This window comes from Comamonas sp. 23 (genome assembly GCF_049601575.1).
GTDB classification, from domain to species: domain Bacteria; phylum Pseudomonadota; class Gammaproteobacteria; order Burkholderiales; family Burkholderiaceae_C; genus Comamonas; species Comamonas squillarum.
On record NZ_CP187127.1, the window covers coordinates 3,928,534 to 4,039,986 of the forward strand.

General features: G+C 65.1%; 106 protein-coding genes (2 of these 106 cut by a window edge). 49 read left to right on the plus strand and 57 right to left on the minus strand.

The window, feature by feature from the left end; genetic code table 11:
• A protein-coding gene (gene hpnD, locus ACPEE1_RS17755) for a presqualene diphosphate synthase HpnD (protein WP_182345165.1) crosses the window boundary here: on the plus strand, window positions 1-698 show its 3' portion. It extends 145 nt beyond the left edge of the window; the window shows 698 of its 843 coding nt (coding positions 146-843); the start codon falls outside the window, past its left edge; its stop codon occupies window positions 696-698.
• The gene (gene hpnE, locus ACPEE1_RS17760) at window positions 699-2,015 is read left to right on the plus strand and encodes a hydroxysqualene dehydroxylase HpnE (protein WP_423934188.1); all 1,317 of its coding nucleotides are present in this window, start codon (window positions 699-701) and stop codon (window positions 2,013-2,015) included. It abuts the gene before it with no gap.
• Window positions 2,016-2,022: 7 nt separating this feature from the next.
• Here hpnE and ACPEE1_RS17765 read toward each other — a convergent pair whose 3' ends face one another.
• The 3 genes from ACPEE1_RS17765 to ACPEE1_RS17775 all read right to left on the minus strand — a co-directional run bounded on the left by ACPEE1_RS17765 (window position 2,023) and on the right by ACPEE1_RS17775 (window position 4,898).
• A complete protein-coding gene (locus tag ACPEE1_RS17765) occupies window positions 2,023-2,958 on the minus strand; it encodes a LysR family transcriptional regulator (protein ID WP_423934191.1) in 936 nt (311 codons plus the stop codon).
• A 95-nt stretch (window positions 2,959-3,053) separates the two neighbouring features.
• Window positions 3,054-4,028 (minus strand): quinone oxidoreductase family protein, encoded by a 975-nt coding sequence (locus ACPEE1_RS17770; protein ID WP_182345164.1) that lies wholly within the window; start codon window positions 4,026-4,028, stop codon window positions 3,054-3,056.
• Window positions 4,029-4,154: 126 nt separating this feature from the next.
• A complete protein-coding gene (locus ACPEE1_RS17775) occupies window positions 4,155-4,898 on the minus strand; it encodes an HAD-IA family hydrolase (RefSeq protein WP_182345163.1) in 744 nt (247 codons plus the stop codon).
• Window positions 4,899-5,027: 129 nt separating this feature from the next.
• On the opposite strand from ACPEE1_RS17775, the gene hemH reads away from it, so the two are divergent.
• From hemH to ACPEE1_RS17790, 3 genes are all read left to right on the plus strand, one after another.
• The gene (hemH, locus tag ACPEE1_RS17780) at window positions 5,028-6,077 is read left to right on the plus strand and encodes a ferrochelatase (RefSeq protein ID WP_182345162.1); all 1,050 of its coding nucleotides are present in this window, start codon (window positions 5,028-5,030) and stop codon (window positions 6,075-6,077) included.
• A gap of 48 nt (window positions 6,078-6,125) precedes the next feature.
• Complete coding sequence (locus ACPEE1_RS17785) at window positions 6,126-6,593, plus strand: GNAT family N-acetyltransferase (RefSeq protein WP_182345161.1); 468 nt, start codon at window positions 6,126-6,128, stop codon at window positions 6,591-6,593.
• Window positions 6,594-6,685: 92 nt separating this feature from the next.
• Window positions 6,686-9,493 (plus strand): AAA family ATPase, encoded by a 2,808-nt coding sequence (locus tag ACPEE1_RS17790; protein ID WP_423934196.1) that lies wholly within the window; start codon window positions 6,686-6,688, stop codon window positions 9,491-9,493.
• A gap of 12 nt (window positions 9,494-9,505) precedes the next feature.
• On the opposite strand, the gene ACPEE1_RS17795 is transcribed toward ACPEE1_RS17790, so the two are convergent.
• Complete coding sequence (locus ACPEE1_RS17795; protein WP_116924810.1) at window positions 9,506-10,396, minus strand: plasmid replication/partition related protein; 891 nt, start codon at window positions 10,394-10,396, stop codon at window positions 9,506-9,508.
• A gap of 106 nt (window positions 10,397-10,502) precedes the next feature.
• On the opposite strand from ACPEE1_RS17795, the gene ACPEE1_RS17800 reads away from it, so the two are divergent.
• From ACPEE1_RS17800 to ACPEE1_RS17825, 6 genes are all read left to right on the plus strand, one after another.
• Window positions 10,503-11,048 carry a DUF4256 domain-containing protein gene (locus ACPEE1_RS17800; protein ID WP_182345159.1) on the plus strand — a complete coding sequence of 182 codons (546 nt, stop codon included), beginning with the start codon at window positions 10,503-10,505 and terminating at the stop codon, window positions 11,046-11,048.
• A gap of 144 nt (window positions 11,049-11,192) precedes the next feature.
• Window positions 11,193-12,152 (plus strand): sulfurtransferase, encoded by a 960-nt coding sequence (locus ACPEE1_RS17805; protein WP_116924808.1) that lies wholly within the window; start codon window positions 11,193-11,195, stop codon window positions 12,150-12,152.
• Window positions 12,153-12,235: 83 nt separating this feature from the next.
• Window positions 12,236-13,333 (plus strand): YeeE/YedE thiosulfate transporter family protein, encoded by a 1,098-nt coding sequence (locus ACPEE1_RS17810; protein WP_182345158.1) that lies wholly within the window; start codon window positions 12,236-12,238, stop codon window positions 13,331-13,333.
• Between the two features lie 16 nt (window positions 13,334-13,349).
• Window positions 13,350-13,514 carry a hypothetical protein gene (locus ACPEE1_RS17815; protein ID WP_021026986.1) on the plus strand — a complete coding sequence of 55 codons (165 nt, stop codon included), beginning with the start codon at window positions 13,350-13,352 and terminating at the stop codon, window positions 13,512-13,514.
• Window positions 13,515-13,615: 101 nt separating this feature from the next.
• Window positions 13,616-14,659 (plus strand): transporter, encoded by a 1,044-nt coding sequence (locus tag ACPEE1_RS17820; protein ID WP_232539552.1) that lies wholly within the window; start codon window positions 13,616-13,618, stop codon window positions 14,657-14,659.
• Window positions 14,660-14,889: 230 nt separating this feature from the next.
• On the plus strand, window positions 14,890-16,137 hold the full coding sequence (locus ACPEE1_RS17825) for a putative Na+/H+ antiporter (protein ID WP_423934201.1): 1,248 nt from the start codon (window positions 14,890-14,892) through the stop codon (window positions 16,135-16,137).
• 8 nt (window positions 16,138-16,145) lie between these two features.
• Here the strand turns inward: ACPEE1_RS17825 and ACPEE1_RS17830 are convergent, their stop codons facing one another.
• The 4 genes from ACPEE1_RS17830 to ACPEE1_RS17845 all read right to left on the minus strand — a co-directional run bounded on the left by ACPEE1_RS17830 (window position 16,146) and on the right by ACPEE1_RS17845 (window position 20,495).
• Window positions 16,146-17,090 carry a DedA family protein/thiosulfate sulfurtransferase GlpE gene (locus ACPEE1_RS17830; RefSeq protein WP_116924805.1) on the minus strand — a complete coding sequence of 315 codons (945 nt, stop codon included), beginning with the start codon at window positions 17,088-17,090 and terminating at the stop codon, window positions 16,146-16,148.
• Between the two features lie 193 nt (window positions 17,091-17,283).
• On the minus strand, window positions 17,284-18,798 hold the full coding sequence (locus ACPEE1_RS17835; protein ID WP_116924804.1) for a tripartite tricarboxylate transporter permease: 1,515 nt from the start codon (window positions 18,796-18,798) through the stop codon (window positions 17,284-17,286).
• The gene (locus ACPEE1_RS17840) at window positions 18,798-19,382 is read right to left on the minus strand and encodes a tripartite tricarboxylate transporter TctB family protein (protein ID WP_182345156.1); all 585 of its coding nucleotides are present in this window, start codon (window positions 19,380-19,382) and stop codon (window positions 18,798-18,800) included. The genes ACPEE1_RS17835 and ACPEE1_RS17840 overlap by 1 nt, the downstream gene beginning before the upstream one ends.
• Before the next feature lie 153 nt (window positions 19,383-19,535).
• Complete coding sequence (locus tag ACPEE1_RS17845) at window positions 19,536-20,495, minus strand: Bug family tripartite tricarboxylate transporter substrate binding protein (protein ID WP_182345155.1); 960 nt, start codon at window positions 20,493-20,495, stop codon at window positions 19,536-19,538.
• A 134-nt stretch (window positions 20,496-20,629) separates the two neighbouring features.
• Between ACPEE1_RS17845 and ACPEE1_RS17850 the strand changes: the two genes are divergently transcribed.
• Genes ACPEE1_RS17850 through ACPEE1_RS17860 form a run of 3 tightly spaced genes read left to right on the plus strand, consistent with a single transcriptional unit; the run spans window position 20,630 to window position 23,190 of the window.
• Complete coding sequence (locus ACPEE1_RS17850; RefSeq protein WP_423934206.1) at window positions 20,630-21,319, plus strand: response regulator transcription factor; 690 nt, start codon at window positions 20,630-20,632, stop codon at window positions 21,317-21,319.
• Window positions 21,309-22,778 carry a sensor histidine kinase gene (locus ACPEE1_RS17855; RefSeq protein ID WP_182345154.1) on the plus strand — a complete coding sequence of 490 codons (1,470 nt, stop codon included), beginning with the start codon at window positions 21,309-21,311 and terminating at the stop codon, window positions 22,776-22,778. Before ACPEE1_RS17850 ends, ACPEE1_RS17855 begins: the two co-directional genes overlap by 11 nt.
• Window positions 22,744-23,190 (plus strand): RNA-binding S4 domain-containing protein, encoded by a 447-nt coding sequence (locus ACPEE1_RS17860; RefSeq protein WP_116924799.1) that lies wholly within the window; start codon window positions 22,744-22,746, stop codon window positions 23,188-23,190. Before ACPEE1_RS17855 ends, ACPEE1_RS17860 begins: the two co-directional genes overlap by 35 nt.
• A gap of 39 nt (window positions 23,191-23,229) precedes the next feature.
• Here ACPEE1_RS17860 and ACPEE1_RS17865 read toward each other — a convergent pair whose 3' ends face one another.
• The 6 genes from ACPEE1_RS17865 to ACPEE1_RS17890 are packed head-to-tail and all read right to left on the minus strand — an operon-like array spanning window position 23,230 to window position 30,305.
• The gene (locus ACPEE1_RS17865) at window positions 23,230-23,658 is read right to left on the minus strand and encodes a type IV pilin protein (protein WP_182345153.1); all 429 of its coding nucleotides are present in this window, start codon (window positions 23,656-23,658) and stop codon (window positions 23,230-23,232) included.
• Between the two features lie 11 nt (window positions 23,659-23,669).
• Complete coding sequence (locus tag ACPEE1_RS17870; protein WP_423934211.1) at window positions 23,670-27,329, minus strand: pilus assembly protein; 3,660 nt, start codon at window positions 27,327-27,329, stop codon at window positions 23,670-23,672.
• A gap of 9 nt (window positions 27,330-27,338) precedes the next feature.
• The gene (locus ACPEE1_RS17875; protein ID WP_243419246.1) at window positions 27,339-28,130 is read right to left on the minus strand and encodes a pilus assembly PilX family protein; all 792 of its coding nucleotides are present in this window, start codon (window positions 28,128-28,130) and stop codon (window positions 27,339-27,341) included.
• A complete protein-coding gene (locus ACPEE1_RS17880) occupies window positions 28,127-29,026 on the minus strand; it encodes a PilW family protein (RefSeq protein WP_260719008.1) in 900 nt (299 codons plus the stop codon). Before ACPEE1_RS17880 ends, ACPEE1_RS17875 begins: the two co-directional genes overlap by 4 nt.
• 1 nt (window position 29,027) lies before the next feature.
• The gene (pilV, locus tag ACPEE1_RS17885; RefSeq protein ID WP_232539549.1) at window positions 29,028-29,723 is read right to left on the minus strand and encodes a type IV pilus modification protein PilV; all 696 of its coding nucleotides are present in this window, start codon (window positions 29,721-29,723) and stop codon (window positions 29,028-29,030) included.
• Between the two features lie 3 nt (window positions 29,724-29,726).
• Complete coding sequence (locus ACPEE1_RS17890) at window positions 29,727-30,305, minus strand: GspH/FimT family pseudopilin (protein WP_269780262.1); 579 nt, start codon at window positions 30,303-30,305, stop codon at window positions 29,727-29,729.
• Window positions 30,306-30,487: 182 nt separating this feature from the next.
• Here ACPEE1_RS17890 and ribD point away from each other — a divergent pair, with 182 nt between their 5' ends.
• Window positions 30,488-31,612 (plus strand): bifunctional diaminohydroxyphosphoribosylaminopyrimidine deaminase/5-amino-6-(5-phosphoribosylamino)uracil reductase RibD, encoded by a 1,125-nt coding sequence (gene ribD, locus ACPEE1_RS17895; RefSeq protein ID WP_182345151.1) that lies wholly within the window; start codon window positions 30,488-30,490, stop codon window positions 31,610-31,612.
• Window positions 31,613-31,750: 138 nt separating this feature from the next.
• On the opposite strand, the gene ACPEE1_RS17900 is transcribed toward ribD, so the two are convergent.
• Window positions 31,751-32,002: a hypothetical protein gene (locus tag ACPEE1_RS17900; protein ID WP_182345150.1), complete on the minus strand. Its 252-nt coding sequence runs from the start codon at window positions 32,000-32,002 to the stop codon at window positions 31,751-31,753.
• Between the two features lie 247 nt (window positions 32,003-32,249).
• On the opposite strand from ACPEE1_RS17900, the gene ACPEE1_RS17905 reads away from it, so the two are divergent.
• Complete coding sequence (locus tag ACPEE1_RS17905; RefSeq protein ID WP_423934216.1) at window positions 32,250-34,085, plus strand: phospholipase D family protein; 1,836 nt, start codon at window positions 32,250-32,252, stop codon at window positions 34,083-34,085.
• Here the strand turns inward: ACPEE1_RS17905 and ACPEE1_RS17910 are convergent.
• From ACPEE1_RS17910 to moaE, 7 genes are all read right to left on the minus strand, one after another.
• On the minus strand, window positions 34,082-35,089 hold the full coding sequence (locus tag ACPEE1_RS17910; RefSeq protein WP_423934218.1) for a tRNA dihydrouridine synthase: 1,008 nt from the start codon (window positions 35,087-35,089) through the stop codon (window positions 34,082-34,084). The genes ACPEE1_RS17905 and ACPEE1_RS17910 overlap by 4 nt on opposite strands.
• Window positions 35,090-35,117: 28 nt before the next feature.
• Window positions 35,118-36,338, minus strand: a complete 1,221-nt coding sequence (locus tag ACPEE1_RS17915; RefSeq protein ID WP_423934221.1) for a methyltransferase — start codon at window positions 36,336-36,338, stop codon at window positions 35,118-35,120.
• Window positions 36,339-36,478: 140 nt separating this feature from the next.
• On the minus strand, window positions 36,479-37,009 hold the full coding sequence (locus ACPEE1_RS17920; RefSeq protein ID WP_021025922.1) for a GNAT family N-acetyltransferase: 531 nt from the start codon (window positions 37,007-37,009) through the stop codon (window positions 36,479-36,481).
• A gap of 386 nt (window positions 37,010-37,395) precedes the next feature.
• Window positions 37,396-38,871 (minus strand): aldehyde dehydrogenase family protein, encoded by a 1,476-nt coding sequence (locus tag ACPEE1_RS17925; protein WP_260719002.1) that lies wholly within the window; start codon window positions 38,869-38,871, stop codon window positions 37,396-37,398.
• A gap of 46 nt (window positions 38,872-38,917) precedes the next feature.
• Window positions 38,918-39,259, minus strand: a complete 342-nt coding sequence (locus ACPEE1_RS17930) for a hypothetical protein (RefSeq protein ID WP_182345145.1) — start codon at window positions 39,257-39,259, stop codon at window positions 38,918-38,920.
• 150 nt (window positions 39,260-39,409) lie between these two features.
• Window positions 39,410-42,016: an ATP-dependent chaperone ClpB gene (clpB, locus tag ACPEE1_RS17935; RefSeq protein WP_116924789.1), complete on the minus strand. Its 2,607-nt coding sequence runs from the start codon at window positions 42,014-42,016 to the stop codon at window positions 39,410-39,412.
• A gap of 235 nt (window positions 42,017-42,251) precedes the next feature.
• Window positions 42,252-42,728, minus strand: coding sequence for a molybdopterin synthase catalytic subunit MoaE (gene moaE / locus ACPEE1_RS17940; RefSeq protein ID WP_116924788.1), 477 nt, complete (start codon window positions 42,726-42,728; stop codon window positions 42,252-42,254).
• 199 nt (window positions 42,729-42,927) lie between these two features.
• Between moaE and ACPEE1_RS17945 the strand changes: the two genes are divergently transcribed.
• Together ACPEE1_RS17945 and ACPEE1_RS17950 are read left to right on the plus strand one after the other, a co-directional pair.
• On the plus strand, window positions 42,928-43,179 hold the full coding sequence (locus tag ACPEE1_RS17945; RefSeq protein ID WP_423934228.1) for a hypothetical protein: 252 nt from the start codon (window positions 42,928-42,930) through the stop codon (window positions 43,177-43,179).
• Between the two features lie 26 nt (window positions 43,180-43,205).
• Window positions 43,206-43,544, plus strand: a complete 339-nt coding sequence (locus ACPEE1_RS17950; RefSeq protein WP_116924786.1) for a hypothetical protein — start codon at window positions 43,206-43,208, stop codon at window positions 43,542-43,544.
• A gap of 6 nt (window positions 43,545-43,550) precedes the next feature.
• On the opposite strand, the gene ACPEE1_RS17955 is transcribed toward ACPEE1_RS17950, so the two are convergent.
• From ACPEE1_RS17955 to ACPEE1_RS17985, 7 genes are all read right to left on the minus strand, one after another.
• Window positions 43,551-43,811, minus strand: coding sequence for a MoaD/ThiS family protein (locus ACPEE1_RS17955; protein ID WP_409935135.1), 261 nt, complete (start codon window positions 43,809-43,811; stop codon window positions 43,551-43,553).
• 13 nt (window positions 43,812-43,824) lie between these two features.
• A complete protein-coding gene (gene glp, locus ACPEE1_RS17960) occupies window positions 43,825-45,057 on the minus strand; it encodes a gephyrin-like molybdotransferase Glp (RefSeq protein ID WP_116924924.1) in 1,233 nt (410 codons plus the stop codon).
• Window positions 45,058-45,117: 60 nt separating this feature from the next.
• Window positions 45,118-45,678 (minus strand): molybdopterin-guanine dinucleotide biosynthesis protein B, encoded by a 561-nt coding sequence (mobB, locus tag ACPEE1_RS17965; protein WP_116924923.1) that lies wholly within the window; start codon window positions 45,676-45,678, stop codon window positions 45,118-45,120.
• Window positions 45,679-45,750: 72 nt separating this feature from the next.
• Window positions 45,751-47,175, minus strand: coding sequence for a threonine synthase (gene thrC, locus ACPEE1_RS17970; protein WP_182345142.1), 1,425 nt, complete (start codon window positions 47,173-47,175; stop codon window positions 45,751-45,753).
• A 207-nt stretch (window positions 47,176-47,382) separates the two neighbouring features.
• A complete protein-coding gene (locus ACPEE1_RS17975; protein ID WP_423934233.1) occupies window positions 47,383-49,563 on the minus strand; it encodes a M48 family metalloprotease in 2,181 nt (726 codons plus the stop codon).
• Window positions 49,564-49,807: 244 nt separating this feature from the next.
• On the minus strand, window positions 49,808-51,142 hold the full coding sequence (locus tag ACPEE1_RS17980) for a homoserine dehydrogenase (protein ID WP_116924783.1): 1,335 nt from the start codon (window positions 51,140-51,142) through the stop codon (window positions 49,808-49,810).
• Between the two features lie 79 nt (window positions 51,143-51,221).
• The gene (locus tag ACPEE1_RS17985; protein WP_116924782.1) at window positions 51,222-52,517 is read right to left on the minus strand and encodes a pyridoxal phosphate-dependent aminotransferase; all 1,296 of its coding nucleotides are present in this window, start codon (window positions 52,515-52,517) and stop codon (window positions 51,222-51,224) included.
• 196 nt (window positions 52,518-52,713) lie between these two features.
• Here ACPEE1_RS17985 and ACPEE1_RS17990 point away from each other — a divergent pair, with 196 nt between their 5' ends.
• The 3 genes from ACPEE1_RS17990 (at window position 52,714) to ACPEE1_RS18000 (ending at window position 55,808) form a co-directional block, all read left to right on the plus strand.
• Window positions 52,714-53,094: an Mth938-like domain-containing protein gene (locus ACPEE1_RS17990; RefSeq protein WP_423934236.1), complete on the plus strand. Its 381-nt coding sequence runs from the start codon at window positions 52,714-52,716 to the stop codon at window positions 53,092-53,094.
• Between the two features lie 154 nt (window positions 53,095-53,248).
• Window positions 53,249-53,737 carry a peroxiredoxin gene (locus tag ACPEE1_RS17995; protein WP_021025569.1) on the plus strand — a complete coding sequence of 163 codons (489 nt, stop codon included), beginning with the start codon at window positions 53,249-53,251 and terminating at the stop codon, window positions 53,735-53,737.
• 289 nt (window positions 53,738-54,026) lie between these two features.
• Complete coding sequence (locus ACPEE1_RS18000; RefSeq protein ID WP_182345139.1) at window positions 54,027-55,808, plus strand: PhoH family protein; 1,782 nt, start codon at window positions 54,027-54,029, stop codon at window positions 55,806-55,808.
• A 107-nt stretch (window positions 55,809-55,915) separates the two neighbouring features.
• Here the strand turns inward: ACPEE1_RS18000 and ACPEE1_RS18005 are convergent, their stop codons facing one another.
• Complete coding sequence (locus ACPEE1_RS18005; RefSeq protein ID WP_423934240.1) at window positions 55,916-57,607, minus strand: thiamine pyrophosphate-binding protein; 1,692 nt, start codon at window positions 57,605-57,607, stop codon at window positions 55,916-55,918.
• A gap of 361 nt (window positions 57,608-57,968) precedes the next feature.
• A complete protein-coding gene (locus ACPEE1_RS18010; protein ID WP_423934243.1) occupies window positions 57,969-59,501 on the minus strand; it encodes an aldehyde dehydrogenase family protein in 1,533 nt (510 codons plus the stop codon).
• A 283-nt stretch (window positions 59,502-59,784) separates the two neighbouring features.
• On the opposite strand from ACPEE1_RS18010, the gene ACPEE1_RS18015 reads away from it, so the two are divergent.
• Window positions 59,785-60,687 carry a LysR substrate-binding domain-containing protein gene (locus ACPEE1_RS18015; RefSeq protein WP_021028349.1) on the plus strand — a complete coding sequence of 301 codons (903 nt, stop codon included), beginning with the start codon at window positions 59,785-59,787 and terminating at the stop codon, window positions 60,685-60,687.
• Between the two features lie 33 nt (window positions 60,688-60,720).
• On the opposite strand, the gene dnaB is transcribed toward ACPEE1_RS18015, so the two are convergent.
• From dnaB to rpsF, 5 genes are all read right to left on the minus strand, one after another.
• On the minus strand, window positions 60,721-62,133 hold the full coding sequence (gene dnaB, locus ACPEE1_RS18020) for a replicative DNA helicase (protein ID WP_021028348.1): 1,413 nt from the start codon (window positions 62,131-62,133) through the stop codon (window positions 60,721-60,723).
• A gap of 166 nt (window positions 62,134-62,299) precedes the next feature.
• Window positions 62,300-62,752: a 50S ribosomal protein L9 gene (rplI, locus tag ACPEE1_RS18025; RefSeq protein WP_116924777.1), complete on the minus strand. Its 453-nt coding sequence runs from the start codon at window positions 62,750-62,752 to the stop codon at window positions 62,300-62,302.
• An 11-nt stretch (window positions 62,753-62,763) separates the two neighbouring features.
• A complete protein-coding gene (rpsR, locus tag ACPEE1_RS18030; protein WP_021028346.1) occupies window positions 62,764-63,045 on the minus strand; it encodes a 30S ribosomal protein S18 in 282 nt (93 codons plus the stop codon).
• An 11-nt stretch (window positions 63,046-63,056) separates the two neighbouring features.
• The gene (gene priB / locus ACPEE1_RS18035) at window positions 63,057-63,353 is read right to left on the minus strand and encodes a primosomal replication protein N (RefSeq protein WP_116924776.1); all 297 of its coding nucleotides are present in this window, start codon (window positions 63,351-63,353) and stop codon (window positions 63,057-63,059) included.
• 11 nt (window positions 63,354-63,364) lie between these two features.
• Window positions 63,365-63,739 carry a 30S ribosomal protein S6 gene (gene rpsF, locus ACPEE1_RS18040; protein ID WP_021028344.1) on the minus strand — a complete coding sequence of 125 codons (375 nt, stop codon included), beginning with the start codon at window positions 63,737-63,739 and terminating at the stop codon, window positions 63,365-63,367.
• 253 nt (window positions 63,740-63,992) lie between these two features.
• Here rpsF and grpE point away from each other — a divergent pair, with 253 nt between their 5' ends.
• From grpE to dnaJ, 4 genes are all read left to right on the plus strand, one after another.
• Window positions 63,993-64,529, plus strand: coding sequence for a nucleotide exchange factor GrpE (gene grpE / locus ACPEE1_RS18045; RefSeq protein WP_116924775.1), 537 nt, complete (start codon window positions 63,993-63,995; stop codon window positions 64,527-64,529).
• Window positions 64,530-64,639: 110 nt separating this feature from the next.
• Entirely contained in the window at window positions 64,640-66,568 is a 1,929-nt protein-coding gene (gene dnaK / locus ACPEE1_RS18050; RefSeq protein WP_182345136.1) for a molecular chaperone DnaK, read from the plus strand.
• A 172-nt stretch (window positions 66,569-66,740) separates the two neighbouring features.
• On the plus strand, window positions 66,741-67,082 hold the full coding sequence (locus tag ACPEE1_RS18055) for a DUF7709 family protein (protein ID WP_116924773.1): 342 nt from the start codon (window positions 66,741-66,743) through the stop codon (window positions 67,080-67,082).
• Between the two features lie 23 nt (window positions 67,083-67,105).
• On the plus strand, window positions 67,106-68,236 hold the full coding sequence (gene dnaJ, locus ACPEE1_RS18060) for a molecular chaperone DnaJ (protein ID WP_423934251.1): 1,131 nt from the start codon (window positions 67,106-67,108) through the stop codon (window positions 68,234-68,236).
• 102 nt (window positions 68,237-68,338) lie between these two features.
• On the opposite strand, the gene ACPEE1_RS18065 is transcribed toward dnaJ, so the two are convergent.
• Entirely contained in the window at window positions 68,339-69,328 is a 990-nt protein-coding gene (locus tag ACPEE1_RS18065; protein WP_423934253.1) for a DUF4349 domain-containing protein, read from the minus strand.
• A 244-nt stretch (window positions 69,329-69,572) separates the two neighbouring features.
• Between ACPEE1_RS18065 and ACPEE1_RS18070 the strand changes: the two genes are divergently transcribed.
• The 12 genes from ACPEE1_RS18070 (at window position 69,573) to accD (ending at window position 83,421) form a co-directional block, all read left to right on the plus strand.
• Entirely contained in the window at window positions 69,573-70,571 is a 999-nt protein-coding gene (locus ACPEE1_RS18070) for a LysR family transcriptional regulator (protein WP_116924771.1), read from the plus strand.
• A gap of 50 nt (window positions 70,572-70,621) precedes the next feature.
• Window positions 70,622-72,046 (plus strand): 3-isopropylmalate dehydratase large subunit, encoded by a 1,425-nt coding sequence (gene leuC, locus ACPEE1_RS18075; protein ID WP_116924770.1) that lies wholly within the window; start codon window positions 70,622-70,624, stop codon window positions 72,044-72,046.
• A 16-nt stretch (window positions 72,047-72,062) separates the two neighbouring features.
• Window positions 72,063-72,188 (plus strand): entericidin A/B family lipoprotein, encoded by a 126-nt coding sequence (locus ACPEE1_RS18080; RefSeq protein WP_182345132.1) that lies wholly within the window; start codon window positions 72,063-72,065, stop codon window positions 72,186-72,188.
• 63 nt (window positions 72,189-72,251) lie between these two features.
• The gene (gene leuD, locus ACPEE1_RS18085; RefSeq protein WP_423934258.1) at window positions 72,252-72,908 is read left to right on the plus strand and encodes a 3-isopropylmalate dehydratase small subunit; all 657 of its coding nucleotides are present in this window, start codon (window positions 72,252-72,254) and stop codon (window positions 72,906-72,908) included.
• A gap of 85 nt (window positions 72,909-72,993) precedes the next feature.
• Window positions 72,994-74,061 (plus strand): 3-isopropylmalate dehydrogenase, encoded by a 1,068-nt coding sequence (leuB, locus tag ACPEE1_RS18090; protein ID WP_116924767.1) that lies wholly within the window; start codon window positions 72,994-72,996, stop codon window positions 74,059-74,061.
• 488 nt (window positions 74,062-74,549) lie between these two features.
• Window positions 74,550-75,662, plus strand: coding sequence for an aspartate-semialdehyde dehydrogenase (gene asd, locus ACPEE1_RS18095; RefSeq protein WP_116924766.1), 1,113 nt, complete (start codon window positions 74,550-74,552; stop codon window positions 75,660-75,662).
• 336 nt (window positions 75,663-75,998) lie between these two features.
• Entirely contained in the window at window positions 75,999-78,776 is a 2,778-nt protein-coding gene (locus tag ACPEE1_RS18100; RefSeq protein ID WP_423934262.1) for a FimV/HubP family polar landmark protein, read from the plus strand.
• Window positions 78,777-78,857: 81 nt separating this feature from the next.
• The gene (gene truA / locus ACPEE1_RS18105; RefSeq protein WP_182345130.1) at window positions 78,858-79,676 is read left to right on the plus strand and encodes a tRNA pseudouridine(38-40) synthase TruA; all 819 of its coding nucleotides are present in this window, start codon (window positions 78,858-78,860) and stop codon (window positions 79,674-79,676) included.
• A 22-nt stretch (window positions 79,677-79,698) separates the two neighbouring features.
• Complete coding sequence (locus tag ACPEE1_RS18110; protein ID WP_116924921.1) at window positions 79,699-80,421, plus strand: phosphoribosylanthranilate isomerase; 723 nt, start codon at window positions 79,699-79,701, stop codon at window positions 80,419-80,421.
• Entirely contained in the window at window positions 80,414-81,682 is a 1,269-nt protein-coding gene (gene trpB, locus ACPEE1_RS18115) for a tryptophan synthase subunit beta (RefSeq protein WP_423934264.1), read from the plus strand. The genes ACPEE1_RS18110 and trpB overlap by 8 nt, the downstream gene beginning before the upstream one ends.
• A complete protein-coding gene (trpA, locus tag ACPEE1_RS18120) occupies window positions 81,679-82,488 on the plus strand; it encodes a tryptophan synthase subunit alpha (RefSeq protein WP_116924763.1) in 810 nt (269 codons plus the stop codon). The genes trpB and trpA overlap by 4 nt, the downstream gene beginning before the upstream one ends.
• 60 nt (window positions 82,489-82,548) lie before the next feature.
• On the plus strand, window positions 82,549-83,421 hold the full coding sequence (gene accD / locus ACPEE1_RS18125; protein WP_021026440.1) for an acetyl-CoA carboxylase, carboxyltransferase subunit beta: 873 nt from the start codon (window positions 82,549-82,551) through the stop codon (window positions 83,419-83,421).
• Between the two features lie 103 nt (window positions 83,422-83,524).
• Here the strand turns inward: accD and ACPEE1_RS18130 are convergent, their stop codons facing one another.
• Complete coding sequence (locus tag ACPEE1_RS18130; RefSeq protein ID WP_116924762.1) at window positions 83,525-84,082, minus strand: YggT family protein; 558 nt, start codon at window positions 84,080-84,082, stop codon at window positions 83,525-83,527.
• 266 nt (window positions 84,083-84,348) lie between these two features.
• On the opposite strand from ACPEE1_RS18130, the gene lysS reads away from it, so the two are divergent.
• From lysS to ACPEE1_RS18150, 4 genes are all read left to right on the plus strand, one after another.
• A complete protein-coding gene (gene lysS, locus ACPEE1_RS18135) occupies window positions 84,349-85,890 on the plus strand; it encodes a lysine--tRNA ligase (RefSeq protein WP_116924920.1) in 1,542 nt (513 codons plus the stop codon).
• Window positions 85,891-85,997: 107 nt separating this feature from the next.
• Window positions 85,998-87,011: a hypothetical protein gene (locus tag ACPEE1_RS18140; protein WP_116924761.1), complete on the plus strand. Its 1,014-nt coding sequence runs from the start codon at window positions 85,998-86,000 to the stop codon at window positions 87,009-87,011.
• A 90-nt stretch (window positions 87,012-87,101) separates the two neighbouring features.
• Window positions 87,102-87,725 carry a mechanosensitive ion channel domain-containing protein gene (locus ACPEE1_RS18145; RefSeq protein ID WP_116924760.1) on the plus strand — a complete coding sequence of 208 codons (624 nt, stop codon included), beginning with the start codon at window positions 87,102-87,104 and terminating at the stop codon, window positions 87,723-87,725.
• A gap of 128 nt (window positions 87,726-87,853) precedes the next feature.
• On the plus strand, window positions 87,854-88,027 hold the full coding sequence (locus ACPEE1_RS18150) for a DUF1328 domain-containing protein (RefSeq protein WP_021026435.1): 174 nt from the start codon (window positions 87,854-87,856) through the stop codon (window positions 88,025-88,027).
• A gap of 92 nt (window positions 88,028-88,119) precedes the next feature.
• On the opposite strand, the gene ACPEE1_RS18155 is transcribed toward ACPEE1_RS18150, so the two are convergent.
• From ACPEE1_RS18155 to ACPEE1_RS18220, 14 genes are all read right to left on the minus strand, one after another.
• On the minus strand, window positions 88,120-89,877 hold the full coding sequence (locus ACPEE1_RS18155; protein WP_182345127.1) for an ABC transporter ATP-binding protein/permease: 1,758 nt from the start codon (window positions 89,875-89,877) through the stop codon (window positions 88,120-88,122).
• Between the two features lie 156 nt (window positions 89,878-90,033).
• Window positions 90,034-91,119 carry a beta-N-acetylhexosaminidase gene (gene nagZ, locus ACPEE1_RS18160; RefSeq protein WP_116924758.1) on the minus strand — a complete coding sequence of 362 codons (1,086 nt, stop codon included), beginning with the start codon at window positions 91,117-91,119 and terminating at the stop codon, window positions 90,034-90,036.
• A 55-nt stretch (window positions 91,120-91,174) separates the two neighbouring features.
• Window positions 91,175-91,567 carry a holo-ACP synthase gene (gene acpS / locus ACPEE1_RS18165; protein WP_116924757.1) on the minus strand — a complete coding sequence of 131 codons (393 nt, stop codon included), beginning with the start codon at window positions 91,565-91,567 and terminating at the stop codon, window positions 91,175-91,177.
• 24 nt (window positions 91,568-91,591) lie between these two features.
• A complete protein-coding gene (locus ACPEE1_RS18170) occupies window positions 91,592-92,362 on the minus strand; it encodes a pyridoxine 5'-phosphate synthase (RefSeq protein ID WP_027010795.1) in 771 nt (256 codons plus the stop codon).
• Window positions 92,359-93,120: a DNA repair protein RecO gene (gene recO, locus ACPEE1_RS18175; protein WP_116924755.1), complete on the minus strand. Its 762-nt coding sequence runs from the start codon at window positions 93,118-93,120 to the stop codon at window positions 92,359-92,361. The genes ACPEE1_RS18170 and recO overlap by 4 nt, the downstream gene beginning before the upstream one ends.
• Window positions 93,121-93,234: 114 nt before the next feature.
• Window positions 93,235-94,218 (minus strand): GTPase Era, encoded by a 984-nt coding sequence (era, locus tag ACPEE1_RS18180; protein WP_116924754.1) that lies wholly within the window; start codon window positions 94,216-94,218, stop codon window positions 93,235-93,237.
• Window positions 94,219-94,318: 100 nt separating this feature from the next.
• Window positions 94,319-95,002 carry a ribonuclease III gene (gene rnc / locus ACPEE1_RS18185; RefSeq protein ID WP_116924753.1) on the minus strand — a complete coding sequence of 228 codons (684 nt, stop codon included), beginning with the start codon at window positions 95,000-95,002 and terminating at the stop codon, window positions 94,319-94,321.
• A complete protein-coding gene (locus ACPEE1_RS18190) occupies window positions 95,003-95,371 on the minus strand; it encodes a DUF4845 domain-containing protein (protein WP_043339557.1) in 369 nt (122 codons plus the stop codon).
• 25 nt (window positions 95,372-95,396) lie between these two features.
• Window positions 95,397-96,365, minus strand: coding sequence for a signal peptidase I (gene lepB / locus ACPEE1_RS18195; RefSeq protein WP_182345125.1), 969 nt, complete (start codon window positions 96,363-96,365; stop codon window positions 95,397-95,399).
• A gap of 26 nt (window positions 96,366-96,391) precedes the next feature.
• Window positions 96,392-98,200, minus strand: coding sequence for a translation elongation factor 4 (gene lepA, locus ACPEE1_RS18200; protein ID WP_021026425.1), 1,809 nt, complete (start codon window positions 98,198-98,200; stop codon window positions 96,392-96,394).
• Between the two features lie 156 nt (window positions 98,201-98,356).
• Complete coding sequence (locus ACPEE1_RS18205; RefSeq protein WP_182345124.1) at window positions 98,357-99,307, minus strand: MBL fold metallo-hydrolase; 951 nt, start codon at window positions 99,305-99,307, stop codon at window positions 98,357-98,359.
• A 66-nt stretch (window positions 99,308-99,373) separates the two neighbouring features.
• Window positions 99,374-99,667 (minus strand): hypothetical protein, encoded by a 294-nt coding sequence (locus tag ACPEE1_RS18210; protein ID WP_232539548.1) that lies wholly within the window; start codon window positions 99,665-99,667, stop codon window positions 99,374-99,376.
• Window positions 99,664-100,059, minus strand: a complete 396-nt coding sequence (locus tag ACPEE1_RS18215) for a nuclear transport factor 2 family protein (RefSeq protein WP_423934277.1) — start codon at window positions 100,057-100,059, stop codon at window positions 99,664-99,666. Before ACPEE1_RS18215 ends, ACPEE1_RS18210 begins: the two co-directional genes overlap by 4 nt.
• Before the next feature lie 17 nt (window positions 100,060-100,076).
• Window positions 100,077-100,712 carry a DsbA family protein gene (locus tag ACPEE1_RS18220; protein ID WP_116924750.1) on the minus strand — a complete coding sequence of 212 codons (636 nt, stop codon included), beginning with the start codon at window positions 100,710-100,712 and terminating at the stop codon, window positions 100,077-100,079.
• A gap of 81 nt (window positions 100,713-100,793) precedes the next feature.
• Here ACPEE1_RS18220 and ACPEE1_RS18225 point away from each other — a divergent pair, with 81 nt between their 5' ends.
• From ACPEE1_RS18225 to ACPEE1_RS18235, 3 genes are all read left to right on the plus strand, one after another.
• Window positions 100,794-101,783, plus strand: coding sequence for a LysR family transcriptional regulator (locus tag ACPEE1_RS18225; protein ID WP_182345123.1), 990 nt, complete (start codon window positions 100,794-100,796; stop codon window positions 101,781-101,783).
• A gap of 72 nt (window positions 101,784-101,855) precedes the next feature.
• A complete protein-coding gene (locus ACPEE1_RS18230) occupies window positions 101,856-102,464 on the plus strand; it encodes a M17 family peptidase N-terminal domain-containing protein (protein ID WP_165841121.1) in 609 nt (202 codons plus the stop codon).
• A gap of 226 nt (window positions 102,465-102,690) precedes the next feature.
• Window positions 102,691-104,337, plus strand: a complete 1,647-nt coding sequence (locus ACPEE1_RS18235; protein WP_423934282.1) for an ABC-F family ATP-binding cassette domain-containing protein — start codon at window positions 102,691-102,693, stop codon at window positions 104,335-104,337.
• On the opposite strand, the gene ACPEE1_RS18240 is transcribed toward ACPEE1_RS18235, so the two are convergent.
• The gene (locus tag ACPEE1_RS18240) at window positions 104,334-104,504 is read right to left on the minus strand and encodes a hypothetical protein (protein ID WP_165841120.1); all 171 of its coding nucleotides are present in this window, start codon (window positions 104,502-104,504) and stop codon (window positions 104,334-104,336) included. The genes ACPEE1_RS18235 and ACPEE1_RS18240 overlap by 4 nt on opposite strands.
• Window positions 104,505-104,576: 72 nt before the next feature.
• Here ACPEE1_RS18240 and ACPEE1_RS18245 point away from each other — a divergent pair, with 72 nt between their 5' ends.
• From ACPEE1_RS18245 to ACPEE1_RS18255, 3 genes are all read left to right on the plus strand, one after another.
• Window positions 104,577-105,470 carry a LysR family transcriptional regulator gene (locus ACPEE1_RS18245; RefSeq protein ID WP_116924746.1) on the plus strand — a complete coding sequence of 298 codons (894 nt, stop codon included), beginning with the start codon at window positions 104,577-104,579 and terminating at the stop codon, window positions 105,468-105,470.
• Between the two features lie 70 nt (window positions 105,471-105,540).
• Window positions 105,541-106,455, plus strand: a complete 915-nt coding sequence (locus tag ACPEE1_RS18250; RefSeq protein ID WP_423934285.1) for an NAD(P)-dependent oxidoreductase — start codon at window positions 105,541-105,543, stop codon at window positions 106,453-106,455.
• A 100-nt stretch (window positions 106,456-106,555) separates the two neighbouring features.
• Window positions 106,556-107,041 (plus strand): ribosomal protein L7/L12, encoded by a 486-nt coding sequence (locus ACPEE1_RS18255; protein WP_182345121.1) that lies wholly within the window; start codon window positions 106,556-106,558, stop codon window positions 107,039-107,041.
• Between the two features lie 25 nt (window positions 107,042-107,066).
• Here ACPEE1_RS18255 and yghU read toward each other — a convergent pair whose 3' ends face one another.
• Complete coding sequence (gene yghU, locus ACPEE1_RS18260; protein ID WP_182345120.1) at window positions 107,067-107,903, minus strand: glutathione-dependent disulfide-bond oxidoreductase; 837 nt, start codon at window positions 107,901-107,903, stop codon at window positions 107,067-107,069.
• A 263-nt stretch (window positions 107,904-108,166) separates the two neighbouring features.
• Here yghU and ACPEE1_RS18265 point away from each other — a divergent pair, with 263 nt between their 5' ends.
• The gene (locus ACPEE1_RS18265; protein ID WP_116924916.1) at window positions 108,167-108,916 is read left to right on the plus strand and encodes a type 1 glutamine amidotransferase; all 750 of its coding nucleotides are present in this window, start codon (window positions 108,167-108,169) and stop codon (window positions 108,914-108,916) included.
• Window positions 108,917-108,982: 66 nt separating this feature from the next.
• Here ACPEE1_RS18265 and serS read toward each other — a convergent pair whose 3' ends face one another.
• The 3 genes from serS to ACPEE1_RS18280 all read right to left on the minus strand — a co-directional run.
• Window positions 108,983-110,299: a serine--tRNA ligase gene (gene serS, locus ACPEE1_RS18270; RefSeq protein ID WP_423934288.1), complete on the minus strand. Its 1,317-nt coding sequence runs from the start codon at window positions 110,297-110,299 to the stop codon at window positions 108,983-108,985.
• 116 nt (window positions 110,300-110,415) lie between these two features.
• Entirely contained in the window at window positions 110,416-111,399 is a 984-nt protein-coding gene (gene ispH / locus ACPEE1_RS18275; RefSeq protein WP_021026409.1) for a 4-hydroxy-3-methylbut-2-enyl diphosphate reductase, read from the minus strand.
• Window positions 111,400-111,401: 2 nt separating this feature from the next.
• A protein-coding gene (locus tag ACPEE1_RS18280) for an FKBP-type peptidyl-prolyl cis-trans isomerase (RefSeq protein ID WP_232539547.1) crosses the window boundary here: on the minus strand, window positions 111,402-111,453 show its 3' portion. 434 nt of this gene lie beyond the right edge of the window; the window shows 52 of its 486 coding nt (coding positions 435-486); its start codon lies off the right edge, out of view; the stop codon is at window positions 111,402-111,404.

Sequence of the window (111,453 nt, forward strand, 5' to 3'; positions counted from 1 at the left end):
ACGAGGTAAGCGACCCGGGCGTGGCAGCGACCAAGCTGGCCTGGTGGCAGAGCGAAGTGCGCAAGAGCTTTGCCGGCCAGCCCAGCCACCCGGTCATGCAGGCACTGATGCCCCATGCCAGCGCCTTCTCCATCCAGGCCGAGCACCTGCTGGCGGTGATCGAAGGCTGCCAGATGGACCTGGAGCAAACCCGCTATCTGGATTTTCCCGGCCTGCAGCGCTACTGCCACCTGGTGGCAGGCGTGGTGGGCGAGGTGGCAGCCCGCATCTTTGGCCAGACCAGCCCGCAAACCACGCAGTACGCCCACAAGTTGGGCCTGGCGTTCCAGCTCACCAACATCATTCGCGATGTGGGCGAGGACGCGATGCGCGGCCGCATCTACCTGCCCGTCAATGAGCTCCAGCAGTTCGATGTCAAGGCGCATGAGGTGCTCAACCGCAAGTACTCGGACCGGTTCGAAGCGCTGATGCGCTTTCAGGCCCAGCGCGCCCACCAGCTCTATGACGAGGCGCTGACCCTGCTGCCGCAGGCCGATTACCGCGCGCAAAAGCCCGGGCTGATGATGGCCAGCATCTACCGCACCTTGCTGCGCGAGATCGAGCAGGACAAGTTCCAGGTGCTGCACCAGCGCGTGAGCCTGACTCCCCTGCGCAAGCTCTGGCTGGCCTGGCGCATGCAAGCGCTGGGCCGCATGTAAGTGGACCGCAGCCAACGTATCGCCGTGATCGGCGGCGGCTGGGCCGGCATGGCCGCTGCCGTCGAGCTCGCTGCGGTCAGCGCCCACCAGGTGACGGTCTGGGAATCCTCCGCCCACTGGGGCGGCCGCGCGCGCGGTCTGGCCTTGGCCTTGCCCGGCGGCGACGAGATCACCATCGACAACGGCCAGCACATTCTGATTGGTGCCTACACCGCCTGCCGCGCGCTGATGGAGCGGGTGGGTGTCAGCACCGATGCGTCCTTTATCAAGCGACCACTGGCCATGCGCTACCCCGACGGCCGGGGCATTCAGTTTCCCGATACCGCCCCGCCCTGGGATGCGCTGATCGGCATTGCCACGGCCAGGGGCTGGTCGCTGATCGAACGCCTGCAACTGCTGCGCCGCGCCGCCGCCTGGCAACGCCAGGGTTTTCGCTGCGCACCGCAGGCCAGCGTGGCCGATCTCTGCGCCGGTCTGCCCCAGCGCCTGCTCGCAGAGTTCTTTGACCCGCTGTGCATCTCGGCGCTGAACACGCCCCTGCACGAAGCCAGCGGCCAGGTCTTTCTGCGCGTGCTGCAAGACAGCCTGTTTGCCACCCACAAAGGCTCGCATTTCTGGCTACCGCTGGTGGACCTTGGCAGGCTCTTCCCCGATGCTGCCGCCAGCTGGCTGCAAGCCCGGGGCCATGACTGCCACCTGAGCGGTCGGGTGCAACAGCTGGCCAGGTCCGAGTCCGGCTGGCGGGTCAACGGCCAGCGTTATGACCAGATTCTGCTGGCCTGCCCGGCCTGGGAGGCCGCGCGCCTGGTGCAAGCGGCCTTTGCCGATCCGTCAGCGCCCGAGCAGGCAGAGGCTCAGGCCTGGGCCGACGACGCCCAGCGCCTGGCACACACCGCCATTGCCACCGTCTACGCCTGGAACCCGGCCCCCAACGCCCAGGGCCACAGCCTGACTGCGCCCTGGCTGGCGCTAAAGAGCAGCCCTTTGCAGCCCGCGCAGTTTGTGTTCGACCGCGCCCAGCTGGGTGACCCGGCGGGCCTGCTGGCCTTTGTCATCAGTACTAGCGAGGGCGACCGCGCCGAGATCGAGCAGCAGGTCATCGCCCAGGCACAGGCCCAGTTGGGCCTGGCCTTGCAGTCCCTCAAAACCATTGTGGAAAAGCGCGCCACCTTTGCCTGCACGCCTGGGCTGCAGCGCCCTGGCATGGCCATTGCACCCGGTCTGCTGGCCTGCGGCGACTATATCGACGGGCCCTACCCCGCGACCTTGGAAGGCGCCGTGCGCAGCGGCATTGCCGCCGCCCACGCGCTGGCCTGACCCTTCCTCAAGCAGCGCCTTCTGGCTGGCCCCAGGGCGCGCCCTGCGCAAAATGCGCCATCACCCAGTCGCGCAAGGCGCTGGATGCGGCACTGCGCCACTGGCTGGAAGGCCGCACCAGGTAAATGCCGGCATCGGCCTGCAGTTGCCACTGCGGCAGCACCTCCTGCAGATGGCCCGCTGCCACCTCGGGGCCCAGCAACCAGTCGCCGCCCGCAATGATGCCCAGCCCTTGGCGCGCGGCGACCAGCAAGGCCTCGTTGTCATTGCTCACCATGCTGGCGCGGATACTGACCGTGCAGGATTCCCCCGCGCGCGAGAACTGCCACTGCGGGTAGCTGCGCAGCCCGGTAAAACCCAGGCAGCGGTGGCTGGCCAGGTCCTGCGGCGTTTGCGGCCAGCCTTGCGCTGCCAGATAGCTGGGCGCGGCGCAGACCAGGCGCCGGTGGTCACACAGCCGGGTCGCCACCAGGCTGCTGTCGGCCAGCGAGCCGATACGGATCGCGGCATCAAAACGCTCCCCGATGATGTCGACAAAGCGCTCGGCATACTCCACATCCAGCACCACCTGCGGGTGGGCCTTGGCAAACCCCGCCACCATGGGGCTGAGCCAGCGCCGCCCCATGCTGGCCGGCAGCGACAGCCGCAGCGACCCGCGCACCACCGCCGCGGCCTCGCTGGCCTGGCGCTGGGCCTGTTCCAGCAAGGCCATCGCCTCGCGCACCTGGGCCACAAAATGCTGGCCCTCGCTGGTAAACCGCAGCTGGCGCGTGGAGCGCTCCAGCAGCCGAATCCCCAGCCGCGCCTCCAGCGCGCTCAGCCGGCGCGACAGCACCGTCGGGTGGCGCTGCAACTGCGCGGCCGCTGCGACAAACGAGCCGGCATCGAACACCGCCAGCAAGGCGCTGAGTTCATCGGCGTGTTGGCTGTCGAGCAGGGGCATGGTCGCTGGCGGAGTGGTTGGTGTCCGCACTATAGACGAAGACGCGGTGGCGGCCCTTGCCTGGGCGGCCATGCCGCCATACAAGCCGCCTGGCTTCAAGGCAGCAGCACCACCGCCCCCTGTGTCTGCCCCGCTTCCAGATCGGCATGGGCGGCAGCCACGTCGGCGAGCGCATAGCGGCGCCCAATGGCCGGTTGGAGGATGCCTTGCGCCACTGCCTGCAGCACGGCAGTGGCGCGCTGCTGGTACTCGGCCGCCGAGGCAGTGTGCGCGGCCAGTGAGGGGCGGGTGATGTAGAGCGAGCCCTTGGCGTTGAGCGTGCCCATTTCGACGGCGGGCGGCGCGCCGGTGGTGGCGCCAAAGGACACCATCAGGCCCCGTGGGCGCAGGCAGTCCAGCGATGCGGCAAACGACAGCTTGCCCAGGCCGTCATAGACCACATCGGCCATGCGCCCGGCAGTGGCCTCGCGCAGTTGGGCGGCCAGGGTCTGGGGATCGAACACCAGCGCCTGGTCGCAACCGGCAGCCAGCGCCCGCGCCTGGCTTTGCGGTTTGGAGACCACGCCGATGACGGTGGCGCCCAGGTGCTTGGCCCAGGAGGCCATCAGCTGGCCCACACCGCCCGATGCGCCATAGAGCAGCACAACGGTGCCCGGGCCGACGGCATAGGTGCTCGTCAGCAGGTACTGCGCGGTAATGCCTTTGAACAGCACGGCGGCGGCCTGCTCGGCGCTGATGCTATCGGGCAGCTTGACCAGGCGCTCGGCCGGGTAGAGGCGCTCGCTGGCATAGGCGCCCAAGGGGCCGGTGGCATAGGCCACCCGGTCGCCCACCGCCACCTGGCTCACCCCGGCGCCCAGCGCCAGCACGGTGCCCGCGCCCTCCAGACCCAGGCCCGATGGCAGCGGGATGGGCGCTATGCCCTTGCGCTGCAGCACATCGAGCGGGTTCACGCCCACCGCCTCCTGCGCGAGCAGGACCTCCCCCGGGCCGGGTGCGGCCACATCCAGCTGCTGCAGTTGCATGCATTCCGGGCCACCGGCCGCTGCCAAACGAATCACTTGCGCCATCTATCACTCCTTGCGGTTTTGTCGATGGCGCCAGCTTAGAGCCTGCATGGATACGGATAAATAGTGCGCCATACAATAGATAGCTGCAGTGGGTGCAGCAATCACCGCCGTGGCGCTACCGAGCTGTCAGGCAGCGCGCCGCCCCAGCAGATCACACAGCTCGGTCAGATTGCGCACCAGCGCCTGGGGCGGGGGGCTGCTCAAGGGCCAGCGCAAGGCCAGGCCTGCTTCGCTGCGCTGGTGGTGGTCCAGCTCCTGGCGCTGCACCCAGGCGGCCTGCATGCCGCAGGCCAGCGCGCCTTGCACATCCAGCTCGGCGTCGTCGCCCACATGCAAAAAGGCCGGCAGATCGATACCTGCGCGCTCGGCAGCAGCGGCAAAAATGCGCGGATCGGGCTTGGCCACCCCCACCTCGCGCGCGCTGGTGCTGGCCACAAACCAGGGCGACAGGCCCACCAGGTCCAGCTGCGCATTGCCGTTGGAGACGGCGACCAGCGGGTAGCGCGAGGAGAGCCAAACCAGCGCATCCTCGACTTCGGCAAACCAGGTCACGCGGTTGCGGGCCGCAAAGAACTGGGCAAAAACGGCCTCGACCAGCGCTTCATCGCCACCGCTTTGCTGCAGCGCGCGGCGGATGAACTGCTGGCGGAAATGCGTCATGTCATGCGCCAGGTGTACAAAGTCATCGCGCACCGACTGGCGGATGCGCTGGGCCTCGGCCGCGTCCTGCAGCAGCGCCGCAGTGGCAGGGGCATGGTCCAGCAAAAATGCGTGCTGTGCGGCCTCGGCCGCCTTCAAGGTGGGCAGCACGGGCCAGAGGGTGTCATCCAGGTCAAGGCTGATGGCACGGATTCGGGAGAGATCGAGCATGGCGCCCAGCATAGCGGATCGCGGCCGCCTGGCGCGCCGCAGCCGTCCGCAGCCCGACAAGCGCGCGCGGGCCCGCTGCGCCCAGGGGTATGCACCGGGGCCGGCCGCCAAGCTGCGACAATCCTAGCCATGGTTTCACGCTTTCGACCCGAGCCCCTTGGCCAACCCCTCCCTGACCGAACCGGCATCCTGCTGTGCAACCTGGGCACACCCGATGCGCCCACCACAGCGGCCACGCGCCGCTACCTGGCCGAGTTTCTGAGCGACCAGCGCGTCGTCGAGATCCCGCCGCTGGTCTGGAAGCCGATACTGCATGGCGTCATTTTGCGCACCCGGCCGGCCAAGTCGGCCGCCAAGTACCGCAGCATCTGGATGCCCGAGGGCTCGCCGCTGGCCGTCTGGACCGACAAGCAGGCCAAACTGCTGCGCGGCAGCCTGGGCGAAGCGGGCCACCAGGTGCTGGTGCGGCCGGCGATGCGCTATGGCAACCCCTCGATTGCCCGCCAGCTCGATGCCTTCAAGGCCGAGGGCGTGCGCCGTGTGCTGGTGCTGCCGCTGTACCCGCAGTATTCGGCCACCACCACGGCCAGCGTGGTCGATGCGGTCAACGCCTGGTGCGCCAGCGCGCGCGACATCCCCGAGATCCGCTTTGTGCGCAGCTACCAGCGCGACCCGGGCTATATCCAGGCGCTCGCGCAGAGCGTGCGCAAGCAGTGGCAGATGGATGGCCGCGCGCCCAAGCTGGTGATGAGCTTCCACGGCATTCCTGAGCGCAATGTGCGCCTGGGCGACCCCTACCAGCAGCAATCGCAGGAGACGGCCCGCCTGCTGGCCGCCGAGCTAGGCCTGGCCGAGAGCGAGTACCTGCTGACCTTCCAGTCGCGCTTTGGCAAGGCCAAATGGCTGGAGCCCTATACCGAGCCCAGCCTGATCGCGCTGGCCCAGCAAGGCCTGCGCCATGTGCAGGTGATGTGCCCGGGCTTTCCCGCCGATTGCCTGGAGACGCTCGAGGAGATCAACCAGGAGGTGCGCGAAGCCTTTGTCCATGCAGGCGGCCAGCAGTTCGACTACATTGCCTGCTTGAACGACCAGCCCCGCTGGATCCAGGCGCTGCGCGAGCTGGCCCTGCAGCACCTGCAAGGCTGGGACACCAGCGCCCCGCCGCCCCAGCCGCGCTGAGCGGCCCACCCGCACAACACCCGCCCACGCTGCCCGAGACCGTAGCCTATGACCCTCCTCACCACTTACCGGCCCGAGCAGCGCGAGCGCGTGCTGGCCCTGTCCCTGCACGAGGCGCAGCAGCCCTATGTCGCGCCAATGGCCCAGACGCTGGCCGAGCTCCACCCGGGGCTCAGCGCCCACCTGATCGGCCATGGCGAGCAGATTGCCGGCTTTTTCCTAATCGACCAGGACTACGCGCAGCGCTACCCCTTTGCCTCGGCGGACAGCGTGGGCCTGCGCAGCTTCTTTGTCGACCAGCGCTTTCAGGGCATGGGCCTGGCCAAGCGCAGCCTGCAGGCGCTGCCCGCCTACCTGCAGGCGCAAGGCATGGCCGCCACAGCCGTGTTCCTGACGGTGAACTGCAAGAACGCCGCCGCCATCCCGCTGTACCGCCAGTGCGGTTTTGCAGACACCGGCGAGCTGTACCTGGGCGGCGGCTACGGCCCACAGCACATCATGCGGCTGGCGCTGTAACGCAGCGCTTTCGCCTTGCCCAGACAGCCACATTGACCCACCACAAGGCCCCTGGCGCCCCGCGCGCCTGTCGCCTTCCAAAAAAGATTCCCTTGTCCGACACGCCATTGACCCCTTCCCCACCTGCCGCCTCCTTGCTCTGCGCCGAGCTGCTGCAGGCCCACGAGCTGCGCCTGCGCATTGACCCGGCCCAACTCGGCTTTGCCAGCACGGCCGAACTGGTGCAGGAGCCCTTCTCCTGGATCGGCCAGCAGCGCGCGCAGGCGGCGGCCGAGTTTGGCCTGGCGATGGACCCGCCCGACTACCACCTGTTTGTGCTGGGCGAAGAAGGCAGCGGCCGCACCTCGCTGCTGCGCCAGGCCATGCAGGCCGAGGCACAGCGCCGCCCCGCCGCGCAGGACATCGCCTTTGTGCACAACTTTGCCGTGCCCGAGCGTCCCCAGGCGCTGCGCCTGCCCGCCGGCCAGGGCCGCAGCCTGCGCCGCCGCATCGAGGCCATGGTGGACAAGCTGCCCGAGCAGCTCGACAAGGCCGTGCAGCAAGCGCAGCACCGCAGCCAGATCGAGCAGCTCTACAACCAGGCCCGCCAGGCCGAAGAGGCCGCTTTTGGCACGCTGCACGACTGGGCCCAGGGCTCCGGGCTGCGCATCCGCCGTGAAGAGGGCCAGCTGGTGGTCGAGAGCCAGGACAGCGGCCCTGCCGGCCCAGGGGATGCCGGATGCCCGGACGCCGGACAGCCCGCTGCCGATGCGCCTGCTGCGTTGACTGCCGCAGAGCGGCTGCAGGAGCCGTCCGCCGCTGACGCCAATCAGCTGCCGCCAGCGCTGCAAAGCGACTCTCAGCCCCCAGCCGACACCGAGGCCGACCCGGCCCTGCTGCTGTCTCCTGGCGAAGGCGCAGAGCAAGAAGGCGAGGATGGCGCAGACGCCCCCAGTGCCACGGCACCCGCCGAAGATCTGGAATACCAGCTGCGTGTGCAGCTGGCGCAGTTCCGCGGCCTGGTGCGGCAGGCACAGATGGCGCGCGATGCGGCGCTCAACCTGTTCTACCAATCGCTGGCCACGCCGCTGTGGCAGGCTGCATCCGCGCAGGTGCTCGATGGCCTGACGCCCAGCGCCGAGCATGGGGCCACCTTGCAGCGCTGGCTGTCGCAGATGCAGGCCGAGTGGCTCAAGAACATGGCGCTGTGGGTGCCGGGCAGCATTGCGCAAGACGCCGATGCGCTGCTCGACCAGACCGACAGCATCGAGGGCGAAGGCGAAAGCCAGGACGCACGCGACGATGCCCGCGCCCTGCTGGAGGCCAAGCGCAAGGCGCTGCGCGCGCTCAGCCAGCTCAACCTGATCGTGGACCACCATGGCGAGGCCCATGCCCCTGTGGTGCTGGAGGACCAGCCCAGCCTGCGCAACCTGTTTGGCACCATCGACCCGCCGGAAGACGACGAGCGCCGCAGCGATTTCTCCTGCATCCGCGCGGGCAGCGTGCTGCGCGCCGATGGCGGCTTCTTGATGCTGCACCTGCGCGATCTGCTGGGCGACGAAGACAGCTGGCAGGCCTTGCGCCGGGTGCTGCGCACGCGCCAGCTGCGCATTGAGGATGCGCATGCCGCGCAAGGCCCCAGCAGCAGCGGCGCGATGCTGCCCGAGCTCTTGGCGCTGAACTTCAAGCTGGTGCTGGTCGGCTCCGAAGAGGCCTACTACCAGCTGCAGGAGAGCGACCCGGACATGGCCCGGCGCTTTCGCGTCAAGGTCGATTTTGCCGACCAGTTCCAGGCCTCGCTCGCCACCTACCGCGCCACTGCGGCGCTGATGGCGCAGCGCTGCAAGCTCTACCAGATGCCGCACTGCGACGCCGGCGCAGTCGCCCGGCTGCTGGAGCAATCCCACCGGGAGGCCGATGACCAGCAGCGCCAAAGCGGCCGCTTGAACCAGCTCGAAGCCCTGCTGCTGGAGAGCGCCCAGCGCGCCCGGCAATCCGGCCAGCCATCGGGCCAGCACCGCCTGGTGCAGGCCGCCGATGTGGAGGCCGCCTTGGCCGCCCAGCGCCTGCGCCACAACGCGATGGAGCAGGACCTGCATGCCGCCATCACCGACGGCGAGCACCTGATCTCGTTTGCCGGCAGCCAGGTCGGCCAGATCAATGGGCTCTCGCAGATCGACACCGGTGACCACCGTTTTGGCCTGCCGGTGCGCATCAGCGCGCGCACCCATGCCGGCCAGGAAGGGGTGATGAACATCGAGCGCGAGGTGGCCATGTCCGGCCCCATCCACGACAAGGGCGTGCTGATTTTGCAGGGCTATCTGACGGCCTTGTTTGGCCACCTGGCCCCGCTGGCGCTCAATGCCTCGGTGGTGTTCGAGCAGGAATACAGCGGTGTCGAGGGCGACTCTGCCAGCTGCGCCGAGCTCTACGCGCTGCTGTCATCGCTGTCGGGCATGCCGCTGCGCCAGAGCATCGGGGTGACCGGCGCGCTCAACCAGCATGGCGAGGTGCTGCCGGTGGGCGGCCTCAATGAAAAGATCGAAGGCTGGTTTGACCTTTGCGCCGTGCAGGGCCTGGACGGCAGCCATGGGGTGCTGATCCCGGCGCGCAACCAGCGCCACCTGATGCTGGCCGAGCGCGTGGTGCAGGCCGTCGAGGCCGGGCAGTTCCATGTCTACACGGCCGAGCATGTGGGCCAGGGCCTGGCCTTGCTGACGGGCCAGTGCGAGCTGCCCGCCAACGCCGCGCACGCGGTGGAAGAAGCACAGCGCCTGCCGATCGCCGTGCTACAGGCGGCCGAGGCGACCTTGCTGCAGTACCGCCTGGCCTGCCAGCGTGCCGATGCGGCGCGGCCCCGTGCCCAACGGGCGCGCCAACGGCAAATGCCCAAGCCCGTCAAGCGCCCGCCGCTGGATTGAGCGCTGGGTCGTTCAGGCTTCGTCCGGGACGGGCAGGTCCTGTGACGACGCTGCCGCCAGCTGCAGGCGCAGCTGGGCGTTTTCCAGCTCCAGCGCCTGCACGCGGGCGCGCAAGTCGCTGATCTGCTGCTGGGCCTTGTCCAGCGCAGCATCTACCGCCTCGGCGCCATGCGCGGCCGAGGGGGCGCTGGCCGGCTCGGCGGACTCGGGCGCCTCTTCCTTGGGCTTGCGCTTGGCTTCGCGCACCTGCTTGACCACCTGCTTCAAGCCATCCTTGCCGCCTTGGGCAGCGGCCTGCTGCTCTTCGTGCGGCAGGGTCGCGACCACGGCCGCGGCGTTGATGGAGATATCGCCGGCCTTCAAAGCCTCGACCAGCGCAGGCGCGGCGCTTTTCTGGATCTTCTCGATTTGCGCAACCTGGCTGCTCGACAAGCGCGCCGCCTTGGCAATCGCCTCGCGCGTGGCTACTTTTTCCAGCTCGGCCGCATCGACCGGCGAGAACGCATCATCGGCATTGCTGACGGCTGGCGCCTCGCCTTCGGCCTGTTGCGCGGGCACCGGGTGGGCCTTCTCCAGCTTGCGGTGCTCCAGAATCTCGCGCTTGCGCAGTGCCAGCACGCCACGCTGAAAATCGGAGACGCTGCGGCGCCCCAGGTGCTGGTCAATCATCCACAGGTAGACATCCTGCATCGACTGGAACTGGGTGTTCTGCACCGTGTTGAAAGGCAGGCCATGCTTTTGGCAGATGCCGTAGCGGTTGTGGCCATCGACCAGTACATTGCCCCAGAGCACCAGCGCATCGCGGCAGCCTTCGGCCAGAATGCTGCGCTCCAGCGAGGCATGCTCGTCCGGGGTCAGTGGGTCGATGTAGGCCTTGAGTTCTTCGTTGACAACAATATCCATAATGCAGAGCGGCGGCAGGGTGCCGCCGCTGGTAATCCTTAAAAAAGCTTGCGCCGATTGTAGAAGTGCGCAAAAGTGGCAGCCGCTTGACAAGGATTTGACAACCATGAACAAGACCGAACTGCAGGCATTGATCGCCGTACTCCAAGCCCGCTTTGAGGCCCACTCCGCCCGCCACCCGTCGCTGGACTGGGCTCTGGTGCTACAGCGCCTGGACAAGAACACGGCCGCCCACCAGGCGCTGGCCCAGATGGAGGCGACCGGCGGCGAGCCCGACGTGATCTTGCAGGACAGCGCCAGCGGCCAGCTGCTGTTTGCCGATTGCGCCGCCGAAAGCCCCACGGGGCGGCGCAGCCTGTGCTTTGACGAAGAGGCGCTGGCCGCGCGCAAGGAAAACAAACCCGCAGGCAGTGCGCAGGGCATGGCCGATGCGATGGGTGTGCAGCTGCTGGACGAGGCGCAGTACCGCCATCTGCAGACCCTGGGCGCGTTTGACGGCAAGACCTCCAGCTGGCTGGCCACGCCTGACGAGATGCGGCGCCTGGGTGGCGCGCTGTTTGGCGACCGGCGCTATGAGCGCGTGTTCACCTACCACAATGGCGTGCAGTCCTATTACGCGGCGCGCGGCTTTCGCGCCGGCCTGTGGGTCTAACACAGGCAGGGGTTGGTGCAGCACCATCCATATTCCCTGGGAGCATATAACCTTACCGCCATATATTCAATCCGCGCATAGCATGCTTGCAGACCGCAATCGCGGGACAATAGGCCCATTGATTTGCCCCCACACGCTATTGCCATGACAACCTTTCGCCAGCTGGCTGTGGCCAGCGCCCTGTTTGCCAGCAGTTGGCTCACGGCAGCCCATGCCGCCCAGCCCCTTTTGAGCCCGGCCGAGTTGGCCAGCGCCCAACAAAGCGCGGCCGCGCCTGTCGTCATCGATATCCGCGAGCCCAAGCTCTATACCGAAGGCCATATTCCCGGCGCGCTCAACGCGCCCTATGGCAAGTGGCGCGGCCCGGCCACCAACCCCGGTGAGCTGCCCGATCTGCCCAAGCTCACGGCCTTGGTGCAGTCGCTGGGCCTGACCCCTGCCACGCATGCCGTCGTGGTATCGACCGGCGCCGATGCCACCGATTTTGGTGCGATGGCGCGTGTCTACTGGAGCCTGAAGGTGCTGGGCTTGAAGGACCTGTCCATCGTCAACGGTGGCATGAAGACCTGGGTGGCCGAGGGCCAACCCGTCAGCACCGAGACGCCCCAGGTGCAGGCCAGCAGCTACCAGCCCGTGCTGGACGAGAGCCTGATCGCCACGCGCGACCAGGTGCGCTCCCATGTCGACCTGAGCAATGCCGCGCTGGTCGATTCCCGCCCCGATGCGTTCTACCAGGGCAAGACCCGCGCGCCAGCGGCCAAGCTCTCGGGCACCCTGCCCGGCGCGCAACAGCTCGATTTCAACCAGTGGTTCGTCAAGGGCACGGCCCAGTTTGTGGACCCGGCCACCGCTCGGCAGATTGCGCAGAAGGTCAGCCGCAAGGACGGCCAGGACACCGTCGCCTTCTGCAATACCGGCCACTGGGCCGCTACCGACTGGTTTGGCCTGAGCGAGATGGCCGGCCTGCCCAATGTCAAGCTGTATGCCGGCTCGATGGTGGACTGGACCCAGCAGCCCGACGCCCCGGCGATGGAGAACCAGCCCGGCCGCGCCGAATCGCTGGCCTATGACGCCAAGCAATGGTGGCAGCGCAAGTTCAAATAAGCCGGACCCGGTTCTTTGGCTGCCAGCACTTCTGCAGAAGCGCTGGCAGCTTTTTGTTGTATTGACTCTCAACGGTGATCGTGATGAAACGACTTCCCCTGTCGATCCTGATGGCGGCCTTTTTTGGCTGGCTGCTGTGGTCGGTATCGCTGCGCCAGGCGGCGCTGTTCCTGGTCGGCATCGGCCTGGGTGCCATCCTGGCTGGCCAGCGCTTTGGCTTTACCACCGGCTGGCGCATGCTGGTCGAGGACAAGGACCCACGCGGCGTGTTTGGCCAGCTGCTGCTGCTGGCACTGGCCGCCGCGATGGCCATGCCGCTGCTGGGCCACTACCCGGAGCTGACGGCCGCGCTGGGCCCGCCCAGCATCAGCCTGCTGGTGGGCGCCTTTGTGTTTGGCCTGTGCATGCAGATTGCTGACGGCTGCGGCAGCGGCACCTTGTACAAGGCGGGCATGGGCATCCCGATGAACACGGCCATCCTGCCGATGTTTGCGATTGGCAGCTTCTTAGGGTCGCTGCACCTGGGCTGGTGGCTGGACCTGGGCCGCATGCCGGCAGTCGGCCTGGTCAGCACCTGGGGCTGGCTGCCTGCGCTGCTCGCCACCTTGGCGGCGCTGGCTGTCATCGGCTTTGCGGTCAAGGCCTATTGCGCCAAGGCCCATGCCGCGCAGCAGCGCAGCATGCCCGGCCTGTGGCAGCGCAAGTGGGTGATGGGCGCCATTGGCCTGGCCATCTTCGCCACCTTGAACCTGGTGATTGCCGGCCAGCCCTGGGGCGTGGTCTATGGCTTTGGCCTCTGGGCCGCCAAGGTGGCCAATGGCGCCGGCATCGTGGACCTGGCGGGCAACTGGTTCTGGAGCCAGCCGGGCAATGCCCAGCGCCTGCACGAGACCGTGCTGCTGGACATCACCAGCATCACCAACATCGGCATTCTGGCCGGTGCGCTGTGGATTGCTGCGGGCAAGCCGACTGCTGCCAAGGCGCTGACCGGCACGCAGTGGCTGGTGGCCCTGGTCGCCGGCCTGGTGCTGGGCTACAGCTCGCGCCTGGCCTTTGGCTGCAATGTGGGCGCGATGCTGTCTGGCATCAGCACCGGCAGCATCCATGGCTGGATCTGGGTGCCGCTCGCCTTTGCCGGCACGATCTTCGGGCTGCGCATTCGCCGCCATTTTGGTTTTTAAGCGCGAGGAGCCGCACATGAACACCACCCTTTTGCGCAGCAGCTTCTGGCTGCTGCTGGTCGCCTTCATCGCCTGGGATTACGTCCACAGCCAGCCCGTGGACCTGCGCTACGAGGCGCCGCTGATCGCTGCAGGCTCGGGCCAGCATGCCAGCGGCGGCCACTGCTCGATGCCCGACTGAGCACGCCCGCGCGCGTCATGGCTTTGTCATGAAACAGTCACGGTAGCTGCCAAAAATACGGGGTTTGGCGCGGGGCATCCGCCCGTCCCCGGAGTGCTATCTTGACTGAACCCCTGCCGCGCGAGCCTGATACGGCCCCGCTGATCTCCCCCCATGACAACAGCGGCCTGATCTGGGGCTATGCCTTTGACGGCCAGGGCCCCGCCACGGCGCTGACCGCCGAGCAAGCGCAGGCCTGGCTGGCCGCACCGCCCAGCAGCACCGGCTTTGTCTGGCTGCATTTCAACCTCTCGCATGCCCACTGCCTGCGCTGGCTGCAGCAGTATGCGGCGCTCGATGAGCAGTACTTTGAGGCGCTGCGCGATGGCCTGGCCTCAACCCGTATCGAGCGCATGGATGACGCGCTGCTGGCCGTCATCAACGACATCGATTTCGACTTCCAGTTCGAGTCCAGCGATATCCACACGATGTGGATCCAGGCCTCGCCCCAGTGGGTGTTATCGGCCCGGGCCCACCCGCTGCGCTCGGTCGATGCGCTGCGCCAGCAGATTCGCCAGGGCGACACGCCCGGCTCCAGCCCCCAGCTGCTCGAACGCCTGCTGCGCGCCCAGGCCGATGTGCTGGTGCGCATCGTGCGCGATGTGACCCAGCGCGTCGACCAGATCGAGGACACCATGCTGGGCGGGCGCACGCGCATGCAGCCGCGCCAGCTGGGTGCGCTGCGCCGCCTGCTGGTGCGCTTGAAGCGCCTGCTCGCGCCCGAGCCCTCGGCGATGTTCCGCCTGCTGCAGATGCCCCCGCAGTGGATGCTGGACGAGGACCTGCATGCGCTGCGCGCGGCCAGCGAAGAGTTCTCCGTTTTTCTGCGCGACATGCAGTCGCTCGAAGAGCGCATCAAGCTGCTGCAAGAAGAGATTGCCGCCGGCATCAACGAAGACACCAACCGCTCGCTCTACACGCTGACGATGATCACCGTGCTGGCCCTGCCGGTGAACATGATGGCTGGCCTGTTCGGCATGAATGTGGGCGGCATCCCGCTCAGCCAGGACCCGATGGGCTTTTGGCTGCTGGTGGGGGTGATCGTGCTGTTCTCGTTGATCGCGGCCTGGTGGCTGCGCAGCAAGCGCCGCAACCCGCCGACCTGAGAAGCTGTTCAGCGTCTGCAAAAAGACATTGAAAACCCATCACTGATTATTTTTTTGTAAAATAGAAGGCTTGGGTGTCGTCACATAGGGTGTAGCGGCAGGTTGTTAGCGAAGGTCGGGCCGCCTCGCTGGAACCCTGTTGCCTGCACCGTTTGGCCTGCGGGGCGCTGACACCCCCGTGCGCGCCCAATGGCCTGCAAACGGCTGCATGCTTCGCATCGGAGCACACCATGTTTGCCATCGAGCATCTGGCAGCTGGCATTTTTGCCATCGCGCTGGCCCACACCTTTCTTGCCAAGCAGTTCGAGCGCCTGTCGCACCGCTACCCGCGCCATGCGGGCGTCTTCCATCTGCTGGGCGAGGTCGAGATCGTCTTCGGTTTCTGGGCCATGGTGCTGATCGGCGTCATGGCGTTTGCCAGCGGGCCGGCCCAGGCGGTGGATTACGCCGAATCGCGCAACTACACCGAGCCCCTGTTTGTCTTTGTCGTCATGGTCATGGCCGCCTCCCGCCCCATCGTGATGACGGTGCAGCGCACCCTGGCGGCGCTGGCCCGCGCCACGCCGCTGCCCACGGCCCTGAGCCTGGCCTGGCTGGGCCTGGCCGCCGTGCCGCTGATGGGCTCGCTGATCACCGAGCCGGCCGCGATGACCATTGCCGCACTGACCCTGGCGCCGCTGGTGTTCACCCCTCTGATGCCCACCCGCCTCAAGTACCTGGCGCTGGGTGTGCTCTTCGTCAATATCTCCATTGGCGGCACGCTCACCTCCTATGCAGCGCCGCCGGTGCTGATGGTCGCTGCGACCTGGGGCTGGGACAGCGCCTTCATGCTGAGCCACTTTGGCTGGAAAGCGGTGATTGCCGTCTTGATCAACGCCAGCATTGCGACCTGGTGCATGCGCGGCCATCTGACGGCAGCACCGCAAAGCGGCGATGCGCAAGCGTCCATGCCGCTGGGCGTGGTGGCCGTGCATGCGGCCTTGCTGGCGGCCGTGGTGGTGCTGGCCCACCATCCGGTGCTGTTCCTGGGCGTATTTCTGCTGTTTCTGGGCTACACCCATGCCTATGCCAGGTACCAAAGCCCGCTGATCCTCAAGGAGGCGCTGCTGGTGGGCTTTTTCCTGGCGGGCCTGGTGGTGCTGGGCGGCCTGCAAAGCTGGTGGCTGCAGCCACTGGTGGCCAGCATGGCGCCGCTCGCGCTGTTCTTTGGTGCGCTGGGGCTGACCGCCATCACCGACAACGCCGCCCTCACCTACCTGGGCTCGCAGATCGAAGGCATGAGCGATGCGGCCAAGTACATGCTGATGGCCGGTGCCGTCGCCGGCGGGGGCCTGACGGTGATCGCCAATGCGCCCAACCCTGCCGGTGTGGCGCTGCTCAAGCACGGCTTCAGCAACGCAACCATCAGCATTGGCGGCCTGCTGCTGGGCGCCTTGCTGCCGACGGCCATTGCGGCGCTGGCCTTCCTCTGCTTATAAAGCTCGGCTTATAAGGCCGGGGCAGCGCTCTTGCCATGCACCTGGTAGCCCGCATCGATCCAGGCATCGATGCCGCCCAGCAGCGGCCGCACCCGCTGGATGCCGGCGCGGCGCAGCAGCTGGGCAATACGGGCTGCCGAGACCTCATTGGGGCAGGCGCAGTACACGATCACCGCAGCGTCGGGATCGATGGCCGGCAGCCGCGCCCCCCTGGCATGCGGGTCATAGGAATGCGCCCCGGGAATATGCGATGCCTCGAACGCGGTGCCGGCACGCACATCAAGGATGACAGGCAGATCGCCGCCGCCCAGCATGTCATTGAGTTCGTCGACCGTGAGCCGCTCCATGCGCAGCGAACGGATCACCTGGCGCCGGCTCCACCAGCGGCGCGCGATAAAAATGGCAAACGCCAGCCCCAGCAGCAGCAAGCCCCACTGGCCCAGTTGCGCGAGCACCGCCAACAGGTCCTCGACCGTGGAACTGAACAGCCCCCCCAGCAGCACGGCCGAGCCCACCCACAGCAGCGCGCCTATTCCATCGAACAGCACAAAACGGGCGGGCGTCGTGCCCACGGCCCCGGCCAGCGCACTGGCAATCGATGCAAAGCCGGGCACAAACTTGGCAATCAGCAGCGACTTGGCACCCCAGCGGCCATAGAGCGATTCGGTGTTCTGCACGCAGGAATCGGGCGAGAGCGAGACCTTGCACACCCTGGCAAGCACACGCCGGCCATAGCGCCGCCCCATGGCATACCAGACGCTATCGGCGATCAGCGCCGCCAGCACGGCCACTGCAATCAGCAGCAACTGCTGCGCCAGCGAATGGCCATGGATGGCGCCGGTCACCATCAGCACCGGATAGGCAGGAATGGGCGCGCCCAATTGCTCGATCAGCACATTGAGAAAGACGATGCCAATGCCGTATTCGCGCACCAGGGCGACAATCAGATCCATGGAGACAAGCCGTTCATATGCTGCAGGCGCAGCGACAGTTTTTGATGCATGGATGGTAGGCCATGCAATAGCTGCTGCCTAGCCCGCAAATGGGCAATACAGTGTTGCAGCTTTAGAACGCTCGCGCAGCGAACGCCATAAAAAAGGCACCCCGCAGGGTGCCAAGAGAAGGATGCATTGCCAGCGCCGGGCATCAGGCCGCTGCAGCCTGCAGCGCCTTTTTGTGGCCCATCCACTTCAGAACCCGGGGAACGATCAGCACCGCCAGCACGATGATGATCAGAGTCAGTGACATGGGGCGCTGCAGGAAGATGGTCCAGCTGCCCTCGCCAATGGCGACCGCGTTGCGCATCTGAGCCTCGGCCAACGGCCCCAGGATCATGCCGACGACCACCGGCGCGGTAGGGAAGTCAAACCGCCGCATCACCACGCCCAGCACGCCAATGCCCAGCAGCAGGAACAGATCGAAGGTGCTCTGGCGCATGCCGTAGGCCCCAACGGTGGCGAAGATCAGAATGCCGGCGTACAGCTGCGGCTTGGGGATCTTGAGCAGCTTGACCCACATGCCCACCATCGGCAGGTTCAGCACCAGCAGCATCACATTACCGATGTAGAGCGAGGCAATCAGCGCCCACACCAGCGTGGCCGAGCTGGTAAAGAGCTGCGGGCCGGGGTTGATGCCGTAGTTCTGGAATGCGCCCAGCAGCACGGCCGTGGTGTTGCTGGTGGGAATGCCCAGGGTCAGCAGCGGAATCAGCGCCGCCGTCACCGTCGCATTGTTGGCGGCCTCGGGGCCGGCCACGCCTTCGATGGCGCCGCTCGTGCCGAACTCGGCCTTGTCGTCGCCCTTGGCCAGCTTCTTCTCGGCCGCATAGCTCAGAAAGGTCGGGATCTCGGTGCCACCTGCAGGGATGCAGCCAAACGGCGTACCGATGACCGTGCCACGGATCCAGGCGGGCACCGAGCGCTTCCAGTCGCGGCGTGTCATGTGCACGCGGCCCATGGTGTTTTGCGTATCGCGGGTCTTGGCCTCATAGAGCGCAAAGTACAGCACCTCGGCCACGGCGAACAGGCCGACGGCCACCAGCACGATGTCGATGCCGTCGAGCAGCTCGGGCTTGCCCATTGTGTAGCGCGCCGCACCGGTGATCTGGTCCATGCCGATGCAACCCACGGCCAGGCCCAGGAACAGGGCGGTCAGACCGCGCAGGCTGCTCTTGCCCAACACCGCGCTCACGGTGGTGAAGGCCAGCACCATCAGCATGAAATACTCGGGCGGGCCCAGGCGCACGGCAAACTCGGCCACGGTGGGCGCAAACAGGGTCACGACCACGGTCGCAATCGTGCCGGCCACAAAGGAGCCGATGGCCGAGGTCGCGAGCGCCGCACCGGCGCGCCCGCTCTTGGCCATCTTGTTGCCCTCCATCGCGGTCACCATGCTCGCTGTCTCTCCCGGGGTGTTGAGCAGGATCGAGGTGGTCGAGCCGCCATACATGGCGCCGTAGTAGATGCCGGCAAAGAAGATCATCGAGGCGGTCACCTCGACCTTGGCAGTGATGGGCAGCAGCATGGCCACCGCCACCGCAGGGCCAATGCCCGGCAGCACGCCAACCGCCGTGCCCAGGGCGCAGCCCACCAGCGCCCAGAGCAGGTTCACCGGCGTGGCCGCCGTCATGAAGCCTTGAATCAGTGCATTGAAAATTTCCATCACAGCCACCCTGTCTCGGTCAGTCCAGGCAAGTTGATTGCCAGGAATTGGGTAAAGGCCCAGAACACGGGCGCAGAAATCAGCAGGCCGGTGACCAGGTCCTTGCCCATGGTCTTGAACGAGCCCGCCTGCGTTTGGCCGGTGGCGCGGCGCAGTCCTTGCGTGGCCAGCACATAGCACAAGGTGCAGCTGAGAATGAAGCCCAAGGTGGTGATCAGCGCCGCGCTGCTCAGCAGCCCCGCGCACACCCAGGTGAGCGCGCCCCAGTCACCATGCTGGGCGCCATCGGGGGCATCGAGGTGGTGAAAACCGCCGGTCAGGGCCTCCCAGCACAGCCAGATGCCGCACAGGCCCAGCACGCTGGCCGACAGCCAGGGCAGAAAATCCGGCCCCACGCCGCTGTAGCCCGCCTGCGAGGGGATGTGCAAAGCACCCCAGGACAACAGGCCGGCGATGACCAAGACCGCTATGCCGACCAGCAGCTGCGAGGTGGTACGCGGCGTGTGCGCATGCTCGAAAGCCTCTGGCGCAGGCGCGGCTGCGCCGTTGGCGGCCGGCTCCGAAGAATCTGCGGTGTTGCTCATATCGAAACTCCTGAAAAAGATGACCGTGGCGCCCCTCCGCCCTGCGGGCGGCAACAGCCCAGCCGGGCACCGGGCCAGGCCGGTTCCTCGGGCGGGTTGCTATAGAGAGCGCAACGCGCGCGGCATGGCCGCCAGGGGCCATGCCTGCTGCGCTTAGACCATGCCTGCGCGGGTCATGGTGTCCTTGAGATTGGCGAACTCTGCCGTGACGAACTGGCTGAAGGCGTCGCCGGCAAGCCAGGCCGAGGTCCAGTCGTTCTTCTTCATCGACTCGGCCCAGCTGGCGCTCTTGGTGGCTTTTTCCAGCATCGCAATCAGCTGCGCGCGCTGGTCGGCCGAGATGCCGGGCGCGCCATAGACGCCGCGCCAGTTGCCGATTTCCACATCGATGCCCTGCTCCTTGAGCGTGGGCACGGTCGAGCCTTCAAGGCGCTGGGCCGAGGTGACCGCGATCGGGCGCATCTTGCCGGTGGCGATGTACTCGGCAAACTCGCTAAAGCCGCTGCCCCCGACGGTGACATTGCCACCCAGCACCGCAGCAATCGCCTCGCCGCCGCCCCGGAAGGCGACATAGTTGATCTTGGCTGGATCGACACCCACGGCGCGGGCAATCATTGCCGCAGCAATGTGCTCGGTGGAGCCGCGCGAGCCGCCGCCCCATTTGATCGAGCCGGGGTCCTTCTTGAGCTGGGCGACCACTTCGCCCATGGTCTTGTAGGGCGAGTTGGCAGGCAGCACAAAGACGTTGTATTCGCTGGTCAGGCGCGCCAGCGGGGTGGCCTGGTTCAGGTCCACCGGCGGCTTGCCAGTGATGATGCCGCCCAGCATGACCGCGCCCATCACCATCATCGCGTTGGGATCGCCCTTGCTGCCATTGACGAACTGCGCCAGGCCGATGGCGCCTGCCGCGCCGCCCTTGTTGTCATAGGTGACGGAGCCAGCCACGCCGGCATCCTGCAGCGCCTTGCCCAGCGCGCGGCCAGTCGTATCCCAGCCGCCGCCAGGGTTGGCGGGCAGCAGCATCTTGACATTGGTGGCGGCCAAGGCGTGCAGGGGCAAGCTGCCGGCAGCAGCCAGAGCGAGCATGGATTTGAGGAACGCATCACGGCGCATGGTTGTCTCCTGATCGTGTTGTTAGTGCTTGCATCATCGCTGCGCTAGCTGTCAAATGGCTGTCAGCCAGGCCGTCCGAAGCTAGGGAAAACACCGAGCCCGGAGGCGCTGGCGAATTGGTGCACACTCCCGCCATGCACCTCTTGCTGATCGAAGACGACTCCACCATGCAGACCACCTTGCAGCGCACCTTGCGCCGGCGGGGCATGGAGGTCACGCCCATCACCGATGGCGGTGCAGCGCTGCCGGCCTGGCGCAAGCTCGAGCCCGATGTGGTGGTGCTGGACCTGAGCCTGCCGACAATGGACGGGCTGGAGATCATCGCCCAGGCGCGCAGCGAAGGCCTGGCCGCCCCCACCTTGATCCTGACGGCACGCGGCACCGTCGGCGACCGCATTCTGGGCCTGAACTCAGGCGCCGATGACTACCTGGCCAAGCCCTTTGACCTGGACGAGCTCGAAGCCCGTATCCGCGCGCTGGTGCGGCGCGCGCAGCCACTGGTGGCCGAACCCGCCGCGCCCCCCTCCGGCATGGCGCTGCGCTATGACAAGGCCTCCGAATCGTTTTACTGGCGCGGCACGCTGTTTGAGCTGACGCCACGCGAAGTGGCATTTCTGCGCGTGCTGAGCCAACCTATGGGCCAGGCCGTGACCAAGGAGCGTTTGTTCAGCGCCGTCTTTGCCGGCGAGAGCGATGTGCAGCTCGAAGCGGTGGAAGTGGTGGCCTACCGCCTGCGCAAAAAGCTGGCGCCCACGCATATGCAACTGATGACCTTGCGCGGCCTGGGCTACCTGCTCAAGCCCGGTGCCGCCGATGGCGCCTGACACCGGCAAGGCCAGCGGCCGATCCCAGGCGCCGCGCATACGCTCGCTGCGCCGCAATCTGCTGCTGGGCATCCTGCTGCCGGTGGTGGTCTTCATCATCTACAACACCAGCAGCCTCTACCGCCAGTCGCTGCAGGCCATCAATACCGCTTACGACCGCAGCCTGCTCGCTTCAGCCAAGGTAATTGGTGAGCAGCTGACCGTGGCCGGTTATGACGACCTGGCGATTGTCGACTCGGCCGTGCCCTATTCGGCGCTGGAGGCCTTCGAGGCCGATAACCAGTCGCGGCTGTTCTACCGCGTCTCCAACATGAGCGGCGAGCTCATCGGCGGCTTTGCCGAGCTGCCCATCTGGCGCGGGCGCATCGCCCAGCAGCCGCCCTATGCCGCACTGGTCGATTTCTACAATGCCGAGTTCCGGGGCATGCCGGTGCGCATGGCCGCCCTGCTGCAGCCGGTGGCCAGCGCCACCGGCAGGGGCATGGCCCTGATCCAGGTGGCAGAGACGCTGGAGATCCGCGAATCGCTGGCGCGCGACATTCTCTGGGGCACGCTGGTGCAGCAGGCCTTGCTGTTTGGCTGCATTGCCGCCGTGGTGGTAGTCGTGGTGCGGCGCGCGACCTTGCCCATCCTGCAGCTGAGCGACCAGCTCAATGCGCGCAGCGACCATGCCTTGCAGCCCCTCAAAACCCCGGCGGCCACGCCCTCGGAAGTGCTGCCGCTGGTCGATGCGACCAATCGCGTGATGGCGCGGCTCTCGCACCTGGTGCAGCACCAAAAGCGCTTTGTGCGCGACGCCTCGCACCAGCTGCGCACGCCGCTGGCGGTGCTCAAGGTACAGGTGCAGTCGGCCCAGCGTGGTGATGTGGAGCCCGAGCAGGCGCTGCGCGAGATTGCCGCCACCGTGGACCGCGCCACCTTGCTGGCCAACCAGATGCTGTCGCTCGCCAAGGTCGAGCAGCTGCACCAGTCCGAGCACCCCCAGACCGCCCACCTGACGGCCATCGTGCGCGACATGGTGATTGAGCTGTCGCCGCTGCTGGCCGACAAGAACCTGCAGTTCGAGCTGCAAAGCGACGAGGTGCTGCTGGCAGCCCATCCCTGGATGCTGCGCGAGCTGGTGCGCAACCTTTTGCACAATGCGATCCAGCATTCGCCGCCCGACGCACCACTGCTGCTGCAGCTGGTGCAGCAAGGCCCGGCAGCCACCTTGCGCATCAGCGACTGGGGCCCAGGCGTCAGCGCCGAGATGCAGGCGCGCCTGACCGAGCCATTTGTCAGCGGCAACCTGCGCGACGGCTCGGGCCTGGGCCTGGCGATCTGCCACTCCATCGTCACCGCGCTGGGCGCGCGCCTGTCCTTGCACAACCGCCTGCACCAGGGGCTTGTCCAAGGTTTCGATGCTGTAGTAGAGTTCAAACCGAATGTCCAACCACCCGCCGAAGATGGCCCACACTGAGACCGAACAGACTCCCACGATGCGCATCGACAAATGGCTGTGGTGCGCCCGCTTTTACAAAACCCGCGCGATTGCCGTCGAGGCCATCCACAAGGGCCATGTGAAGGTCAATGGCACGGTGGCCAAACCCTCCAAGGAAGTGCGCGCGCAGGACACCGTCGAGCTGCTGCAGGCGCAGACACCGCGCACCGTAGCCGTGCTGGGCATGGCGGCGACACGCGGCCCGGCCCCGGTGGCCCAGCAGATGTACGAGGAAACAGCCGACAGCATCCGCCAGCGCGAAGTGCTCAGCGAGCAGCGCCGCCTGGCGCCCGAGCCCGCCAACAGCCTGCAAGCCGGCCGCCCCACCAAGAAAGACCGCCGCGACATGCAGGAGCTGCGCAGCTGGAACGACCGCTGGAGCGCGCAATAAGCGTCTGCATGCGCAGCATGCGATGACCTGCGCTGCAGATCAGCGCCAGCAATCGGCCGTGCTGCTGCCCTGCGCCAGCTGCAGATTGCCTTGCCGGCCGTCCTGGGTCAGCGTGTAGTTGCCGCAGCGGTCCTGCTGCTGCGCCCCGGGCCGGCGCGTGGCCACCAGGGTATAGCGCGCAGCACTGTTGCCTTGGGCAAAGCCAATGGTGTAGCGCTTGTCGGGCAGGTCCTGCCAGCTAAGCTGGGTGGGCAGCTCCAGCGGATAGACGCCGTTGGCCGTCGCGGCACGCTCCAGCCATTGCGCGGCCTGAAAAAGCCCCGTGCGGGCCTCCGTGCGGTGGCCCCGGCGCAAATATTCGCTGTAGCTGGGCCAGGCCACCGCACTCAGGATGCCGATGATGGCCAGCACCACCATCAGCTCCACCAAGGTCCAACCTGCGCGCGCCGTAAAAAGGTGTTTTCGCATGGTTCCCCCTTTCATCGCGCTTGGCGCCAGGTGGGCCGTATTGGCACTTCGGGCAGGTCGCGCAGCGATTCGCCATCGATGCGGATGCGCTGCTGGCCCACGTCATCGCGCACGCGGAGCATAGAATGCGCGCCCGCGCCCAGTGACATGCGCGAGGCCTGGCCATCGGCCTGCGGATCAAAGAGCCCATCGCCATCGGTATCGAGCAGCTGCAAGCGCGGCCGCAGGCCATCGATGCTATTGAGCAGGCTGAAAAACTGGCGTTGCGCTGTGCCTGGCCCCGGCTCGCAACGCTCCTGGCCCGGCTCTCCCTGTGCGCCATGGCTGGCATGCGCCGGCACTTCGCTGATCACCGCCAGCAGGTTGCTGCCGCTGTAAAAGCGCAGCGGCTGCAGCAGGCGCTCGCCTGCCTCGGGCAAATCCATAAACCAACCCCGGTGGCGGTTCCAATCCAGCGCATCGGCGCCTTCGCTTTCGTCGGTGCGCCAGAACATGCGGCGGTCGCTGCTGCGCGCCTGCACGGGGCGGGGGTTGATGCGGCGCTGCAGCAGCTGGCTGTGCGCCACCGGCCCGGGCAGATCGGCATCGCTGCCCAGCGCCGACTGGCAATCCGCATCGGCCGCCGACGCGCAGACCGCCACCCGCTCGCCGCGCTCGCCCACGCGCTTGTAGCGGGTGGTATCGAGCACCGCATAGAGGCTCTGCACGCGGTCGTCTTGCGGATCCTGGCGGCTGGCATTGCGGCCGGTGCCAAAGGCGACCACCAAGCCACCGACAGGCACCTGGCGCTGGCCGCCCGCCTGCTGCAGCGTGCGCAGACGGTCATTGCTGCGCACCAAGGGCGCCGTGCTGATGGGTTGGCGCCATGTGCGCTGGCCAGGCGCGCTGCGCGCGCCGCCCCGGGCTTGGTAGAGTGGCACGCCGGCAGTGCCATGGTTGCTGGTCGTTGCCGCCAGTGCACCCCACTGCGCCACACCCCATTGCGTGTCATCGTCCGAGCTGATCAGAAACTTCCAGAGATTGCCCTGGTTGTCACCGGCATAGACCACATCGGGGCGGCCGTCGCCATTGATGTCGACCAGGCGCGTGGCAGACAAGCCGTTGTCCTCCAGCTGGCTGCAATGCGCCTGGGGCGGCGTTTGCTGCCTGCAGCCCTGCGCCGATGCATTGCCCGTCGCCACCAAGCGCAGCAGCTCACGCCCGCCATCGAGGTACTGGATCAACAGCACCGGGCGGCCATTGGCGCTGTTGTAGCCATTGCCCAGCACCAGCGCCCAGCGGCCATTGTTCAGTTGTGCGATCTGCGTTGTGCGCTGCGGGTCGATGTCGTCGCGGGAGGGGCTGGCGGTGATATGGCCGATATCGGCAAAGGCCTCGGCCAGCTGTGTGCAAGCCTGCAGCGCGGCGCCCGTCTCCGCATCGCAGCGCGGCGCAGATTCCGTCGCATGCCAGCTGCGGTCCATCAGCACCAGATCGGCCGCCTGCGCCTCGGCAAAGGCCGTCTCCGGTTCAGTGACATCGAGCACAAAATAGCCCTTGCCCCCGGCGCCCAGGGTGCCTGCCAGCAACGTGCGCCAGCGCGGGCTGCTGGCGCTGCCCAGGTTGGCGTCACCCGCCAGCGGCGAGCCATCGACAAAATAGCGGTGCTGGCCATCGTAGGCCGGGCTGGTCAAGCCCTGCAGGCTGGGGATCACGCCCCGGGGCACATAGGCTATTTTTTCCTCGCCCGTATGGGCCGAGAAGCCGTGCAGCATGCCGTCATTGCCGCCGACATAGAGCATGGGCAGGCGGTTTTGGTGGCGCAGCACAAAGTCCAGATAGCTCGCCTCGTGGTAGCGGGCCGAAGGCTTGCCCAGGTACCAGATCTGCGAATGCACGATATCGCCTTGGCGCGAATGCCGGTTGCGCAGGTTACCGCCATGCTGCACTTCATGGCGGCGCTCTCCACGCAGGTAGTGGAGGCGCTGCTCGCCGCTGGCCTGGCCTTGCGCGCTATCGGCAGGGCCTTGCAGGGCCTGCTTGTGCGCCGCACTCAAGTAGATGTCATCTGCCGCCCAGCGAAAAGGCACGCCGCGCTGCTGCACATCGCCCCAAGTCAGCACCAGGCGCTGCTGCCAGGCGATGGCATCGAGCTTGTCAGCCGTTGTCTGCCCACGCCAGCCGAGCGCCGGCTGCAAGCGGCCATTGCTGCCCATGGCCTGGGCCTGGATGGCGCCGGACCAGGCCCGGCCCGGGTCATAGCTGGCGCTGAACAGCAAGGCATCCTGGGCAATCGCCTGGCTGGCGCTGGCGGCACCAGTGCTGGCCGTGACTGCGCCTGGGCCGGCCGCACCTTTGCCGGCCGCACCGCCTGCCTGCTGGGCCTGTATCTCGCTGAAAATACTGCGCAACGCATGGGCCACATCCTGCCCATGCGTTGCGGCATAAAAGCGGCCCCGCCCATTGAGCGCCGCATGCCACAAATCCAGCGCACGCACGCCCTCGCCCTGCGCCTGCATATCGGGCCAGCGGACGTCGCCGCTGGCCAGCGCGGCAAAGCTGCCGTCATAGCCCAATGGCAGCTGCTGCGTGGGCGCCAGAATCTGCTGCGCACCCGGCCAGGTGCTGGCGTCCAGGCCAATGCCGACCGTATAAGTTTGCAGATGGGGCCAGCTGGCAGGGTTGTAGCGCGGGTTCCAGTAGCGCTCCAGCACGGCAGGCTGGCCGCTTCCATCCCCAAAACGCTCCCGGGGCGGTGCCTGGCGGTAACCGGCGTCAGGCGCCAGACTGCCGCTCAGGCCTGCCCGCTGCAAAGGGTCGGCCCAGCTGCGAAACGCCCAGTCCGCCAAGGTGCTTGGAACCGCATCGCTGTAGAGCTGGGTGGCAGCCCTTTGCGCGGCACTGCCGCCGCCGTAGACCTGGCCGTCGGGCAGCACCTTGGCGCGGGTGTGGTCGTCTTGCGCACCACCGGTAGCAGGCCCCGCCCAGCGGCTGCCCGCCAGCACAATGTGGTAGTTGCGGCGGCAGCCCAGGTAGGTATTGCTGGCGCCGGTGGCAGCGCCCGGCTGGCTAGCCCAGGGCCCTTGCGGGCTGAGGGGCCGGCGCAGGTAGGCATCGGCCTGGCCGAGCAGGTGGTGCAGGTCACTGCGGTGGCCGGTGCGGAGCGAGCCGGCAAAGGCCAGAAAATGCTGGCGATGGCGGCCCTGCAGCGCCTGCATGCCATTGGTGGCCAAACGCGGGCTGTTGACCGTGCTGGCCCCGGGCCTGCGCCGCTGGCCCTGCACCATGCCACCGGGCCCGCCACCAGGCGCAGCGCCATGGTTCCACATCGCCTGCCAGGCCAGGCGGATGGTGCCATCGGGCAGTTGCTGTCCATCGCCCAGCACCTCCTTGAGGGCATGGCGCAGCACGGCGATGCGCTGCGCCCGCGCATCCCAGCGGCCGTCGCCACCCGGCGCCGTGATGCTGGCGACTCCAGGCTCGGCGCTGCCCATGCGGCGTTGCATGGCGGCCGAGTCATCGATGGAGACGATGATATTGGGCGCCACCCAGGCGCTGGCACCGCTGGCAGGCGCGGTGGCCAGCTCCAAGGGCCAGGCGGCGGCGGGCAGCAGCGCCAGGCTGAGCAGCGCAGCCTGCCGCTGGCTTGCGGTATTGGGCAGTACAACCCAGCTTGGTCTTGTTCCATCCATAGCTGCCTCTCAGTCTTTGCGCCGGGGGCGGGCGTAGCTTTGCTCCAGCACCACCAGGGTGTCCGGCTTTCTGCCAAAGGCCGCCGCGGTGATGCGGTAGACCACATGCGGCGTCAGCCCGGCAAGTTCCAGCTGGTGGGCCGGCGCATTGCTGATGAGCCCGGGCTTGCTGTCGGTATAGGGGATGACTTCGATCCAGTACCAGCCGCCGGTGTCGGGCGCGCTCCTGTCCGCCAGGATGGGATGGGCCGGGTGGTCTGCATCGCCCAGCTGCGCGCCGGTGTACTGGCCATAGCGCGCGCCGGTGCCGGCCCGCATCAGCGCAAACAGGTCCTGCTCGCCCGCGCGACGGGCTGCTGTGCCCGCTGCCGGCGCATTCCAGATATCCTGGCGGCCGACCCGCTTGGCACAGAGCGCGTCGATGCAGCGCTGCGGCTGGGCGCTGAGCTGGGCCAAAAACACCGGCACGTCGGCGTTCTCCAACGGCACACGGGTGGTGCCGCCGCTGCGGCACACCTGGGCCGAGGCACCCTGGGGCAGGCCGCCATAGGCACAGGGCCGGCCATCGGCCCGTTCGCCACGGATATCCAGTTCGGCATCAAGCAGCAAGGCCTCTGCCGCCTCGAACGCCCGCTGGTAATCGGCATCGTTGCCGGCCACCAACTCGCCATACCAGGCCGTGCGCGCCGACCACAGGACCAGCAGCATCGACAACATGCCAAAGACCAGCACCGTCAGCAAGGCTGCGCCCCGGGCGCGGTGACGGCCATGGCAATAGCGAGCGTGGCGGGGCCTTGTCATAGGCTGCCCTGGCTGCGCAGCTGGAACAGGTTGCGAAAGCTGCGGTGCATGCGCCCTTGGCGCGCGCCGGGCAGGTCGGCCAGCTCCACCCATTCACCGTCGCAACCGGTGTAGCCGCTGCCGGCAGGCAGTGGGCCAGCTTGGCGGCCAAATAGCACCAGGCAGACCTCGACCGCAACAACCTGCGACCAATCGCCGCTTGCCTGCTGCGCATTGACGTACTGCAGCTGCGGCTGCGCCGCGCCCGCCGCCTGCATGCGCAAATAACGCAGGCGAAAGGCCGCGACGTTGTCCACCAAGGGCTGCGGCGATGCAGCGGTATCGTTGCCACCACAGCGCAGCACCTGACCACGCAGGCTAAAGCGCGATTCCAGCCGCAGATCGGGGCTGGCGTCCACAGGCCCGCCCAGGCAGTTGCGCGCTTGCGCAGCCAGGCCGGCCTGGGCAAAGACAGGCTGCTTGTAGCGCCGCAAGCCGGCCGCCAGGCTGCTATCGCTGCCCCGCAAGGCATCGGCGCGCGGCGCATAGCCGCGGGCGCTGCCAACCGCCGGGGCTGCCGTCTCAAAAGCTGCTGGCGTCAACGCGGCGCTGAGCGTGGGGTCCGCACCTGCGGGCAGCTGCAGGTTCAGGTACAGGCTGCCCGATGGGCGCAATTGCTGGCCGATGACGCGCAAGGCATAACTGGCCTGCTGCTGCAGATGGCTGGCTTCGCTCACGGTGCCTGCCAGGCTGCGCGAGGTCAGCAAGGCGACGCTGGCCGCGGCCACCACCAGCAGGCCCAGCGCCAGGCCCACCATCAGCTCGACCAGGCTAAAGCCATGCTGTCCGCGATCCATGGCGCGGCGCCGCGTGCCGATCAGATCGAAGGCCCATGCGGAATGACGCTGGTCCAGCATATCAAGTCCCTCCGCAGTGGTAGTGCACGGCGCTGCCCATGCGCTCTGCCGTGCAGCGTGCGTTCAAGGCCAGGTACTGCAGGTGGCAGCTGTAGCGCAGACCGCCATCGCCATCCTGGCAGACTACCTCGCCGCCGCGTTCCTCCACTGCATCTGCGCCCCCTCCCTCGCCCACTCGGCGGGTGGCATCGACCAAGTCCCAGTACAGCGCCGGATCGGAGGCACCCAAGGGGGCATGCGTACTGTCACGCCAGCGGACCATCACGCCCAGCTGGCGCCGGTTGGCGCCCACCGCTTCGCCGGGCGCCAGAAAAATCCGGGACTGCCCCAGTGGCAAACTGCGCGCCACCTGCAGGCGCCATTGCGCCAATTCATGCTGCGCCAGCTCAGCGGCGCTGCAAGCCTGCGCACTGCAGGACCTGGGCGGCGCTGCCGCAGCATGCTGCCAATCGCTCAGATAGTGCTCCAGCTGGTCCCAGGCACGGGGGTTGGCGCGTATGCGCTCGCCCAGGTCTTCGATCAATCGAATGGCCTGCACACGCCGGGTGCTGGTCTGCACATCGGCGAGCGTGCGCAGCTGCATGGCCAGCATCGCCAACACGCCCAACACCAGCACCACCATGGCCACCAGTGACTCCAGCAAGCTGATGCCACGTGAGAGGGAGGCCTGCGGGTGGGTGGGCACGAAGATGCGCATCGCCTAGCTCCTGGGGCTGCAGCTGGGGCCGTCGACAACCCGCACACGCCCACCCCGGCTGGTGCAAAGGCCCTTGGCGGCTGGGTGCTCCAGCGTTTTTCCCTCGGGGAGCAGCGCAAAGGCAAAACCTGCCACCGGCATGCCCCAGCGGTCAAAGCGGATACCTTCACCCAGGCTGTTGCGCTGCACCTGCAGGCCCGGCGGCGTTTCAAAGCGCTGCACTACCGGTGCATCGTCGGCGCACTGCTGCTGGCCCAGCGCATGCACACAGACCTGCCATCCGCAGCTCCAGTCACTGCTGGTGGCTTGTGCCCGGCAATGCCCGCTGTCGGCAATCCTCTGCAAGGCCACAAGGCCACTGCGCTTGATGGCTTCGGAGCGCGCCAGAAATACCGCAGAATGCATGGCCTCGAGCGACTGCCGCACGCGCCAGCGCTGCAGCAGCCCGCTCGCACTGGGCACGGCCAGGCTCGCGATAATGGCCAGCACGCTGACCACTACCATCAGCTCGACCGCGGTCAGCCCGCTGTGCCGGCACCCGCGTTGATGTTTCAATAAATTAATTAAAACTATTGAATTCATGTTATTGATTATTTATGCTTCACACGACGGCGTAAAGTCTTTTTTCGATTTAAAAATTAAATGCGCTGGGGCTGACAGCAGTGCCAATGCAGAGCCGGCGCGGTGTTGCGCCGATAATCATCGAGCGGGCCTGACCATCCATGCCCTGCCCCTCCGTACCAGCCCTATTGCGACCAAGCTCCATGACTGATCCACACCTGCAAACCGCGCTGGAACTGGCTGCCAGCGCCCTGTTCATTACCTCGCCCAATCCCCGCGTAGGGTGCGTGCTGGTCGCCGCAGACGGCCAGGTGATCGGCCAGGGCCACACCCAGCGCGCGGGTGGGCCGCACGCAGAAATCATGGCCTTGCGCGATGCGGCCGCTCGCGGCCACAGCACCGCAGGCGCGACCGCCTATGTCACCCTGGAGCCCTGTGCACACCACGGCCGCACGGGGCCTTGCTGCGATGCGCTGGCCGCCGCCGGCATTGCCAAAGTGGTGGGCGCCATCACCGATCCGAACCCGCTGGTCGCGGGCATGGGTTTTGCGCGTCTGCGCGCAGCGGGGGTGGAGGTCGTGGTCTGCGCGCCCGAGGACGGCGGCGAGGCTTCGCGCGAACTCAACATCGGCTTTTTCAGCCGCATGGTGCGCAAGCAACCCTGGGTGCGGCTCAAGGCCGCCATGTCGCTCGATGGCGCCACCGCCTTGCCCGATGGCAGCAGCCAGTGGATCACCGGCGAAGCAGCCCGGGCCGATGGCCACCACTGGCGCGCCAGGGCCTGCGCCATCCTGACGGGCGTGGGCACCGTGCTGGCCGATGATCCGGCGCTGGATGTGCGCTATGTGCAGACGCCTCGGCAACCGCGCCTGGTGGTGCTGGACAGCCAGCTGCGCACCCCCCCGCAGGCCCGCATTTTTGCCGCAGAGCGCGAAGTGCTGGTCTACACCCACAGCGAAGACAGCGCGCGCCAGGCGGCGCTGCAAGCCGTGGGCGCCACCATCGTGCGCCTACCGCCTCCACACGCCGCAGGCCCTGCCCACCGCATCGACCTGGCCGCCCTGATGCAAGACCTGGGCCAACGGGAAGTCAACGAGCTGCATGTCGAAGCGGGCGGCATCTTGAATGGCGCGCTGCTGCAGGCAGGCCTCGTCGACGAGTGCCTGCTCTACCTGGCGCCCAAGCTGCTCGGCCAGGGCCTGCCCGCGTTTGCCGGCATGGCGCTGCAAAAGCTAGATCAGGCGCCCGCCTTGGATATTCGCTCGATCGAGCCCTTGGGCGCCGACCTGCGCGTGCTCGCCCGGATCCAGGGCCATGGCGCTTTCTGATTCAAGCGCATTAGAGCCTCTCACACGACCCAGCAAACCGAAGGTTTGCGGTTGAGACGAGGCGCCAAGCCGCAGGCAGTGCAGGCGTACGACAAGGCTTGGTGCGGCCGGCCAGGTAACGACGTATCAAGGGTGGTGTTAGGGGCTCTTGGCGTAGCCCAGGCAGGCGCCCGCATTGGGCAGCCCCTTGCATTCGCGCAGCAGCCGGCGGTCGCGCTCGGCCAGGGTTTCGGCACTGCTGCGCTGGCGTTTGACCTTGACTCTGGCCGGCTTCTTGGCCGCCTGCGTGGCCTCGGTCTTTTTCTTGCGCGCGGCCCAGGCGTTCTCGGGCGGCATGGCCATGGCCGCCAGCAGCAGCACCAGTGTGGAAAAGCGCAGTGATCGCAGCATAAGCAGGCCTCCTTTGGCTATCGATAAAATATTTTCGAATGTTTTCAGCAATCCTAGCGGCAGGCCTGCAGCAACGGCCCAGGCACAAACCCTGTTGAGCAGCCACCCCGTTTGCTGCAGCGTTGCTGCGCCACGACGCAGGAGCAGCATCTGGCTGTACGACAGCACCGCCAAAGCAGCCACGCGGCCACCGCAAGGGCTTGCGCTCACGCACAATAGCGCCAGCCCACTGATTGAACCTGCCGCCATGCCGACTGCTTTGCCAACCTCTGCCCAGTCTCCATTACGCCCCCCTGAGATAACATCCTGGCCCAAGCTGCGGCGCGGGCTGGTGATGGTGTGTGCGGCCGTGCTGCTCGCCGGCTGCGCCAGCAAGCTGCCCACCCAGGTCGACAGGCCGGTCTCATCGGCCCAGCCGCCAGCGGCCAGCAGCCCGCTGGTGCAGATCAGCCAGCAGCGCCAAAAGGCTGAGAGCAAGGCCGGCCCCGGGGTGTCGGGCTTCGAGATACTGGCCGGTGCGCAAGCCGCTTACGGCGCACGCCTGGCGCTGGTGCAAGGCGCCAAGCACACGCTGGATGTGCAGTACTACGCCATCCATGCCGATGCCAGCACCGCGCGCCTGCTCGAAAGCGTCGTGAATGCCGCGCGCCGGGGCGTGCGCGTGCGCGTGCTGCTCGACGACTTCCATGGCACCGGGCGCAACGCCCAGGTGATGCGCCTGGCCTTTGAGCCCAATATCGAGATGCGCATGTTCAACCCGCTGCCCGGTGACCGCGACTCGCCGATCAGCCGCATGTGGAACGCGGCCACCGATTTCCAGCGCGCGCAGCAGCGCATGCACAACAAGCTGTTTTTGGCCGACAACGTGATGGGCATCATGGGCGGGCGCAACCTGGGTGATGCCTATTTCGACAACGACGAGAGCTCCAACTTCCTGGACACCGATGTGCTCGTCATGGGACCCGCTGTGCAGGACTTGTCGAGCAGCTTTGACAGCTACTGGAACAACGAGCGCGCCTATCCGGTGCAGTCGCTGATCAGCAAAAAGACCTTGGAAGATATGCAGCAGGCCTACCAGGCCCGCCCCGGCAAAGGGGGCGATGACGATACGACGAATGTGGCATCCGAGCCCGCTGCCAGCAGCGCCAGCAGCGGCGGCGCGCTGCCCTCGCCGCCCGATGGCGAGCCCCGCCCGGGCGGCGCCATCTCCGACGAGCAGCGCGAGCGCGCCTGGGACATGCAGCCAGTGGACCTCCAGGCCGTCCCGCTGGTCTGGGCCCATTCGGTGGTGATGGCCGATGCGCCCAGCAAGATACCGGCGGTCGATTCCGACGGCCAGACCAACGCGCTGAGCGCCGCGCCCGGCGTGCTGGACAACAAGCGCCTGGCGCAGCTGCGGGCGCTGGCTGAAACCCGCAACCCTGGCCACAGCCCCAGTGCCGATTCGGTGGTGGACGGCCTGGTGCAGCTGCTAAGTTATGCCAAAAAGGATTTGCTGATCGTCTCGCCTTACTTTGTACCCGGCGAATCGATGCGCCAGGCGTTCAAGGATGCCGTGCAGCGCGGGGTGCGCGTGCGCATTCTGACCAACTCGCTGTCGTCCAACGACGCGCCCATTGCCCATATCGGCTACGCCCGCCACCGCGAGAACCTGTTGCGCGATGGCGTGGAGCTGTACGAGCTGGTCAGCGACGAGAGCGATCTGCGCGCCGCCTTTGGCCTGGGCAGCGGCCAGAACAGTTTTCGCGAAGGGCGGCGTGTGATGCTGCACAGCAAGGTGCTGGTGCTCGATGGCCAGTTGCTGGTGGTGGGGTCGATGAACCTGGACCAGCGCTCCAAGCTGCAAAATACCGAAATCGCCGTGCTGGTGCGCAGCCGCAAGCTCTCGGGGCAGGCTGCCGGCATGATCGAGAAGGGGCTGGAGAGCGCCGCTTGGCATGTGGTGCTCAAAGACGGCAAGCTGCTGTGGCAGGCGCCGCAGAACAGCCGCTTGAAAGACCAGACCACCGAGCCCGATGCCAGTCTGCCGCTGCGGCTGATGCTCAAGATCATCAGCCCCTTTACGCCCGACTCTTTGCTTTAAACGCTGCCATAAACAGGCGCTTGCAGCAGCGTCTGCCGCTGCAAGTCATCCAGCCACACGGTGATCGCTGCCTGGTCGGTCATCACCCGCACATGCTGGTAGGCGTCCTCGGCCTCGGGGAAGGCCCGGCGCATCAGGTTGAGCCACTGCTTCAAGCGGCCAGCGCGCTGGCGTGGCTCCAGGTCCTCGCAGACCAGCTGCCAAAAGCGCAGCAAGGCGGGCAGCAGGTCCGGCCATTGCACATCGCGCATGCCGGCGGGCAGCGGCAGACCATCGCGCTCGGCCACCGCTTTGCGGATGCGCCAGGCCAGGCCCGGATCGGCCACAATGCCGCGGCCGAGCATCAGGTCCTGGCAGCCGGATTCGGCCTGGCAGCGCAAGGCATCCTCCACGGTCCAGATTTCACCATTGGCCACGACGGGGATGCGCACGGCCTCGCGGATGCGCGCAATCTGGTCCCAGTAGGCGGGCGGGCGGTAGCCATCGAGCTTGGTGCGGCCATGCACGACCAGCTCGCAGGCGCCGGCCTCCTGCATCGCCAACGCGCAGTCCAGCATCAGCGCCCGGTCGTTGAAGCCCAGGCGCATCTTGGCCGACACCGGCATGGCCGCAGGCACCGCGCCGCGCACCGCGCTGACCACCGCATGGATGGCGGCCGGGTCCTGCAGCAAGGCGGCGCCGCCGCCATGGCGGTTGACCACCTTGGCCGGGCAGCCAAAGTTCAAATCGATCCCCTCGGGCGACAGCGCCGCCAGCTGCACCGCATTGGCCGCCATGCTGGCGGCATCACTGCCCAGCAGCTGGGCGCGCACCGGGGTGCCAGCTGCCGTGCAGCTACCGTTGCGCAACTCCGGCATGGTGCGCAGGTAGACCTTGTCGGGCAGCAAGCTGCCGGTGATGCGGATGAACTCCGAGACGCAGCGGTCGGCGCCGCCAATGCTGGTGAGCACATCGCGCAGCACAAAATCGAGCAAGCCCTCCATGGGCGCGAGCAACAAGCGCATGTGGGCCCCGTTCAGACCATCGGGCCGATCACCAGGCCACCTGCAGGCGCCACAGCGTGGTCATCTCGGCCGCGCGGGCCTGGTGCAGCGGGTTGGCCGCATCCTGGGCCTTGGCGTGGCGCGGGCGGATCTGGTTCTTGCCCACCACCTGCAAGCCGGCCTCGGCGATCCAGCTGAGCAGCTCCTCGCGGCTGCGCAGTCCCAGGTGCTCGGCAAAGTCGGACAGGATCAGCCAGGCCTCGCCACCGGGCACCAGGTGGGCGGGCACCCCGGCCAGAAAGCCGCGCAGCATGCGGCTGCCTTCGTCATACACGGCGCGCTCCACGGGCGCGCTGGGCTTGGCCGGCACCCAGGGCGGGTTGCAGACCACCAGCGCGGCCTTGCCCTCCGGGAACAGATCGGTCTGCGCCAGCTCCACGCGCTGGTCCACGCCCAGGCGCTGCAGGTTCTCCTTGGCACAGGCCAGGGCACGCGGGTCGGTATCGGTGGCCAGCACCTTCTGGATGCCGCGGCGCGCCAGCACCGCTGCGATCACGCCGGTACCGGTGCCGATGTCATAGGCCAACGACTGCTTGGCCAGCGCGGTGGGCAACGGTGCCTGGGCAATCAGGTCGACATACTCGCCGCGCACTGGCGAGAACACGCCGTAGTGCGGGTGGATGCGGTCATAGGCCTTGGGCGCAAGCTTGGCCAGCGCGGGAATTTCCACGCCTTTTTTGCGCCACTCATGCGCGCCCACCAGGGCCTGCAGCTCGCGCAGGGACACGACCTGGGGCAGGTCGCCTACGGGCTCGCCCCAGGCATCCACACAAGCGGCCTGCACCTGCGGCGCGCGACGCAGGCTGATTGCATACTGCGGGTCCAGCTCGATCAGCACCATCGATAGCACACGGGCGCGCTGCGCCTGCAGGTGGCGCTGCTGGTGGAAGGGCAAAGCCACTTGGGGGGTGGGCATGCCGGTGGCACTGGCTGCGGCAGGCTTTTTCTTGGCCTTGCGCTCGCCGGTCTTGTCCAGACGGCGGGCCAGCGACTGCAGCAGCATGCGGGCATTTTGAAAGTCACCGCGCCACAAGAGCGCCGAGCCCTCGCAGGCCAGACGGTAGGCCACATCGGCGGGCATGGTGTCATCGCCCAGCACCACACGGGCAGTAGGCCCAGTGCCGCGCTCGCAGCGCCAGCGGGCGCTGCGGGGCTCGCCGCCTTCCTCCCAGTGGATGGTGGGAAAACTCTCTGGCTGGGCAGTGGTCATACAAATGCTTTCTGGGGCAGAGCGGCGAGGCGCCAGCTGCCAAGGGGGAAAAAACAAAGAGGCCGTCCAAGACGGCCTCTTGAGACCAAGGCTGCCCCGCCCTGCCAACGCAGGGCCGGTGCATGCCCGGCCAGCAAGGATCAGCGGTTCATCAAGGAGCGCTGCATGCGCACTTCTTCGATCTTGATGGCACCCACCGTCGCCGTCTTGGCGGTCGACATCTCGCGCTTGAAACCGGCAGACTCGTGGAAACGCAGTGCGCGCTCATTGCGCAGCGGCACCCAGGCGGTCACCGAGGTGCAGCCTTCTTCGGACAGGCCATCACGCGCGGCATCCCACAGCGCCACGCCTACGCCCTGGTCCCAGTGGGTAGGCGCAGCATAGATCGCCCAGATCTCACCGGTCGTGGGGCGGGTCTTGGCATCGCGCGAGCGGTCAAAACCGATGAAACCGACGATCTTGTCGTTTTCAACGGCCACTTGCACCTGCGGCTCACAGTATTCGATGGCTTCGCGCCAGTAAGCCTGGCGCTTTTCGACGGAAGAGATGGACTTCAGTTGGTCATCGGGCAAAACACCGCGATAGCTCTCCACCGAAGCGGCGGCATGGATTTGGGCAATGGCTTTGGCATCACGGAGAGTTGCGGGACGAACCTGGATAGTTTCAGACATGGATAACCGAAAACAAAAATCAATGAATTAACCAAAAAGCACGTATATCTCGTCGTACACTGCGACCATCACGCCCGGCCGGGTGTCAAGTGGGGATGGAGCACCCTGAGGCTCAACATCCACCCACCTGCAACACACCATGGCTCACGCAGCATCAGCAGGCAACAAGGCACTGCTGAAGGCTTTTTTAAGGGCATATGGAAGAGTCAGCGCGTGAACAGCGCGCTAGAGAGTATGGTGCGCGAAAGCCCGCCATTGTCTCACTCCTGACATCATTTGGGTAGCCCCACAATAGGCTTGTAGGTCAATTTGTGCAGGGGTTTGCAAATGACTGCATTTGCGCTAGGCGTTTACCCGAAGTACACCCCTGCTTATAAATCAAGGTCTTAGCGCATGAAGCTGCGAGCCAACCACCGCATCAGCCCATCAAAGCGCCGGCCATAAGGCGGATAGAGCCAGGCCGCACCCGACCAGCTGCCTTGACGCAGCACAGGCTTGGCATGAGAAAAGCGCATGAATCCATGGTAGCCATGCAGTGCGCCCCATCCGCTCTTGCCCCAGCCACCAAACGGCAGGGCCCCATGGGCAAACTGCAGCAGGCAGTCATTCATGCACATGCCAGCAGCCCGCACGCGCTGCGCCACATCGCGGCCCTGGCGGCGGTCCTGGCCAAACCAGTACAGCGCCAGCGGTATCTCGCCGTGGTTGATGGCCGCAATCGCCTCCTCGCGGTCGTCGTACTGCAGCACCGGCAGCACCGGGCCAAAGATTTCCTCTTGCATCAGCTGCATCTGCGCGCCCACGCCCAGCACCAGCGCCGGCACCAGCTGGCGGCTGATGCCATCACCGATACGGCTTTGGGAGACCTCCGCGCCGCCGCCTTGCAGCCGAATCACCTGGGCGCCGGCCTGCTCGGCCTGGGCCAGCATGCCCAGCAGCCGGCTGGCATGGGCGGCATGGATGACCGAGGTGTAATCGGGGTTGCCCTGCAGCTGTGGGTACATGCGTTGCACGGCCTGGGTATAGGCCTCGACAAAGGCGGCAGCGCTGCTGCGTGGCAGCAGCACATAGTCGGGCGCAATGCAGGTCTGGCCCGCATTGAGCAGCTTGGCATGGGCAATCTTGCTGGCCGCGTCCTGGATATCGCAGCTTTGCTCCAGCAGGCAGGGCGATTTGCCGCCCAGCTCCAAGGTGGTGGGCACCAGCTGGTTGGCAGCGGCCAGCGCCACCTTGCGGCCAGTGGCGGCCGAGCCGGTGAACAGCAGGTGGTCCAGCGGCAAAGCCGCGAGCTCGGCCGAAGCGCCGGCGTCTCCCGCCAGCAGCGCCACCTCGTCATCTGCGAAATAGCTGGGCAGCAGCTGGGCGAGCAGCGCCATAGTCTGCGGGGTGTACTCGCTGGGTTTGATGATCACGCGGTTGCCCGCAGCCAGCGCGCTGACCAGCGGCCCCAAGGACAGCAGCAGGGGATAGTTCCAGGGAGCGATCACCCCGATGACGCCCAGCGGCATCGCCTGCACCCAGGCGCGCGCAGGCCACAAATGCCAGGGCGTGGCCTCAGGCCGGGGCGCTGCCCAGCGCCGCAGAGCGCCCAGCGCCTGGCGCAGCTGGCTGTGCAGCGGCAGCAATTCCGTCAAGGTCGTCACCCGCGCCGAGCGCTGGCCAAAATCGGCCTGCACGCTGGCGCACAGCCGCGCCTCGTTGTCCTGCAGCAGCTTTTGCAGCCGCAGCAAGCGCTCGCGCCGCAGCAGCAGCGGCGTATCGGCCTGCGCGCGGCTGGCCGCGCGCATGGCCTCAAAACGGCTGTGCAACTCGCTCACATCCATAGCATGGCCCCATAAAAAAACCCGGTCTGCATCAGGCACAACCGGGCTTTGTACACAAGGCAGGCCGCAGCCTGCATCAGGTCAGTCAGTGTTGTGAACGGATTTCACGAGGCTCCACGTCCGTCACATCGATCACGGAAGCACGCATGCCCGAGGGGCTGGCGGCCGATTCAGCAGCGCGTGCGCCCTTGTTGGCAGACCAGCGCGCCGTGCTGCGGTAGACCGTGGTCCAGCCCGACGCGGGGTTCATCTTGAACGCAAAAGGCGCCACAGGTTTGCCGGTAACTTTGGCCCAGAGCAGGCGCACAGCCCAGAGCATGGCAGCGATTGCGGCCACCACCATCAGGCTGACAAAAAACACCAGACCAGCCAGCACCATCGCAATTCGCAAAGTCCAGCTCACCACAGTTGCCAACAACTCGTTCAACGCACTTCCTTTCATCGCTGTATGACAGCGCTTGTTACCCATGTTATGCCGATGGCAGGCTTTTTCAAGCCCCTTGCACTGTCAACAAGCATATCGCAGCGTAAAGATGGTGGGTCATGCATGGTTATGCATGGCCCACCGCCAAGGGTACTACTGCACCTCGGCCTTGCCAAAATGGAACTCGCCCGGTGCCTGCACCGGATCCACTGTCACCGGGATACGGCTCTTGGGCGGGTAGACACCTTCAAGCAGCAAGCGCGACAGCGGGTTCTCGATGCGCTGCTGGATCGCCCGCTTGAGCGGCCGCGCACCAAACACCGGATCAAAGCCCACCTTGGCCAACTCGGCCATGGCCGCATCGGACACCTGCAGGTGCAGGTCCATCTTCGCCAAGCGATTTTCGAGCTGGTGCAGCTGAATGCGTGCAATCGACTCGATGTGCTGGGCATCCAGAGCGTGGAACACCACGGTTTCATCGATGCGGTTGAGGAACTCGGGCCGAAAATGGTTTTTCAGTTCCCCCCAGACCGCGTCTTTTACATCCTCATACGATTCGCCGACCATCGCCTGGATCAGTTGCGAGCCGATATTGCTGGTCATCACGATCACAGTGTTCTTGAAGTCCACCGTGCGCCCCTGGCCATCGGTCAGGCGACCGTCGTCGAGCACCTGCAGCAGGATGTTGAACACATCGGGGTGGGCCTTTTCCACCTCGTCGAGCAAGATCACGCTGTAGGGCTTGCGGCGCACGGCCTCGGTCAGGTAGCCACCCTCGTCATAGCCCACGTAGCCTGGAGGCGCACCAATGAGGCGCGAGACCGAGTGCTTCTCCATGAACTCGCTCATGTCGATGCGGATCAGGTGGTCTTCGCTGTCAAACAAAAAGCCCGCCAGCGCCTTGCACAGCTCGGTCTTGCCCACGCCCGTGGGGCCCAGGAACAGGAAGGAGCCGGTGGGCCGGTTCGGATCGGACAGGCCCGAGCGCGAGCGGCGGATGGCGTTGGACACAGCAGAGATCGCCTCATCCTGGCCGACCACACGCTCGTGGAGCTTGTCTTCCATGCGCAAGAGCTTGTCACGCTCGCCCTGCATCATCTTGGAGACCGGAATGCCCGTGGCGCGGCTGACCACCTCGGCAATCTCTTCGGCGCCCACTTGCGTGCGCAGCAGTTTGTGGCCCTTGTCCTTGGCCCCTTCGCTTTTCTCGTCGGCCTGCACTTCGGCCAGCTGCTTCTCCAGGGCGGGCAGCTTGCCGTACTGCAACTCGGCGACCTTGTTGAAGTCACCGCTGCGCGTGGCTTCCTGGATCTGGAAGCGCACCTGGTCGAGCTCCTTGCGCAGCTGCTCCGAGCCCATCGCGTCGGCCTTCTCGGCCTTCCAGATCTCTTCCATGTCGGCGTATTCACGCTCGATCTTGGACAGGTCCTCTTCGATCAGCGACAGGCGCTTTTGCGAGGCCTCGTCCTTTTCCTTCTTCATCGCCTCGCGCTCGATCTTGAGCTGGATCATGCGGCGCTCAAGCTTGTCCATCACCTCGGGCTTAGAGTCGATCTCAATCTTGATCTTGGCAGCCGCCTCGTCGATCAGGTCGATGGCCTTGTCAGGCAGGAAGCGGTCGGTGATATAGCGCGCCGACAGCTCGGCCGCAGCCACAATCGCCGGGTCGGTGATGTCCACGCCATGGTGGGCTTCGTACTTTTCCTGCAGGCCGCGCAGGATCGCAATGGTGTCTTCCACCGAGGGCTCGTTGACCAGCACCTTCTGGAAGCGCCGCTCCAGCGCCGCATCCTTTTCGATGTACTTGCGGTACTCGTCCAAGGTGGTCGCGCCAATGCAGTGCAGCTCGCCGCGCGACAGCGCGGGCTTGAGCATATTGCCCGCATCCATCGCGCCATCGGCCTTGCCAGCGCCGACCATGGTGTGGATTTCGTCAATGAAGAGGATCACCCGGCCCTCTTCCTGCGCCACTTCCTTGAGCACGGATTTGAGGCGCTCTTCAAAGTCTCCCCGGTACTTGGCACCAGCGAGCAGGCCGGCCATATCCAGCACCAGCACTTTCTTGTCGCGCAAGGTGTCGGGCACTTCGCCTGCGACGATACGCTGGGCCAGGCCTTCGACGATGGCTGTCTTGCCCACGCCAGGCTCACCGATCAGCACAGGGTTGTTCTTGCTGCGGCGCTGCAGCACCTGGATGGTGCGGCGGATCTCGTCATCGCGGCCAATGACCGGGTCGAGCTTGCCCAGCTTGGCGCGCTCGGTCAGGTCCAGCGTGTATTTCTTCAAGGCTTCGCGCTGGCTTTCGCCGTCAGCGCTGTCCATGGATTGGCCGCCGCGCACGGCGTCAATCGCCGCCTCCAGCGCCTTGCGGCTGAGGCCACCCTCTTTGACGATACGGCCGGCCTCACCTTTGTCATCGGTGAGGGCGAGCAAGAACAGCTCGCTGGCATAGAACTGGTCGCCGCGCTTGATGGCTTCCTTCTCGGTGGCCTGCAGCATGCGCTGCAGATCGGGCCCCACCGTCACCTGGTCCTGGCCTTGCACCTGCGGCAGGCGCTTGATCGCGTGTTCTGCCGCCGTGCTCATCGCCGTGGCATTGGCGCCTGCGCGCGCCAGCAGCGATTTGGGGCCATCGGGCTGGCGCAGCATGGCTGCCAGCACATGGACCGGGTCGATATAGGCGTTGTCATTGCCCAGGGCCAACGATTGGGCGTCGGCCAGCGCTTCTTGAAATTTGGTTGTCAGTTTGTCGATTCGCATGAATGTTCCCCACTCAACAATTGTTACTGGGGAATATTTTGCGCTGGACGCCGTATTTTCAAGAACCTCGCCGCACATATAGCTTCTGTCGGCCCACGTCGCCAAGTGCTGTGCGCCGCCTCCTACGCCCTGCGGACATCGCAGCGAGGCGGCCACGCTCCCCGCACCCATTGCAGCAGCTATAGGGCTGAGAAAGCTTGCGCCCGGTCAATGCCGCTGCAATGGGGCCCGTTTTTTAGCTCTGGTGCTGGGGCAGGCCCCAGCGCGCCATCGCCGCTTCGTCGCTGACGCGGGCATCGACCCAGCGCGCGCCTTGGGGCGTGTCTTCTTTCTTCCAGAATGGCGCTTCGGTCTTGAGGTAGTCCATCAAGAACTCGCAGGCCTGGAAGCTCTCGCCCCGGTGCGCCGAGGAGACGGCGACCAGCACAATCTGGTCGCCAGGCGCGAGCAGCCCCACGCGGTGGATGATGCGGGCGCCAAAAATGTCAAAACGCTGGCTGGCGGCCTCAACCATCTGGGCGATCGATTTTTCCGTCATGCCCGGGTAGTGCTCCAGCTCCATCGTCGCCACCTCGCTGCCCGCATTGCGGTCGCGCACCGTGCCGACAAAGCTGCAGACCGCGCCGATGCGGCCATCGGCGGCGCGCAGCAGGCGCAGCTCCTCGCTCACATCAAAGTCAGCGGTCTGGACGGCGATATGGGTGTGCAGCATGGCGGTATCTCGGCGAAAAAAGCATCAAGGCCGAAGCCTAGCATGCCCACCGGGCCCTGCCACAAACCATGGCAGGCCACCCCAGCTTCGCGATTGCGGCACACTGGTGGCCCTCTGCAAGCTTTGGGCTGCTGGAATGCCCACGCTCCACCGGCTGCCCGCACGCTTGCAGGACCTGTTTTCTCTTTGGATGCTTTCCATGCCCAGTCAGACCCTGAATGCCCACGGCTTCCTGCTCTACCCCAATCCGCGCAACCAGCACCGCATTGTGTTTGAGCACCACGTGTTCGTGCCCTACCCTTACGCGATCATCGACATCCCGGCGATGGGCCTGGTCGGCAAGACCAGCGTTTATGCCGCCTGCCGCGAGAGCGACCGGAAAATGGGCCAGGTCGTGACCTTTGAGTTGGAAGAAGATGTGGCCCGCTTTGAAAAGCGCTTTGCGCCCTGAACGCGCACCTCACCTGATGGATACCCATGCAAGACGGCAGCCAAATCTTTGTCCCTGATTCCTTCATCGCCCTGTTCCAGGGCCGCAACCAGCGCCTGCGCCAGCCGCTCGCTGACATCGCCCAGCGCTATGAGCTGTGCGAAGACCTGGCGCAGATGCTGGTCGAGCAGGCGCAGATCCTCTACCACCAAAGTGCGCCCTCCGAGAGCGCCATCCTGCAGACCATCTACAGCGGCCTGCAGGCGCCAGACGCGGGCGTCAGCGCGGAGGAAGCGCGCTGGGTGGTGCTGCGCCTGGCCGAACTGCTGGAATGGAAAGCGCCCGAGCTACTGCTGCCCAACCCCGCAGAAGATGGCGCTGCTTAAGGATTCCTAACCGCCAGTCACCGGCGGAAAAAACGCCACCTCGGCCCCCGCCTCCAGCACCGCGCTGTCGTCGCTGAGCACCTGGTTGACGGCGGTGCGCACCGCGCGCCCCCGCGCCAGGCAGCTGGCATAGGGCTCGCCGCGCGCGAGCAGGGCCTCGCGCAGCTCTGCGACGGTGCCGGCCTCGGTGGCAAAGGCCTCGCTGCCGCTACCAATGGCCTCGCGGATACTTGCAAAATAGCGCAGTTGCAAAGTCTTCATCGTCATCTCCTCGCCCTCCTCAGCCCAGCAGCTGGGCAAAGGGCACAAAGCGCACGGTATCGCCCTGCGCAATGGTCTGGCCGGGCGGGTTGTCGACCAGGCCATCGGCCCAGACGGCCGAGGTCAGCACGCCCGAGCCCTGATTGGCAAAACGGTCCAGCCCGCCTTGCGCATTGACGCGCACGCGCAAGAATTCGCGGCGCTTGTCGGCTCGCGGCCAGTCAAAATCGGCACGCATATCGATCGCCTGCGGCGCCAGCGCCTGCACGCCTTGCAGCCGCAGGAGAAAAGGCCGCACCAAAAGCGCAAAGGTCACAAAGCTGGACACCGGATTGCCTGGCAGGCCGATGAAATGGGCCTGGCCCACGCGCCCATAGGCAAAGGGCTTGCCCGGCTTGACGGCAATCGCCCACAGGTCAAGCCTGCCCAAGGCCTGCACGGCCGCCTTGACGTGGTCTTCCTCACCCACCGACACACCACCACTCGTCAGTACCAGGTCGCTGTGCTGCGCGGCGGTCTGCAGCGCAGCGACGGTGGCCTCGTAGCTGTCGGGCACGATGCCCAGGTCGCGTACCTCGCAGCCCAGGCGCTGGAGCATGGCGCGCAAAAAGAAGCGGTTGCTGTTGTAGATGCTGCCCAAGGGCAGGTCCTGGGGCGCCACGTCGCCGGGCATGACCAGCTCGTCACCGGTGGAGAACAAGGCCACGCGCGGGCGCCGGGCCAGTGGCAGGCGGGCGCAGCCCATGCTGGCAGCCAGGCCCAGCTCGGCCGGGCCCAGGCGCGTGCCGGCCGCCAACACCGTGCTGCCCAACTGCATGTCTTCGCCGCTTTTGCGGATGTTCTGCCCGGCTTGGACGGCCGTGTTGATCTGCACCCGGCCATCGTCCAGCACGGTGCATTCTTCCTGCATCACCACCGCATCGGCGCCCGCAGGCACCGCTGCCCCGGTAAAGATGCGGGCGGCGGTGCCGGCAGCTAGCGGCTCGCCGATGCTGCCCGCTGGAATGCGCTGGCTAACCGGCAGGGCCAGTGCGGGCCCGCTCAGGTCGGCCGCGCGCAGCGCATAACCGTCCATCGCGCTGTTGTCGAAAGGCGGCACCTGCAAGGCAGCGACCAGGTCCTGCGCCAGCACGCGGCCGTCAGCATCAAAGGTGTCCAGCAGCTCATGGCCCGCCAGCGGCTGGGCATGGGCCAGCAGCTCGGCCAGGGCGGCATCGAGGGATTTCAGGGGGGGACGGGGCTGGCTGTTCATCTCAATCATTCCTTCGGTTATCGGCCGCCTGCAATCGGGCCGACCATCGCAACGGCCCGCTCACCCGGCGGTATCGGTTGCAAATACACAAGGCGGGGTATAGGCAAAGCGGGCGCTGTGCACCAGCAGCCACTGCGCCACGGCAGCGGGTGCATCGCGGGGCAGCTGCGGCAGGGCGGTGGCGGGCAGCAGCTGGCGGGCGGGTGACAGCACCACGGCCTGCACGGCCGCATCCTGCGGATAAAGCGGTGCCTTGCCGTTGGCCTCTGGCGCATTGGCCAGCACCTCCAGCTTGGGCAGGTCGCAGTCCTTGAAGCCCTCCACCAGCACCCAGTCCACCCGGCTGTCGAGCTGGGCGATCAGCGCATGCACATCGGGCTCCTGCGTCTTTGGCAGCTCGCGCATCAGCACCACGCGCTGGTCGGAGGCAGCCAGCACCTCAAAGGCGCCGGCCTGGCGGTGGCGCCAGGTGTCCTTGCCAGGGGTGTCGATGTCAAAGCGGTGATGGGTATGCTTGATGACCGACACCTGCTGGCCGCGCGCGATCAGCACGGGGATGACCTGCTCGATCAAGGTCGTCTTGCCACTGCCCGAATAGCCTGCAAAACACACGACCTGCATACCCGCCTCCTTGATGATTCCACGGCCCGCCAAGGCACCCAGACACGCGGCGGTAGCGGCAGCTTAGCCGGCTCAGCGGCAGTGGTCCTTGATATAGGTCTTGACCTGGTCCACATCGGCGGGCATCACCACCACACGCTTGGGCAGGTCTTCGATGCCGTCAAACTTGGCCGGGCGCTCGGGTGTGCGGCCCAGCGCCTCTTCAATGGTGGCGGCAAACTTGATCGGCAAGGCCGTCTCCAGCACGATCATCGGCTCGGCACCCAGGTGCTCGCGTGCCACCTTCACGCCATCGGCGGTATGGGTGTCGATCATCTGGCCCAGGCGCAGGAAGGTGTCCTGGATCGTGGCCAGGCGGTCGGCATGCGTGCTCTTGCCGCTGACAAAGCCGTAGCGGCCGGCCGCATCCTGGAAGGCCGGATCAGCCTGCAGGTCAAAGCGGCCCTCTTGGGCCACGCCTTGCGCAAACAGCTGTTGCAGGCGGGCGCCATCGCGGCCGACCAGGTCGAACACAAAGCGCTCGAAGTTGCTGGCCTTGGAGATGTCCATCGAGGGGCTCGAGGTCTCGAAGGTGTGGGCAGCGCCGCGCACCTGATAGACACCGGTGCGGAAGAATTCGTCCAGCACATCGTTTTCGTTGGTTGCCACCACCAGCTTGGCAATCGGCAGGCCCATCTGGCGCGCCACATGGCCGGCGCAGACATTGCCGAAGTTGCCGCTGGGCACCGTGAAGCTCACCTTCTCGCTGTTCTGGCTGGTGGCCTGCAGGTAGCCGGCAAAGTAGTAGACCACCTGGGCCAGCAGACGGGCCCAGTTGATGGAGTTGACGGTGCCGATCTTGTACTGCGCCTTGAAGGCGTGGTCATTGCTGACCGCCTTGACGATGTCCTGGCAGTCGTCAAACACGCCTTCGATGGCGATGTTGTGGATGTTCTCGTCTTGCAGGCTGAACATCTGCGCCTGCTGGAAGGGGCTCATACGGCCGTGCGGGCTGGTCATGAACACACGCACACCCTTTTTGCCGCGCATCGCGTATTCGGCCGCGCTGCCGGTGTCGCCGCTGGTGGCACCCAGAATATTGAGCTCTTCGCCGCGGCGCGCCAGTTCGTACTCGAACAGGTTGCCCAGCAGCTGCATCGCCATGTCCTTGAAGGCCAAGGTGGGACCATTGGAGAGCGCCTCGATCATCAGCGGGCCTTCGAGCTGGCGCACTGGAACAATCGCCGCCGTGCCGAACACCGCCTCGGTGTAGGTCTTGTTGCACAGCGCGCGCAGGTCCTCGGCGGGGATGTCGTCGATGTACAGCGACAGGATCTCGAACGCCAGCGCGGCATAGCCCTTGCTCTTGAGCGTCTCGCGCAGCGCCGTCAGCTTGGCATCGTCAATCTGCGGGTACTGCACCGGCATGTACAGACCGCCATCGGGCGCCAGGCCCTCGAGCAAAATGTCGCAAAAACGTTTTTGTTCGGCATGGCCGCGCGTGGAGAGATACAGCATGGAGGGTGCGAAATAAGTGGACACAGCCCGCGCACGGGCAAGGAGCAACTGCTTATTATCCTGCAGTCGCCAGTACTGGCACAGCTTGCGCAGGAATGTGGGGCGCAGCAGCCAGCAGCAGCGGCCAGGCTGCGACACCGATGGCAGCCGCTGGCATAAAAAAGCCCCGGACTGGGTCCGAGGCCTGGCTGGGTTGTGGAGCAGCCGTTAGACCTGCTCTCCCATGCGCGCCAGTTCCTGGCGGGCGTAGTAGGCGCGCCACTGGTTCAGCACCAGCTCGGCAAAGGCCTGGTTCTTCATCTTCTTGACACCCTTGAGCATCACGACCACACGCTGCTTTTTCTTCTGGAACTGGGCGCGGCGCTTGCCCACGCCCATTGCGGGCGGCTGCACACCGGGCTCCAGGGCCATGATGACGGTGAGCATGTGGTTGGCCTGGTTGAACTCGAAATCATCGATCGCCGACCAGGGCAGCAGCTCCTGCGCATTGAAGAGGCGCAGGCCCGCGGGCTGCAGCACCATCGCCGGGCTTTGGCTGTCGCGCCAGAACAGCCACGCCACCCATACGCAGACAAGACCACCGGCCAGCACACCTGCACCGACCGCCATGTGCAGACCCGCCATGAACAAGGCCACCGCGCCGCCAAAGCAGGCCAGGGCCAGAAAGCCGAACAAGCCCACCATGAAGGCCGAGCGCTCATGGATCACCGTCTCGGGCGCAGCCAGCGCCGCGATCTCGCGCAGCTCGGCCAGCTTGGCACTGCGGTTGGCCGCGGCTGCGCTGCTGAGCTCGTTTTGCAAGGCGGCATTCAGATCGGCGACCGGGGCCGGTGCGACCGCCCCGGCCAGGGTGCGGCTGCCGGCAGCGGGCGCGCCCTGCTCCAGGCCAAACTCCTGCAGCAGCTGGCTGCCCTGGGCATCCATCGCCCGGGCCAGCAGCTCGGGGCTGACGGGTACACCCAGCGCAGCGAGGCGCTCGGCCAGCTCGGGGTGGGTGTCGGTCGGGTGGGCCTGGCGCTGGTCCAGGTGCTCGCTCGGGTCGGCCATGCCCTTGGCAGCGACCAGCTGGCGCACATGGCCCAGCACGCCGCCTGCGACCGTCTCGCCCCGGTCCCAGTTGGCCTGCAGCGCCTCATCCACCAGCGGGGCCAGCGCGCTGATGCGCAGCAAGGACGACGCAACGGCCTGTGGGCTCACGACCTGCGCGCCCACCGCATCGGCGGCCAGCTCGCGCTTGCGGCTCCAGTAGCGCACCGCTTCGTGGAAGCTGTCCAAGAACATCTCGCCAAACAAGGTGGCTGGCCGGCGCAGGATGTCCATCCAGGAGCCCTCATGGCGCTCACCGCCGCTGATGGCCACCAGGTGGTGGAGGGTGGCGCTGTAGATCGGTGAGAAGCGCTGGCTGTAGAGCGTGTCCTCGCCGATGAAGTGACCCAACTCGTGGCCGATCACCGCAGCGACCTCGCCTGCATTGAGAAAGGCCATATAGGGCAAGGGCAGGTACAGCACCCGCCCCTGGGGCAGCAAGGCGCCACTGGCCAGCTGCACCGGGTGCTCGGTCACAAAAAAGCCTTCGTCCAGGCCCACGACCAGCGCATCGGGCATACCGGCGCCCGTCTTGGCGGCCACGCGGTCCACAAAGGCCCAGAGTTCGGGCGCCTGCGGGCGGCTGACGGTCTGCCCCATCACCTCAATGGGCGCGTTCTCCAGCGGCTTGCGCGATGCCTTCCAGACATCGATCAGCACCTTGCAGCCCGAGTAGAGCAGGAACAGCGCCAGGCCGCCGAGGATGAACATCAGCTTCATGTCGCCCTTGCTGTAGTTGCGGTGGCGCAGGATGGGCATCATCTCGTAGACCAGCAGCGGGATGGCCGCACCGAACAGCAGCAGCACCATGACCACCATATAGGTCGGCAAGAGCTTGCGGCCCTTCTGGAAGGTCGCGAGCAGCTGCTCGCGCGATTGCAGGGCCTTGGTGCCCATGCCGCGCTGGTACACCACACCCAGCGCCGACCACAGCAGCGCCAGCACGCTGAAGGCGATGGTGCCGCCCGCCAGCACCGGCTGCAAGTTACGGGTGGTGACATTCAGACCCTGGTTTTGCAGGTCCTGGATGGCCATCAGGTACTCGTTTTTGACCTTCCAGACCGGGTATTCCTTGCCCTCGCTGTCCCGCACCGTCGCACGGCGGCCGGGCTTTTCGGCCTCGATCGCCTCGAGCTGGCGCACCACCTGCTGGTACTGGGCGATCTGCGCGCCCACATCCGAGACCGGCGTATCTGCCCGCGACCATTGCCAGAGGCCAATGGCCAGCATCAGCAGCGGAATCCCAAACAACACCCCCCAGCGCTTGGCCAGCGCCAGCCATTTCTTGTCGGTGTCCGACATAGTGCAACTCCCCGTCTTTGTTATCGATCTGCAGCCCCCGGGGGCGCTGCATTTGTGAGCGGCCATTATTTAGAAAAATAATGACGTGAACAAATACCCACAAGTAACAGAATGATGCGGATGTTTTCGTAGCCGTTGGGCCCAAAAAAGCAAAACCGCCTGGGCCGAATCGGCCACAGGCGGTTGGGTAGGCGGCAGGCGCCGGGCGGTGCGACCTGCGGCCGCAGCGGCTCTAGCGCTCGGCTTAGTTCAGCTCTTCCTTGCGGATACGGGTGATCGGCGCCAGCACGGTGGGCAGGCCCTGGATTTCGGCGAGCGCCTTGTCCATATCGCCTTCGCGCGTGTCGTGCGTGAGGATGATCAGGTCGGTCTGGGTCGAGCCTTCGCCACCGACTTCGTCGGCTTCGCGCTGCAGCACCGCATCGATGCTGATGCCGGCGCCCGCCAGCAGACCGGTGACCTTGGCCAGCACGCCAGCCTCGTCGGCCACGCGCATGCGCAGGTAGTAGCTGGTGGTGATATCGGCCATCGGCAGCACCGGCAGCTCCTGCCCCGCTTCGCGCAAGGTGCTGCTCTGGAAGGCCAGTGGCGGCACGCGGTGGGCCACATCGGCGCCTTCGAGGCGGGCAATGTCGACCAGGTCGGCGATCACGGCCGAGGCGGTGGGCTCGGAGCCTGCACCCTTGCCGTAGTACAGGGTCGTGCCCACGGCATCGCCATGCACCACCACGGCATTCATCGCGCCTTCCACATTGGCGATCAGGCGCTTGGTGGGCACCAACGAGGGGTGCACCCGCAGCTCGATGCCCTTGTCGGTGCGCTTGGTGATGCCCAGGAGCTTGATGCGGTAGCCCAGCTGCTCGGCATAGCGGATATCGACCGACGACAGCTTGGTGATGCCCTCGACATAGGCCTTGTCGAACTGCACCGGCACGCCAAAGGCGATGGCGCTCATCAAGGTGACCTTGTGGGCGGCGTCCACGCCTTCGATGTCAAAGGTCGGGTCGGCTTCGGCGTAGCCCAGGCGCTGCGCCTCTTTGAGCACCACGTCAAAGTCCAGGCCCTTGTCGCGCATCTCGGAGAGGATGAAGTTGGTGGTGCCGTTGATGATGCCGGCAATCCACTGGATCTGGTTGGCGGTCAGGCCTTCGCGCAGCGCCTTGATGATCGGGATGCCACCGGCCACGGCCGCTTCGTAGGCCACCATCACGCCCTTGTCGGCCGCTGCCTTGAAAATCTCCGAGCCATGCACGGCCAGCAAGGCCTTGTTGGCCGTCACCACATGCTTGCCCGCGGCAATGGCCTCCAGCACCAGGGCCTTGGCAATGCCGTAACCACCGATCAACTCGATGACCACATCGATGTCGGGATTGGCGATCACCTCGCGCGCGTCCTTGACAACGACGGCCTGGTCACCCACCACCGCACGGGCACGGGCTTCGTCCAGATCGGCCACCATGGTCACGGCAATATCACGGCCAGCGCGGCGGCGAATCTCGTCATGGTTACGTTGCAACACGTTGAAGACACCACTACCGACGGTGCCGATGCCCAACAAGCCTACTTGGATCGGTTTCATAAATTCTCTTGGATACGTTGAATAACCAACCAGGCGCCCAGCCGGACGCCTGTTGTTGTCAGATAGGAAAAGCGGCGACTCAGGCAGCGGATTTTTCTGCCTTGGTCTTGACCAGCTTGATATCGGCCTTATGGGCTTGCGCAAGCTGCTCGGTTCCGTGGCGAAGGCGGTACTTGGCCAGGAAGGCGGCCAGGCGGTTGATCGCTTCGCGCAGGTCCGCCTCATGGGGCAGGAACACAATGCGGAAATGGTCAGGCCGTGGCCAGTTGAAGCCGGTGCCCTGGACCAGCATCACGCGGGTCTCCTTGAGCACCTGCAGGAAGAATTCCTGGTCGTCCTCGATCGGGTAGACCGCAGGGTCGAGCTTGGGGAACATGTAGAGCGCGCCCTGGGGCTTGACGCAGCTGACACCGGGGATGGCATTGATCAGCTCCCAGGCCAGGTCACGCTGTTTGCGCAGGCGCCCGCCCTCTTGCACCAGCTCGTCAATGCTCTGGTGGCCGCCCAGCGCGGTCTGCACGGCCCACTGGCCGGGCACATTGGCGCACAGGCGCATGTTCGAGAGCATGTTCAAGCCCTCGATATAGTCGGCAGCGCCACTCTTGTCGCCAGAGATCACCATCCAGCCTGCGCGGTAGCCGCAGCTGCGGTAGGCCTTGGAGAGCGAATTGAAGGTGATGGTCAGCACATCCTGCGACAGCGAAGCCATCGGCGTGTGCTTGGCGTCGTCATACAGCACCTTGTCATAGACCTCATCGGCAAAGATGACCAAGCCATGCTCACGCGCGATCTGCACGATGTCACGCAGCAGTGCGTCGGAATACAGCGCACCGGTGGGGTTGTTGGGGTTGATGACCACGATGCCCTTGGTGCGGGGCGTGATCTTGGCGCGGATGTCCGCCAGGTTGGGCATCCAGCCGTTTTCCTCGTCGCATAGGTAGTGCACCGGGGTGCCGCCCGACAGACTGGTGGCGGCCGTCCACAGCGGGTAGTCGGGGGCCGGCAGCAGCATTTCGTCGCCGGTATCGAGCAGCGCATTGGTGGCCAGGCTGATCAGCTCGGAGGCGCCATTGCCCAGGTAGATGTCGTCCAGACCCACGCCCTTGATGCCCAGGCGCTGGGTTTCGTGCATCACCGCCTTGCGCGCGGCAAAAATGCCCTTGCTGTCGGAGTAGCCTGCCGAGTTGGGCAGGTTGCGGATCATGTCCTGCTGCACCTCTTCAGGGGCATCGAAGCCGAACACCGCCAGGTTGCCGATGTTGAGCTTGGTGATCTTCTGTCCTTCGTCCTCCATCCGCTTCGCCGCGTCCATGATCGGCCCTCGAATGTCGTAACACACATTGGCCAGCTTGGCGGATTTTTGAATCGTCTTCATGACAGAAACCACTACCTCTGAAAACACGGGATTGCAGCCGGCTGGCAACCATGCCAATACCTCGAACCCACAACCCAACTAGGTGAAAACTATAATTTGACCACAGATCCTTGCGTTGATCGCCCTGTAGTGGCTCCCAGTGCCTGCGGCACCGGGCCCTGCCCTGTCCTTGCCCCGTTTGCCGAAAGCCCGCGCCATGAAGTTCCAGCCCGATAAATCCGACACCTTGACCATCACAGGCTATGGCCCGGGCTGGCTGGCCGTGGACCAGCAGTCCTACGCATACAGCCTGGTGGTCGGCTCCAACGGTACCTTGCAGCGCTGGGATTGCGCGCGCTTCGAAGACCTGGGCCCCGCCCATTTCGCCCAGCTGGCGGAGGCCGATGTTGAAACGGTCATTTTCGGCAGTGGCAATCGGTTACGTTTTCCTTCACCGGCCTGGCTCGCTCCGCTGATTGCAAAACGTATCGGCTTCGAGACCATGGATACGCCCGCTGCATGCCGGACCTACAACGTATTGGCTGGTGAAAGACGCAAGGTCTTGTTGGCTGTGCTGCTGGAGGCTCCTGCGCTATAACCACAATCGATAGCCTGTGTTTATCAGTGGGGCTCGATAAATATTTCGATTCGGGTTAAAATACTCGCTTGCGGCCGCGGGCCTGAATAACAACTAGATGAATACTTTGATTCCTGCGGCCTTTTTGCGATTACTCCGGAGAAAATAGAGAGCTATGGCTGTTGTTGTCAACAAACCCTTGCCAGAATTTGAAGCACAAGCGACGGGAGGCCTGAAGGTCTCCAATGCGTCGCATCAGGGGCAAATTCTGGTGCTGTACTTCTACCCCAAGGATAACACCCCCGGTTGTACCACCGAAGCCATGCAGTTCCGCGACAAGTACGCGGATTTCGTCAAGGCTGGTGCAGCCGTCTTCGGCGTGTCGCGCGACAACATGAAGTCGCACGACGACTTCAAGGAAAAGCTCGAACTGCCCTTCGAGCTGATCGCTGATACCGAAGAGAAGCTGTGCCACATGTTCGGCGTCGTCAAGAACAAGATCATGTACGGCAAGAAGGTCAAGGGCATCGAGCGCTCGACCTTCCTGGTCGGCCCTGATGGCATCTTGGTGCAAGAATGGCGCGGCCTGAAGGTGCTAGGCCATGTCGAAGAAGTGCTCAAGGCCGTCAAGTCGATGAAGGCTGCGCAAAAGAAGGCTGCCTAAGCCGCTGCGCCAGGCGGCGACCGTGCGGCGGCGCGCGATCTGCGGATGCGCGCCGTTGCTGTTTCCGTCTTTCTGGGCCGACACCGCGATCCATGACTGCGATTGCTGGTTTCGGGACGCCCAGAATGTGCATAATGGGCTCCATATGTATGTGAGTCCGGATTGTTCTGTCATTCCCCATGAAAAAGGCTGTCTTGCTTGCGAGATGGCCTTTTTTGCATCCGGGGTGGCAGGCGTTCGGAGTGAGTTCGCCCATTTGGCGAGTGTTTAGATAAAGGCCCCGAGCTCCATGCCCTTGCCTCCCGCACCTACCCGCCGTGGCAGCCAGCTATCCGCTGGTGACTTTTCCGCCAAGACCAACACCCCATCCCGTGCATCCGCGGCCGCTGCGCGCGATGAACAAGACAACGATCTTCTAGACCTGGACACGGCGCCCGCCACCGTGGCCGCAAGCCCTGCGCCGCGCCGTGGCACGCAAGCCGCTGCCGCGCCCAGGACCAGCAGCCGCAGCAAGAAAGCGGCGGCCGCCCCTGCTCCCGTGCAAGCCCCAGCGCCCGTGGCCGCAAGCGCCAAGGCGCCAGCAGCAGCCAAGCCTGCGCAACCGGCCCGCAGCCCTGCCGTGGCCGAAGCCAGCCCGGTGCTGGCTAGCAAACCTGCCAAGGCCACCAAGCCGCGCAGCGACAAGGCCAAGCTCTTTGTGCTCGACACCAATGTGCTGCTGCATGACCCCAGCAGCCTGTTCCGCTTTGAAGAGCACGACATCTACCTGCCGATGATCGTGCTCGAAGAGCTCGACGGCCACAAGAAGGGCATGACCGAAGTGGCCCGCAACGGCCGGCAGGCCAGCCGCACGCTCGACGCGCTGGTGGCCAGCCAGGAAGCACACCTGGCCCAGGGCATTCGCCTCGATGCCACCGGCCAGAAGGGCGCCAGCGGCTGCCTGTTCTTCCAGACCGAGCCGCTGAACTACCAGCTGCCCCAGAGCCTGCCCCAGGGCAAGGCCGACAACCAGATCCTGGGCGTGGTCGAGGCCCTGCGCCAGCGCCACCCTGACCGGCCCGTCGTGCTGGTGTCCAAGGACATCAACATGCGCGTCAAGGCGCGCGCACTGGGCCTGGAGGCCGAGGACTACCAGAACGACAAGACGCTGGAAGACGGCGACCTGCTCTACACCGGCATGCTGCAGCTGCCGCTGGACTTCTGGGCCAAGGTCGGCAAGAAGGTCGAGAGCTGGCAGTCGGGCGCCTCCACCTGCTACCGCATCAGCGGCGCCATCACCCAGCAGCTGCACATCAACCAGTTCGTCTTCTACGAGGCACCGGGCGAGAACAGCCTGTTTGCCCGCGTGATCGAGATCCGCGACAAGACCGCCGTGCTCGAGACGCTGAAGGACTACGGCCACCAGAAGAACAATGTGTGGGGCGTGACCACGCGCAACCGTGAGCAGAACTTCGCGATGAACCTGCTGATGGACCCGGATGTGGACTTTGTCACCCTGGCTGGTACGGCAGGCACCGGCAAGACCTTGATGGCCTTGGCCGCCGGTCTGAACCAGGTGCTCGACGAGCGCCGCTACACCGAGATCATCATGACCCGCGCCACGGTGAGCGTAGGCGAGGACATCGGTTTCCTGCCCGGCACCGAAGAAGAGAAGATGGGCCCCTGGATGGGCGCGCTGGATGACAACCTCGAGTTCCTAGCCAAGGGCGACGGCGGCAACCCCGGTGAATGGGGGCGCTCTGCCACCAATGACCTGATCCGCAGCCGCATCAAGATCAAGAGCATGAACTTCATGCGCGGCCGCACCTTCCTGAACAAGTACGTGATCATCGATGAGGCGCAGAACCTGACGCCCAAGCAGATGAAGACCCTGATCACCCGTGCCGGCCCCGGCACCAAGATCATCTGCATGGGCAACCTGGCCCAGATCGACACGCCCTACCTGACCGAAGGCTCTTCGGGCCTGACCTATGTGGTGGACCGCTTCAAGGGCTGGCCACACAGCGGCCACATCACGCTGGCACGCGGTGAGCGCTCGCGCCTGGCCGACTTTGCCAGCGATGTGCTGTAAACCACTTTAGGTTGCAGCGGGGGCTTTGTAGCCGCTGCCAACGCGCCTAAGCACAAAAGGCACCGAGTCTCCACTCGGTGCCTTTTTTTCGTGCCTTCAGCCTGCGTTTAAACGCCGGTGCCGCGGATCTGGTCCAGGCTGCGCGCCGGCGTGATCGCCTGCGGATCGAGCTTGCAGTGCAGGATCACCGGCAGCTGGTGCTGTTCCGCCCAGCTGCGCATGGCAGCGAGCGCGGGCGCAAAGTCTTCGGTCTTCTCGACCAGGGCGGCATTGCCGCCGAAGGCCTTGGCATAGGCGACAAAGTCGGGGTTGCGCAGCTCGGTGGCGCTGACCCGATGGGGGTAGTCGCGCTCCTGGTGCATGCGGATGGTGCCGTACATGCCGTTGTCGATCAGCAGCACGATGACCGGCAGCTGGTACTGCACGGCGGTCGCAAACTCCTGGCCATGCATCAGAAAGTCGCCATCTCCGGCAATGCAGACGACGCTGCGCCGCTTGTCCAGGCGCTTGGCGCCCACGGCGGCAGGCAGCCCATAGCCCATGCTGCCGCTGGTGGGAGCGAGCTGGCTGCCGTAGTGCGTAAACGGCCAGAAGCGGTGCACCCAGGTGGCAAAGTTGCCAGCGCCATTGCACCAGACCGTGTCGGCCGGCAGCACCTCGCGCAGATGCGCCATCAGCTGGCCCATTTGCAGCGCGCCAGGCACCTGGATGGGCGCAGGATTGCTCCATGCCAGGTAGTCGGCATGGGCCTGCTGCACCAGCGCCTGGCGCTCGGCGCGCGGCGCAGCGGCAGGCTGGCGTGCCAGGGCTGCGCAAAAGGAGTCGGGCGCCGCCACCACCGCCTGGTCAGCCTGGTAGACCCGGCCCAGTTCATCGGGATCCGGATGCACATGGATGAGCCGCTGGCCGCTGCTGGCCGGAATGCCCAAGAGGCTGTAGCCCTGCGAGGGCACCTCGGACATGCGACCGCCCAGCAGCACGACCAGATCGGCCTGCTTGATGCGGGCAATCAGCTTGGGGTTGACGCCCAGGCCTACATCGCCAGCATAGTTGCCGTGGTGGGCGGGGAACACCATCTGGCGGCGGAAGGAGCAGGCCACCGGCACCGCATGGGCGGCGGCAAAGGCGGCGATATCCGCATGGGCCTGCGCAGTCCAGCGCGAGCCACCGGCAATGATGATGGGGTTCTGCGCGGCGGCCAGCTGGGCGACGACGGCGGCCACATCGGCATCGGCGGCGTTGGCGGGCGCGGGCTGGTAGCGGCGCGCATCGGGCACGCTGACGGTGTCGCGCAGCATGTCTTCGGGCAGCGCAATCACCACCGGGCCGGGGCGGCCGCTGGTGGCCACGGCAAAGGCACGGGCAATGGTCTCGGGGATGCGCGCCGCATCATCGATCTCGGTGGCCCACTTGACCATGCTGCCAAACACCGCGCGGTAGTCCAGCTCCTGGAAGGCCTCGCGGCCGCGCGCCGAGCGCTCGATCTGGCCGACGAAGAGGATCATCGGCGTGGAGTCCTGCATCGCAATGTGCAAGCCGGCCGAGGCATTGGTAGCACCTGGCCCGCGCGTGACCATGCAGATCCCCGGCTGGCCCGTGAGCTTGCCCTGGGCTTCGGCCATCATCGCGGCGCCGCCCTCCTGGCGGCAGATCGTCGTCTCGATGGGCGCGTCATAGAGCGCATCGAGCACCGCCAGAAAGCTCTCGCCCGGCACCGTGAAAATCTGCTGCACGCCGTGCACCAGCAGCTGGTCCACCACCAGCTGGCCACCGGTGCGTGCTTGTTGCTTGTCTGCCATGTCTTGTCTCCTTGGTCTTGTCATCGATGCGCCAGAAGCGGGGCATTGGACCCGATCTGGCCTGGCTACACATTGCGCCAGCGCAGCAAATGGCTGCGCAGCGCCACAAATAACGGCAGCATCGGATGCAACAAGGGCTGGCCTGCAACGGTGGCAGGCCAGCCCTTGGCAGATGCTGGAGTAGTTGGAGACAGGAGCGCCAAGCCCCTGTCTGGGTGGGAGGCCGCACAGGGCACCCGCATATCAGTGGCCTGCGCTGGCAGCACACACCGGGCGGCGCAGTGGCCGCCCCGGTGGGGAAACCTGCAGGCCCGGGCAGCGGGCAGCATGCCCACGGCGCCAGCCTGCGGCTGCCCACTCATCAAACGTCAAAGCGCACGCCTTGCGCCAGTGGCAGCGCGCCACTGTAGTTGATGGTGTTGGTGGCGCGGCGCATATAGCCTTTCCAGGCGTCCGAGCCCGATTCACGGCCGCCGCCCGTTTCCTTCTCGCCACCAAAGGCGCCACCGATTTCCGCGCCCGAGGTGCCGATATTGACGTTGGCAATACCGCAGTCGCTGCCGGCGGGCGACATGAAGCGCTCTGCATCGCGCAGGTCACTGGTGAAGATGGCGGACGACAGGCCCTGGGGCACCGCATTCTGCACCGCGATCGCGTCGTCGGCGCTGCCTTCGTAGGTGACGATGTAGAGGATGGGCGCAAAGGTTTCGTGCTCCATCACCTTGGTCTGCGCAGGCATCTTCACCAGAGCCGGGCGCACATAGTAGGCGTCCTGGCCCAGGTCTTCGCGCTCGCGCTGGCCGCCGATGACGGTGCCGCCCTCTTCCTTGGCCTGGGCCAGTGCGGCCTGCATGCCGTCGAACGAGGCCTTGTCGATCAGCGGACCCACCAAAGTGCCGTCGGTCAGCGGGTCACCCACGGTGACGCTGCCGTAGATCTTTTCCAGGCGTGCCACCAGCTGGTCGGCCACCGACTTGTGCACGATCAGGCGGCGCAAGGTGGTGCAACGCTGGCCGGCAGTACCGACGGCTGCAAAGGTGATGGCGCGGGCGGCCAGCTCCAGGTCGGCCGACGGCGTGACGATCATCGCGTTGTTGCCACCCAGCTCCAGGATGGAGCGGCCAAAGCGCTCGGCCACCTTGACGCCGACCTGGCGGCCCATGCGGGTCGAACCGGTGGCGCTGACCACGGGCACCAGCGGGCTGTCCACCAGCACTTCGCCCACTTCACGGGCGCCAATCAGCAGCTGGGCCAGGCCCGCTGGCACGGCGCCGGGTTGCTCCTGGTTGAAGGCAGCCATCGTCTGCTCCAGCAGGTGCTGGCAGGCCACGGCCGTCAGCGGGGTCTTCTCGGAAGGCTTCCACACCACCGCGTCGCCGCAGACCAGCGCCAAAGCGCTGTTCCAGCACCAGACGGCCACGGGGAAGTTGAAGGCCGAGATGATGCCCACGACGCCCATCGGGTGCCAGGTTTCCATCATGCGGTGGCCGGGGCGCTCGCTGGCAATCGTCAGGCCATGGAGCTGGCGCGACAGGCCAACGGCAAAGTCGCAGATATCGATCATTTCCTGGACTTCGCCCAGGCCTTCGGAGGTGATCTTGCCCGCTTCAATCGACACCAGGGCGCCGAGTGCTGCCTTGTGCTGGCGCAGGGTCTGGCCAAAGCGGCGCACCAACTCGCCACGCACGGGGGCGGGCACGGTGCGCCACTGCAGGTAGGCCTGGTGGGCAGCGGCAATGGCGTCCTGCGCCTGTTGCGCGCTGTGGGCCTTCAACACGGCCAGGGTGGCGCCGTCGGCGGGCGAGCGGCTGGTGATGTCCTGGCCTGCCAGGGGCTGGAGGTCGAGCGCAAGCGCCTTGAGAATTTCGTTCAAACGTTGGGTGGATTGCGTCATCGCTCGTCTTTCCTATTCACTATCACAACAGAAACTGTCCGGCCCTCTGTGCGGGCCCGGACCATGATGGGGGGTGCTGCCATCGCAGCTTAAAGCGCTGCGCGCCCGGACACGGGCACAGCACTTTGTATACCCTGTCCGTGACAGGGCTGCACAGGGCCCGCCTGCGGCAGTGCGCGGCGGGGGCAGAAGCACCAACTTAAAAATACTATGTGAACTATCAGGAACAACAAAATGAGAAAATGGTGAGACATAGTGCGTTTTTTGAACAAAGTCCCCACCCATGCGCAACGCGATTCCCAATATCGGCCTGTTGATGGCTTTTGAAGCCTCGGCCCGGCACGGCAATTTCTCCCGCGCTGCCAATGAGTTAGCGTTGACCGCCAGTGCCGTCAGCCGCCATGTCGCGGCGCTGGAGGACCGGCTGGGGGTGCCGCTTTTTGTACGCCACAAACGCCGCGTCATGCTGACCGATGCGGGTAAACGATATGCGCAGCGTGTGCGTGTGCACCTCAACGGCCTGGAGCGCGATACGCAAGAGATCGCCAACAGCCGCGCCCAGGGCTATGCCATCCACCTGGCCGTCGTCTCCAGCTTTGCCACGCAGTGGCTGGTGCCTCGGCTGCCGGCCTTTGCGCAGCTGCACCCGGACATCCATGTGCACCTGTCGGTGCGCTCCGAGCCTTTTGCGTTCGAGGAAAGCGGTTTTGACGGTGCCATCTATTCGGGCGACGGCCTCTGGTCCAAGACCCAGGGGCAGCGCATTGCCCGCGATGGCGCCTGCATCCCCGTCTGCAGCCCGGCCTTTGCAGCGCAGCATGCGCTGGCCACGCAGGAGGACTGGCAGCCGCTGGTGCACATCGGGCTGGAGAGCCGGCCCGCTGCCTGGCGCGACTGGTACAACGGCCTGGGCTGGGACTACTCGGTGCAGGCCTCGCGCGGGCCGCGCTATGAGCTGTTCTCGATGGTCATCATGGCCGCCGCCGCCGGCCTGGGCGTGGGCCTGGTGCCCGAGGTGCTGGTGCAACCGGCGCTTGATGCGGGCCAGCTGATCCCCGCCCATACCCAGACCTTGCCGGGCACGCAGAGCTACTGGTTCAGCTACCCCACCTACCGCGAACCGTCGGCCGCACTGCAGGCTTTTGAGCAATGGGTGCTCCAGCAAAGCCAGGGGCAGCAGGACTGAGCCCCACCCCAGCCTGCCCGGCGCTGGCGTGCATCAATAGTCGTCGCCGCCCACCGCCAGATTTTCAAAGCGGGTCTGGTTCTTCTGGAAGAACAGCTTGACCGTGCCGGTCGGGCCGTTACGCTGCTTGCCGATGATGACCTCGGCCACATTGGGCTCATTGCTCTCCTTGTTGTAGTAGTCATCGCGGTAGATGAACATGATGATGTCCGCATCCTGCTCGATGGCGCCCGATTCGCGCAGGTCGGACATCATCGGGCGCTTGTCGGTGCGCTGCTCGACCGAGCGGTTGAGCTGCGACAGCGCAATCACCGGGCATTGCAGCTCCTTGGCCAGCATCTTCAATCCGCGCGAGATTTCACCGAGCTCCGTCGCCCGGTTGTCCGAGCTGGCGGCCGAGCCCGAGCCGCTCATCAGCTGCAGGTAGTCGACCACGATCAGGCCAAGCTTGCCGCACTGGCGGGCCAGGCGGCGCGAGTTGGCGCGCAGCTCCGACGGCGTCAGGCCCGGGGTCTCATCGATGTGCAGCGAGACCGTGCGCAGCCGCTCGATCGCCTCGGACAGGCGCGGCCACTCCTCATCGGTCAGCTTGCCGGTACGCAGATTGCCCTGGTTGACCCGGCCGATCGAGCCGACGATACGCACCGCCAATTGGGCGGCACCCATTTCCATTGAGAAGATGGCTACCGGCAGGCCTTCATTGAGCGCCACATGCTCGGCAATGTTCACCGCGAACGAGGTCTTGCCCATCGAGGGGCGCGCGGCCAGCACCACCAGGTCACCGGCCTGCAGGCCGCTGGTCATGCGGTCCAGGTCGGCAAAGCCGGTGGGCACACCGGTCACATCGACCGGGTTGTCCGCCATCTCCTGCACCCGGTCGAGCAGATCCACGACCAGGTTGTCCAGCGACTGGAAGCCCTGCTTCATGCGCGAGCCCTCTTCGCCAATGGCAAAGATCTTCTGCTCGGCTTCGTCCAGAATGCGGTCCACCGTCTTGCCCTGCTGGTTGAAGGCATTGGTAGCGATCTCGTCGCTGGCGGTGACCAGCTTGCGCAGGATCGAGCGCTCGCGCACGATTTCGCCATAGCGGCGGATATTGGTGGCGCTGGGCACATACTGGGCCAGCTGGTTCAGGTAGGCCAGTCCGCCCACCTCTTCGGCCTTGCCGATGCTTTGCAGGTGCTCATAGACCGTGATCACATCGGCGGGCTTGCCGGCATTGATCATGCTGGCCATGGCCGCGAAGATCAGCTTGTGCTCATGGCGGTAGAAGTTGTCTTCGGCCAGCACATCGCCCACCCGGTCCCAGGCGTTGTTGTCCAGCAGCAGCCCCCCCAGCACGCTGGACTCCGACTCGATCGAATGCGGCGGAATGCGCAGCTGCGCCACCTGCTTGTCGGGGGTGATGAAGGCAGTGTCATCCAGGGGGGGAAAGGTCTCTGACATGGGAAATCCAAATGAGCAAACGCTGGCCCGGCAGCCAGCAATCCGCAAGAATAGCGCAGATGCCGCGCAAGGCTGGCAGCGACAAACAAAACCCGCATCCCGGAAACGCTGCGGCCGGGAACGAAAAAGCCGCCCGAGGGCGGCTTGTCAACGCAGAGCGTAGGAATTAAACGTGTTCGCCGTAGACGGACACATTCACTTCCACCACCACGTCGGTGTGCAGAGCCACTTCCACAGCGGTCTCGCTCACGGTCTTGATAGGACCGTTGGGCAGACGTACTTGCGACTTGACCACTTGGAAGCCCATCTTGCCCAGTTCATCAGCGATGTCGTGGTTGGTGACGGAGCCGAACAGACGGCCATCCACACCTGCCTTTTGGGTCAGCTTCACGGTCTGGCCGGACAGCTTCTCGCCTTGTGCTTGGGCAGCAGCCAGCTTTTCAGCAGCAGCCTTTTCCAGCTCAGCGCGCTTGGCTTCGAATTCAGCCTTGGCAGCTTCGGTAGCGCGGCGTGCGCGGCCCGAAGGGATCAGGAAGTTACGTGCGTAGCCGTCCTTGACCTTCACGATTTCACCCAGGTTGCCCAGGTTCACGACCTTGTCGAGCAGAATGATTTGCATGTTCGTGCTCCTTAGATCTTGTGTTGGTCAGAGTAAGGAACCATGGCCAGGAAGCGAGCGCGCTTGATGGCAGTGTTCAGCTGACGTTGGTAGATGGCGCGGGTGCCGGTCAGACGTGCGGGAATGATCTTGCCGTTTTCAGCAACGAAGTCACGCAGGGTGTCGACATCCTTGTAGTCGATTTCTTCGACGCCAGCCACGGTGAAGCGGCAGAAACGCTTGCGCTTGAACAGCAGCGACTGGGTGTTGCGCTTTGGGCGCTTGTCTTTGTTGAATTTCTTGAACGTGGCCATTTTCGGACCTCTCAATAAGTATCTTGTTGAATATCCTGGATGTGCAGAACCAGCGATTTGCTGTTGCGCGGTGTGGCCAAAAAGCCCTGGAATGTCCAGGTGCTCCCTACAGCCTGCCGAGCGATTCGCTCTGCCAGTGCACCAAAGGCAATCGCCTTGAGCACGGCATTGACTTGTCGGGGTTGGTCTGCTTCGGTCTGGGTGGAGCGGTGCTCCAGCACAACATCTACAGCAGGTAGCCCAGCCGGCGTGTATCGCAAAATCTTGATTTCAGCGATGACGGCGGTGACAAGTACGCGGTTCTCCACCTCCTGTGTGATTAACGCTCTGCAGCGGCGTGCTCAGCCTGGTTGGCCTTGCGCGCTTCTTCGCGTTCCACGGTCTTCATCATGGCCGAAGGAGCGGTGTCAGCCTTCTTCTTCTGCACAGTCAGTTGGCGCAGCACAGCGTCGTTGAACTTGAACGCGTGTTCCAGTTCAGCCATCACAGCCTGGTCGGCTTCGATATTCAGGCACAGATAGTGGGCCTTGGCCAGCTTGTTGATCATGTAGGCCAGTTGACGGCGGCCCCAGTCTTCAACGCGGTGGATCTTACCGCCGCCGGCGGTAATCATGCCTTTGTAACGCTCCAGCATAGCTGGAACTTGTTCGCTCTGATCGGGGTGGATCAGCAGCACGATCTCATAGTGACGCATGCAAACTCCTTGTGGATTGCGCCACCCGCTAGTGCACTTGATTGCAAATACAGCGCGGTGTGGCAAGGGAAACCAACGATTATACAAACCAATTCAAAAACCGTCAAACATGGTTTATAAACACGGGCCGCTGCAGACGCCTCGGCGTGCATCTTCCCAAGCGGAAATGCCAAATAAGCCCCTTGAAAAGCAAGGAAATGCCCCCAGGTGCGGCGACAAGAGTCCTTTTTGTTAACGAAATACGAACAGCACCATGTCAGACAACCTCCACCCCGAAGGCCAAAACCCCATGTCCGCCGAAGAGCTGGAAGCCGCTGCCGCTGCCAACCAGTCGCAACTGGAAGCAGAGCTGGCGGAGTTGAAGGCCAAGAATGCCGAGCTCGCCGACCAGTACCTGCGCGCCAAGGCAGAAGTTGAAAACGCGCGCCGCCGCGCCGATGACGAAGTGGCCAAGGCCCGCAAGTTCGGCGTCGAGAGCTTTGCCGAGAGCCTGCTGCCGGTGATCGACAGCCTCGATGCCGCGCTGGCGATCCAGAACGCCAGCCCCGAGCAACTGCGCGAAGGCTCGGACGCCACCTTGCGCCAGCTCGTCTCCGCACTGGAGCGCAACAAGGTGGTCGCGATCAACCCGGCTGCCGGCGACAAGTTCGACCCCCACCACCACCAGGCGATCTCGGCCGTGCCTGCGGCGCAGGACCCCAATACCGTGGTCGCCGTGCTGCAAAAGGGCTATGCCATTGCCGAGCGCGTGCTGCGCCCGGCGCTGGTGACCGTTGCGGCACCACAATAAAACGCAGCTCCCGGCTTTTTTGCGCTGCGCACTTGAACAACGGCCAAAAAGCCACAGATAACAGTCAATCAGGGCGGCTGAGCCGCCCCAACAAATACAGGAGTAGAGAAATGGGAAAGATTATCGGTATTGATTTGGGCACGACCAACAGCTGCGTGGCCGTGATGGAAGGCAACACCACCCGCGTGATCGAAAACAGCGAAGGTGCACGCACCACGCCTTCGATCGTTGCATACCAGGAAGACGGCGAAATCCTGGTGGGCGCTTCTGCCAAGCGCCAGGCCGTCACCAATCCCAAGAACACGATCTACGCTGCCAAGCGCCTGATCGGCCGCAAGTTTGACGAGAAGGAAGTGCAAAAGGACATCGACCTGATGCCTTTCCAGATCGTCAAGGCTGACAACGGCGACGCCTGGGTGCAAGTGCGTGACCAGAAGCTGGCCCCGCCACAGATCTCCGCAGAAGTGCTGCGCAAGATGAAGAAGACCGCCGAGGACTTCCTGGGCGAGCCCGTGACCGAAGCGGTGATCACCGTGCCTGCGTACTTCAACGACGCACAGCGCCAGGCCACCAAGGACGCTGGCCGTATCGCCGGTCTGGAAGTCAAGCGCATCATCAACGAACCGACCGCTGCAGCCCTGGCCTTCGGCCTGGACAAGGGCGGCAAGGGTGACCGCAAGATCGCCGTGTATGACCTGGGCGGCGGCACCTTTGACGTGTCCATCATCGAAATTGCCGATGTGGACGGCGAAAAGCAGTTCGAAGTGCTGTCGACCAATGGCGACACCTTCCTGGGCGGCGAAGACTTCGACCAACGCGTGATCGAATACATCATTGCCGAGTTCAAGAAAGAGCAAGGCGTGGACCTGTCCAAGGATGTGCTGGCGCTGCAACGCCTCAAGGAAGCGGCTGAAAAGGCCAAGATCGAGCTGTCGAGCTCGGCAGCGACCGACATCAACCTGCCTTACATCACCGCTGACGCTTCGGGCCCCAAACACCTGAACATCAAGCTCACCCGCGCCAAGCTCGAGAGCCTGGTCGACGAGCTGATCGAGCGCACCATCGCCCCTTGCCGCACCGCGATCAAGGACGCAGGCATCGCTGTGTCCGACATCGACGACGTGATTCTGGTGGGCGGCATGAGCCGTATGCCCAAGGTGCAAGAGAAGGTCAAGGAATTCTTCGGCAAGGACCCACGCAAGGACGTGAACCCTGACGAAGCCGTGGCCGTGGGCGCTGCCGTGCAAGGCCAGGTGCTGGGCGGTGATCGCTCCGACGTGCTGCTGCTGGATGTGACGCCTCTGTCCCTGGGTATCGAAACCCTGGGCGGCGTGATGACCAAGATGATCACGAAGAACACCACGATCCCGACCAAGTTCGCGCAGACCTACTCGACCGCCGAGGACAACCAGCCTGCCGTGACCATCAAGGTGTTCCAGGGTGAGCGTGAAATCGCCAGCGCCAACAAGCTGCTGGGCGAGTTCAACCTCGAAGGCATTCCAGCCGCACCCCGTGGCACGCCACAGATCGAGGTGACCTTCGACATCGATGCCAACGGTATCTTGAACGTCTCTGCCAAGGACAAGGGCACCGGCAAGGAAAACAAGATCACCATCAAGGCCAGCTCCGGTCTGTCCGAGGACGAGATCCAGAAGATGGTCAAGGACGCCGAGCTGAACGCTGCCGACGACAAGAAGAAGCTCGAGCTGGTGCAGGCCCGCAACCAAGGCGAAGCCGCTGTCCACAGCGTCAAGAAGAGCCTGGGCGAGCATGGCGACAAGCTCGATGCCGCTGAGAAGTCGGCCATCGACAGCGCGGTCCAAGCGCTGGAAGAAGCACTGAAGACCGAGGACAAGGACGCGATCGAAGCCAAGACTACGGCCTTGATGACCGCCAGCCAGAAGCTGGGCGAGAAGGTGTATGCCGACGCCCAGGCTGCACAGGCCGGAGCCGCCGGTGCAGCAGCTGGCGCGGCCGGCGCTGCGGCAGCCGATGACAATGTCGTCGACGCCGAAGTCAAGGAAGTCAAGAAGGACTAATCGCCTTCTGACAGGCTTGGAGCCGACGCTACCCAGCACCCATGCCGGAGTTCGCATTGCCGCACTCCGGCATGGCTTTTCTACAGAATCGCTCTTTCTTCTGTAGCACGTAGCTCCGGTCAGAGGGCTGCAGGCCCTGTCTCCCTTTCACGCAAGCATCCAAAGGCACACGATGACATCTACTACAGCACCTGCGAGCGACGCACTGCATGTTGCAGAGCTCAGCCGTGTCAACCAGAAGATCACCGATGGCGCAGCAGACCTGCCCGCCGTCACGCTCAAGGACGGCAGCCGGGTGCAGACCGGCACCGTGGCCACCATGCTCTACAACATCGCGCTCTACAATGCCGGCGAGCGCGGCGCTGTTGAACAAGAGCTGAAGATGGCAATCCCCACCTTGTTCAAGGTGGGCTTGTTTGAGCTATTTCCACCGCAGCAATGGATTGACGGCGACAATCCCGGCCGCAGCTTTGTGGGCACCCATGCCCGGGCGTACCTGAACGCCGCTGGTTAAACCCCACAGAATTCAAGAACACCATGTCCAAACGCGATTACTACGAAGTCCTTGGCCTGAGCAAATCCGCCACGGAAGTCGAAATCAAGACGGCCTACCGCAAGATGGCCATGAAGTACCACCCCGACCGCAACCAGGGCGACAAGGCCAAGGAAGCGGAAGAGAAGTTCAAGGAGTGCAAAGAAGCCTACGAAATGCTCTCCGACAGCCAAAAGCGTGGCGCCTACGACCAGTACGGCCACGCCGGGGTCGATCCCAATATGCGCTCGGGCATGGGCGGCGAGGGCTTTGGTGGTTTTGCCGAATCGTTTGGCGACATCTTTGGCGAGATGTTTGGCGGTGGGCGCCGTGGCGGCGGTGGCCCCCAGGTCTACCGGGGCAACGACCTGTCCTACGCGATGGACATCAGCCTTGAAGAGGCAGCCGCAGGCAAGAACGCGCAGATCAAGATTCCGTCCTGGGACGAGTGCGATACCTGCCATGGCAGCGGCGCCAAGCCCGGCACCCAGGTCAAGACCTGCAGCACCTGCCACGGCAGCGGCCAGGTGCAGATGCGCCAGGGCTTTTTCGCAGTGCAGCAGACCTGCCCGCACTGCCGGGGCACCGGCAAGATCATCCCCGAGCCCTGCACCAGCTGCCACGGCCAGGGCCGCACCAAGTCGCAAAAGACCTTGGAAGTGAGCATCCCTGCCGGCATCGACGACGGCATGCGCATCCGCTCCACCGGTGACGGCGAGCCTGGCCAAAATGGCGGCCCGCCCGGCGATCTGTATATCGAGATCCGCGTGCGCAAGCATGAGGTGTTCGAGCGCGATGGCGATGACCTGCACTGCGAAGTGCCGGTCAGCATGGTCACCGCTGCCTTGGGCGGCGAGATCGAAGTGCCTACGCTCAGTGGCAAGGCTGCGATTGACATCCCCGAAGGCACCCAGACCGGCAAGCAGTTCCGCCTGCGCGGCAAGGGCATCAAGGGCGTGCGCGCCAGCTACCCTGGTGACTTGTATGTGCACATCGTCGTCGAGACCCCCGTCAAGCTCACCGAGCACCAGCGCAAGCTGCTCAAGGAACTCGATGACTCGCTGAAAAAGGGCGGCGCCAAGCACACACCCAACAACCAGTCCTGGGCCGACCGTCTGAAGAACCTGTTCACCTGATAGAAAGAAACGCCGCATCCATCCGATGCGGCGCCTCCTTCCTTCGCCAAGCCTAGCCAAGCACCAGCCTCGCTGGTGCTTTTTTCATGGCCGCTGCGCTTGTCAGTCTTGCTTTTCTGCCTGGTTTGCACGCTGCGCCCGCGCGGCGCTGCGGCGCATCCAGCGCCGGATGGCGAAGCGCAGCGGCAGCAGCACCACCAGCGCGAGCGCCAGCAGCCAGGGCAGCGACTGCGCCGCAGTCAGAATCAGCGACTGCACGCTGCGGGTCAGGCCATCCCAGCTGCGCTGCCAGGTTTGCTGCCAGGGGCTGTAGGTGCCGCTGACGATGGCGCGCGTGGGCTGGAAGCGCATCTGCACGAACTGCTTGGCGGTATCGCGCTGCAACAGCGCGCGGTGCGTGTTGGACGCATCGATCTCGGCCTGCACTTGGGAGAGCGTGTCGCGGATGGCCATCAGGTCCTGCAGGCTGCGTTTGACATTCTTCTCCAGCATCAGCGCGCGCAGGCTGTCGCGGTATTCCGTGCGGTTCTTGATTTGTGCCTCCACATCGACCACCTCATAGGTCTTGTCCTCGGTCGTGGTCTGGTGGTTGAGCACGCGGGCCCCAGCGCCCAGCGACGCGGTCAGCGCAGCAAAGTCCTGAGGGCTGACCCGCATCGCCAGCATAGCCTCGGCCGCCGACTGCGGGGTTTCGCGGCGCAGCTGCGAGCCCTCGACATAGCAGTCCAGCCGCTCGCAACGCGCCTTGACCTCCTCCCACAGCGCGGCCAGATCGGCCGCCGGCGTCTCCACCTGGATGCGGTGGCTGATCGCCAAGAAGCGCTCGCTGGGCGCGGCCGCCCCGCCCTGGCCCATGGCCATATCGGCAGCGGGCGCTGCCTCCATCGTCGCCATCTTGGCCATGGAGCGGGCGGCCATAGGCGCTACCGGCGCGGGCGCAGCCGGGATGGCCATGTGGGCCTCGGCCGTCGATGCGCTCTGCCCGGCATCTGGCGAGAAGCCGGCCAGCAGGGCCGCCACCGCGATGGCAATGGCCGCCAGGCCACCAGGACGCGCATTGAACAAGCCAACAGAAGGGGAGCGAGAAAACATGGGTGATTCCGTTTCTAGAGCATCGCTGCTTGCGATGTCTGCTCAATCGCGGTGAGACTGCCCCATGGGGTGATGCCTTTACAAAAACGAACACATTCAGCGCAGATTGGTGAAGGCCGTAGTTGGCGCAAGCTGCTACGTTTTCATGCAAATGACACATCAGCCATCGCCATCCACGATACCAAACGCGATATTTGGCGATAAAATGGCTGCTGATTTCTAAAAACACGATACCTCCCCCGCCATGAAAAGCTCAGAGCGCAGTTTTGCGCGCCGCATTGACCTGACCTCGCTCCAGCTGTTTGTGGCGGTGTGCGAGCTGGGCAGCATTGGCCGGGCGGCAGAGCGGGAGTTCATCGCGGCCTCGGCCGTCAGCAAGCGCCTGTCCGACCTGGAAACGGCCGTCGACACCCAGCTGCTGTACCGCCACAGCCGGGGTGTGACGTTAACGCCAGCGGGAGAGAGCCTGCTGCACCATGCCCGCAATGTGCTGTTCGGGCTGGAGCGCATGCAGGGCGAATTGAGCGAATACGCCGATGGCGTGCGCGGCCATGTGCGCATCCATGCCAATATTTCGGCGATCGTGCAGTTTCTGCCCGAGGACCTGGGCAGCTTTGCCCGCGCGCACAGCCAGATCAAGATCGACCTGCAGGAGCACCTCAGTGCGCAGGTGATCCAGGCCGTGCATGAAGGCACAGCTGATTTGGGCATCTGCAACCCCGATGCCGTCGCCAACACCGCCGAGCTCGATCTGCAGTCGCGCCCCTACCGCAGCGACCACCTGATGCTGGTGGTGCCGCTGGACCATGCACTGGCCCAGCGCAACAGCATCAGTTTTGAAGAAGCGCTGGAATGGGACATTGTCGGCCTGCAATCGGGCAGCAGCATCAGCCAGGCCATGCGCACCGCATCGGCCCAGCTGCGCCGGCCGCTGCGCCAGCGCATCCAGGTCACGAGCCTGGACGCCATGTGCCGCATGATCGACAACGGCCTGGGCATCGGCCTGCTGCCCGACCGCGCCTTTGCGCTGATGCATGGCGTGGGCAACCTGCGCGGCATCCGCTTGGCCGACGCCTGGGCGCAGCGCGAGCTGCGGCTGATGGCGCGTGATTTTGAGGCGCTGCCGGTCACCGCCCGCCTGCTGGTCGAGCACCTGAGCCCCCGGTCTGCCAATGAGGACCAGGCCACCGACCAGCAGGACGCGGACCTGGCCGTGCACCTGCAGACCTTTGCGCATCTTTGATATCCAGCATTTAGCCCCTTGATGAGACCCTTGACCCAAAGAGAACCACGATGACCGGACGCACCCTCTACGACAAGATTTTTGACGAGCACACCATCCACACCGAAGAGGATGGCACCGCCGTGCTGTATATCGACCGCCATCTGGTGCACGAAGTCACCAGCCCTCAGGCGTTTGAAGGTCTGCGCATGGCGGGCCGCAAGCTCTGGCGCGTGAGCTCCGTGGTCGCCACCGCCGACCACAATACCCCCACCACCGGTTGGGAACGCGGCTATGACGGCATCGAGGACCCGATCAGCAAGGAGCAGATCGTCACCTTGAATGACAACATCGGCGAATTCGGCGCCGCCGCCTTCTTCCCCTTCATGGACAAGGGCCAGGGCATCGTCCACGTGATGGGCCCCGAGCAAGGCGCCACCCTGCCCGGCATGACCGTGGTCTGCGGCGACAGCCACACCAGCACCCATGGCGCCTTTGGCGCGCTGGCCCACGGCATCGGCACCTCCGAGGTCGAGCACGTGATGGCCACGCAGACGCTGCTGGCCAAGAAGGCCAAGAACATGCTGATCAAGGTGGATGGCAAGGTGGCCCCGGGCGTGACCGCCAAGGACATCGTGCTGGCCATCATCGGCCGCATCGGCACCGCAGGCGGCACCGGCTACACCATCGAGTTTGCCGGCTCGGCCATCCGCGACCTGTCCATCGAAGGCCGCATGACGGTCTGCAATATGGCCATTGAAGCCGGCGCCCGCGCAGGGCTCGTCGCGGTGGACAGCAAGACCATCGACTACGTCAAGGGCCGCCCGCTGGCGCCTACCGGCGTCGAATGGGACCAGGCCGTCAGCTACTGGAAGACCTTGCACTCCGACGTCGATGCCAAGTTCGACACCGTGGTCACCCTGCGCGCCGAAGACATCGTTCCCCAGGTCACCTGGGGCACCAGCCCCGAGATGGTGCTGGGTGTCGATGCCACCGTGCCCGATCCGGACAAGGAAAAGGACCCGAACAAGCGCGGCGCCATCGAACGCGCGCTGACCTATATGAACCTGGAGCCAGGCAAGCCGATCAACGACATCTTCGTCGACAAGGTGTTCATCGGCAGCTGCACCAACAGCCGCATCGAAGACATGCGTGAAGCCGCTGCCGTGGTCAAGAAACTGGGCCAGAAAGTGGCCAAGAATGTGAAGCTGGCGATGGTGGTTCCGGGCTCGGGTCTGGTCAAGGCCCAGGCCGAGGCCGAGGGCCTGGACCAGATCTTCACCGCCGCCGGCTTTGAGTGGCGCGAGCCCGGATGCTCGATGTGCCTGGCGATGAACGCCGACCGCCTCGAGCCCGGTGAGCGCTGCGCATCGACCAGCAACCGCAACTTCGAAGGCCGCCAGGGCGCCGGGGGCCGCACCCATCTGGTCAGCCCCGCGATGGCTGCAGCCGCTGCCGTGCACGGCCACTTTGTGGACATCCGCCGTTTTGCATGACCCCAGGAGCTATGCGATGAAAAACCGTTTTGCCTTCTTCACCATCGCGCTCGCCGCGCTGCTGTCGGGCTGCAACACTGTCCACGGCATTGGCCAGGACGTGCAGGGGGCGGGCAACGCCATCTCGCGCGCAGCACGCTAACCCCATCCCATACACCGCTGGCCACGCTCAGCCCATGAACGTGGCCAGCCCAAAGGCTTGAACATGCAAAAATTCACCATCCACACCGGCCTCGTGGCACCCATGGACCGCGAGAACGTCGACACCGACGCCATCATCCCCAAGCAGTTCCTCAAGTCGATCAAGAAGACCGGCTTTGGCGTCAACGCCTTTGACGAATGGCGCTACCTGGACCAGCCCGGCCAGCCAGGCGTGCCCGAGTCCGCCCGCAAGCCCAACCCGGACTTTGTGCTCAACCAGCAGCGCTACCAGGGCGCCAGCATCCTGATTGCCCGCAAGAACTTTGGCTGCGGCTCCAGCCGCGAGCACGCGCCCTGGGCGCTGGACCAGTTTGGCTTCCGCGCCATTCTCGCCCCCAGCTTTGCCGATATCTTCTTCAACAACTGCTTCAAGAACGGCCTGCTGCCCATCGTGCTGCCCGAGGCCACGATCGACATGCTGTTCAACGAAGTCGCGGTGCATCCCGGCTACAACCTGACCATCGACCTGGACCAGCAGGTCATCCTGCGCCCCGGTGGCGAAACCATCCCTTTCGATGTGATCGCCTTTCGCAAGTACTGCCTGCTCAACGGCTTTGATGACATTGGCTTGACGCTGCGCCACAAGGACAAGATCCAGGCCTATGAAGCCAACCGCCTGGCCACCAAGCCCTGGCTGGCACACAGCCTGGTGCAAGCCTAGGCCTGAGCGCCGCGCGCATCCCTTTCACGCCATCCCCGCTGCGCCCCCCCGGGCGCAGCCCTGCCATCCTGACTGAGAAAAAACCATGAAAATCGCTGTATTGCCCGGAGACGGCATTGGTCCAGAAATCGTTGCAGAAGCCGTGAAGGTGCTCGACGCCCTGAAGCTCGACCTGCACCTGCAAAGCGCACCTGTCGGTGGCGCCGCCTATGAGGCCTCCGGCCACCCGCTGCCACCCGCCACGCTGGAGCTTGCCAAGGCATCGGACGCGATCCTGTTTGGCGCCGTGGGCGACTGGAAGTACGACACGCTCGAGCGCGCGCTGCGCCCCGAGCAGGCGATCCTGGGCCTGCGCAAGGCGCTGGGCCTGTTTGCCAACTTCCGCCCCGCGATCTGCTACAAGGAGCTGACCCACGCCTCCAGCTTGAAGCCCGAGCTGGTGTCCGGCCTCGACATCCTGATCATCCGCGAGCTGACCGGCGATATCTATTTCGGCCAGCCGCGCGGCCGCCGCAGCGCACCGGACGGTCACTTCCCCGGCGCCGAAGAAGCCTTCGACACGATGCGCTACACCCGCCCCGAGATCGAGCGCATCGGCCATGTCGCCTTTCAGGCCGCGCAAAAGCGCAGCAAGCGCGTGACCAGCGTGGACAAGGCCAATGTCCTGGAAACCTTCCAGCTGTGGAAGGACGTGATGACCGACGTGGGCAAGCAGTACCCTGATGTGCAGTTGGACCACATGTATGTGGACAACGCCGCGATGCAGCTGGTCAAGGAACCCAAGCGTTTTGACGTGGTCGTCACCGGCAATATGTTTGGCGACATCCTGAGCGACGAAGCCTCGATGCTGACCGGCTCGATCGGCATGCTGCCCTCGGCCAGCCTCAACGACAAGAAGCAAGGCCTGTACGAACCCAGCCACGGCTCGGCACCGGACATCGCCGGCAAGGGTGTTGCCAACCCGCTGGCCACCATCCTGTCTGCGGCGATGATGCTGCGCTTTAGCCTGGGCCAGGAAGCCGCTGCCCAGAAGATCGAAGCGGCTGTGCAAAAGGTGCTGGCCCAGGGCCTGCGCACGCCAGACATCTACAGCGAAGGCACGACCAAGGTCGGCACCCAGCAAATGGGCGACGCCGTGGTGGCCGCTCTGTAAGCAACCGTCTTCACAAGGCCTCTCCAAGAGCGACCTGCGGGTCGCTTTTTTTGTGCCTGCAGAACAATGAAGCGCTTCGACAACGCATGTAGCCACCCCGTTTCAACACCAAAACGACGACAGAAGCACGGCACGCTTTCGACTTTAGTCATTTCGACGAAATAAAATACCATAAATGGTCGAAAAATAGTTTTTAATGTCGTATATGCATGCGCTTCGATGCGCCAGCACTCGAAATTTATAAAAATTTCTGCACAGGTTTTAAAATTTGGCGCTAGAATAGCTTCCTATGTCTGCGCACTGCCCTATTTCTTGGCTGAACCCCATCACCCCCATTGAGGCGGGTATGGCTGCGCGCGCATACACATTCACAACCACCACGAAGATTACCGGCTGATCCAGCCTGGTTCGTCGTGCGCCTCCCCCTGGCCGACGAGCCAGGCCCTCAGCCCCACGTGGTATTTCCTTTAGGTACACAAGGGCGTTTTATGAGCAAGCAATTGGTAGGTTTGGTGGGCTGGCGCGGCATGGTCGGCTCGGTGTTGATGGACCGCATGCAGGCAGAAGGTGACTTCGCGCTGATCGAGCCGGTGTTTTTCTCGACCTCCAACGCAGGCGGCAAGGCCCCGGCGATGGCGACCGTGCACACCCAGCTCAAGGATGCCAATGACATTGCCGAGCTGTCCAAGTGCGACATCATCATCACCTGCCAAGGCGGCGACTACACCAAGGAAGTCTTCCCCCAGATCCGCGCTGCCGGCTGGAATGGCCACTGGATCGATGCCGCCTCTTCGCTGCGCATGCAAGACGATGCCGTCATCGTGCTCGACCCGGTCAATGACGCACTGATCCAGCGCAAGCTGGCCGCTGGCGGCAAGAACTGGATTGGCGGCAACTGCACCAACTCCATCTTGCTGATGGGCCTGTCGGGCCTATTCAACGCCGGTCTGGTCGAATGGGTCTCGTCGATGACCTACCAGGCCGCGTCCGGCGGCGGCGCCAACCACATGCGCGAACTGCTCAAGGGCATGGGCGTGGTGCACGCTGCCGTTGCCGATGAGCTGGCCACGCCCGCATCGGCCATTTTGGAGATCGACCGCAAGGTGGCCCAAACCATCCGCAGCGATGTGCCCACCGAATTCTTTGGCGCCCCCTTGGCCGGCGGCCTGATCCCCTGGATCGATGCCCAGCTGGACAACGGCCAGTCCAAGGAAGAGTGGAAGGGCCAGGCCGAGGTCAACAAGATCCTGGGCACCGATGCCACCATCCCCGTCGACGGCCTGTGCGTGCGCATTGGCGCGATGCGCTGCCACAGCCTGGCGCTGACCCTGAAGCTCAACAAGGACCTGCCGCTGGCCGAGATCGAAGCACTGATCAAGGGCGGCAACGACTGGGTCAAGTGGGTGCCCAACGAGCGCGCCGTGACCGTCCAGGAACTGACCCCGGCTGCCGTGACCGGTGGCCTGGAAGTGGCCGTCGGCCGTGTGCGCAAGCTGAACATGGGTCCCGAGTACGTCTCGGCCTTCGTGATCGGTGACCAGCTGCTGTGGGGCGCTGCCGAGCCACTGCGCCGCATGCTGCGTATCCTGCTGGCCGCTTGATGCCCGCCTGATTCGTCAGCAGCCCAACCATCCCACCTTCCGGATCTGCTCCCAGCAGCTGGAAGGTGTTTTTCATAGTGCGTTGGCGCAGGCCTCAGGCACGGCGCTGCTCGGCGCCCGCCTTCTGGAGAGTTGCTCCGGAACAACAATCGAACAGGCCGGAGCGAGCCCAAGCACCCTATCAAATGAGATGCCCATTCCTTAACTTGTCACCCCAACACATTACTGTTAAGGTTCTTTTTACTGATAATTACCGATTTCGCGTCTTAGGGGGAGGGCTTTCTCATGGGTACAAAAACAACCCCGCGCGCTTCTACTATTCAATCAAATAGCACTATGCATCGCTGGAAAATCACTGCGCTTGCCGCCGCCATGGCAGCCTTTGGCCTGTACACAGGGGAAGCATCAGCGCTCGCGCTGGGCAAGATCAATGTGAAATCCGCGCTGGGCGAGCCCCTGCGCGCGGAAATCGAAGTTCCGCAGATCACCGACGCCGAGGCCGATACCTTGCAGGTCAAGACGGCCTCGTCGGCCGTCTTCCGCACCCAGGGCATGGACTACTCGGGCACGGCCAGCGCCGTGCGCGCCCAGCTGCAGCGCCGCGCCAATGGCACAGCCGTGATCGTGCTGACCACGCAGCGGCCGGTCAACGACCCCTTTGTCGACTATGTGATCGACGCCAACTGGAATTCCGGCCAGGTCGTACGCAGCTACACCATGCTGTTCGACCCGCCCAACCTGCGCAAGCCCGAACCCGCCGTAACGGTGGCCCCACAGCTGAGCGCAGCCGCCGCCCCAGCAGCGCGCCCACCGGCGCCACCTGTGCGCGTGATCGAAGAACCCCTGGCATCGGCCACGCCAGCGCCTGCCCCGGCCACCCGCAGTGCTGCAGCACCACGCCCTGCACCAGCACCACGCGCCAACATTCCGCCCAGCGCCAGCAACAACAGCGGTGGCGACACCGTGCGCACCCAACGGGGTGACACGCTGGGCCGCATCGCCGCGCAGAACAAGCCCGCTGATATCTCGCTCGACCAGATGCTCATCGCCGTGGTGCAGAGCAACCCGCACGCCTTTGTCGGTGGCAACGTCAACCGCATGAAGGCAGGTGTCACGCTGACCATGCCGACGGCCGAGCAGGCCCGCGCGGTATCGCCCCGCCAGGCGCGCCAGATGGTGGCCGCACAAAGCCGCGACTTCAACAGCTACCGCAGCCAGCTCGCGGCCAAGGCCGCGCCCGCCCAGATCGCCACCGATACGCGCGCTGCCAGCGGCAAGGTCGAGGCCTCGGTGGACGACAAGAAGCCCCAGAGCGTGGCACCGGACCAGCTCAAGCTGAGCAAGGAAGCGGCCAAGGGCACGAAGTCGGCCGAAGCCAGCGTCGCCAGCGCCCAGCAGGCCAATGCGGCCCAGGAGCGCAGCTCCGAGCTGAACAAGAACATCGAAGAGCTCAACAAGCTCAAGCAAGCCGCTGCGGGCACCGCAGCCTCGGCGACATCCGCAGGCGTCCCGGCAGACGCCAAGCCTGCCGCTACGGCCACCGTTGCTGCCACGGGCAATGGGCCTGCAGCCACTGCACCTGGTGCTACGCCGGCGCCTGCTGCAGGCACGACTGCACCTGCTGCACCCGCAACGCCTGCGGCAACGGCCCCAGCACCGGCAGCAGCCCCCGCTACCGCGCCCGCCGCAGCGCCTGCTGCTGGCACCGGTGACACCGCTGCGCCTGCAGCAGCGCCCGCTCCTGACCCGGCACCCAAACCCAAGCCCACTCCAGCTCCCGCGCCGGTCGAAGAGCCCAGCTTTGTCGATGAGCTGCTGGGCAACCCTCTGATGCCCGTGGCTGGCGGCCTGGCCATCCTCGCGCTGCTCGGCGGCCTGTGGTACCGCAACAAAAAACGCAACGAAGGCGTCAACGCCGCGACCGACTCGGTGCTCGAGAGCAGCCTGGCCCAGGACTCGTTCTTTGGCGCCAGCGGTGGCCAGCACATCGACACCTCGGTGAGCGCGATGACCACCGGCAACTCCTCGCTGGCCTACACCCCCAGCCAGCTCGATGCCGGAGATGTCGATCCGGTGGCCGAAGCCGATGTCTACCTGGCCTACGGCCGTGACCTGCAGGCCGAGGAAATCCTCAAGGAAGCGCTGCGCACCAGCCCAACCCGCAGCGCGCTCCATGCCAAGCTGGCCGAGATCTACGCCAAGCGCAAGGACCGCCTGGCGCTGGAGAGCATCGCCAAGGATGCCCGCCAGCTGACCGGTGGCACCGGCCCCGACTGGTTGCGCATCGCCGCGCTGGGCCAGGAGCTGGACGCGGCCAACCCGATCTACCAGAACAGCACCGCTGCGGTGCCTTCTGCGGCCGAGATCGCCACGCCTGCCGCGCTGGCCGCCGCCGCCGCTGCTGCGCGCGCCGAGCCGATTCCATTCGAGAACACGCTACCGCCCACGACGATGGCGGCCTCCAGCCCTGCCAGCGCATTCAGCCCCTCCACCGGTCTGGATTTCGCGATGAGCAGCCAGCTGACCGAGACCCCGGATGCCGCCTCGCAGTTCCAGGCACCGGCAGCGCCTGCTGCCCCGGTAGCCGCGCCAGCTGCGCCGGCCGCTGATGCGGGCCTGGCTTTTGAAGCGCTGGCGCCTGCCGCAGGCAAGCCTGCGCTGTCAATGGAAGACTTTGACCGCCAGCTGGCCGAAGCGCTGAGCATTCCGTCCGAGCTCTCGCCCAGTGCCAGCCACAGCGCCGCGCAGAGCCTGGAGACCCAGCCTGGCTCGCTAGACTTCCAGTTGAGCGACTTCGACAGCCAAAGCACGGCGCAGATGCCCATTGGCGACAAGAGCATGCCGACGATGGACTTTGACATGACCTCGCTGTCGCTGGACCTGCCCAGCAGCGGCGAGCCCGACCACACCCATCCGGTCACCCTGGCCGATGACATGGCCGGTCTGGAGATCGATGACAGCGATCCGCTGGCCACCAAGCTGACCCTGGCCCAGGAATTCCTGGCCATCGGCGACAAGGAAGGCGCGCGCTCGCTGGCCGAAGAAGTCATGGCCGAGTCGTCCAGCGCCACGGTCAAGGCCCAGGCCCAGCGCCTGCTGGACCAAAGCCGCTGACCCGCAGCCGCTCCTTGGCACCAGCCCCGCTCTGCGGGGCTTTTTCATGGCCGGGTGGGCCGGCAGCCTTATGATGGCGCCATGCGAATCGCCCTGGGCATCACCTACAACGGACAGGCCTACCAGGGCTGGCAAAGCCAGCCCAGCGGCAACACTGTCCAAGACCATCTAGAAGCGGCGCTGAGCCGCTTTGCCGCCTCCCCCCTCTCCACCATTTGCGCTGGCCGCACCGATGCCGGTGTGCACGGCCTCATGCAGGTGGTGCATTTCGACGCCCCTGTCGAGCGCAGCGAGGCCTCCTGGGTGCGTGGCACCAACACCTTCTTGCCCAAGGATATAGCCGTGCAATGGGCGCGCAACGTGCCCAATGCCTTCCACAGCCGCGCCTGCGCTACATCCCGCCGCTATGGCTATGCCTTGCTGCAGTCGCCGGTGCGCCCCAGCGTGGAGCATGGCAGGGTCGGCTGGGTGTTCCAGCCGCTGGATCTGCAGGCCATGGAGCGCGCGGTGCAGTATCTGCTGGGCGAGCATGATTTCTCCTCGTTCCGCGCCGCCGGCTGCCAGGCCAAGTCGCCCGTCAAGACCTTGTATGCGATCAATATTGGCCGCAGCGCCCAGCGCGCCAGTGCCTCGCGCGATGGCGTGCCGTCCTGCTACTGGCGCTTTGATTTCCAGGGCAGCGCCTTCCTGCACCACATGATCCGCAACATCATGGGCTGCCTGGTCGTGATTGGCCAGGGCACCAAGCCGCCAGAATGGATGCAAGAGGTGCTCGACGCGCGCAGCCGCGAGACCGCCGCCCCCACCTTCTCGCCCGATGGCCTGTACTTTCTGGGCCCGCAGTACGATGCGCACTGGGGCCTGCCCAGCGAGGCCATATCGTTTGACTGGTTTGCCTGAACAAGGAGCTCCATTGACCGCCATGCAAGCAACTGCGGGCCGCACCCGCATCAAGATCTGTGGCCTGACCCGCGAACAGGATGTGGACGCGGCCGTGGCCGCCGGCGCCGATGCCATCGGCTTTGTGCTCTACCCCGCCAGCCCCCGGGCCGTGACCGCCGAGCGCGCCGCTGAGCTGGCTCGCCGCCTGCCCGCCTTCGTCACCCCCGTGCTGCTGTTTGTCAACGAGACCCCGGCCCAGGTAATGGCTGCCTGCGCCCGCGTGCCCGGCGCCATCGCCCAGTTCCATGGCGACGAGAGCCCGGAGCAATGCCTGGCGTCGACGGGCGGCGGCGAGCGCAGCTTTTTGCGCGCCGCACGCATACCCCTTGGCGACGCTGCGGTGCAGTTCGACCTCGTAGAATATGCCCATCGATATTCACACGCCAAGGCCATCCTGCTCGACGCCCATGTCGAGGGGTTCGGCGGCGGCGGCAAAGCATTCAATTGGTCACTGCTTCCAACAAACGTAGCCTCTCATCTCGTTTTGTCTGGTGGACTCACGCCTGCAAACGTGACCGATGGCATTGTGCAAGTCAGACCGCGCTGCATCTCGCTCGCGGTGGATGTGAGCTCCGGCGTTGAGATGACTGGTGCCGATGGCAAACCCATCAAGGGCACCAAGGACGCCGAAAAAATCCAACAGTTTGTCGCTGCCGTGCGTGCCGCTGACACACTACTTGCCAAGAATCCCTTCCATGTTTGAATACCAGCAACCCGATACCGCGGGCCATTTCGGCCCCTATGGCGGCAGCTTTGCCAGCGAAACCCTCACCCACGCCCTGGTCGAGCTGCGCGAGACCTATGACAAGTACCAGAACGATCCGGAGTTCCTGCGTGAATTCCAGTACGAGCTGGCCCACTATGTCGGCCGCCCCTCGCCCGTCTACCACGCAGCGCGCATGTCGCGCGAGATGGGTGGCGCGCAGATCTACCTCAAGCGCGAGGACCTCAACCACACCGGCGCCCACAAGATCAACAATGTGATCGGCCAGGCCATGCTCGCCAAGCGCATGGGCAAGCCGCGCATCATTGCCGAGACCGGCGCCGGCCAGCACGGCGTGGCGACGGCCACCATCTGCGCCCGCTATGGCCTCGAATGCGTGGTCTACATGGGCAGCGAAGACGTGCGCCGCCAAAGCCCGAACGTCTACCGCATGAAGCTCTTGGGCGCCACCGTGGTGCCGGTCGAGTCGGGCAGCAAGACCTTGAAGGACGCTCTCAACGAAGCGATGCGCGACTGGGTGGCCAATGTGGACAACACCTTCTACATCATCGGCACCGTCGCTGGCCCCCACCCCTACCCGATGATGGTGCGCGATTTCCAGAGCGTGATCGGCAACGAGTGCCTGACCCAGATGCCGGCGCTGTTCAAGGAACAGAACATGGCTGCCGAGCAGCCCGATGCCGTGATCGCCTGCGTGGGTGGCGGCAGCAACGCGATGGGCATCTTCTACCCCTATATCCCCTATGAGAACACGCGCCTGATCGGCGTGGAAGCGGCCGGTGAAGGCCTGGACAGCGGCAAGCACTCGGCGTCGCTGCAGCGCGGCTCGTCTGGCGTGCTGCATGGCAACCGCACCTTCATCCTGCAGGACGACAACGGCCAGATCACCGAAACCCATTCGATCAGTGCAGGTCTCGACTATCCCGGCGTGGGCCCCGAGCACGCCTGGTTGCAGGAAATCGGCCGCGCCCAGTATGTCGGCATCACCGACCAGGAGGCGCTTGACGCCTTCCACTACCTGTGCCATACCGAGGGCATCATCCCGGCGCTGGAGTCGAGCCATGCGGTGGCCTATGCGATGAAGCTGGCCAAGACCATGCGCGCCGACCAGTCCATCCTCGTGAGCCTGTCAGGCCGGGGCGACAAGGACATTGGCACCGTGGCCGACCTCTCGGGCGTCGACTTTTACGCCCAACCCTCCAGCCGCGGCGTGGCCGTCAAGGGAAACTACACCAAATGAGCCGTATCGCCGCAACTTTTGACCAGCTGAAACTGGCCGGCCGCAAGGCCTTGATTCCCTATGTCACTGCCGGCTTTCCGTTTGCCGACATCACGCCTGCGCTGATGCATGGCATGGTCGATGCCGGCGCCAATGTGATCGAGCTGGGCGTGCCCTTCTCGGACCCGATGGCCGATGGCATCGTCATCCAGAAGGCCGGAGAAAAAGCCCTGTCGCTGGGCATCGGCATGAAGCAGGTGCTGGCCATGGTGGCCGAGTTCCGCGTCAAGGACAACACCACCCCTGTGGTGCTGATGGGCTACGCCAACCCGGTCGAGCGCTATGACCAGCTGCATGGCAAGGGCGCCTTTGTGCGCGATGCCGCTGCCGCCGGAGTCGATGGCCTGCTGGTGGTAGACTACCCGCCCGAAGAATGCGAAGCCTTTGCGGCCGATCTGCGTGCGCATGGCATGGACCTCATCTTCCTGCTGGCGCCCACCTCCACGCAAGAGCGCATGCAGCAGGTGGCGCGCGTGGCCAGTGGCTATGTGTACTACGTCTCGCTCAAGGGCGTCACCGGTGCGGGCACGCTCGATACCGGCGCCGTCGAGGCGATGCTGCCGCTGATCCGCCAGCATGTGCACATCCCTGTGGGCGTGGGCTTTGGCATTCGCGATGCGCAGACGGCCCAGGCCATCGGCAAGGTGGCCGATGCCGTGGTGATCGGCACCCGCATCATCCAGCTGATCGAAAACCAGCCGCACGAGAAAGTCGTGGCGCTGGTCTCCGATTTTTTGCGTGGCATCCGCAAGGCGCTTGACGCATAATGCGCCTCCTGGGCTGCGCCGTGCGCAGCCCCTTGAGTGCGAGAGCAAAGGAAAACAACCATGTCCTGGCTAGAGAAACTGTTACCCGCCAAGATCCAGCACACCGACCCGGCCGAGCGTCGCCAGATGCCCGAAGGTCTGTGGATCAAGTGCCCTGCATGCGAAGCCGTGCTGTACAAGGCCGACCTGGAGCACAACTTCAATGTCTGCCCCAAGTGCAGCCACCACCACCGCATGTCGGCGCGCGCGCGCCTGAACCAGTTCCTCGACGCCGAAGGCCGCTACGAGATTGGCCAGGAAGTGCTGCCCGTCGATGCGCTGAAGTTCAAGGACAGCCGCAAGTACCCCGAGCGCCTCAAGGAAGCTCTGGAAAACACCGGCGAGACCGATGCACTGGTCGTCATGGGTGGCTCGGTCAAGAGCATCAACCTGGTGGTCGCCTGCTTCGAGTTTGAATTCATGGGCGGCTCGATGGGCTCGGTCGTTGGCGAGCGCTTTGTGCGCGGCGTTGAAACCGCCATCGAGCAAAAGGTGCCGTTTGTGTGCTTTACCGCCACCGGCGGCGCGCGCATGCAGGAGGGCCTGCTCAGCCTGATGCAGATGGCCAAGACCAATGCCGCGCTGACCCGATTTGCCAAGAAGGGCCTGCCCTACATCAGCGTGCTGACCGATCCGACGATGGGCGGCGTGTCTGCCGGTTTTGCCTTCATGGGCGATATCGTCATGGCCGAGCCCAAGGCGCTGATCGGCTTTGCCGGCCCGCGCGTGATCGAGAACACCGTGCGCGTCAAGCTGCCAGAGGGCTTCCAGCGCGCCGAGTTCCTGCAGCAAAAGGGTGGCGTGGACATGATTGTCGACCGCCGCGAGCTGCGCGACCGCATTGCCAGCAGCCTGGCCATGCTGCAGCGCCTGCCCGCTGACGCGGTGGCCTGATCGGCCCGGCGCGGCCCAGTGGCCCCGCTTGGGGCGCTAAACACCCACAAAAAAACCGCCTCTGGCGGTTTTTCTGCGTCTGGGCTCCGGCCCCACTACCGTATCACACCGCCATCAACAGGCGCGACTGCAGGTGGGCCAGCATGATGGAGATGATCTGCAAGCCCACCAGCAGCACGATGGGCGACAGATCGACCCCGCCAATGAGCGGAATGACCTTGCGCAAGGGGCGCAGCAGCGGCGCGGTGAGCTGGTGGAACACGGCATTCATCACTGCATTGCCCGAGGACAGCCAGGACAGCACGGCGTGCACCAGGGTCACCACCACCATCGTGGAGATGGCGATATTGGCCACGCCAATGGTGGCGACCACCAGCACCGACAGCAGTGATGCGAGGCCGCCCGAGACCAGCCACAGCAGCACAAACTGGACCACCTGCACCAGCCAGGCACCCAGGATGCTGGCCCAGTCGCCACCGGGCAGCCCCTTGGTGATCCTGCGCAAGGGCAGCACCATCCAGCTGGTCAGCGCCAGCACCAGCTGCCCCAGCGGGTTGTTGAAGGAGATGCGCTGGTACTGCATGTACCAGCGCAGCAGGCATGCGCCGGTCAGCAGACCGCCTGCAATATTGAGCAGCAGGGACAGGATTTGAAAAAGCATCGGTGTTTCCAGTCGGGATCGGTCCCGATTGCGCAAAATTTGCTATTGAATTTGCTATTAAAAATGAAGCTGACAGGCCCATTGCAAAGGGCTTGAAGCAGTTATTCTAGGCTCGCAGTGTGCGCCAGTGGCCGCAAATCCCCCTGGCGGCCAGGGACGAAAAGCGGTGCAGCAGTCGGACACTACGGCAATTGCCGGCAAGGGGTGCGCTAAAAATCTTAAAATGACAGGTTTTGGCCGTTTACCAGCGCAATGCTGGCCTCTTCATGTCTGAAAACCACACCACTCCCGAGACCGCGCCGGTTGCGCACGACGAAAACCAACTGATTGCCGAGCGCCGTGAAAAACTCAAAGCCCTGCGCGAAGCACAGCGCCAAGGCAAAGGTGTGGCTTTCCCCAATGACTTCAAGCCCGCCGACCGCGCTGCCGACCTGATTGCGGCCCATGCCGAAAAAGACGCCGCTGACCTGGACGCGGCTGCGCTGACCGTCAGCGTCGGCGGCCGCATGATGCTCAAGCGCGTGATGGGCAAGGCCAGCTTTGCCACCGTGCAGGATGCCACCGGCCGCATCCAGCTCTACGTCACCCGCGATGCGGTGGGCGAAGAGCTGTACGCAGATTTCAAGAAGTGGGATCTGGGCGACATCATCGGTGCCGAAGGCCAGCTGATGAAGACCAAGACCGGCGAGCTGTCGATCAAGGTGACCCAGATCCGCATGCTCACCAAGAGCCTGCGCCCCATGCCCGACAAGTTCCACGGCATGGCCGATCTGGAGCAGAAGGTGCGCCAGCGCTATGTCGACCTGATGACCGACGAAGAGGCCCGCAAGCGCTTTGTGGCCCGTTCCAAGGCGGTATCCGGCATCCGCGAGTTCATGGTCGAGCACGGCTTCCTCGAAGTGGAAACCCCCATGCTGCACCCCATCCCCGGTGGTGCCAATGCCAAGCCCTTCATCACCCACCACAATGCGCTGGACCAGGAGATGTACCTGCGCATTGCGCCTGAGCTCTACCTCAAGCGCCTGATCGTGGGCGGCTTCGAGCGCGTGTTCGAGATCAACCGCAACTTCCGCAACGAAGGGGTGTCGGTGCGCCACAACCCCGAGTTCACGATGATGGAGTTCTACGCGGCCTACTGGAACTACCGCGATCTGATGGACTACACCGAAGCACTGATCCGCGACGCGGCGATGAAGGCCGTGGGCACCCTGGAGCTGACCTATGGCGGCAAGCCGGTGGACCTGAGCAAGCCTTTCGAGCGCCTGACGATTACCGAAGCCATCGTCAAGTACACCGATGCAGGCGAGAACGTGGGCAACCGCGAATGGCTCACCAATGCCTTGAAGAAGCTGGGCATGAAGGAGGAGAAAGACAAGCTGGCTGGCCGCACGCTGGCCAGCCTGCAGGTGCTGTACTTCGAGGAAGTGGTCGAGGACAAGCTCTGGAACCCCACCTTCATCATGGAGCACCCGACCGAGATCAGCCCGCTGGCCCGCGCCAACGATGACCGCCCCGAAGTGACGGAGCGCTTTGAGCTCTACATCACCGGACGCGAGTTCGGCAACGGCTTCTCGGAGCTCAACGACGCCGAAGACCAGGCCGCGCGCTTCAACGCCCAGGTCGCTGCCAAGGATGGCGGCGATGACGAAGCCATGTATTACGACCACGACTTTGTGCGCGCCCTCGAGTACGGCATGCCCCCCACCGGCGGCTGCGGCATCGGTATCGACCGCTTCATGATGCTGCTGACCGACAGCGCCAGCATCCGCGACATCATCCTGTTCCCCGCGCTGCGCCGGGAGCAATAAGGCGCCCCGCAGGCCCCCGGCCTGCCAACTGCGCCCAGCGGCACAGGTTCTGCCCAGAGCCTGTGCCGCTTTTTTCATGGCCAGTTGCCGCCGATATACTGGCCTGCATGCAGATACCTCGCTACTGGGCGCAAGCGCGCCTGCGCCATGAAACCAGCCCCCGCCATGGCGCCACCGTCCAGCGCTGGGGCTGGTCCGACCAGAGCCCCGATGCCGCGCAAGCCCACGCGCAGCAGCGCGCCCAGGCCGCGCTCGACCAGGTGCTCAGCGCCCCGCAGGCGCGCAACCTCGATGCCCGCTTTCAGCGCATGGAGCGGCTCGGCGAATACGGACTGAACGACCAGACCCCCATCCGCGAAGAGATTCTGGGCCAGCGCGGCCGGGCGGTGATGACGCGCAACAGCTACGGCGCGCACTGCCTCAACACCCCCGATGTCGCCATTGCCGACATGGACTTCCCGCCGCAGCCAAAGCCCCCCAGCGCGGCACCACTGCTGATCGCGGCTTTCTTTGCGCTGGCGGCCTGCTTTGTCATCTTTGCGCAGGGCGGCGCGCTGCCCGCAATGGTGGTGCTGGCAGGCACGGTGGTGGTGATGGCGCTGTGGCTCCGGCGCTTGCTGAATGCGCGGCAGAAGCAGGCCGGCAGCGCCGATCCCCGGCAGCTGGCGCTGGAGCGGGTCACCGCCTTCAGCCAGCAGCACCCCGACTGGGGTCTGCGCGTCTACAGCACACCCAAGGGCCTGCGCATCATCGTCACCCATGAGGCCATGGCGCCCACGGACGGCGCGGTGCAGAACCTGTTCGCGGCCTTGCAGGTCGATCCGATCTACCAGCGCCTGTGCCTGCAGCAGCAGTGCTTTCGTGCCCGCGTCACCGGCAAGCCCTGGCGCATGGGCATGTCCGGCCCCAGCCCGCAGGTGCGGCGCTGGCCGGTCGCGGCCAACCAGCTGGCAGCGCGCGCAGACTGGACGCATGTCTACGACAAGCAAGCGGCGCAGTACAGCGCCTGCCGCTTCGTTGCGCAGCTGGGCCAGGCCCGCATTGCGATGGATATCCAGGCGCTGGTCGATTGGCATGACGAGGCCTGCCGGGCCGAAGAAAGCCAGCTGCCGCTGGCCTGAACGCGGCCCCAACGCGGCCTCTCGTCGCCGATAATCGGCGCATCCACCACCACGGGCTGCTTTGCACCCGCTGCGCTCCCGACGCCTGCCATGAACCGACTCAAACTCTTGATCCCTGACTGGGCCACCGAATGGGTGGACATCATCGTGCCGGCGATGCAGATCACCTTGATCCTGCTGCTGGCCATCACGCTCAACTATGTCACCCGCAAGCTCATCACCCGCGTGGCCCAGCACTACCACTGGCCGCTGGAACTGGCCGTGCCGATCAAGGGCCTGGTGCGCTGGCTCATCATTGGCGGCACCTGCCTGTTGATTCTGGAGCGCCTGGGAGTGAGCGCCACCGTGCTGTGGACGGCGTTCTCGGGCTTTGCCGCCGTTGGCGCTGTGGCCTTCTTCGCCGCCTGGAGCGTGCTGTCCAACTTCTTCTGTGCGGTGCTGATCTTCACCGTGCGGCCCTACCGGCTGGGCGACTACATCGAGGTGCTCGATGGCCTGGACAAGCCCGGGGCCAAGGGCCGCGTGGTCGATATCAACATGCTCTACACCACCATCGAAGACTTCGCAGCCGACCGCAGCCAGAGCGTGGTGCTGCAGATTCCTAACACCCATATCTTCCAAAAGGTGGTGCGCCGCTGGACCGATGATCCGCCACCGCAGCAACCCCCTGAAGCCAGCCCCGCTGTGCCAGCCGATAGGCCGGCCGCTCCCTGATACAGCCCCCGTGAGGCGCCCACCAAGCGCTGTCAGCGCCAGCCTACCGCTACTTACATCTTCGGCCCACGGCAGGTACCGGGCCCCCTGCTTAAGATGAACCATCACATGACAACAGGAGGTTTTCGATGCTTAAGTGGGCCATTATTTTTGCGGTGATCTCGTTGCTGGCCGGCGTTTTCGGCTTTACCGGTGTTGCCTCGGGCGCGGCGGGTATTGCGAAGATCCTGTTCTTCATCTTCATTGCCATCACGGTGATCTTCCTGGTGATTGCCCTGCTGGGTGTGGGCGCCGTCGCCTGACCTGTGCATTAACCATCTGACACTGACAAATGCCTGCCTTGTGCAGGCATTTTTTTGGCCCATCGCAGCTGGAGAGCTGAAGGCGATCCAGGCTAGCGCGTGACGGAACCTGGCACTACCGCACGCTGCGCTGGATCGAGCTGCCAGCGCCCGCGATGGAAGGCCTGCACGCTGTCGCGGTGGGCGACCGACACCAGCGATCCACCACGCTCACGTACCAGCTGCACCAGCTGCGCATAGACCTCGGCTTCGGTCGCCTGGTCCAGCGCGCTGGTGGCCTCATCAGCAAACACCCAGGCCGGGCGTTTGAGCAGCACCCGTGCAATCGCCAGGCGCTGCTGCTCGCCCCCGGAGAGCACGGCGTTCCAGGCGGCAACCTCATCGAGCCGCTCCATGAGCGGCGCCAACTGCGCTGCACGCAAGGCTGCCTGCAGCTGGCCATCGCCATAGTCGCTAGCAGGCTGCGGGTAGGCCAAGGCTTGGCGCAGGCTGCCATCGGGAAAATAAGGGCGCTGCGCGATGAACATGCTGTCCAGCGGCCGCTGCACCCGGCCGCGCGCAAACGGCCAGATGCCGGCCAGGCTGCGCAGCAGGGTCGACTTGCCGCTGCCCGAGCGGCCGCTGATCAGCACATCCTGGCCGGCGGCCAGTTGCAAGGCCGAATCCTCGATCACCACCCGGCCCCCCGGCAGCGCCACCTGCAGGCCCTGGGTTTGCAGATGGTCGGCCGCTTCCAGCGACGGGCCCTGGGCTTGGGCCTGGGCGCGCAGACCGGCCTCAAAGCTGGCCAGACGCCGCGTGGTAGCGCGCCAGGCGGCTATATCGCTGTAGTTGTTGACGATCCAGCTGAGCGAGTCCTGCACCTGGTTGAAGGCTGAGGCAATCTGCATCAGCTGGCCCAGCTGGATGGCGCCGCTGAAAAAGCGCGGCGCCGCAATGATGAAGGGAAACACCACGGCGGCCTGGCCAAAGAAATTGGTGAACCAGGCAAGCTTTTTTTGCTGCCGGATCAGCTGCAGGTAGTTGCCCAGCACATCGCCAAAGCGCAGGCGCAGCTGCGCGCCCTCCACCCGCTCGCCGCCGTCCATCGCAATGGCCTCGGCATGCTCACGCACCCGGACCATGTGGTGGCGGTAGTCGGCCTCCAGGCGCTGCTGCGCGATATTGAGGCCCACCTGGGGCTTGCCCAGCCAAAGCGATAGGGCGCTGCCCACGAGGCAATACACGACGGCCATCCAGACCATAAAGCCGGGAATATGCAGGCTGCCGCCACCCAGCACAGCAGGCAGGCTGAGATCCATCGCCGCGCTCAGCCCCCAGAGGATGCCGACAAAGCTGACAAAGGTGACCAGGGCGTTCAACAGCCCCATGCTGAGCGCCACGGTATAACTGCTAAACAGGTTGATGTCTTCCTGGATGCGCTGGTCGGGGTTGTCCGGCATCTGCTCGCTGCTGCTGTAGCGGCCCAGCTCCATGCGGTAGAAGGCCTTGTGGGCCAGCCAGCGGCCTTGCAGGTGCTCGGTGAGCCAGCGCCGCCAGTGCCACTGCAGCAGCTGGGTGAGGTAGAACTTGTAGACCGCAATGACGATGTAGACCAGCGCCAACCACAAAAAGCGCCAGAGCTGGTGCCAGAACACATCGGCCTGCTTGTTTTGCAGCGCGTCGTAGAACACCCGGTTCCAGCTGTTGATCTGCACCAGCATGAACACCGCTGCCAGGTTGAGCGCGACGATGGCGGCCAGCAGGCCCCAGGCGCGGAGCTTTTCCTCGGAGACAAAATAGGGCCGCGTCAGCGTCAGGGCCTCGCGGCCGGCCAGCGCCACGCGGCGCAAGGGGTTGTGAAGGGGCATATGCTCTCAGCCATCTAGGGGATAAGAGCAATCTAGAGGACGGGGCTGAGGCGAGGCTTAAACCGCTGCCGCAGCCAGCAATGCGGGCGGCCCTCCCCGGGTGACCCTACCCGGGTGGCCCTACCCGGGCAGCCCTCCCCGGGTGGCCCTACCCGCTCAGCCCAGCAGGTCCAGCGCGTCCTGGTAGGCGGGTTGGCGCATCAGCTCATCCCAGGGCTGGGGGACGGTCTCGGGCAGCAGCGCCAGGCGGCGCGATTCCGAATCCTCGTCGGGCTGCCAGCGGCCGCTGCGCAGCGCGTCGTCCATGCCATCGAGCAGCTCATCGACATGGGCGCCCAGGCCCAGGCTCTGGTTGCACAGCAGCACCATGTCGCAGCCGGCGGACAAGGCGGCCAGCGCGGCCTCGGTGTAGCTGATCAAGCTCCCATTGATGCGGCGCGCGCCTTCCATGCTCAGGTCGTCGCTGAAGATCGCGCCGTCATAGCGCAGGCGCGTACGCAGCACATCCTTGAGCCATTTCTCGCTAAAGCCGGCCGGGCGCTTGTCCACCTTGGGGTAGATGACATGGGCGGGCATCACGGCCGTCAGCACGCTGCTCAGCCACGGGTAAGGCGCGGCATCCTCGGCCAGGATGGCAGTCAGGCTGCGCCCATCGACGGGAATATCCACATGCGAATCGGCTTTCACAAAGCCGTGGCCGGGGAAATGCTTGCCGCAGTTGCCCATGCCCGCCTGCAGCAGGCCATGCATGAGGCTCTTGGCCAGCATCGCCACCACGCGCGGGTCGCGGTGAAAGCTGCGGTCACCGATCACCGAGCTTTCGCCATAGTCCAGATCCAGCACCGGGGTAAAGCTGAAATCCACCGCGCAGGCGCGCAGCTCGGCACCCAGCACATAGCCCGCTGCAGTGGCGGCATTCATCGCGCGCATCGCGCCGCTGCCCGTGCGGTGTTGGCGGCCCTGGCCGTCGTCCATCCACATCTGGCCAAAATGGCGCATCGATGGCAGGTGCGTGAAGCCATCGGTACGGAAGCGCTGCACGCGCCCGCCCTCATGGTCCACACAAATGAGCAAATCGGGCTTGATGGCCTTGATTTGCGCGCACAGCTGCACCAGCGCCGAGCGGCTCTCCCAGTTGCGGGCAAACAGGATGACGCCCCCCACCAGCGGGTGGGCCAGGCGGGCGCGGTCGGCATCGGTCAGGGCCTTGCCGGCGATATCAATGATCAGAGGAGCGTGCATGGGAGGGATGCGGACAATTCAAAAACGGGCCCTGGCAGGGCCCGGGGAGCGGGAATCAGAGCTTTTCGACGACGCAAAAGCTCGCGGCATAGTCGACCTCGTCGGTCACGGTGATATGGGCCGTCAGCCCTTGCGCCTCGAACCAGGCGGCCAGCTCGCCATGCAGCCGGATGCCCGGCTTGCCGCTGGGCAGGTTGATGACCTCGCAGTTGCGCCAGGTCATCGGCATGCGCATACCCAGGCCCACGGCCTTGCTGAAGGCCTCCTTGGCCGAAAAGCGGGTGGCCATGTAGCGCACGCCCCGGTCAGGCCAGCGCTCGCTGCGGCGGCGCCAGACGGCCAGCTCGCCCTCGGCCAGCACCTTGTGGGCAAAGCGCTCGCCCTGGCGCTCCAACGTAGCGCGGATGCGGCGGATATCGCAGATGTCGGTGCCAATACCGTAGATCATGCTGTCACAGACCTGGGCGTGCGGTTACAGCAGCACGCCATCGGCGCGGGCATCGAGCGAGCGGCGGTAGGCACGCACGGCTTCGGCGTAGCCCATCTCCAGCGCATCGGTGACAAAGGCGTGGCCAATCGACACTTCCAGCACCTGGGGCACATGGGTCACAAAGGGGGTGAGGTTGCGCAGGCTCAGGTCATGGCCGGCATTGACGCCCAGGCCCACAGCCTGCGCCGCCTTGGCCGCGGCCACGTAGCGCGCCAATTGCACACTTTGCTCCGGCGTGCCAAAGGCGGCCGCATAGGGCTCGGTGTAGAGCTCGACCCGGTCGGCGCCCACCGCCTTGGCAGCGGCCATCTGCTCGGGGATCGGGTCCATGAACAGGCTCACGCGCACACCCAGTGCCTTGCACTCGTCCACCAGCGGCTTGAGGCGCTCGGCGTCTTGCGGAAAGTTCCAGCCATGGTCGCTGGTGAACTGGTCCTCGCCATCGGGCACAAAGGTGGCCTGGTGCGGGCGGTACTGGCGCACGTAGGTCATCAGATTTTGGAAAGGATTGCCTTCGATGTTGTACTCGCGCTTGACCGGCCAGGTGGCGATCACATCGGCCAGCCGCTCCACATCGCCCGGGCGGATATGGCGCTCGTCCGGCCGCGGGTGCACGGTGATCCCCTGCGCGCCCGCTTCCAGGCACAGACGTGCCGCACGCGTCACGCTGGGGATGTCCAGGTGGCGGGTGTTACGCACCAGTGCCACCTTGTTGAGGTTGATAGACAGGGCAGTTTTCACGGGGGTAGTCATAGTGATTGGATATCCATCATCAACTGGCGCGTACGCAATACCGGCTGACCACAATGGTGTTGCAGTAGCGTACGCAACTGAACTTTTAACTCTGCGGCGCACAACACGCAAGCCCTGAGCACTGCGGGATAGGGGTTTGCAGCGGACAGCGCTTGCTCCAAGCCCTCCCATTGTGCACCGCTGAGCCCCGCCCTGTCCTGCCCATGGGCCTCGCGCAGGCCGGCGTCGGGCACCAGCACATAGCGGGTGGCGGGCTGGAGCGGCTGCAGCGACAGGGTTTGCGCCGCCAGCGATGGCAGCAGCCCCAGCTCGCGCAGCAGCAGCAGCTCAAAGGCGCGCAGCACGGGCTCGAGCACCTCGCCATGGTCGGTGGCCAGCACCCGCACCACACCGGCATAGATGTCGAACAGGTTGGCAAACGGGTCTTCGCGCGCCAACAGCCGCATCAGCAGCTCATTGAGGTACAGGCCCGAGAGCAGGCCCGCGCCCACCGGCATCGTGTGGCCGCCTACCCACTCGGCGCTTTTGAGCGTATGGATGTCCGAGGCCCCCTCGCCCGCGATGCCCCAGGACAGGCGCAGCGGCTGCAAGGCCAGCAGCACCGGCCTAAAGTTGGACGTGGGTTTTTTAACGCCCTTGGCGACCAGGGCTACGCGTCCCCGGTGCCGGGTAAAGCATTCCAGCACCAGGCTGGATTCACTCCAGTCATACCGGTGCAGGATGTAGGCCGGTTCTTCATTGACGCGCTTGACAGCCATGGCTCAGGGGGTGCAGTACGTGACCCCGTTGGGGCCAGAGAAGAGATCGGGTATCACGCACTGGGCGCCGACCGGGCACAGCAGGCGGTGCGCCGGTATGCGCCAGGCTTGCGCTTATTCGTAGCCGAAGGACTTGACCCGGGCCTCGTCATCGGCCCAGCCGGACTTGACCTTGACCCAGACTTCCAGGAACACCTTGGCGCCCAGCAGCTTTTCGAGCTCCTGGCGTGCCTCGGTGCTGATGCGCTTGAGCTTCTCGCCCTTCTCGCCAATCACCATGGCCTTGTGGCCATCACGTTCGACAACGATGGTCGCTGCAATGCGCATGAAGCGGCCATGCGTCTTGCTGGGCTCCTCGTCGAACTTGTCGATGACAACGGTCGAGGTGTAGGGCAGCTCATCACCGGTGAAGCGAAAGAGCTTCTCGCGCACGGTCTCGGACGCCAGGAACTTCTCGCTGCGGTCGGTCAGCTCTTCAGGACCGTAGAACCAGGCCTGCTCGGGCAGGTACTTTTCGCAGATGCCGAACAGGCGCTCGATATCGCCCTTGTTCTTGGCCGACATCGGCACGAATTCGGCAAAGGGGTGGCGCTCCTGCATGTCGCGCAGCCAGGGCGCAATCTCGTGGCGGCGGTGCACGGTGTCGAGCTTGTTGGCGATCAGCAAGGTGGGAATGCCGGGCTTGAACAGCGACAGCACCTTGGCGTCGGCCAAGGTGAAGCTGCCCGCCTCCACGACAAACAGGATCAGGTCCACATCGCCGATGGCGCCCATCACCGTCTTGTTGAGCGACTTGTTCAAGGCGCGCGAGTGGCGGGTCTGAAAGCCCGGCGTATCGACAAACACGAACTGGGTGTTGTCCTTTGTGCGGATACCGGTGATGCGGTGGCGTGTGGTCTGCGCCTTGCGCGAGGTGATCGAGATCTTCTGGCCGACCAGGGCATTCATCAACGTGGACTTGCCCACATTGGGCTTGCCGACGATGGCAATCAGACCGCAGCGCTGCGGGCCGGTGGGCGCGGCAGGCGCCTCGGCCTGGTCGGCATCGGGGGCGCTGACGCGTGCCACAGTCGCGCCGGGCTTGGCGGCCGCGAGCATCGCATCCAGGTCAGAGAGGGTCTGGCCCGAAGGCAACAGCTCTGCAGGGTCTTGGCCAGCAGCGCTTGGAGATAGGGGTTTTTTCGAGGTCATAAAAAGCTTAGCGATGCTGGGTCTGCAGTTGTTGCAACATGATGGCGGCTGCCGCCTGCTCGGCCGCACGGCGCGATGCGCCAGCGCCTTCGCTGCGGGCCTGAAAGGCCGGCACCACACAGTCGACATGGAAGGTCTGCGCATGCGCAGCCCCGGTTGTGCCGGTCACCACATACTCCGGCACCGATTTCTTGCGTGCCTGCAGCCACTCCTGCAGCGCCGTCTTGGCATCCTTGGATGCGGCGGGCATGTGCTGCGAGATTTCGACACGCTCATAGAGATGATGCACGATCGCCTCGGCCCGCGTGTAGCCGGCATCCAAGTAAACCGCTCCAATAATCGCCTCGACCGCATCGGCGAGTATCGAGGGGCGCTCACGCCCCCCCGATTTAGACTCCCCTTCGCCCAGGCGCAGCACCTTGGCCAGCTGCAGGCGCAGCGCAATCTGGTGCAAGGTGTCTTGCTTGACCAGGTTGGCGCGCATGCGCGAGAGCTCGCCCTCCGGGGTGCCCTTGAGCTTCTGGAACAGCATCGTCGATACCGCCAGGCCCAGCACCGAGTCGCCCAGAAACTCCAGGCGCTCATTGTGATCCGCACAAAAACTACGGTGCGTTACCGCTCGCTGCAGCAACGCACCGTTCGCAAAAGAATACTGCAGGCGTTCCTGCAATCGACTGAGTTCTGATTCCACCTACTTCACACTATCGTTAAAACGGAAGACCAGAAAGGCTGGCCCGTACAAGGGGATGTCCCGCTCGTAGCTGTAGGACACCACAATCTTGCCGTCCGTGTCTTTGGTCACTTCCAAATCCTTGGCATTGACCGAGGTCATGTCATCAATCGCCTGCGAGCGCTCATAGATGGCGCGCACTTCCTGCACCGTCGTGCCCTGGCGGGCAGCCTTGACGGCGGCCTTCTTGATGTTCATGTTCTCGATCACGATCGGGACTGCCTTGCTGCCCACAATGGCCAGGGCCACGATGATGAAACCCCAGAGCACCACACCGATGAACGACATGCCGCGCTGGCGCTGCCGGGGTGCTTGTTTCATAGCCTGCATAGTCAATCCCTCTTAGAAAACTTTTTTAGTTAAACGGTCCGATACGCTTGATGTTACCGAAATTCATCCAGACAAAGAAGGCCCGGCCGACAATATTGGCATCCGGCACAAAGCCCCAGTAACGGGAATCCAACGAGTTGTCGCGGTTGTCACCCATCATGAAGTAATGGCCTTCGGGCACCTTGCAGGTCACGCCCTCGACGCTGTAGCGGCAGTTGTCCTTGTACTTGAAATCCGTCACGCCCTGCACGAAGTTGGGCACGTCCGGGTTGATGATGGAGCGGTGCGGCTTGTCGCCCAGCTGCTCTTCAATCTGCTTGAAGTAGCGCATCGCATCCTGCTCGAAGTAATCGGGCTGGTTGGTCGTCGGCACCGCCTTGCCATTGATGGTCAGGCGCTTGTTGATGTAGGCCACCTCGTCACCGGGCACACCCACCACACGCTTGATGTAGTCCATGCTCGGCTGCGGGGGGTAGCGGAACACCATCACATCGCCGCGCTTGGGCGCCGTGCCTTCGGTGATCTTCTTGTTGATCACCGGCAGGCGCACCCCATAGGTGAACTTGTTGACCAGGATCAGGTCGCCCACCTGCAAGGTGGGAATCATCGAGCCCGACGGAATCTTGAAGGGCTCAAACAGGAAAGAGCGCAGGATGAAGACCACCGCGATCACCGGAAAGAGGCCCGCGGTCCAATCCAGCCACCAGGGCTGCATCAACAGGCGCGCCTTGCCTTCTTGCACATCGTCGCCGTCAACCTTGTCGATGCCCTGGGCATCGAGCTGGCGGCGCCGCTCGGCCGCCGAGACCTCGAGCTGGGCAGCGGCCGCCTGGCGCCGGGGGAAGAAGTAAAAGCGCTCTGCCAGCCAGTAGGCGCCGGTGATCACCGTGGCCAAAAACAGCAGCAGTGCAAAATTGCCTTCGATGGCGCCGCTGTACCAGGCGCCCATATAGGCCACAAAAGCGGCCAGAATCAGTGTTGTCAGGAGTTGCATAGCGTTGTTCTTGGCTTCTTCTCTTCTTAATCGTCCACTTGCAAAATCGCCAGGAACGCCTCTTGGGGCACTTCCACCGAGCCGATCTGCTTCATGCGCTTCTTGCCGGCCTTCTGCTTTTCCAGCAGCTTGCGCTTACGCGTGATGTCGCCACCATAGCACTTGGCCAGCACGTTCTTGCGCATGGCCTTGACCGTTTCGCGGGCGATGATGTTGGCACCAATCGCCGCCTGGATCGCCACGTCGAACATCTGGCGGCTGATGATTTCGCGCATCTTGGCAACCACGGCGCGGCCACGGTAAACCGACTGCGAACGGTGCACGATGATGGACAGCGCGTCCACCTTCTCGCCGTTGAGCAGGATGTCGACCTTGACCACGTCGGAGGCCCGGTATTCCTTGAACTCGTAGTCCATCGAGGCATAGCCACGCGAGACCGATTTGAGCTTGTCAAAGAAGTCCAGCACGATCTCGCCCAGTGGCATCTCATAGGTCAGCATCACCTGGCGGCCGTGGTAGGCCATGTCCATCTGCACACCGCGCTTCTGGTTGGCCAGGGTCATCACCGGGCCGACATAGTCCTGGGGCATGTAGAGGTGCACGGTCACGATGGGTTCGCGCACCTCTTCGAGACGGCCGGCATCTGGCATCTTCGAGGGGTTTTCCACATCGACGAGTTCGCCATCGGCCTTGAGCACCTGGTAGACCACGCTGGGCGCGGTGGTGATCAGGTCCTGGTCGAACTCGCGCTCGAGACGCTCCTGCACGATTTCCATGTGCAGCAGGCCCAGGAAGCCGCAGCGAAAGCCAAAGCCCAGCGCCTGCGAGACTTCGGGCTCGTAGTGCAGCGCCGCATCATTGAGCTGGAGTTTTTCCAGCGCATCACGCAGCTGGTCGTACTCGGACGCTTCGGTCGGATACAGGCCGGCAAACACCTGGGACTTGACTTCCTTGAAGCCCGGCAGCGGCGCGCTGGCCGGGCCCAGGTTGTTGGGCAGCTTCTTTTCCAGGGTGATGGTGTCGCCCACCTTGGCGGCCTTCAGCTCCTTGATGCCGGCAATGATGTAACCCACCTCGCCGGCCCTGAGCACATCGCGCGACTCGTTGGCGGGCGTGAACACGCCCAGGCTGTTGGCCTCATAGGCCGCGCCGGTGGCCATCATCTTGAAACGCTCGTTCTTCTTGAGCTGGCCGTCGACCACGCGCACCAGCATCACGACGCCCACATAGGGGTCAAACCAGCTGTCCACGATCATCGCGCGCAGGGGTGCCTCGGGCTCGCCCTTGGGTGGCGGCACCTTGGCCACCACGGCTTCCAGAATTTCTTCAATGCCCATGCCTGTCTTGGCCGAGCAGGGAATCGCATCGCTCGCATCAATGCCAATCACATCCTCGATCTCGGCCTTGGCATTGTCCGGGTCTGCATTGGGCAGATCCATCTTGTTGAGCACGGCAAACACTTCCACGCCCAGGTCCAGCGCGGTGTAGCAGTTGGCCACTGTCTGCGCTTCGACACCTTGGGAGGCATCGACCACCAGCAGCGCGCCTTCGCAGGCCGACAACGAGCGCGAGACTTCATAGGAGAAGTCCACGTGGCCGGGGGTATCGATCAGGTTGAGGTTGTAGACCTTGCCGTCCTTGGCCTTGTACTGCAAGGCCGCCGTCTGCGCCTTGATCGTGATGCCGCGCTCTTTCTCGATGTCCATCGAGTCCAGCACCTGTGCCTCCATGTCGCGCTCAGCCAGGCCTCCGCAATACTGGATCAGGCGGTCCGCCAAGGTCGACTTGCCATGGTCAATATGGGCAATGATGGAAAAATTACGAATGTGCTGCATTAACAAACAACGGAAAAAGGCCTGGAATCTGGCGCGCACGCCAAAGGGGCTGGAGATTCCAGCCAAAACACGCATTGTAGGCAAAAAGCAATGCACCCCGGCGGGGATGGCTCGATCCCGCCAGGGTGCCACTCGATGCGACCTCTTCCGCCTTCATCAGTGCCACTGCATCTCGCCCTTGGCCACCTTGGCGCTCAGCGCCAGGCTTTCGAGGCCGCCCAGGTTGGGGAAGCGCTGCTTCATCGCCGCTTCCAGCGCCGCGCCATCCTTGGCCTTGGCCGTTTCTTCGTCAAAGGCGCGAATGTAGTCAGCGGTGAAGTCCAGCGCCGCCGTGCCAGCGGGCATCACGCCGGCAAAGTGGCCGGGGATCACGACCTCCGGGTTCAATGCCTTGATGCGCGCCAGCATCGCCAGCCAGTCGCTATGCGACTGCGGCGTCTGGGTATCGGCCATCCAGACATGCTCACCGGCCAGCACCGGGATGCCACCGGCCACGGTCTTGATCGACGGAATCCACACCACGGTGCGGTCCGGTGTCGGGCCATCGAGGCCGATCAGCTGCAAGGCCTGGCCATCCACCTGCAGGCTGTCGCCTTGCAGCGGCTGGGGCACCACCAGCTGCTTGGGCGCGTTCTCACCCAGCTGCGGCCCCCAGACCTTGAGCTTGGCGTCCTTGGTGGCCTCGATATGGGCAATGGTCTGCGGTGTGGCCACAATCCTGGCCTCGGGGAACGCGGCCTGCAGGGTGTCCAGACCAAAGTAGAAGTCCGGGTCGCCATGGCTGATATAGATCGTCGTCAGGCGCTTGCCGGTGGCCTTGATCTTGTCGGCCAGCTTGCGCGCCTGCTCGGCCGAGAACTGCGCATCGATCAGCAGCACCTCGCTCTTGCCCTGCACCAGCACCGAGGACACGGCAAAGATCGCCTGCTCGCCCGGGTTGAAGACCTCGGTGGTCAGCGCAACTTGCTGGGTGTCGGCCGGCGCGGGGGCTGCCGGCGCACTGGCGGCTGGCGCAGCAGGCGCCGATGCCGTGCTGCTGCGCTCACAGCCGGCCAACAGGGCGGCGGCCAGTGCGCAGGCCGACAGCGTGTAGTAGTGTTGTTTCATGGTCGTGTTTGCTTTCAAAAGAGAAGTGAAAAAAGGTGGGCGCAGGCGAGGCTGCACCCCAGGGATTCAGACATCGGCAGCGATGCGCTCTGCAATAGCTTGCGCAATCGCCGCCTGCAGTTTTTCCAGCTCCCGGGCCAGACTCTCGCGCTGGCGAAAGCGCTTTCCCGCGCGCTCATACCAGTTCTCGGCGTCTTCCAGATCGCCTTCTTGCAAATGCACGATGCCATGCAGCCAGGCGGCCATGAGGCCGGAGTAGCGCTGCACACCATCGTGGGCGGCATGCCAGTCGCCCGCTTGCAACCGGGCCGCCAGCACTTGCAGCTCGCGCAGTTCGTCGGCGCTGTACATGGCCGTCATGGCTGCATCGCTTGCAGCATGGGGGCGCTGTCCACCACCTGCTCCATGCGGATGATCTGGCCATCGCGCAGCTGGTACAGGTGCGAAAAGCTCGCCACCATGGCCTTGCCGCTGGCGCGGTGCGTGCCGGTGTAGCGGCCAAAAGCGGCGACCCGGTCGCCATCGGCCAGGTAGGTATGTACCTGAGCGCTGAACACCGCCCAGTCGCTGCTAATCCGCGCAAATACGCCCTCCACGATCTGCGCCGCGCCAACATACTGGCCCGCATAGGGCGAGCCTGCAGCCTCGATCCACAGCACCTCGGGCGCGAGCGCGGCCATCAAATGGCGGGCGTTGTCCTCGGGGCTGCCTTCATAGGTGGCAGCAATGGTGTCCAGGTTGCTGGTGGTCATACAGTCTCCGTACAGGTTCAGGCGGCCAGCCATTGCGCCACAAAGGCTTCGGGGTTGGAAAAAGCGGTGCTTGCGTTGAGCAGCTGGCGCTGGCCATCGCGCTCCAGCACAAAGCTGGGCACGCCTTGGGCGCCCAGCTCGCGCATCAGCTGCCGGGCCTGCGCCACGCGTGCGCTGTTGGCTTGCAGCAAAGCGGCATCGGGCTGCGCCAGCCGGGCGGCCGCGTCATCCAGGCCCAGGCCGCGCAGCAACTCCAGCAACACGGCGATGGCGGTGTTGTCCAGCCCATCGACATAGCGCGCATGCTGGATCGCCTTGAGCGCCTCGGCCTCGCGCTGCGGCGCGGTCAGGTGCACGGCAGTGAGCGCCACCGTGGCCGGGCCACTGTCAAACATCTGCTGGGGCTTGTCCAGCACCTCGCTGCGGTAGCGCTGGCTAAAGGGCTGGCCGGTCAGGCGCTCGATACGCTGGTCATTGCTCCAGGCGTAGGCCGCAAAGGCCTCATCCATGGGGCGGGCACCTTCGCCCGAGAAAAGGCCGCTGGGCAGCAGCTGCAGCTGCTCGCCACTGCGCTGCACCAGGGTTTCCAGCAGCGGGCCCGCGCCATAGCACCAGCCGCACAGGGGGTCAAAAAGGTAGTACAGACGTTTCATATCTATTCCATATCGGATGCAATGCCGCCATAGTAGGTGGTTTGGATTGACAAATAAATAGATATCAAATAGATAATTCGTATGCAAAAAGCAAACAATGTGAACGATACCAGCCTTGGCCACTTCTCCAACCTCAAGCGCCTGGCCTATTTCAGTGCGGTGGTCGAGACCGGCAGCTTCACGGCCGCCGCCGAGCGCCTGGGCATCACCAAGGCCGTGGTCAGCCAGCAGGTGGCCCGGCTGGAGGCGGACTTCCGCACCAGTCTGCTCACCCGCAGCACGCGCAAGGTGGCCCCCACCGATGCGGGCCAGGCCTTCTACCAGCGCTGCGCACTGATCCTCAAGGAAGCCGCAGACGCCTTTGATGAACTGTCACAGTCGGCCCAGGCACCCTCGGGCACCTTGCGGCTGACCGCCCCGCTCGACTACGGCATCGCGGCCATCGTGCCGGCGATTACCGCGTTCTGCCGCCGCTACCCGCAGTGCAAGGTCGATGCGTCGCTCAGCGACCAGTCGCTGGATTTGATGGACGGCCAGGTGGAGCTGGCCATCCGCGTGGGCTGGCTCACCGAGCTGCATCTGCAGGCGCGCCAGATCGGCAGCTTTCGCCAGCTGCTGGTGGCCGCACCTGCCTGGCGCAGCCAGCTGGCTGGCATCCAGGAGCCCCAGCAGTTGCGCGCCCTGCCCTTTGTTGCCAACACGGCGCTGCGCGAACCGCTGCACTGGAGCTTTTCGCGCAGCGCGCTGGAGCGCCAGAATGTCAATATGCCCTCGGTGCTGTCGCTCAACGCCACGATGGCCGTGCGCGAGGCAGTGCGCCACGGCGCGGGCCTGTCGGTGCTGCCCGACTATGCGGTGGCGGACGACCTGCACAGCGGCCGGCTGCTGCAGGTGCTGCCCGACTGGAAGCTGCCCTCGGGCGGCATCCATGCGGTGTTCCCTGCCGCGCGCTTTCGCCCAGTCAAGGTGCGTGCCTTTGTCGAACTGCTGCAAGAGCAGCTGGCGCAGCAAGAGACCCATGACGAAGGCCCCCACACTCCGAAAAATGGGCCGTCCGCTGCACCCCATTGAGGAGCTGGGTACGATCGATCACGCCTGCGGCACCGGGCCGCAGTGCAACCCCGCTTGACAGGAGACCCCAGCATGGCAGCAGCAGTAGAACGTGGCGAGATCGGCCAGTACCGTGGCGTAAAGATAGAACTTGTCACGGTGGACGCCACCGGGGCGCAGGTCGACCTCTCCTGCGCCTGCATGTTCACGCATGAAGTGGACCACCAGCCCCTGGCAGGCGGCCTGGCCAACCTCGATGCCGCCCTGGGCGGCCAGCTGGCCCAGGCCCGGCGCGATGGCGCCTTCCGCGCCCAGCCGCTCGAGACGCTGCTCATCACCCCGCCTGCGGGCGCCGCGCAAGCCGCTGCCATCTTGGTCATCGGCATGGGCCACCCCGAAGACTGGAGCCCGGCGACCAGCGCAGCGGCCGTGGCCTGCGCACTGCGCGTCGGCCAGTTGCGCAATGCCCGCAGCATTGCGATCGCGCCCAGCATTCTGGACACCGGCATCCACTCCGATGAAGACGTCAACGGCCCCATGCTGCATGGCTTCAAGACCCAGCTCGATGCGCTGCACCAGCTGCACAGCCTGGGGCTGGCGCCCGCGCCTGCGATCGGGCACTGGGTGTTTGACACCGGTGCCGCCCACTACCCGCACAAGCTGCAGCAGTACCAGCAAGCGTTTGCATCCATGATGGGCTGAGGGTCTGCCAAACCGCAGCCTTGACCGCTGCGGCATGCGGCCTACAATGGGCCGCTTCTTTACCTGTGCGAGGTCTTCTACCCATGCGCCATTGATGCTGCCGTCTTGTTGACGGCCCCACGTCCCGCCCCTTGATGGCAGCGGCTGCCCTGTCTAACGGGCGCCAAGGCTGCAGGCTCACCAGCCATGGCGCGGGGATGTTCGGCATCGATGACATCGCACGGGTATGACAGACACACATTTGGCGCTGCATGGCGTCTCCTATTCGCTGCCGCAAGGCCGGCCGCTTTTCTCCGATCTCCACGCCCGTTTTGACCGCCAGCACACCGCGCTGGTCGGCCGCAATGGCGTGGGCAAAACGGTGCTGGCACGGCTGCTGGCCGGCGAGCTCGAGGCGACGCGTGGCCGCATCAGCCGCGCAGGCCGCATCCACTACCTGGCGCAGAACCTGCTGGTGCAGCACCCCGGCCAGAGCATTGCCGCGCTGGCTGGGCTGGCGCCTGCACTGGCGGCCTTGCAGCGCATCGAGCAAGGCAGCAGCGACCCGCAGGACTTTGCCCTGGTGGCCGAGCGCTGGGATCTGCGCCAGCAGTTCCAGACCCTGCTGCAAGACAGCGGCTTGCCCGCGCTGCCCGCAGAGACCCCGGCCAGCGCATTGAGCGGCGGCCAGGCGATGCGCTTGGCGCTCTTGGGCGCGCAACGGGCCCAGGCCGATTTTCTGATTCTGGACGAGCCCAGCAACCACCTCGATGCCGCGGGCCGCGCCGCACTGGCGCAGCGCCTGCGGCATTGGCCCGGCGGCCTGCTGCTGATCAGCCATGACCGGCGCCTGCTCGCGCAGATGGAGACGATTGCCGAGCTGAGCAGCCAGGGACTGCAGCTGTACAGCGGCTCCTTTGGCGGCCACCAGCAGGCCCAGCAGCAGCGCACGCAACTGGCGGCGGATGCGCTGGCCCGCAGCAAGCAGGAGCGCAAACGCGGCGAGCAGGCGCTGCGCGCGCAGCAAGAGCGGCAGGAGCGAAGGCAGGCCAGAGGCGCAAAAGAGGGCAAGCAAGCCAACCAGGCCAAGATCCTGCTGGGCGGCGCCAAGCAGCGCGCCCAGGCATCGTCAGGCAAACTGCTGACCCAGCATGCCACTGCCCGCGAGGCGCTGAACGCCCGCGTCAGCGAAGCGGCCCAGGCCATCGACTGGCAGGCCGGCCCCATCCACTGGCAGCTGCCGCCCGAGGCCTTTGATCGGTGCCGCAGCAGCGATGCCATCGTTGCCGAGCTGCAGGCGCTGCAGTCACCGCGCCTGCCCGGCGCGCAGCCCCTGAACCTGCAGCTGCGCGCGGGCCAGCGCCTGGCCATCACAGGGCCCAATGGCAGCGGCAAAAGCAGCCTGCTGCAGATCCTCGCCGGCCAGTTGGCCCCCAGCGCCGGACAGCGGCAAGTGCATGTGCCCTGGGCCATGCTGGACCAGCAGCAAAGCGGGCTGGACCCGGCGCAAAGCCTGCTCGCCCAGCTGCAGCAAAGCAACTGCCAGACACCGGAAGGCGTGCTGCGCATGCGCCTGGCGCAGCTGGGGCTCGATGCGCGCTGCATTCTGCAGCCCAGCGGCCAGCTGAGCGGTGGCGAACGGCTCAAAGCTGCGATGGCCTGCGCGCTGTACCGCGATGCGCCCGCGCAGCTCCTGCTGCTGGACGAACCGGACAATCACCTGGACCTGTCCGCACTGCAAGCGCTGGAGGACATGCTGCGCAGCTACCCGGGCTGCCTGGTTGTTGTCTCGCACGATGAGGCGCTGCTTGATGCGCTGGCGCTGACGCACCGGCTGGCGCTCGATAGCGACCGCTGGCAGATGGCGCCATGGAGAAACGATGCACCCATTTAGCCACCACCTGGTGGTACCCGGAAGTTCTCGCTGATGCGCTGCTCGGCGCGCTGGCACAGATCCAGCCAGCGGCGCCAGCGCCTGGCCAGCCAGCCGAGCGGCAGCTGGGCAGCTATAGGTGGCGGCTGCTGGAGCCTGGAATCGGGGAGTGGTCGAGGGTTTTGCATGGACACCGATGCTCGGCGCCGGCCAGACTTCTGTAAAGTTGAATTTCCTATGCATTCACTTCAGAAAAACTGATGCGAAACCTCAACCTCGACCAGGTGCAAACCCTGGTCGCCATCGCCGACCTGGGCACCTTTGCCGCAGCCGCGCAAGCGCTGCACCTGTCGCCACCGGCGATCAGCCTGCATATCAAGGAGCTGGAGGCGCGCATGGACACGGCCCTGCTGCTGCGCGGCCGGCGCCAGGCGGTGCTTACGGCAGCGGGCGAAGTGCTGGTGGCCCAGGGCCGCCAACTGCTCGACGCCAGCGATGAGCTGATCGACCTGGTGCAGCGCCGCGCCAGTGGCCGCGAAGGCCTGGTCAAGGTGGGCGTCTCGGCAGGGGTAAGCACACGCCTCTTGCCGATGATGCTCGAGCAACTCAGCCAGCGCAGCCCGGGCGTCGAGGTCAAGCTCGAAGCGGTGGGCTCGGCCGATGCGATGCAGCGCCTGCGCGCGGGATCGCTCGATGTGGCGATTGTGGCCAGCCCCCAGCCCAGCAGCGCCGAGATTGTGCTCACGCCCTGGCGCAATGACCCGATGGTGGTGCTGCTGCCCGCGGCCTGGAAGGCGCCCAAGCGGGTGACGCCGGACTGGTTGGCGGACAAGCGCTGGGCCTCGTTTGCGCCGGCCACGCAAATGCATGGGCTGATTGCCGGCTGGTTCGGCCAGGCAGGCCACCACCCCCGGCCATTTCTCACGCTCAGCTACCCCGGCGCCCTCAAAAGCCTGGCAGCGGCCAGCCAAAGTGCGGTGATCCTGCCGCTCGAAGAGGTGGAAGACCAGCTGCACCTGCCTGGCGTGCAGGTGCGCCAGCTCTGGCCCCGGCTGATGCGCCCCATGGCCGTGGCCCACCGCCGCGATGGCAGCCACAACCCGGCAGCCGCTGCAGTGCTGGAGGTGCTGGCCGCTTTTGCACTACCCCGCTGATGTCCTGTGTTTGACAGGGGGCAGCACCTCACGCCTGCCATCATGGCTGCATACCAACAAGGAGACATGCATGGCAGACAAGATCGGTTTTATCGGCCTGGGCCGCATGGGCAAGCCCATGGCCGCCAACCTCGTCAAAAAGGGTTTTGCACTGGTTGTGCATGACCTGAACCCGACAGCGGTCAAGGACCTGGTCGCGATGGGCGCGCAAAGCGCCGGCGTGGCCGAGCTGGCCCGCGACTGCAGCATCATCGTCACCATGCTGCCCTCGTCGGTGGAGGTGGAACAGACGTCGCTGGGCGATGGTGGCATCTTTGCGCATGCCCAGCCCGGCAGCATTCTGATGGACATGAGCACCATCGACCCGCTAGCGACCGACCGGCTGGCCCAGCAGGCCGCTGCCAAGGGCCTGACGATGGTGGATGCGCCCGTGGGCCGCCTGGCCGAGCATGCCGACCGGGGCGAGTCGCTCTTCATGGTGGGCGCGAGCGACGCCGATCTGGCCCGCGTGCAGCCCTTGCTCGACGCCATGGGCACCACCACGCACCACTGCGGCCCGGTGGGCACGGGCGGGCGCACCAAGCTGGTCAACAACTACCTGGCTGTCACCCTGACCCAGGTGAATGCCGAGGCGTTGGCGCTGTCGCAGCGCTTTGGCCTCGATATCACCAAGACCTTGCAGGTGCTGCTGGGCACCTCGGCCACCAATGGCCAGCTGCGCATGAACTTTGCCAACAAGGTGCTGCAGGGTGACACCACGCCGGGCTTCACGATCGACCTGGCCCACAAGGACATGTCGCTGGTCGTCGCTGCCGCCCATGCCAGCAAGGTGCCCATGCCGGTGGCCGCGGCCGTGCACGAGTCCTACAGCCTGGCCCGCGCCAGCCAGCATGGCGGTCTCGATTTTTCAGGCATGGCCGATGTGCTCTGCGGCCTGGCCGGCATTGACAAGCCGCGCGTACCCAAGGGATGGACACCGGGCTAAGGCGCCCACCCAGGAGGCGGTAATGTCAGCCTCCGTCCTATGGCCGCAGCCGCGCAAACGGGGTACAAAGGCTGCTGCTCCACCATCCGCAGCCTTGCCCATGTCCGCTCCCATCCCTGCCCATATCGCGTCGCTTTGGCGCAATAACGACAAGATTGCCGCCATCAAGCGCCTGCGCGAAGAAACCGGCATGGGCCTGGCAGAAGCCAAGCATGCGCTGGAATCACAGCTGGATGGCGGCGACGGCCATGAGCCGCCACGCGAGGGTGCCGCGCTGCGAACTGCCATCGAGACGGCATTGGCCCGGGGCGACAAGATCGTCGCCATCAAGCTGCTGCGGGATGCGACCGGCATCGGCTTGAAGGACGCCAAGGACCGCATTGAATCGGGCGACCCGCAGCAATGGCTGGTCGAGGCCCATTTGCCCCACACCCCCAGCCACCCAGCGCCCGCGCCCGCAGGTACCGCAGCCTGGATGGCCCCCGGCCATGAACCCGGCCGGGTGCAAAGCTCGGGCGCCTGGACGGCCGTATTCGTGGTGGTGCTGGCCCTGGTGCTGGCGGGCTGGTACTTCTGGCGCGCCTGATCGGCCCAGCACGCCAGCTTCTGAATCAGCGCAGAAAGTCCGCTGCGCTGTGCCGCTCGGGCATCGGCGAGCTACCGCGCACCTTGTTGACCCGCTGGCCGCGTTGCACCGCAGGGCGCTGCGCGATCTCATCGGTCCAGCGGCGCACATGCTGGTAGGACTCGACATCCAGGAACTCGGCCGCGTTGTAGACCTCGTTGTTCAGCAGCGCGCCATACCAGGGCCAGGCGGCCATGTCGGCAATGCTGTAATCCTGCCCAGCAATAAAGCGCTGCTCGGCCAGTTGGCGGTTGAGCACATCGAGCTGGCGCTTGACCTCCATCGCATAGCGGTTGATCGGGTAGGCCATCTTCTCTGGCGCATAGGCATAGAAGTGGCCAAAGCCGCCGCCCAGAAAGGCCGCACTGCCCACCTGCCAGAACAGCCAGTTCAGCACCTCGGTGCGGGCTGCGCCCTCCTTGGGCAGGAACTGGCCAAACTTCTCGGCCAGGTGCAGCAGGATGGAGCCCGACTCGAACACGCGTACAGGCGTGCTGCCGCTGCGGTCGAGCAGCGCGGGGATCTTGGAGTTGGGGTTGACCTCGACAAAGCCGCTGCCAAATTGGTCGCCTTCGCCGATATTGATCAGCCAGGCGTCGTACTCGGCCTCGGCAATGCCCAGCTCCAGCAGCTCTTCGAGCATGATCGTCACCTTGACGCCATTGGGCGTGCCCAGCGAATACAGCTGCAAGGGGTGCTTGCCCACCGGCAGCAGCTTGTCATGCGTGGCGCCCGCTTCGGGGCGGTTGATATGGGCGAATGCGCTCCCATTGCCTTTGTCCCAGGTCCAGACCTTGGGCGGTTGGTAGGCTTGATCCGACATGCTTTACCTCAGCTTTCTGTGTAGGGCTGGGGCCCACCGCTGCGGCCCGGCGGGGTGCGGGCGCAAGTGCGGTAAGGCCACCTGCTGCCGATCATAGAGAGGAGCCCAGCGCGCTGCAGCAGTGCCGAAAAAGACCACAACGCAGGTTGCGGCCCCTTGACGCCATCTTGATGCCAGCCCACGCAGTCTAGATATGCGCTCAATGCCAGGCTTTCTACAGTGGAGGCCTCTCCACCCAGGGCTTGACCTGCAAGCCAGCCTCCATGAAACCTGTCGCCATCCTCCAGCATGAAACCTCGCAGGGCCCAGGCGTGCTGCTCGCGCATTTGCAGCAGCACGGCATCCCCTATGCATTGATCAGGCCCTGCAACGAGGGCATCGCAGCCATGCGCGCGCGTGATTACCGCGGCATCATTGTGCTGGGCAGCAACCATTGCGCCAATGAGCAGCTGCGCTGGATCGAGCAGGAGCGCTGCCTGTTGCAAAGCGCCCTGGCGGCGGACGTGCCCGTGCTCGGCCACTGCTTTGGCGCGCAGATGCTGGCCCGTGCGATGGGCGCGCGCGTCTGGCGCAACCCCTGCGCCAACATCGGCTGGGGTCGCGTCTGGGTCACGCCCCAAGCCCAAGAACAGATGGACTTGCCCGCCGAGGCCACCATCTTCAACTGGCACTACGACAGCTTTGAGATTCCGCCAGGCGCAAGCCGCAGCATGTACGGCCGCCACTGCCTGAACAAGGGCTTTGTGCATGGACGCCATTGGGCCTTCCAAGGCCATCTGGAGGTCACCGCGCAAAGCGTGCGCGACTGGTGCGATGAAGGTGCGCCCGAGTTGCGCAGCGCAGCTGGCCCCGCCGTGCAAAGCCGGGCGCAGATCCTGGCGCAATTGCCCCAGCACATCCGCCAGTTGCACCAGATTGCCGCGCGCAGCTACAGCGCCTGGACGGCACAACTGCCGCGCCCGCGCCTGTTTTATATGCCGGTGTGGGGAGAGGCGCGCCTGGCGCTGGCATAAGCCGGCACCCACAAAAAAGCCGGGGCATTGCTGCACCGGCTTTGGACGAGGGAAAGCCTAAAAAGCTTAGACCTTCAGCACGGCCACGCCGCCCAGGTAAGGTTGCAGCGCTTCTGGCACCGTCACCGAGCCGTCAGCATTCTGGTAGTTCTCCAGCACGGCCACCAGGGTGCGGCCCACGGCCAGGCCCGAGCCGTTCAAGGTGTGGACCAGCTCATTCTTGCCTTGCGCGTTCTTGAAGCGGGCCTGCATGCGGCGGGCCTGGAAGGCTTCGCAGTTGCTCACCGAGCTGATTTCGCGGTAGGTGTTCTGCGCGGGCAGCCAGACTTCCAGGTCATAGGTCTTGGCAGCGCCAAAACCCATGTCGCCGGTCGACAGCGCCAGCACGCGGTACGGCAGGCCCAGGCGCTGCAGCACGTCTTCGGCATGGCGCGTCATCTCTTCGAGCGCCTCGTAGCTCTTGTCCGGATGCACCACCTGCACCATCTCGACCTTGTCGAACTGGTGCTGGCGGATCAGACCACGCGTGTCGCGGCCGGCCGAGCCCGCTTCCGAGCGGAAGCAAGGGCTGTGCGCCGTCAGCTTGATGGGCAGCTGGTCTTCGCTCAGCACTTCGTCCCGCACCAGATTGGTGAGCGGCACTTCCGAGGTCGGGATCAGGTAGAGCGCCGCAGTATCGGGCACCGGCTCGGCATCCTGGCCGCCCTTGTTGGCGGCAAACAGGTCCTGCTCGAACTTGGGCAGCTGGCCCGTGCCCTTGAGCGAGTCGCTGTTGACGATGTAGGGCACATAGCACTCGGTGTAGCCGTGCTGCTCGGTCTGCAGGTCAATCATGAACTGCGCCAGCGCGCGGTGCAGGCGGGCGATCGGGCCCTTCATCACCGTAAAGCGCGAGCCGGTCAGCTTGACGCCAGCCTCAAAGTCCAGGCCCAGCGGCATGCCGACATCGACATGGTCCTTGATCTCGAAATCAAAGCTGCGCGGCGTGCCCCAGCGGCGCACTTCGACGTTGGCCGACTCGTCCTCGCCCACCGGCACGCTCTCGTGCGGCAGGTTGGGCACGGCCACCAGCATGGCCTGCAGCTCGGCCTGCAGTTCATCCAGGCGCGTGGCCGACTGTTCCAGCTCGGTCTTCATCGCGGCCACATCGACCTTGGCCGCTTCGGCCGCGTCCTTCTCGCCCTTGCCCATCAGCATGCCAATTTGCTTGGACAGCTGGTTGCGCTTGGCCTGCAGCTCTTCGGTGCGGGTCTGGATGGTCTTGCGCTCGGCCTCCAAGGCCTTGAAGGCTTCGACATTCAAAAACGCCTGGGGGCTCTTGCGGGTCTGCAAACGGGCGATGACCGAGTCCAGGTCTTTGCGTAGCAACAAAATATCAAGCATGAATTACCTCTTGGGGTGGGGCAGCGCCTAGGCCTGCCCAATGAAAGGGGGTGGGGGTGGGCACTGCCCACCGCGATAAACGGGAGTGGACGAGCCGCCAGGCCACCAGGCCTCGTTCAGCGACCCGTCTCCGGAGATCGTGCAGAAATCTCCAGCCCGCCGACATCGATTTTCAGGCCCTTGGGCAGCGGGAACTTCACGGTCTCTTCGATGCCATCCATCTTGCGCACCGAGGTCGCGCCCAGCACCTTGATGCGCTCGATCACCTGCTTGACCAGCACCTCGGGGGCCGAGGCGCCTGCCGTCAGGCCCACGCGGGCGATGCCGTCAAACCATTCGGGTTGGAGCTCGTCAGCGTTGTCCACCATATAGCCCGGCGTGCCCAACTTGACGGCCAGCTCGCGCAGGCGGTTGCTGTTGGAGCTGGTGGGGCTGCCCACGACGATCACCAGGTCCACCTGGCTGCTCATCACCTTGACGGCATCCTGGCGGTTCTGCGTCGCATAGCAAATGTCCTGCTGCTTGGGCTCGCGGATCTGCGGAAAGCGCAGCTTGACGGCAGCCGTGATCTCGGCGGCATCGTCCACGCTCAACGTGGTCTGGGTCACCACCGCCAGTTTGTCGGTCTGGCTGGGGTGGACATGGGCCACATCACCCACCTCTTCGACCAGGTGGATGCCTTCGGACAGCTGGCCCATCGTGCCTTCGACCTCGGGGTGGCCCTTGTGGCCGATCATGATGAACTCATAGCCCTCTTTGGCCAGCTTGGCCACTTCCACATGGACTTTGGTCACCAGCGGGCAGGTGGCGTCGAAAATGCTAAAGCCTCGGCGCTCGGCCTCCAGCTGCACGGCCTTGCTCACGCCATGGGCCGAGAAGATCAAGGTGGCGCCGGGCGGCACGTCATCGAGCTCTTCGATGAAGATCGCGCCCTTGGCCTTGAGGTCGTTGACCACATAGGTGTTGTGCACAATCTCGTGGCGCACATAGATGGGCGCGCCAAATTTCTCGATCGCACGCTCGACGATCTCGATCGCCCGATCCACGCCCGCACAAAAGCCGCGCGGCTCGGCCAATACGATTTCCTGGGGCCGCAACATGCTCAGAGCACCCCGATCAGCTGGACTTCAAAGGTCACCGGCTGGCTGGCCAGC

Coding starts and splice junctions, on each gene's coding strand:
- ACPEE1_RS17765 (WP_423934191.1), bottom strand. CDS start 2,958: ATGCCCCTGCTCGACAGCCAACACGCCGATGAACTCAGCGCCTTGCTG.
- ACPEE1_RS17770 (WP_182345164.1), bottom strand. CDS start 4,028: ATGGCGCAAGTGATTCGTTTGGCAGCGGCCGGTGGCCCGGAATGCATG.
- ACPEE1_RS17775 (WP_182345163.1), bottom strand. CDS start 4,898: ATGCTCGATCTCTCCCGAATCCGTGCCATCAGCCTTGACCTGGATGAC.
- hemH (WP_182345162.1), top strand. CDS start 5,028: ATGGTTTCACGCTTTCGACCCGAGCCCCTTGGCCAACCCCTCCCTGAC.
- ACPEE1_RS17785 (WP_182345161.1), top strand. CDS start 6,126: ATGACCCTCCTCACCACTTACCGGCCCGAGCAGCGCGAGCGCGTGCTG.
- ACPEE1_RS17795 (WP_116924810.1), bottom strand. CDS start 10,396: ATGGATATTGTTGTCAACGAAGAACTCAAGGCCTACATCGACCCACTG.
- ACPEE1_RS17800 (WP_182345159.1), top strand. CDS start 10,503: ATGAACAAGACCGAACTGCAGGCATTGATCGCCGTACTCCAAGCCCGC.
- ACPEE1_RS17805 (WP_116924808.1), top strand. CDS start 11,193: ATGACAACCTTTCGCCAGCTGGCTGTGGCCAGCGCCCTGTTTGCCAGC.
- ACPEE1_RS17810 (WP_182345158.1), top strand. CDS start 12,236: ATGAAACGACTTCCCCTGTCGATCCTGATGGCGGCCTTTTTTGGCTGG.
- ACPEE1_RS17815 (WP_021026986.1), top strand. CDS start 13,350: ATGAACACCACCCTTTTGCGCAGCAGCTTCTGGCTGCTGCTGGTCGCC.
- ACPEE1_RS17825 (WP_423934201.1), top strand. CDS start 14,890: ATGTTTGCCATCGAGCATCTGGCAGCTGGCATTTTTGCCATCGCGCTG.
- ACPEE1_RS17830 (WP_116924805.1), bottom strand. CDS start 17,090: ATGGATCTGATTGTCGCCCTGGTGCGCGAATACGGCATTGGCATCGTC.
- ACPEE1_RS17835 (WP_116924804.1), bottom strand. CDS start 18,798: ATGGAAATTTTCAATGCACTGATTCAAGGCTTCATGACGGCGGCCACG.
- ACPEE1_RS17840 (WP_182345156.1), bottom strand. CDS start 19,382: ATGAGCAACACCGCAGATTCTTCGGAGCCGGCCGCCAACGGCGCAGCC.
- ACPEE1_RS17845 (WP_182345155.1), bottom strand. CDS start 20,495: ATGCGCCGTGATGCGTTCCTCAAATCCATGCTCGCTCTGGCTGCTGCC.
- ACPEE1_RS17850 (WP_423934206.1), top strand. CDS start 20,630: ATGCACCTCTTGCTGATCGAAGACGACTCCACCATGCAGACCACCTTG.
- ACPEE1_RS17855 (WP_182345154.1), top strand. CDS start 21,309: ATGGCGCCTGACACCGGCAAGGCCAGCGGCCGATCCCAGGCGCCGCGC.
- ACPEE1_RS17860 (WP_116924799.1), top strand. CDS start 22,744: ATGTCCAACCACCCGCCGAAGATGGCCCACACTGAGACCGAACAGACT.
- ACPEE1_RS17865 (WP_182345153.1), bottom strand. CDS start 23,658: ATGCGAAAACACCTTTTTACGGCGCGCGCAGGTTGGACCTTGGTGGAG.
- ACPEE1_RS17870 (WP_423934211.1), bottom strand. CDS start 27,329: ATGGATGGAACAAGACCAAGCTGGGTTGTACTGCCCAATACCGCAAGC.
- ACPEE1_RS17875 (WP_243419246.1), bottom strand. CDS start 28,130: ATGACAAGGCCCCGCCACGCTCGCTATTGCCATGGCCGTCACCGCGCC.
- ACPEE1_RS17880 (WP_260719008.1), bottom strand. CDS start 29,026: ATGCTGGACCAGCGTCATTCCGCATGGGCCTTCGATCTGATCGGCACG.
- pilV (WP_232539549.1), bottom strand. CDS start 29,723: ATGCGCATCTTCGTGCCCACCCACCCGCAGGCCTCCCTCTCACGTGGC.
- ACPEE1_RS17890 (WP_269780262.1), bottom strand. CDS start 30,305: ATGAATTCAATAGTTTTAATTAATTTATTGAAACATCAACGCGGGTGC.
- ribD (WP_182345151.1), top strand. CDS start 30,488: ATGACTGATCCACACCTGCAAACCGCGCTGGAACTGGCTGCCAGCGCC.
- ACPEE1_RS17900 (WP_182345150.1), bottom strand. CDS start 32,002: ATGCTGCGATCACTGCGCTTTTCCACACTGGTGCTGCTGCTGGCGGCC.
- ACPEE1_RS17905 (WP_423934216.1), top strand. CDS start 32,250: ATGCCGACTGCTTTGCCAACCTCTGCCCAGTCTCCATTACGCCCCCCT.
- ACPEE1_RS17910 (WP_423934218.1), bottom strand. CDS start 35,089: ATGCGCTTGTTGCTCGCGCCCATGGAGGGCTTGCTCGATTTTGTGCTG.
- ACPEE1_RS17915 (WP_423934221.1), bottom strand. CDS start 36,338: ATGACCACTGCCCAGCCAGAGAGTTTTCCCACCATCCACTGGGAGGAA.
- ACPEE1_RS17920 (WP_021025922.1), bottom strand. CDS start 37,009: ATGTCTGAAACTATCCAGGTTCGTCCCGCAACTCTCCGTGATGCCAAA.
- clpB (WP_116924789.1), bottom strand. CDS start 42,016: ATGCGAATCGACAAACTGACAACCAAATTTCAAGAAGCGCTGGCCGAC.
- moaE (WP_116924788.1), bottom strand. CDS start 42,728: ATGCTGCACACCCATATCGCCGTCCAGACCGCTGACTTTGATGTGAGC.
- ACPEE1_RS17945 (WP_423934228.1), top strand. CDS start 42,928: ATGCCCAGTCAGACCCTGAATGCCCACGGCTTCCTGCTCTACCCCAAT.
- ACPEE1_RS17950 (WP_116924786.1), top strand. CDS start 43,206: ATGCAAGACGGCAGCCAAATCTTTGTCCCTGATTCCTTCATCGCCCTG.
- ACPEE1_RS17955 (WP_409935135.1), bottom strand. CDS start 43,811: ATGACGATGAAGACTTTGCAACTGCGCTATTTTGCAAGTATCCGCGAG.
- glp (WP_116924924.1), bottom strand. CDS start 45,057: ATGAACAGCCAGCCCCGTCCCCCCCTGAAATCCCTCGATGCCGCCCTG.
- mobB (WP_116924923.1), bottom strand. CDS start 45,678: ATGCAGGTCGTGTGTTTTGCAGGCTATTCGGGCAGTGGCAAGACGACC.
- thrC (WP_182345142.1), bottom strand. CDS start 47,175: ATGCTGTATCTCTCCACGCGCGGCCATGCCGAACAAAAACGTTTTTGC.
- ACPEE1_RS17975 (WP_423934233.1), bottom strand. CDS start 49,563: ATGTCGGACACCGACAAGAAATGGCTGGCGCTGGCCAAGCGCTGGGGG.
- ACPEE1_RS17980 (WP_116924783.1), bottom strand. CDS start 51,142: ATGAAACCGATCCAAGTAGGCTTGTTGGGCATCGGCACCGTCGGTAGT.
- ACPEE1_RS17985 (WP_116924782.1), bottom strand. CDS start 52,517: ATGAAGACGATTCAAAAATCCGCCAAGCTGGCCAATGTGTGTTACGAC.
- ACPEE1_RS17990 (WP_423934236.1), top strand. CDS start 52,714: ATGAAGTTCCAGCCCGATAAATCCGACACCTTGACCATCACAGGCTAT.
- ACPEE1_RS17995 (WP_021025569.1), top strand. CDS start 53,249: ATGGCTGTTGTTGTCAACAAACCCTTGCCAGAATTTGAAGCACAAGCG.
- ACPEE1_RS18000 (WP_182345139.1), top strand. CDS start 54,027: ATGCCCTTGCCTCCCGCACCTACCCGCCGTGGCAGCCAGCTATCCGCT.
- ACPEE1_RS18005 (WP_423934240.1), bottom strand. CDS start 57,607: ATGGCAGACAAGCAACAAGCACGCACCGGTGGCCAGCTGGTGGTGGAC.
- ACPEE1_RS18010 (WP_423934243.1), bottom strand. CDS start 59,501: ATGACGCAATCCACCCAACGTTTGAACGAAATTCTCAAGGCGCTTGCG.
- ACPEE1_RS18015 (WP_021028349.1), top strand. CDS start 59,785: ATGCGCAACGCGATTCCCAATATCGGCCTGTTGATGGCTTTTGAAGCC.
- dnaB (WP_021028348.1), bottom strand. CDS start 62,133: ATGTCAGAGACCTTTCCCCCCCTGGATGACACTGCCTTCATCACCCCC.
- rplI (WP_116924777.1), bottom strand. CDS start 62,752: ATGCAAATCATTCTGCTCGACAAGGTCGTGAACCTGGGCAACCTGGGT.
- rpsR (WP_021028346.1), bottom strand. CDS start 63,045: ATGGCCACGTTCAAGAAATTCAACAAAGACAAGCGCCCAAAGCGCAAC.
- rpsF (WP_021028344.1), bottom strand. CDS start 63,739: ATGCGTCACTATGAGATCGTGCTGCTGATCCACCCCGATCAGAGCGAA.
- grpE (WP_116924775.1), top strand. CDS start 63,993: ATGTCAGACAACCTCCACCCCGAAGGCCAAAACCCCATGTCCGCCGAA.
- dnaK (WP_182345136.1), top strand. CDS start 64,640: ATGGGAAAGATTATCGGTATTGATTTGGGCACGACCAACAGCTGCGTG.
- ACPEE1_RS18055 (WP_116924773.1), top strand. CDS start 66,741: ATGACATCTACTACAGCACCTGCGAGCGACGCACTGCATGTTGCAGAG.
- dnaJ (WP_423934251.1), top strand. CDS start 67,106: ATGTCCAAACGCGATTACTACGAAGTCCTTGGCCTGAGCAAATCCGCC.
- ACPEE1_RS18065 (WP_423934253.1), bottom strand. CDS start 69,328: ATGTTTTCTCGCTCCCCTTCTGTTGGCTTGTTCAATGCGCGTCCTGGT.
- ACPEE1_RS18070 (WP_116924771.1), top strand. CDS start 69,573: ATGAAAAGCTCAGAGCGCAGTTTTGCGCGCCGCATTGACCTGACCTCG.
- leuC (WP_116924770.1), top strand. CDS start 70,622: ATGACCGGACGCACCCTCTACGACAAGATTTTTGACGAGCACACCATC.
- ACPEE1_RS18080 (WP_182345132.1), top strand. CDS start 72,063: ATGAAAAACCGTTTTGCCTTCTTCACCATCGCGCTCGCCGCGCTGCTG.
- leuD (WP_423934258.1), top strand. CDS start 72,252: ATGCAAAAATTCACCATCCACACCGGCCTCGTGGCACCCATGGACCGC.
- leuB (WP_116924767.1), top strand. CDS start 72,994: ATGAAAATCGCTGTATTGCCCGGAGACGGCATTGGTCCAGAAATCGTT.
- asd (WP_116924766.1), top strand. CDS start 74,550: ATGAGCAAGCAATTGGTAGGTTTGGTGGGCTGGCGCGGCATGGTCGGC.
- ACPEE1_RS18100 (WP_423934262.1), top strand. CDS start 75,999: ATGCATCGCTGGAAAATCACTGCGCTTGCCGCCGCCATGGCAGCCTTT.
- truA (WP_182345130.1), top strand. CDS start 78,858: ATGCGAATCGCCCTGGGCATCACCTACAACGGACAGGCCTACCAGGGC.
- ACPEE1_RS18110 (WP_116924921.1), top strand. CDS start 79,699: ATGCAAGCAACTGCGGGCCGCACCCGCATCAAGATCTGTGGCCTGACC.
- trpB (WP_423934264.1), top strand. CDS start 80,414: ATGTTTGAATACCAGCAACCCGATACCGCGGGCCATTTCGGCCCCTAT.
- trpA (WP_116924763.1), top strand. CDS start 81,679: ATGAGCCGTATCGCCGCAACTTTTGACCAGCTGAAACTGGCCGGCCGC.
- accD (WP_021026440.1), top strand. CDS start 82,549: ATGTCCTGGCTAGAGAAACTGTTACCCGCCAAGATCCAGCACACCGAC.
- ACPEE1_RS18130 (WP_116924762.1), bottom strand. CDS start 84,082: ATGCTTTTTCAAATCCTGTCCCTGCTGCTCAATATTGCAGGCGGTCTG.
- lysS (WP_116924920.1), top strand. CDS start 84,349: ATGTCTGAAAACCACACCACTCCCGAGACCGCGCCGGTTGCGCACGAC.
- ACPEE1_RS18140 (WP_116924761.1), top strand. CDS start 85,998: ATGCAGATACCTCGCTACTGGGCGCAAGCGCGCCTGCGCCATGAAACC.
- ACPEE1_RS18145 (WP_116924760.1), top strand. CDS start 87,102: ATGAACCGACTCAAACTCTTGATCCCTGACTGGGCCACCGAATGGGTG.
- ACPEE1_RS18150 (WP_021026435.1), top strand. CDS start 87,854: ATGCTTAAGTGGGCCATTATTTTTGCGGTGATCTCGTTGCTGGCCGGC.
- ACPEE1_RS18155 (WP_182345127.1), bottom strand. CDS start 89,877: ATGCCCCTTCACAACCCCTTGCGCCGCGTGGCGCTGGCCGGCCGCGAG.
- nagZ (WP_116924758.1), bottom strand. CDS start 91,119: ATGCACGCTCCTCTGATCATTGATATCGCCGGCAAGGCCCTGACCGAT.
- acpS (WP_116924757.1), bottom strand. CDS start 91,567: ATGATCTACGGTATTGGCACCGACATCTGCGATATCCGCCGCATCCGC.
- ACPEE1_RS18170 (WP_027010795.1), bottom strand. CDS start 92,362: ATGACTACCCCCGTGAAAACTGCCCTGTCTATCAACCTCAACAAGGTG.
- recO (WP_116924755.1), bottom strand. CDS start 93,120: ATGGCTGTCAAGCGCGTCAATGAAGAACCGGCCTACATCCTGCACCGG.
- era (WP_116924754.1), bottom strand. CDS start 94,218: ATGCTCGCGGCCGCCAAGCCCGGCGCGACTGTGGCACGCGTCAGCGCC.
- ACPEE1_RS18190 (WP_043339557.1), bottom strand. CDS start 95,371: ATGCAGGCTATGAAACAAGCACCCCGGCAGCGCCAGCGCGGCATGTCG.
- lepB (WP_182345125.1), bottom strand. CDS start 96,365: ATGCAACTCCTGACAACACTGATTCTGGCCGCTTTTGTGGCCTATATG.
- lepA (WP_021026425.1), bottom strand. CDS start 98,200: ATGCAGCACATTCGTAATTTTTCCATCATTGCCCATATTGACCATGGC.
- ACPEE1_RS18205 (WP_182345124.1), bottom strand. CDS start 99,307: ATGAAACAACACTACTACACGCTGTCGGCCTGCGCACTGGCCGCCGCC.
- ACPEE1_RS18210 (WP_232539548.1), bottom strand. CDS start 99,667: ATGACGGCCATGTACAGCGCCGACGAACTGCGCGAGCTGCAAGTGCTG.
- ACPEE1_RS18215 (WP_423934277.1), bottom strand. CDS start 100,059: ATGACCACCAGCAACCTGGACACCATTGCTGCCACCTATGAAGGCAGC.
- ACPEE1_RS18220 (WP_116924750.1), bottom strand. CDS start 100,712: ATGAAACGTCTGTACTACCTTTTTGACCCCCTGTGCGGCTGGTGCTAT.
- ACPEE1_RS18225 (WP_182345123.1), top strand. CDS start 100,794: ATGCAAAAAGCAAACAATGTGAACGATACCAGCCTTGGCCACTTCTCC.
- ACPEE1_RS18230 (WP_165841121.1), top strand. CDS start 101,856: ATGGCAGCAGCAGTAGAACGTGGCGAGATCGGCCAGTACCGTGGCGTA.
- ACPEE1_RS18235 (WP_423934282.1), top strand. CDS start 102,691: ATGACAGACACACATTTGGCGCTGCATGGCGTCTCCTATTCGCTGCCG.
- ACPEE1_RS18240 (WP_165841120.1), bottom strand. CDS start 104,504: ATGCAAAACCCTCGACCACTCCCCGATTCCAGGCTCCAGCAGCCGCCA.
- ACPEE1_RS18245 (WP_116924746.1), top strand. CDS start 104,577: ATGCGAAACCTCAACCTCGACCAGGTGCAAACCCTGGTCGCCATCGCC.
- ACPEE1_RS18250 (WP_423934285.1), top strand. CDS start 105,541: ATGGCAGACAAGATCGGTTTTATCGGCCTGGGCCGCATGGGCAAGCCC.
- ACPEE1_RS18255 (WP_182345121.1), top strand. CDS start 106,556: ATGTCCGCTCCCATCCCTGCCCATATCGCGTCGCTTTGGCGCAATAAC.
- yghU (WP_182345120.1), bottom strand. CDS start 107,903: ATGTCGGATCAAGCCTACCAACCGCCCAAGGTCTGGACCTGGGACAAA.
- ACPEE1_RS18265 (WP_116924916.1), top strand. CDS start 108,167: ATGAAACCTGTCGCCATCCTCCAGCATGAAACCTCGCAGGGCCCAGGC.
- serS (WP_423934288.1), bottom strand. CDS start 110,299: ATGCTTGATATTTTGTTGCTACGCAAAGACCTGGACTCGGTCATCGCC.
- ispH (WP_021026409.1), bottom strand. CDS start 111,399: ATGTTGCGGCCCCAGGAAATCGTATTGGCCGAGCCGCGCGGCTTTTGT.